Genomic DNA, 115,343 nt, shown 5'->3' on the forward strand with positions numbered 1-115,343 from the left:
TTATCTCTTTACTCTTCACGACCCCTTATGATTTTAAATAGTTGTTATCTAAATTAATATTTAAAGCTAAATAGAGAATTTTGTTTCATTTAAAGACGTGATCTGATTATGCTGCTGCCCCTGTTTTACAAATAAAGCAGGATGATGTACTTCCTTTGCTGATGATGGTAAAGGATCTGATAAAATGGGCTCAGATGGAGAAATAGTGTTTAACAATACATTAAGAAAACGTTGGCTATTATTCGAGGCTGTATACTCAAGCTGGTCAATACGAATGGGACTTTCAAGAAAATAATCACTATCCTTATAGGCTTGAAAAAGCTTTTTATCGTCCTCAGCAAAGACCCGGTAATATAAATACTGCCGACAAATTTGAACCTTGCTTAAAAATAACTGCTTAACCCAGCCAAACTGTTGCTCAATCCAATTACTACTCTGGGTAATTGTCTTGGCGGATAAGCGAAATACAGGCCCTATTGTGTCATCCCAAATAGAAGCCATAGCTAGAATAATTAATCCTAAAGGATAAGCTACAAAGCGGCTTAAAGGATTCAAAATAGTTAAGGAGAGGCGAGTAAGGATAAAAAAAGCATCAATACAAGGTAGAAAAATAAAATTTTTACAGGTTTGAAAAAGCGGTAGGGTGATTAACCAAAAACTATTCATTAAGAAATTTAAAAAAGGATTTTTACTATAAGTACCGAGAGGATTAGTATAGCCATAAAGCGGCATCAGTCTTAATCCCGCTAAAAAATTCTGGTTTCCTGGCCGTTTAGCAAAAGCAATAAAGGCCTCTCCAATAGATTTTAATTCACCCAGTATTCCGAAAGAGCGACTAAAAAAATTAGTTAAACCCCGAAATGGAACGTGAATTAACATTGTTCCTATTTCTAAGAAAAAAACAGTAGATAAAGAGAGTAATAAATCAAGTATTGCAACGCCCATTTGTTTTAAAAACAATATAGATAATTGGGCACTTTTTTTAATACCAGTTAAAAAGCCAGGATAACCATAATAATGCGCTTCAATAAGTGGACTTAATATTATTTTGCCTAGCGTTGCAATGCCTTTAAAAAACCATTTAATGCTACCTAATAACCAATCGTCGCCTGGATGCATAACAGTATCATAAATAGCGGCGCCACCTTTAGCGCCTAAAGCTAAATAATTAATTTCTGGATGCGGCCCCATTTCTTTTTGTAAAGCAGGAATGGCTTTACATAACCCATAACCTAATCCTAAAGCCAGAGCTAGGATGATAGCAATTTCAGCAGGATTATCACGTAACGCTGTAACTGCTTGAATAAAAAAATCATCTAGATTCCCAGAAACCATTATGCCTTGCCAGTAAATAACTGCTGCAGAAATAGCCTCAGAAATTGTCCCATGGCTCATCCATTTTCCAAGCTTTTGGGTAGGCTCAATACCTGCAATTAAACCCTTTAGATGCAGTTTAAGTAATATGGTTTTTAAAGCTTCAGGTGCAATAATCGCACCGCCGCCATAAAGATAAGCAAGCATAGCTAATGAGCCGATAAGCGGATTTTCTTCGCTTTTACTAACAAAAAACATTGCAAAGTGACGTGCTATATTAAGAACTTTATGTAGTGGGTTAGTATAAAAAGTTAAATGAGGAGCATGCTCTTCTCTGACAATAATATAATTATTATTGCTAATGTGTTCTTTAATAAATTCTTCTAATGATTGCCCATTTTTTAATAGCCCATGTCCAATCATAATATCTACAATCGATTTTAAAAAAGCCGGTTTTTCTATGACACTTTGCTCTTTCTTAGCAGGATGTTCACTATGAATGTGTTTAACAAAGTCATTATGCAAATCTTTAAAGAACAGAGTTAGGTTATTAAAAATATATTTGAAAAACCTAGGAATACTGGAAAGAAAAGCTTTAAATTGTAAATTTATTTTTTCTGGCAAAAAAAGATGTTTCTTTGATAAGTGACTTAACGTCACTAAATCTTCACCGCTAGGCATAGGGTAAAACAACTCATTTTCTTTAAAATAACGCAACGCAATCATATTATTTCTAATTCGAATAATAACCTGGTTTTCGTGAGGTAAATGAACCCAATGACCATTAGCTTTTGTAGTTAAGATTTTATAAGCTTGCTCTTTTGAGTTAGTAACATAACCTGGTTGATTTAAGTGAGTAAGACTATTAATTAACCTTTCCAAGGTCGAGTGGCCTGCTTGGTTCAACCCCTTAAAACGATAATATGGCTTAATCGTGGTCAAGGTTAAGCCATCACTACGTGTCCAAACTTGTTTTTCATGAATAGGTTGAGCTTTCGATAGATGATTCGCTAATTGTCTAGCTTCTTTATAAAGCTTACTAAAAAAGGCCCCTAGCCGTTCAAATCGATTAGCAGGAATATTATAAAGGGAGGAGGGCAATATAAATCCATAAAGCTCTGAAATTACCCGTAAGGTATTATTAAGCTCTTGCTCATCTTGCTTAATATGAATTTCACTATCCCAAACAAAACAAGGCTTCTTATCTGCCCTAAAGTTGTTTGCTACTTCTGTAAAATCTAATTGATCTATTCTTGAAACGGGAAAGACACGATTAAACTGATAGTGCTGTGCTGTTTGCTTAGCTTTGTATAGAACACTGCCTAAGTAACCTTCAGAGACGATAGGACTGTTAGCGAGCAACCTGTTTTGATTACGGCACTGCTCAATAAGCGATATTACTTGCGTGCGAAGTTTTTCTTGTCCTATCCAATCATGAGTTGACAGATTTCGCTCTTCTTCAAGTAATTCTGTAAGTGAAAGGAGACATTGTTTAGCAAACTGATATTTTTTTTCTTGATGTAGATGACGCGGTTTTGTATAGCTGTTTGAGCGGCCTAAATAGCTATTTAATTGCCTCATACATTCAGCAACTAAAGAAGCTTGCCGACTACCAGGAAGGTGTTTTAATTTTTGTGGGTCATGGGTAAACAGTAAAATTTGAGGAATTGATTTATTATGATTAGCAATAATGCGCAGGTAATCGCCATTAGGAAGGCGGTAATCCATATTATAATACCCAAAGATCACTGTACCTGCCTGAGCGCCGTTAACAGAGCCAATAAATGTTGCTCCTACGCCATGGTTTAACGGACGCACTTGTAAATCTATTTCCATAAAATTGGGGTTTAATGTTTCTTTTAAATTAGGCATTTGAGGTTTGGTTTGCATCCAGCTATTAAAGATAAATTATTAGACTTCTTCGGAAACTGACATTGAGGGCTAATCACTTGAAAAAGGCCTTCAAAGCCTGCCCCCATGTAGATGGGGATGCTCATGTACTTCATACATACTTAATGGCAGCAACACTTAGGAGTATCTCTGTCATTCCTGCGTAGGCGGGAATGACAAAATCCTTAAGTTGACTTTATTACATGTACAATGGGCTTTTCAGCCTTTTTTCGACAGACCATTTTGCCTCACTAGTAATTTCCGAAGAAGTCTATTCCTGTACCAGTTAAAGAATGGCAAGCAAATTATTTTATTGTATAGGAGAATTAAATTAAATATTTAAGCTGTAAAAATGAATAGAGAGAGCTTGCTATTTACATGAAAGGTTGTGGAGATCTAATTTACTTTCTTGCAGATTAGACTAAAATCACTTAACATGATTTGTCTTTTACCTAGCCATTAAATTCATTTAATAGCTTCAGGTTACAGTTAAAATTTATATGGATTTAGCTTTAAAGCATGAAGCCACAGGGAAAAAATAGCAGACTCAACAAAATATTGACTGATTTTAAGTGGGTTAACCTTCAACTTAAATCTACCCAAACGAAATATCAATTAGCAAAACATGCATTTGGTACTGCTGCAATCAATTTATCTCATAATCAAAATTTATTACTTGAACTTGATTCACCTAATTTACCTGACAGGCTCAATATATCTATGTCATTTTTTGAATTAATTAACTTATTCCTTTTATTTTCAATTTTATTTCTCTTAGCTAAAGTAGCTGTCATTATCATTAAGGAGCATGGGGATTAATGAAGAAGTTAGTCTTATTAGTGTTAATTTTTTTACCCTTGATAGCGTTTGCTGAGGAAGTTAAAAAAGCTCAAGAACCTATCCTTTCTTCAATGGAACAAGTCAGAAATACCTCGATTGAGCAGGCCAAAGTTACTACGAATCAGCCTTTATCAGCTACAGGATTTTCAGCTTCCTCTAATAGCGCAGATGATGGAGGTGATGTTGCAGATGATGAGGAAACAAATATCTATTTAAAATCGACGACGCACATGGGTGATGTTATCAATCAGCGTTTACCAGTTTTTGGCCGCAACTTATTTGGTAGGCAATGCGAGCAATTACACCAAGCACGTTTTTTTAATCCGCGGTATCGGCTTACAGTTGGCGATGAAGTCAATGTGCAAATTTGGGGAGCATACCAAGTATCACAAAAAGTGATTGTTGATAGTCAAGGGAATATTTTTATTCCTGAAGTAGGCCCGGTAAAAGTTGAGGGCATTGAAAATCAAAAATTAAATGATGTTATTCAACAGCATGTAAAAAAGAGCTTTAAAAAAGGGGTAAATCTCTATGCTGATTTAGTTACAGCGCAACCCGTGCAAGTCTATGTTGCAGGTTTTGTAAATTCTCCGGGATTATATGACGGACTATCTTCAGACTCTGTTATCTATTTTCTTTGCTCAGCTGGAGGTATTAATTTAGATGAAGGCAGCTTTAGGGATATTGCAGTAATTCGTAATGGCAAGCCTCTGCGTCATGTTGATTTATATGATTTTCTCTTTAAGGGTAATGTTAATCCCTTTCAACTACACCAAGGCGATACAATTTTAGTTAGAGCCCAAAAGTATAGTGTTTCGGTGGCAGGTGATGTCAAAAGTCCTTATCAATACGAATTATTAGAGAAAGAGATGCCATTGTCTTCATTAATGGCTTTAGCTAACGTTGAGCCTACTGCAACTTATGTACGTATTCAGCGCAATCAAGGCATGAAGCCTACGTTTATTTATGAGCAAATACATCAATCCAAACCTGTTAAAATTAAAGCAGGGGATAGAATTACTTTTGTTGCAGATAAAGAAGTGCGGCAAACATTAATTACTGTAAAAGGACAAGTTAAAGGGCCTCATCAATATGTCGTGACGCAGGGTACCACATTAGCTCAATTTGTAAAAACACTACCAATTGCATCAAATGCTAATTTAGATAATTTACAATTGTTTCGAGACTCAGTAGCAAAACAGCAGAAAGAGGCACTTCATGCTAGTCTTTCACGTTTACAACGACAAACAATGACTGGCGAAACATTAACAGGTGATGATGCTAAATTGCAGGAAGCGCGCTCTGAATTAATTACTAAATTTGTGCAAGAGGCAAAACAGGTAGAGACCAAAGGGCAGGTCGTTGTCGGTGATCAAAATCATTGGGATAAAATTATCTTACAAAATAATGATGTGATTAATATTCCTATTAAATCCTCTGTAATCACTGTCAGTGGTGATGTTGTCAATTCCATCTCACTTACGGTTAATCCTAAATATAGGCTCATTGATTATATTAATGCCGCTGGTGGTTTTCAAAAAACAGCTAATCAAGCAGAATTTTTATTAGTTAGACAAAGTGGTCAAGTGCAATTAGTTAAACATAATTGGCATTCAGGTCAAGTTGATTTAAAAGGCGGTGATCAGCTGATTGTTTTACCTAAGCAAACTGAAAGTGGGATTAAGATGACAGGTATGATGACTTCTATTCTTTATCAGTTAGCTTTAGCAGCCAAAGTAGCAATAGCTATTTAGTAAATGTGAAAACTAAATAAGATTTTTAGACTTATCAAGCAAAGGCTATGTTAATTAAAAAAGCAAATAAAAAACTATTGAAAGGAATTAATGGCTTACCCATTATAAAATATTATGCGCGATTAATAAGGTTTTTGCATCGACAAATAAAAATATACCTAATTAGTCAGTCAAGTTTAATTCATAAAAAACCTAATGAAACTTATATTGAATTGTGCCAGAGTCAGCCAAGTTATTTATATTTACCATGGATAGAAGCTTTAACGAATAGGCTGGTTACTTATCTGAATAATTCAGCGACTAATTTTCAATTAATTCCTTTGTCTATTTTCTCTAATACCAAAACAATTAAAAGTCGTAATAAAATTAATTTTTTTACACAACATTGCCAACATCAATTAAATGACATCTTATTAAATTGGCTAAACCCGATTGCAGGTCATGTAAAAGGGATTATTTTTACTTTCGACTATGGATTGTTACAGCGTCAAATTATAAAGGTGTGTAAACAATTAAAAATTCAAACCATTCTTATTCCGCATGAATCGGTATTTTTTAATCGTGACAAATATTATTTTCATCCCATAACTAATATTAATACACCTTTATGCGATTATGTTTTGTGTTGGGGCCAATTACAAAAAGATATTTTTACTAGTCGTGGTTATCCTGAAAATCGAATAGAGATTGTTGGTGCACCAAAACTTGATCGATATTATGATTATCAACCAAAATTCTCACATAATGAATTTTGTCAGCGAGCAAAATTAAATAAGGACAAACCTATTATTTTATTTGCTGCTCAAAGTTTAGATTTTCAAGTCAATCATCAAATGGCAATCCAAGCGCAGCATAATATCATTATGCAACTGATCGATTATTGCCAACAAAAAAATTATGAATTTATTTTACGCTGCCCCCCTACAGGCTACCTTATCGGTAATAAGCGAATTTTGAACCAAATGCAAGAAGCTAATTTTTTTATTGACTCACCAAACCCAGCTTACTGTTTTGATCCTGAAGAAGCGATCTATCATGCAGATGTGATCGTATCCATTAATAGTACGATGTTATTTGAAGCATTATTAATGGGTAAGCGATCCTTGTCAGTTAAGTATTTTGATTTTAAGGAGGATTGGCAGCGAGCAGGTATAAAATGTGTTTTTAGTGAACAAGAGCTGAAAACAGTTTTAAATAGTTGGTTGCAAGATAAACATTTTGACAGGCCTATGCCTACTAAATGGGCAATTCAATCATTTTCATTAAATGGCTTTGATGGCCAGGCGACAACACGCATTAATCAGCAACTTGAAAAAATTGTTAAACAACCCTTGAAATTAATACCACCTCCTCTTACTCGAATTCTGTCCAATGAAGGGCCGCCAATTGATTTTGTTTATTTTTCTAACGAAGATAGTCAATTCGATTACATTGCTCCATTATTAAATGCTAAAACCATTATTTCGCCTAAAAGACAGAAGTTTATTTTTTGGGCTGAGCTAGAATGCTTGTTTAAAGAAAAGCGACTATCCTTGACAAGCGAAGCAATAAAACATTTACCAAAAATTTATCTTGAGCGGGGAATTATTCATTTTGGCGATAAATGGACTTCTATTATTATCGATGATAAAGAATTCTATGATGGAAAAAATATAAATAATTGCTTAAACAATTTATTAAATAGTGAAATTGAATTAACCGAGCAACAAGCTAATGAGGCAAAACATTGTATAAACAGAATAGTTTCTAGTCATTTTTTTGTCACTCATAAAAACTCAAATAAATCAAAAGTTATAGCATCTAAAAGTCGACCTAAGTTTTTGTTAATTGATGAATATAAAGAGGCTGAAAATAAAATTAAAGAAGCTTCTTTTAAAAAGCTCATTGACCAAGTGCTTTTAGAGTGCAACCAAGGCGATATTTTAATTTATTCACCTGGTAAAATACCTGGGAAAAAGACTTATTTAAATCCAACTAGTTTAAAGCCCTATTTAGAACAATATAAGAATATCCATTTTGTGCCTAATGATTATGATCTTTATTCCCTTCTAAACGAGGTAGAAAGGATCTATGTAGTCAATTCAATAATTGGTTTTTTTGCATTAATGGCTAAGAAAAAAGTATACTGTTATGGCCTCCCATTTTATTCAAGTTGGGGGTTGACTGTGGATGATATTCAAATTCCTAAACAAAGAAAACGCTCTTTAAATGAGCTTTTTTATTTTGCTTGCATTCATTTAAGCCGGTATTACAGTCCTTTGTTAGGGCGTAAATGTAGTTTAAATGAATATATCGATTATATTTTATGCTCAAATACAGAAGATTTTATGACCTTTCTTTAGGCGTTTAATTAAAAATAACTATTATAGCGCCACCCCCTAAGCCTTATATTTCGTTGTAAGCTCATTCAGCGCAGTACAATACGCCTATGTACACTCTTGCGCCTTGGCTAAAACTTAGTGGGTGACGCTATAATATTTAAACGTTTCCTGCTAGTTGCGCTATTTTTTTAAAATTGATTAGACTTAACCAAGTACTCAATACATGCTAAAATGTTTTAAAAATAAACATGGTTGGAAGTAAATGACAAGTTATTGTGGCTATATTGCTTTAGTAGGTAGACCGAATGTTGGTAAGTCAACGCTACTTAATCATATTTTACAGTGCAAAGTTAGCATTACTTCTCGTAAGCCTCAAACAACTAGGCATTCTATTTTAGGTATTCACACAGTTGATGAGTATCAATTTGTGTATGTCGACACACCAGGCATTCATCAAAGTCAAAAAAAAGCCATTAACCGCCTCATGAATAAAACGGCAAGCAGTGCATTGCGTGATGTTGATGTGGCTGTATTTATAGTGGATGGGACGCATTGGACAGAGGAAGATGAAAAGGTCTTAAAATTAATTGCCCAAGCAGAGGTCCCTTGTATATTAGCTATTAATAAAATAGATAAAATTGCGGATAAAAGTCAGCTATTACCTTGGATAGAGAAAATAAGTCACTATCATTCGTTTGCTGCTATCATTCCCTTATCTGCAAAAACAGGTGCTCAGGTTGAAGAATTACAAAAGTGCCTTAAAGATTTTCTGCCAAAAGGACCGCATTTGTTTGCTGACGATCAGTTTACAGATCGTTCTACTCGTTTTTTATGTGCAGAATTGATTCGCGAAAAGGTATTTCGCCTTTGCGGACAAGAAATTCCTTACTCAACCACCGTTGAAATTGAATCTTTTAAAGAAGAAGAAAAATTAGTGCGTATTCATGCTTTAATTATGTTGGATAAAGCTAATCACAAGCCTATTATTATTGGTGAAAAAGGTCAAAAACTTAAAGAAATTGCTACAGCGGCACGATTGGATATTGAAAAATTATTAGGTAAAAAAGTATTTCTGCAATGCTGGTGTAAAATAAAGTCTGGTTGGTCTGATAATGAGCGTTTCTTAAAACAATTAGGTTATGACTAATATTTCTCTTAACGCCTGGTTACTTCATAAGCAACCTTTAGGTGATACAAGTCTTAAGGCTACTTTTTATTCTTGTGAGCAAGGAATAATTTCTTGTGTTTATAAAGGTGGGCGCCTACCCAATAAACAGACTCTCCTCCAACCTTTTATACCTTTATGGTTATCAGTTAACCAGCAACCACGATCGCGATGGAATTATATCAATCAGTTAGAGAATACCGCCGCGCCTTTAATATTGAAAGGGATCGCCTTGTTTGCGGGACTTTATGTTAATGAACTTGTTTTTTATTTATTAGATAACGCTGAGTCCCAACCAACTTTTTATGAGAATTATGAATATACATTGCAAGTTCTAGCAACGAGTCATGAGCGATTAGAAATTGAAGCAACATTACGACGTTTTGAATATCGTTTATTAGAAGTTTGCGGTTATGCCTTTTCTTATGAACATGAAGCTTATTCATTTGAATTAATTGATGTAAAAAAACAATATACTTTTGTTGCAGGGCAAGGTTTTATTTTGGCTAAGGAAGGGCTGTTAGGAAGTGATATAATAGCGCTTGGTAATGGGCAGTTAAATCATCCCCAGCAGTTGAAAATGGCAAAATATATTATGCGTCAAGCCATTAATCATGCTTTAGACGGTCGTAGATTAATCTCAAGAAGCTTATTTAAGGTAGGCGTAAAGTAGTTGATAGGATTAATATTCAAAAATTTTAATTCAGATCTCCATTAAATAAATAAGAGTAGAATGGTAGCCCCTGGCTTGAATTAAAATCTAAGACAGAGCTAGGCACTTCTATATATGTAGCACCCTTTACCCGGCCAACGTCCTGCGGCTTGCCCGCAGGATCCAGTGATGTGGCTGATTCCTAGATTCCGCGAACAAGTCGCGGAACGTTAGCATAGAGTAAAGCTAGCCTTTCTACCTATTAATTTCACAGAAAAACATAGCTTATTTAAGCCAATTAGTTTCATAATATAGTTTGTTGTTTTTTTAGTAGTGAGTGAAGTATGAAAGAAGTTTTATTAGGCGTTAATATTGATCATATTGCAACAGTTAGGCAAGCACGCGGTACACGCTATCCTGATCCTGTGCAAGCAGCTATTGAGGCAGAAGAGGCAGGCGCTGATGGTATTACATTGCATATGCGTGAAGATCTACGACATATTCAAGCGCGTGATGTACAATTAATTAAACAAGTACTGCAAACTAGAATGAATTTAGAATTAGCAGTGACTGATGCTATGCTAGATTTTGCTGAAGAAATTTTGCCTGAGCATTCTTGTTTCGTGCCTGAGAAGCGTGCTGAACTTACTACGGAAGGTGGCTTAGACGTTAGAGGTAATTTTGATTTAGTAGCTCGAGCTGTGAAACGTTTGCAACGCTTTGGTAGTGAGGTATCTTTATTTATTGATCCAGATACCAAACAAATTGATGCAGCTGCTGAAACAGGTGCGCCTGTTATTGAAATTCATACGGGTGCTTATGCAGATGCTACGACACCTGCACTGCAGCAAGAAGAATTAGCTAGAATTAAAGAGGCTGCTAAATATGCAGCAGAACTCGGTTTAATTGTTAATGCAGGACATGGTTTAAATTATCAAAATGTTAAACCTATTGCTGCAATTGCCGAATTACATGAATTAAATATTGGCCATGCCATTATTGCACGAGCGCTTTTTACTGGTTTAAAGGATGCAGTAAGGCATATGCGCCAGCTAATGGTGGAAGCTAGAAATTATGTCAATGAATGACGCGATTATTATTCGCTTAACAGGGGATTCAGGTGACGGTGTCCAACTTTTAGGTGAGCAGTTAACTATAACTGCTGCCTTAACTGGACGTGATGTGCGAACTTTGCCTGATTTTCCTGCCGAAATTAGAGCACCAGCCGGCACGGTTTCTGGTGTTTCTGGTTTTCAGCTTGCAATGGCAGAGGAAGCCATTTTTACTGCTGGTGAAGAACTTGATGTTTTAGTTGCTTTAAATCCTGCCGCTTTAAAAAATTCAATTTCTTATTTGTCTCAAGGTGGACTATTAATTATTAATGAAGATAGTTTCCAAGAAAAAGATTGGCAAAAAGCAGGGCTTGCAAATAGTTTTTTAGAAGATAAAAAATCCCTTTATCAAGTCATTAGTTTGCCTTTAATCAGTTATACGCTACAAGCGTTAAAAGAGTTTGATATAAGTCATGCTCAAGCTAAAAAAGCGAAGAACTTTTATATTCTAGGTTTAGTTTTATGGTTATTTGATTTGCCAACAGCAAGTTGTCTTTCTTTTATTAAGAAAAAATTTAAAACGAATCTCTTAATGGCTCAAGCAAATGAATTAACTTTGCTTGCCGGTTATAATTATGCAATGACGCTCGAATTAAGTCGCCAGCATTTTATGCTTGGCCAGGTAAGTCGAGAAAAAGGTGAATATAGACAAATCACTGGTGTTGAGGCCATTAGCCTTGCGGTAGCAACCCTTGCTGTAAAAACGAAAACACCTTTATTAGTAGCAGGGTATCCAATTACACCTTCCTCAGCTATTTTGCATGAATGCGCTAAATTAGTTGATTATGGTGTGCAATTATTGCAAGCAGAAGATGAAATCGCAGCTATGGGTGCTTGTCTCGGCGCTGCATTTGGTGGTTGTTTGGCAATGACATGTACATCAGGTCCGGGCCTTGACTTAAAAAGTGAAAGCTTAGGGCTTGCTGTTGTTACTGAACTTCCGGTAGTGCTTATTGATGTACAAAGAGCAGGTGCTTCTACAGGTTTGCCTACGAAGATGGGACAAAGTGATTTAAGGCAAGCTTTGTATGGGCGTCATGGTGAAGCCCCACTTCCAGTAATTGCGGCTCGTTCACCTGCCGATTGTTTTAATACGGTCCTTGAAGCATTTAAAATAGCTGTGTCTTACATGACGCCCGTTATCGTATTATTAGATGCTTATTTAGCTAATGCAGCTGAGCCTTGGAAAATACCTGATGTAGGAGCTATAGAGGTTCCTAATATACAATTTAATCGGTTTGTTAAACCTTATCAGCGAGATGAGTATTTTGCGCGCAGTTGGAATATACCGGGCAGCCCGGGATATATTCATCAAATAGGTGGGCTTGAAAAAGAAGGTGAGGAAGGTAAAGTAAGTTATGACCCGGATAATCACCAAAAAATGATTAATTTGCGAGCACAAAAAATAGTAGGTATTGCTCGAGAATATACAGCATTAAATATAGAAGGTGATGAACAAGCTAACACTTTATTAATTGGGTGGGGCAGTACATATGGGAGCCTAAAGTCCACTGTTAAGCAGGCAGAGGAGGAAGGGTTATCTTTAGCATTATTACATCTGCGTTATTTAAATCCTTTACCTAACGAATTAGGTAATCTACTTGCTCGTTATAAAAAAGTTTTTGTTGTTGAATTAAATTCAGGGCAATTATGCCAAATTATTCGTGCGGAATATTTAATTGATGCACATTCAATTAGTCAGTCTAATGGTCAGCCCTTTACTGTAAGTACATTGCTGAAAGCCATTAAAATGGAACTTAATTATGAACAACAATTACAAACGTGAGGATTTTGCAAATAAAGCTGAAGTACGCTGGTGTCCTGGCTGTGGTGATTATGCCATTTTAGCAGCATTGCAAAAATTACTACCTGAATTAGATTTACCGCCAGAACGACATGTCTTCATTTCAGGCATTGGTTGTGCAGGTCGTCTACCTTATTATATGAACGCATATGGTTTTCATACTATTCATGGCCGTGCCCCCGCTGTAGCAACTGGTTTAAAAGCCATGCGTGAGGATTTAACGGTGTGGATTATTACCGGCGATGGTGATGCTCTTAGTATTGGTGGAAATCACTTAATTCATTGCTTAAGAAGAAATGTTAACGTCAACATTTTATTGTTTAATAATCAAGTTTATGGGCTAACTAAAGGTCAGTTTTCGCCAACGTCTCAAAAAGGACAAATTACAAAAACGTCACCGTCTGGTGTTAGTAATGAACCAGTAAATCCTATTTTATTAGCGCTAGCGGCGGGTGCAAGCTTCGTAGCTCGAGCTGTTGATAAAGATCCAAATCATTTGATTTCTATTTTAAAGCAGGCTTATGCTCATCCAGGATGTTCTTTTGTAGAAATCTATCAAGATTGCAATATCTTTAATCATGGCGCATTTGACAGCTTTGCAGTGAAAACTAATCGTGCTGAGAAAACCGTTCTACTTTCTGAAGGCAAGCCTTTAGTATTCGGTGCTAATGAGCAATGGGCACTTATTCCCAGTGAGAATGAAATGCATATTGTTGATTATAAAGCTCATGAAATGGAAGATATCTACACTCACCAAACTCACAGTTTTATTAATGCCATTCGCCTAGCTCAACTGAATTACCCAGACTTTCCTGTTCCTTTAGGTGTTTACTATCAAAAGCCACGTGATGTATTTAATTTAGCTCGTCCAATTTTAAAAAAGGAAGCAGATTTAGAAAAATTATTTAAAGAAAAGGCAAATTGGTTACAGGCTTAATGAAATAAAAATTTGGGGAAGGTTTACTCTGGCGGAGAGACAGGGATTCGAACCCTGGGAAGGTTGCCCTTCAACGGTTTTCAAGACCGCCGCAATCGACCACTCTGCCATCTCTCCACCGCGAATACTATAACAACCACCACACCTTTGCAAATAGTTTTTTAAAATAATTAGTTACTTTTACTATTTAGTTAAATCTTCATTTAAGTTTTAATGATAAGGTTTTGTAATTGTTAGAGGATGAGTATAATAGACCTCTTTCCAAACGCTACTGCAGCGAGTTTGGAAAGAGGTCTAATGGCTTTTCTCTAAATTAGAATGCATTAACTGTTTACAGGTATTTTTATGAAACGTATTTTAGCATTGACTCTTACTCTGATAATTCTGTTACTAACTTCATGTGTATCATGGTGGGGAAATGAAGTCGATGATAATGGGCCTTATAAAGGGATGACTGCCAAGCAAATTTTTGATCAATCACAAGAAGCAATGGCAAAAAAAGAATACAGTGCTGCAGTCAAACGTCTTGAGGCATTAGAAACCATGTATCCTTTCAGTGAATATGCTGAGAAAGCCCAATTAGATTTAATCCATGCTTATTATCAGAAAGAAGATTATCCGTCGGCCGCAGCCACTGCCGAACGCTTTATTCATCTTTATCCACGCGCTAAAAATGTAGATTATGCTTATTACATGAAGGCAATGGCTAACTTTCAGCAAAATCGAGGTACTTTTGCTAATATTTTACCTCTAGATGAATCATGGCGTGAACCCGGAACCCAAGCGCAAGCTTATGCAGATTTTGCTGTGTTAGTTCAGCGTTTTCCAGAAAGTAAATATAAAAATAATGCATTGCAACGCATGATTTATTTAAGAAACATGTTCGCTCAACGTGAATTAAATACAGCAAATTATTATTTTGAACGTAACCGATATGTTGCTGCCGCAGAACGAGCGGGTTATTTAATTAAAAACTATCCGCAAGCGCCCAGTGTTCAGCCAGCATTAATTATTCTTTATCGAGCTAATAAAGCCTTAGGATTGCATAAAGCAGCGGAAGATGCATTACAGGTCTATCAGGCAACCTATCATTCATTACCAGCTGGGATACCTAATTAATGATTATTAATTGTGAAAAATATTAATAAGGGATTATTATTTTATTTCTTTCTTTATTGGATGACATTGCCCGTGTTAGCAATGTCATTCGAAGATGCGCAATTATTACGTAAGGATTACTTGCTTTATCAAGCATGGTCTGTTAGTCGTAATTATTATTTTGGTACAACTATTAAGCAAAACAAAGTATATGCGCTCGCATGGCAGCATATTTATACTTCTCTATTACCTAAAACTTATCCCCAAAAAGAAAACTTATTAGATTTCTATCGCAATGGGTTAAACGCTAAAGAGCTACAAAACGCTTCAGAAATCGCTGACAATCTCATAAAGAAATATAATCTGAATTCACCATTATCAGAAATTGAATTAGCACAAACGTATGTGCTAAGAGAAGAAAATAATCATTGGTCTAGTTTAGAGTTAATTCTCCCAAGTAAGGAAGATAGTTATCAATTTAAACAGTGGGTAATATGGTTAGCTCGTAATTATGACCAAAGTATAGCTGAACAAATAGATCAATATGCCTATGATTTACTTAGTACTCATCAGCTGCCAATAGTTTATGGTCAACTTAATATTAAAGGGCCCGAATTACCGCAGATGGTTGCAACTGATGTAAAAATTTTTCCTCATGGTTTTTTTGTCGGCCATCCTAATAAGCAAGAGCTTAATTTTAATTTAGCAGGGTATAAAACAGCTCGAATTAAACTCAATAATAAGTTAATACAACCTATACCAATCGTGAATTTAGAACAATTATCTCATAATAAGCAAACAGGAATAATTGGTAGAGTATCACCTTGGTTTGGTTTACCAGAGGGCAATATTATATTAATCGCTGAAACTGCATTAGCAAATCATCAAGATGAACCATGGTTACAACCACATATCCCATTAACAATAACTGAAAATGGTGAGTTTTATGCTACTGGTTTAGTAGCTGGCCGCTATTTGCTTTATATCAATACCGTTGCTCTTAGTACAAAAATTAAAGTAACTCTTAAAGAAGGTGAAACACGAGGTTTATCTTTAATTAAATTAGAGAAAACTAGGTAACATTGAAGTGTTGTTAGAGAGGATTTAATTTTAAATTAAACCCTCTAAAGCAGAGGGTTTATCTAACTAATATCAATCATAGTTGCCATAGAAGTTAGGCTCTGTACCCTCTAATTGGTTTTCCACTATAGAAGATGGATTAGATGCAAAAAAGCCTCGATTTACTAGGGAAGTATTATAATTTACTGACTGAGCTTGTCTTCTCTCCAAAAATTGCTTCTCAAACGGCAAGCTTCTGCTGTCGATAGATGCCTGGTTTTGCTCAGCAGGCGGCATAGGTTCAGAATCAGCAGGGCTCATAAGTGTTGTTTGTGAATAGTTCACAAAGTTAGGTCTTAAATGATGTGTTGGCTGGTTTTGTATAGGCGGCCTAGCCTCAGAGTCAGCAGGACTTATAAGTGTCGTTTGTGAATAGTTCGATAAGCTAGGGGCTAAGAAATGAGGCGGTAAACTCTCTGCTGATGATAATATACAAGGATCTATTTCCTCTAAAGGTAACTTATCGAACATCTCAGAGTTATCCTTTGATGTAGTAGCATGAGATTCTGGTGTAACAGTATGTGGAGGATTAGAAGCTGCTATCTCCCAGGAAACATAACTATCCCAATACTGATAATCGGGTGCTGAAGCTAAGAATGTTAAGTTTGATTTTTGTCGTTTGCGTAGTTGTTCTCCTATCTCAACTTCTTGGGGTGATTCATTATCATGCGCTCCACTCGTGTCTCTAAGGGTTTCAATTAAGTCTAAATTATTTTTATCCCAAGAATTTGCAATTGATAATTCTTCTTGCATTAATTTATTAACTTTTTCACTGCGAGGAGAAGAATTATTTCCACTTACCAAATTTGGTGCACTTAAAATATTTAACGGTCTTATGACTTCCGAATAAAAGTCATTATTTAATTTCTTTTTATCAGAGTCGCTTTTTGAATATATAATCCCTCTAGGTTTGGCTAGTTTAGTTGATGGCCTGATACCAAGCTTTTCAAGCTGACTTTGGGTAAACACCTGTACTTCATCTTCTTTCCCAGCTTCATTCTTAATTTTTACATAATGATCAGTGGGGGATACTTTAAAGTGAGTATCAGTAATTTTTTTGTCTTTAATCAGCTGACCATCTGCAAAAAATAGACGGTTGTTGTGATATTCTTTCCTCGTATAAATTCTTATATAACGATCATTTTCAAGAATAAAACGTAATTTCCGTGTTTTATTTTCTGGGTTCATTCTTTCTATATAAGATTGATTGATTATCATTAGAGGAACACGATCACCATTTAAATAGTAAAACTCCTGTGATTGAGTAAACGGATTTTGTTGCTCAGCAGAAAATTGGTTGTCAATAGTGGATCTAGGCATATTAATCACTTTTGTGGTATGAAAATGATTATATTGTAACATAAATGATCAATATGGTGCAATATTGATCAAAATTAAATGTGACAAATCTCAAGAATTTAGAGTGATATATCTAATACTGAAGTTTAATAAAATTTATAAAGGCTTTTTAAATTAAATGTAGAGATTATTAAATATTATTAGTTCATATTTAATATTTAACTTTGCCAAAATTTAAAAGAATTTTTACAAGAAAATATTTCAATAACCTTTTTTTCTCTCACAATAGTATAAGCAAAATTAACTTTCATCTCTTTTTTAAGTTCAGCTTGAATTATCTCTGGCGCAAATTCTGTGTGATAGTAATAGAATTCAAGCGCTTCTGGTAGAATAAATGACAATTCTGGATGAGAGAGGTTATAAAGTATAAAGTTCGGGAGTTCAAAAAATGGATTACCTTTAAATTTATTTGTTAAAAAGGACTTAAATTAATCACTAAATTTATCTTAACCCTCTATGAATTTTAGATTTACCTTCATTCCATAAAACGGTTTGTGTTATTTTTTTAATTTTCCATTTTTTACATGGAAATTTAATTAAAACGAAATTGTAAATAACATGAGAATTAAACTGTTTGCCATCTTTATCTTTTCTATAGATCAAGACATTTAGCCTACAGCAAGCCTCATTTTTTGGCAATTAATCTCTAAATTGAAAAACAGATGCTGGGTTGGAAGATGAGATAATGCTGCTTTCCTAGAATTAACATAGTCTTCTTTAGAATAAGTTTTAATCTCACCTCGTAAATCTTGATAATTGCATTCAATATTGTCAGCTAAAGTTTCTTCCAACCTTTGCCAGTCCTTTAAATCGAAACTATTTGCAAATTTGAAAAGTAAATTGAATATGGCGAGCATTAATTTTCCTTATAAGTCTAGTAAAGCCTATTTATTAAATAGTTTTATGTAAATTAAAATGATTAAATTAATTATAAAGTAGAAAAATATAAGGAGTTAATTTATAAGATGGTTCTATCTTTTAAAGATAAGGTTTAATTTAATATGTTACTTAGTATTGAAACAGCGCGCACAATTTTACGTTTAATTAAAGCAGAGGATTTAGAGAAGCTCGCTGAATTAAATTTAGATCCAGAAGTGAGAAAATTTTTTCCTAACGGAATTCAAACGAAAGAACAAACTGCGAAGAGGATTAACGAATTTATATCTTATTATAAAAATTATCGCCTTCCTTGCTTTGTTATTTTAGATAAAAAATCTGGCGAGTTTTTAGGTCGCTGTGGCTTTGGCCCCATAGCAACAGGAGAAATAGAAGTAGGCTATTTAATTGTGAGAAAATTTTGGAGTAAGGGTTATGCTTCTGAGGTGTTAAATGCGCTGCTTGATTGGAGTAAAGATAATATAAATGCTGATTACATTATTGCATTCGCTCCTCTAGAGCATAAAGCGTCACATAGGGTCATGGAAAAATGTAATATGAAATATTATAAAACAGGAATAGGGCATGGCGTAGCCTGTAAATTTTATAGAATTAAAAATGATTAGGACCTATAGCTTTAATTATTTATTCTGCTAAAGGCATTAAAGCTTCAAGTACTTAAATAAAGCCACCTAAGATTTTTTAAATTGATGCTGCCAAAATTGGTATAGACCATTAATATCTGCTGAGCATAATAATTTCATTGCTTTTGCTAATATATCTTCAGGCCAATCCCACCATTGTATATTTAATAATAATTTTATTTGGTCATCTGAAAACCGTTTGCGGATCGGCTTAGCAGGATTACCAGCAACAATGGTGTAAGGCTCAACATTTTTAGTCACCAATGCACGTGCGCCAATAACCGCACCATGTCCAATCTTTATGCCTGGCATAATCATTGCCTCTGCACCAATCCAAACGTCGTGCCCAATTTCAGTATCACCTGCGCTTTGAAAGCCATCTATTGCATCTTTGGTATAATCATCGCCAGTGTAATAAAAGGGAAAAGAACTTACCCACTCCATCCTATGGCCTTGATTGCCGGCCATAACAAAAGAAACCCCAGTGCCTATTGAGCAGAAACTACCAATAATTAATTTATCGACATCCTCGCGATCAGGTAATAGATAACGCGCGCAATCATCAAAAGAATGACCATGATAATAACCGGAATAATAACTATGGCGACCAACTATAATATTAGGGTTGGTGACCTGGTCTGATAAAGGTATGCCTTTAAACGGATTTTCAAAATAATTGTATCGATTCATAGGACTTACTATTAATTATTGCAAAACTCATTAAACATAACTTTGATTAAGTTGGCAACAATAAGTTGAATCCTTAGATAAATAACCCCTCGTATTAATTTTATGTGCTTAGCGAGCTTGTATTTGGTAGTATTAAGCTATTTATTCGTTATTTTTACTTATGCAAAAAAGCTACCTATGGACTTCTTTACAAGCACGCTTGCAATTAATTCAAACTATTCCGGGCGCAAACTTTAACTGGTTTTTTTTGCCGGGGGGCCCAGGTATGGGATCTGAATCATTAGCTTCTCTTACGACATTATTAAAACTACCAGGTAGTATGTGGTACCTTGACTTACCTGGTGATGGCTCTAATTTAACCGCTAATGATACTAAGGCGTTTGCTAATTGGTCAGAGGCTTTAGTGGAAGCAGTAAGTGCTTTAGAAAATGTTATTTTAGTTGCTCATTCAACAGGTGGGATGTATGCATTAGCCACGCCTGAACTTGAAAATAAACTAACAGGTTTAGTATTAATGAGCTCTGCACCTGATTCATCTTGGCAGCAACATTTTATGAAGTATGTTCAGAGTAATCCTATAGCTCAAGCTGAAAAACTTAATGAAGCTTATGCAAAAAAACCTAATAATGACACTTTAAAGAAACTTACTATCCTCTCTGCTCCTTATCTTTTTACAGAAAAAGGATTACCTGAAGATTTATCTTTTCTAGAAAATTTACCTTATAATTTTAGAACGTGTGAATGGTCGGCTCTTCATTTTGACTCAGTTTATAAAGCGAAATGGGTTCCTAAAAAATTGCCTACGTTAATATTTGCAGGCGAAAAAGATTATGTAACGCCCTTGCACTTATTCACCCAATCAAACGATTTTCAAAGAGAAAATATTACAATTAGAGCTATTGAACATGCGGCTCATTTTCCATGGATTGAGAATCCAGAACAAGTAGTAGAGGTTTTTAATGATTATGCACAGCAGCTATTAAATAGGTGAGTTAATTATTCAAAATCAGTCTAGCACTAATAGGAATACCTGGATACCGCGGACCAGTCGCGGTACGTAGGTCTAGGTGGGATATTGTGGATTATGACATACTGCCTACGTACCAAGGTTAGTTGGTTGTAGGCGTTAAATCAGGTTGTGGTATTAAGCCTAAGCCTAGGTTACGTCCTAGATCATGCACATATTCTCTTCGCCTACGTACCGCGACTGGTTCGCGGTATCCAGGAGATCTTGATTACTCGTAGCAAGTATAAGTCCAGCAGAGAAGATATTTAGCTAAGTTCTGCTGCAAGTTCATTTTCTTTAACTAAAGCTTCATTAGGTTTATTCTCTAATCCCTTCATGAGATCATCTACTAGATGTCGTAATTCTCCACAAAGTAACGTTAATTCGGCGTCTTGCTTTAAGTAATCTTCTTCAAGCTGATTAATATCATTAAATTCATCAATCAGGTAATCTAAGCTTTTTAAACGCTTGAAAGTTAAGTCATGCGTTAAAGTAAACTGAATGCGTTCATTCCAGATTAAAGAGACTTCAGCTGCAGCTAAGCCTTGTCCTAATAAAGTAACTATTTCTTCTGCAGGTAGTTCATAACCTCTACAAGTAATTCGCTTTTTTTCGTCATCCATGGCAAATAATAAGCAATCAGAAGCAAGTTGAAAAGGTGCTGGTAAAGTAGAGGGATTAGTTATCCATTCAGCAAACCGAAGCGCTAAATTATCGGGATGGGATAGGGGCTCAAGTTGAACTTTGGGTAGTGTTTTGCGAAGAAGTGACGTGAGTTGAGATGCTTGATTTTCACTTGCCGTATTAATAATTAAGCGGTTAGTTTGCGTATCTAAAATAGCTAATAAACGTTTTTGAATACAAAATGATTTAGGCAGTAGTTCAAATTCCACTTCTTCAGTTAGTTGTGCTTTTTCTGAGCGTTTAATTTTTCGCCCATGCTGAGTCTCTAATTGTAAAATACGCTCTGCAACAACTTGGTTAATCACGCTGCGTGGCAAAATACGTTCTGTTTTACCTAAACAAAGGAGAAGAGCGCCGGCTACTTCACAAATAAGCTCATCGGCAGAAACAGGCAGCCAGCCATAAATAAAGCGGGCGTGCGGTGGGCAAGGTTTTAGTTTTTCTTCCGCTAATAAAGGTGCAAAATCTAATTTTTCATCCGCAAGCTCATAATGATAAATAAGCGCATTGTTAAACCACATGTAATCTATCCTATTAACAAAAATGGCATGCTAGCATGATTAATTTTGATAAGCTATCGACTATGACTGTCTTTAATAGACTTCCTCGGAAACTGCCATTGAGGGCCAATCTCATCTAAAAAAAGATCTTCAAAGCCTGTCCTCATGTAGATGGGGATGCTCATGTACTTCATGACACGGTACTTTTTCAGCACTTTTTTCGACTGACCTTGTCTCCACACTAACAGTTTCCGAAGAAGTCTAATATGATTAATAAATAAGCATATTTATTAAATATAAATATTTAAAGCAACGACTACGGATTTAAAATCAGTAGCATCTTTTCCGGTTATTGAAAACCAATAACCCCCAATGATACCAACATTGGCATTAAAATTATATTCAATAGCTGGAGCAAGTGATATTTCTTCCATGTATTCATGTCCAATTTTCGGTGTCTTACCCTTATCTGTTAATCCTCGAAAACCACGAAAACGCGTTCGGTCTCGACTAGCATAATATCCTTCCATGACAGCCACCAAATTTTGTGTAAGATTTAATTCCCATGCTAAATCAAGGCTAATCATATTGCCTGGATTAATCTTGCCATTCGTATTAGCTGTTCCACCATAGGCTGTAAGACCTCTTATATTTACATCAAGAGGAATAAGATAGCCAGCACTAAAGCGTGTACGCAGGTAGTTTACTTCAGTTAATTGTAACAAGTGCTGAAAATTTAAGTTAAATCCGGTTTGATAACTACCAAGTCCTGTTGCATCTACACCATTATTCAGTGGATTTAAATCTTTAAATTTTCCACTTGGGAAAATTTCTTGTAGAGTAACTCTTAAATCAGGCCACCATTTAGCTTTACCTTGCTCAAGAGCTTGATAACCTAATATCGCGCTAACGTCACTGATATGTTGATAACTTCTACCTTGCTGTTCGTTATAAGCATAAGGCAAGGTGTACTGGATATCCATTTTATCTGTCATACCATGCGTAATAACAGGATTTCCTACGATGCTTTCACTATGAGGAAGATGAGATAGGCGCCAGTGTCGATTATATACGCCCTCATTATCAGTAAAAAAAGCATATGGTTCGAGGTTAGTGTGTCCTCTAGGAATTGTATGTCCTGCTGGCGCAAGAAGAGGGCCTGTATACCATGGACCTGCAACTGCATCGCCACAAATTAAGCTAACTACTAAAAAGGGTAAGAATCTGGCTGCAAACCGGTGCATAATTATCCTTATTAAACTAATTACTAAACTAGTATGTTTTAATCCATTGTTCTTTAGAAAGATGAGAATTGAGTAATCGCTATATATATTTCAATTTTCAAAACTATAGTGTAGATTAGCCGACTTTTGATATTTGTGAAATACCCATGAGACCTGTCGTTTATCTTAATCCTGAAAAACAACATACTATGCGCCGCGGCCATCCTTGGATTTTTCCCAAGGCAATTTGTAAAACGCAAGGTAAACTTAAAACAGGTGAGTTAGTTGATGTCGCTGATTTAAACACTAAGGAACGATTAAGTTTAGGTGTTTATAATGAACATTCTTTATATCGTGTCCGGATATTAGCCCAAAGTTGGGAAGTGTCTCCTGACTTTACATTGATTAAATTGTTAGAACAGCGATTTAAACAAGCTTTAGCAGTAAGAAGAGCACTTAATTTACCTAATGAATTAACTAATGCGTTTCGTCTTTTTAATAGCGAAGCAGATGGTTTATCTGGTTTAACAATTGATCATTTTAATCACGTTTGTGTTGTTTCAAGCTCTGCTTATTGGGTCGAATTGCATAAAAATGATATTACTGCTGCTCTTAGAGGTATTGTAAGTTGTGAAAGAGTAATTTGGCTTTCCCAACAAAAACCCTTAAAGCAAGATGGTTGGGAAATTAGTGAAGAAACATCTAGGGAAGAGCTTTCTATGGATGTTTTAGAAGCAGGCATAATCTATCAAGTGAATTTTGCTAATGCGCAAAAAACAGGTCTTTTTCTCGATCAACGTGAGAACCATGAGCGTATTGCTAATCTTGCACGTGATAAAAGCGTTCTAGATTTATATACTTATACCGGTGGTTTTGCACTCCATGCAGCGCGTGCTGGGGCAAAAAATGTTTTAGCCATTGATAGCTCAGCGCCGGCTATTTTGCAAGCAAAACAAAATGCTATAAAAAACAACCTTACCAATGTTGAGTTCATTGAAGGTGATGCGCGTGATTATTTAAGTCAAGCCCAAAATTATGATTTAGTTATTCTTGATCCTCCTAAATTAGTCCCTTCTAAACAGCATCTGCAACGGGCAAAAAATTATTACCGTTTTCTGCACAGAGAATTATTTAACGTGATGCAATCAGGATCTTTATTAATGACCTGTAATTGTTCTTCAGCACTCTCAACTGCAGAATTTGTTAATCTTATTCAAATGCAAGCGTTAGCCGTTCAAAAACAGGTGCGTATTTTAGGCACATTTGGGCCAGCCAGTTGTCATCCAACACTCCCTTCTTTTCCCGAGGGGAATTATTTAACGGCTGTCTTGGTAGCTATTGTCTAGCCTTGGATTTTTCAGGCATACAAAACCTTAATATTAGTTAAACACTTTTTCAATCTTGTTTAAAACAAAAATAAATTATACTTAATTAAACCTTAGGTTTCGTCTCTACGTTTAAATTATCGTTTTTATTTAATTTTTTTAAAATTATAGTTCATTTTAATTTTTTATCTAGAAAAAAACATTTATTTATCAACGGTGAGCCCGGAAATTAACCTCGGCTGTTATTAAATATATTTTTTGTAAAACTGTTGATCAAAAAATGCTGCATCTGTATAATGCAAAGTCATAAGGGTTATCTATTTGCTAGAATGACTAAAAGTTAAATTGAGGTGTAACTAAAATGGAAACTAAAGTTGAAAAGAAAGACATGAAATTCATAGCATTTGCAAATGCTGGGAATGACACTACAAATGCCTTACAAGAAAAATTAGGTATTACACATAAATATACTATTGGCCATAAGCACCCTCAAGAAAAATATATACCTTTACAGATAGTTGAAAGCAATAGAATTAGTATAGAGGATGATAATACGAGTTTCGTTATTTTAGGACATACTAGTGACAATCCTAGTGAAACACATGGAAACACAACGTTAGGTGGATATGACGCTGAAGGATTTGCTAGTAGAATGGATGAAATGATAGCGGAGACAGACAGATCAAAAGTTAAACATTTTTATCTTGTTGCTTGTGAAGTTGGTATGTCACGAGACGGGAATACTCCTGCTTTAGCCCAAAAAATTGCATTTGCATTAGAAAATAAAGGTTTCCGTGAAGCAAAAGTTCATGCAATTACAAATAATAGTGATAACCCTGGTGAATCAATGGTTGTTACAATTACATCTAAAGCTGGAACTAGTAAATTAGAAGGCCATCAAAATGGACATGTAACAGCCACCTCATTTCACGAGAAAAATGAGAAAATAAGGCTTGCTGATACTGGTAATATTATAGAAGAGCTACAAAGGCCACAACATACTTTTGATCCGATAAATGGTCAGGTATCTAAGAAGATCGAGAAGCAAGAAAAATTCATTGAATTACTTCAATGGGAAGTTAAGCAGTATAATGATACAAAGCATATAGACGCTTTTACTAACCTATTAAAGATCATAAAAAATACACCAAGCAAAGATTGGAATGCGGAAGTTATTACTCAATTAGCTAAGTATCGTAATAAGACTAAAGGATCATGGACGAGATCTGCAGATTCTTCAACTTTTTATACACGAGTTGTCAGTTTATATGTTGATGTGACTAAACTTGAAGTTAAACAGGTGCAACAACAGATCGCAGAGCGAGCTAAACAAATAAAGTCTAAGAAAGGACAAACTACTAGTGCTCAAGTTGTTGCGACGAAAACTCACCATGGAGAGAAACAGTCAAAGTCCTTTTCATTTATGAAAAAGAAAAAGGAAGAGAGTAAGAAAGAAGAAAAGCATGACCATAAAAACTCTAAAAAAGACGATGAGGATACCAGTAAAAACAAAAAAGTTGGGGGACACACGGTATCAACAATAGGAGAGATGGCTTCATCTAAAACTTCTCAAGTACGCCATAGACATAATGCGGTTAAAGAAGGCGAGGGCACGGGACGAGTTGAAGAGAAGATGCCGCTATTAGGAAATCAAGGAAATAGAGGATCATCTGAGGATTCTGAAAAACAAAGGTCAAGCTCTGCTTCTACAGATAGATTAGTGGCTAATTCAAAGGTTAAAGAGCTCCAAGAAAAATTAAATAATATTGCCAAAACATATGATGATAAAAGAAATACTCATTTTGGTAAATCCATAGGTTTCTTTCCGAAACGTTCTAAGCGACATGAGCAAATTGAGACATTAAAAAAGTTAGCTCTTGAAAATGATTATGATAAAATTACACAAGGTATACAAGAAGTAATTGAAGCTATTAAAGGTGAATTCCTCATGGCGAAAAGTTCACTCAAAGAAGTTTTAGAAGAAATTCTAAACCCGCAAGCGGCCACGCTTAGTAAGCCTTAATCATCATTTTAGGTCTAACTTTCGGATACTTTAATATTAAAATAAGTCCCTAATAGGGGCTTATTTATTTTCTGTTAATTTCGTATGGCGCTGCCGCAAACAATCGATTAGCTGATAAAAATCTACCTCACAACTTACCAAAAGTACTAACAAATGATAAATTAAATCAGCACTTTCATTAATTAATTCTTCTTTATCCTTTTTCATAGCAGCAATTACCACTTCAGTTGCTTCTTCACCTACTTTTTGAGCGCAGCGTGCAAGTCCTGATTGTAATAGTTGAGCAGTATAGCTTGACTGATTTAAATGATTGGCGCGGTTTTTGATAATGTTATTTAATTCGCTTAAAAAACTAATTTTTGTATTAATCGAAGGTTGGAAACAGGTTTTAAAGCCTAAATGGCAAGCGGGGCCTTGCGGTAACACTTGGATTAATAGGCTATCTCCGTCGCAATCTGTGCTTATTGCCTGTACCGTCATGGTATTACCGGAATTTGCACCCTTACGCCATAATTCATTACGGCTACGACTAAAAAAAGTTAGCTCTTGTGTTTGTTGGGTAATTTTTAATGCTTCTTCATTCATATAACCTAGCATGAGTACATCACCACTTTCGGCATGTTGAACAATTGCTGGTATTAAACCGGCCATTTTTTCCCAGGCAAGCTTCGTTGGGTCAATTTTAATCATTGCCTTACCTCAATTTGGTTTTTTGCTAGATAAGCCTTTAAAGAAGGAATAGCTAATATTTGATCATGAAATACGCTAGCTGCTAATGCACCTTCAACTTGGGCTTCTTTAAAAACGCAGCTAAAATCTTCTTCTTTGCCCGCGCCTCCTGAAGCAATAAGTGGTACATCTGTAACAGCACGAATTTGTTGTAATTGTGCAATATCGTAACCACGGCGAACACCATCAGATTGCATGCAATTAAGCACAATCTCGCCCGCGCCTCTGTCTTGTACTTCTTTAGCCCAATCGAGGGTTTTACGAGCAGCATTACGTATTGTTTCTTTACTGCCTGTATATTGAAAAACATAAAAATCATCATCAATCCATTGGCTATCGATACCAACAACCACACATTGACTACCAAATGTTTGACTTAGTTCGTTAATGAGCTTTGGATTTTCTAATGCTGGACTATTAATAGAAATCTTATCAGCGCCAGCATTTAAAATAGACTTTGCTTGGTTAACAGTACGAATACCACCTGCAACTGTAAAAGGAATATTAATCGTTGCGGCGACTCGATTAATCCATTCTGGGCAAACGGGGCGATCTTTAGAACTTGCCGTGATGTCATAAAAAACTAATTCATCTGCTCCTTCATCTGAATAGCGTTTGGCTAAAGTAAGAATATCGCCAATGATACGATGATTATCAAATTTAACGCCTTTAACAACAACATTATCACGTACATCAAGGCAGGGAATAATTCGTCTAGCTAACATACAATACTCTCAAAAGATGAAATAGAATTAGCCTCATAAAGCATACGACCTAAAATGGCAGCGCTTACACCGAGGTTCGCTAACGTATTTAAATCCTTTTCATCACGTATGCCGCCAGAAGCCTGCCAATGCAAGTTAGGAAAACGCAGCATGGCTTGTTGATAAAGGTCAAAATTAGGACCTTTTAACATGCCATCGCGGCTTATATCAGTGCATAGAATAGTTTTGATGTGCCATTGTTGGTAATGGGCAACGATTTCCCATAAATTGGCTTCAGTTAAGGTTTGCCAGCCATGAATAGCGGGTTTTGGTATTTCATTCTCAATATGCACATCGATAGCAAGAATAATACTATCAGCGCCCGCTAAATCTATAATTGACCGGGTTAACTCTAAATCAGTAACAGCAATGCTTCCCAAAACTAATTGGTTAATGCCTGCTTCAAGGCAGTTTTTGGCTGTATCTAAATCACGAATACCACCGCCTACTTGCAAGGTGCAACCAGCTTTTTGTAGGGATTTAATTAAAGGAAGTTGCTGTATCTTACCCGTTTTAGCGCCATCTAAATCGACAATATGGAGGTGATTCGCGCCGCGCTTAACATAATTATTTGCTAGTGTTAATGGATTATAAGAATAAATGGTTGTTTGATTAAACTTACCTTGTCGTAAGCGAACACATTGACCTTGCTGTAAATCAATCGCAGGAATAAGTTTCATTTAAAACTCCAACAGTTGCAGCATTAGATTGAATGGTTAAAAAATTTCGTAATAAACGTAGTCCTATACTTGATGATTTTTCTGGATGAAACTGCATGCCATAAAAGTTATTCCGCTTAATAATGGCTGCAAATTTTATACTATAGTCACAAAAAGCAAGTGCATGGTTTTTTTCTTCTAAAGCAAAACTGTGTACAAAATAAACGTAGTCTTTGTTCGTTAAACCATCTTGCAAGGGAGAGGGGCATGCCCAGTTTAAAGTATTCCAACCCATATGCGGTACAGGATAGCCCTTTTGTCTGGGCAGACATTTAGCTATACCAGGAATTAATCCAAGGCAATCGACACGGCCTTCTTCACTATACTCAAGTAACAACTGCATGCCTAAACAAATACCTAAAACAGGTTGCTTTAAGGCTTTAATAACAGGAATAAGTCGGTAATCATGTAACGCTTGCATGCCTGCATGAGCAGCACCCACACCTGGAATGATGACATGGCTTGCATTATTAATTACGTCCAAGTCATGGGTAAGTTGATAATCATACCCTAATTGTTTTAAAGCATTGGCAAGTGAGGTTAAGTTATTACCGCTGACATCAATAATAGCAATCATAAAACCCCCTTGGTAGAGGGTAGACTGGTATCAGTCTGCTGTATGGCTTGCCTTAATGCACGACCAAATCCTTTAAAGCAGGCTTCAATCATATGATGATGATTTTCACCTTTAACTGAGATGTGTAAACTGGCACCAAGGCTATCTGCTAAAGAATTAAAAAAATGCGGAATCATCTCTGTTGCTAACCCGCCTACAAACTCCCTAGTAAATTTACCTTCAAATTGACAGGAGCGTCGACCACTTAGATCAATAGCGACACTCGCTAGTGCCTCATCCATAGGGAGAGTAAAGCCATAACGACCAATACCCCATTTATCACCTAGTGCAGTTTTTAATGCTTCTCCAAGCGCAATACCTGTATCTTCAACTAAGTGATGTTCATCGACTTCGGTGTCACCATGAGCTTGTAAATTCAAACTAAACCCAGCATGTTTAGCAATCTGCTCTAACATATGACTAAAAAAGCCAATAGGCGTTTCAACATTACTTGACTTATTTGAATCGAAAATAACTTCAATAGAAATATCTGTTTCATTAGTTTTACGCTTAATAACTGCTTGACGTTTAGTATTTAAAATAGCCGCAGTAATGTCCTGCCATCCATGTTCTTTTGATACAGGTAGAAACTTGATATTTAAATTATCCGCAAATTGTTTATCCGTAGCACGATCGCCTATCATCCAAGAATATTCCCGATTAAAATTTTTGGATTGCAGAAAATCTTTTAATAAACCAATCTTAGGTTTACGACATTCACATTGATCAATTTCTCGATGCGGGCAGATGAAAATCTCATCAAAGTCGATACCCTGTGATGAAAAGATGTGCAAAATAAAATCATGACAAATTTGAAATTTTTCTTGCGGAAAGCTTGAAGTACCTAAGCCGTCCTGATTACTTATCATAATCAAACGATAGCCGGCTTTTTTTAAAGCAAGCAAGGATGGAATAACATTTGGACATAGTCGAATTTTGTCTAATGAATCAACTTGAAAATCATAAGGCTCCTCTATTAAGGTACCATCTCTGTCAATAAATAATATTTTTTGCATAGTACAACTCATCTCATATATTGTATTTAAGCTCTAGCAACTAAGTAGCGATTAAAACATCCTCACTAAATTCTTGTAATAATGTCATTAAAATCTGATTAGTCGCCTTGTCACTGATACTAATTCGTAAAAACTGCTCAAGAGGCGTATCTAAAAAATCACGTACAGCAAGATTGTGTTTTTTAAACCAGTTTGTTAATGCTTTTGCATGTTCAGTTTTAACAAGAATGAAATTAGCTTCACTAGGAAAAATAGTTTCAATAATTGGTAACTGCTGTAAAAAACCATAAACACGCTCGCGTTCACTAAGAATTTGGTGCACGCTGTCGGTCAGCCACTCTGGTTGTTGCAATGCCTGTTCAGCTAAGGCCATGACAGGGCTTGCTAAGAGGTAAGGTGCCATGATTTTTTGTAATGCTTTAATCACCCACGGGTTGGCAATTACACATCCTAAACGAAGTCCTGCTAAACCAAACGCTTTAGATAATGTACGAAGGACAACAAGATTTTCATGTTGTGAAAGTAACGTTGTAGCGCTCGAGCAGGCCGCAAATTCAATATAGGCCTCATCAATGACAACCATGGCTTTATTGCTGAAACGTTGGCAAATAGCTGCTATGTTTTCGAGAGTGATTAAGTTACCGGTAGGGTTATTCGGTTGGCAAAGAAAAATAAGTTTACAATTGGGTTGCCAAGCTGTGAAAAGTTCATCGATTGATAAGTCAAATTGTTTTTCAGGATTAAGAGGGCAGTTAATGACTTCAGCATGTTGAAGTTGGGCATAAAACATATACATAGGAAAAGTAGGTGGGCACTGAAGAATGCTATCATTTCCCGGGCTTAAAAAAAGACGCATAAGAAAATCTATCCCATCATCACTGCCTCGTGCTAGGGCAATCGATTGACTATCGACTTGATAATGAATTGCTAATTGTTCTTGCAGCGCTATTTGATCATTAACATTAGGGTAATGATTTAAAGCGAGTGTTTGTAATTTAACCGGCGACCATGGTGACTCATTCGCATGTAAGCGATAAGAAGGGTTATCTTGCGAGGGTTTATACTCTTTTAAGTCTCTTAGTTCAGGGCGTATTAAATCCATTAATGACATATTAATTCTCCAAATTTTTTAGGCGAATGCTAACAGCATTGGCATGGGCATCAAGGCCTTCTAATTGAGCTAAAGTGATTGCAGCCTGACCTAGCGCCTTAATACCTATTTGATCGATTTCTTGGACGGTAATCGATTTGACAAAATCAAGCGTGCTAAGTCCGCTATGATTGCGTGCATACCCATTAGTTGGTAAAACATGATTACTACCTGTCACATAATCACCTAAGGTTTCAGCAGCCCACGGGCCAATAAAAATAGTTCCAGCGGCATTGATTTGTGAAACCCAGTTTAATGCATCTTCCCGGTTAATAATTAAATGTTCCGGTGCATAATGATTAATTAATGTAGGTTGCTCGTTTGCTGGACATATAATGATTGAACTTTGTTCTAAAGATTGTTGAATAATCTCTTGTCTTGATAGAAAGTTGAATTGATTGGTTAGTGCTTTTTGAACAGCAAAAGCTAGGGATTTATCTTCACATAATAATATGACTTGTGAATCCTTACCATGTTCAGCTTGTGCTAATAAATCAGCAGCAACATAGTCAGGATTAGCTTGGCTATCTGCTGTGATTAAAACTTCAGAGGGGCCAGCTGGCATATCAATAGCAGCGCCATTCGGATCGAGGGCAACTTGTGCTTTTGCTTCAGTAACAAAACTATTGCCAGGCCCAAAAATCTTATCAACTTTAGTAATAGATTCGGTACCATAAGCCATGGCAGCAATAGCTTGCGCGCCACCAATAGGGTAGATGGTATCAATCCCACATAATTGTGCAGCGACTAAAAGGTGAGGGTTTATTTCTCCTTCTTTATTAGCAGGCGTGCATAAAACTTTTATGGGACAACCTGCAATTTTGGCAGGAATTGCTTGCATCAGTAAAGAAGAAATCAAAGGGGTATTATTTCCACCTGGGATATATAGTCCAACTCGCTGAATTGGTCGATAAATACGTTTGATTTTTACGCCTGGTGTCGTCGTAATACTTAAAGGCTCCGGTATTAAACTTTGGTGATATAGCGTAATAGTTTCTATGGCGGTTTTTATTGATTTTAACGCCTCTTTGCTTACAGAAGCTTGGTTAATTTTTTCTTGGGCAATTTGCAATGTTGTTAGTTTGCATTGATCAAATTGGTAGGCGAATTCAAAAAGTGCTTTGTCGCCGTGTTCTTGGACAGATGTGATAATTGCCTTAACTTGATCTTTAATATTGTTTATTTTTTTAGGCCTTGTTAAGAGATTAGTCTGCTCTGGTAAAGATAAGTTCTGCCAATCGATAATTTTTAACATCAATTACTCCAGCATTTTTTCAATTGGCAAGACTAAAATTGAACTTGCACCTAATGATTGAATTGTTTCTAAGGTGTTCCAAAATATTCCTTCACTAGAGACTACATGAACCGCTACTTTATCAGGGTAATCTGATAAGGGCAGAACAGTAGGTGATTCAGCACCAGGTAGGGCTTGACAAATTCGCGTAAGCGCAAGCTTTGGCGCATGAAAGACAATATATTTACGTTCGCAAGCCTGTAAAACTGCTTGAATTCGCCTTTTTAACATAGCAAATAAAGTATTAAATTCATCAGAAAATGATTGCGAAGATTGGATAAAAACAGCCTGACTTTCTAAAACCGTATCCATTTCAATAAGTTTATTATCTTCTAATGTTTGACCACTTGATACAATATCACAAACAGCGTCGGCCATGCCCATGCGTGGCGCTACTTCTACTGAACCCGATAAGGTTAAAATATCGGCGCAAATTTTTCTTTCTTCTAAATACTGTTTCAGTAAATTAGGATAGCTCGTTGCAATTCGTTTTCCATCTAAACTGCCAGGATTTTGATAGTTAAATTGTTCAGGTACAGCAATTGCTAGACGGCAACGACAATTACCTAGAGGAAGAATAACTTGGTAATTTGAATTACAAGTATTTACTGCTGCTTCCAGTAGAACGTTTTCTCCTACAATACCGGCATCACAGAGGCCATCAAATATTAACGTTGGAATATCATCATCTCGTACAAAAAGAAGATCGATAGGAAAATTGTCAACATGACAAAGTAATGCATTCTCTCGAAGTCGAAAGCGAAGGCCGCAACGCTTGAGTAAATTTAAAGATTCTTGAGCTAATCGCCCTTTTTTTTGTAGGGCTAAGCGTAAACGTTTAGTCATGCTGATTTAATCTCTCTGCAATTAAGGAGTAGCCGCCACTTCCCATCATTAAACTGCGGGCAACGCGGGTGATAGTCGTTACGCTGACCCCTGTTTGATCATGAATAGAACGATAAGAAAGGCCTTGGCGTAATAAAGGTACAACTTGAAAGCGATCAGCCATCGCTTCAAGTTCAGCAGGCGTACATAAATCATTGAAAAATGCACTTGCTTCTTCTTCATTGTTTAAAAGGGCAATAGCTTCCATTAATAATTGCTGAGCTTGTCGCTTAGATCCATGATTTATTTTCATATTAATGTTATATTGCATTAAAACATTAATACAATGTATCAAAAAAAATACACTACGTCAATACGCTTTAAAGAATTAAAAAATATGGTATAAACATATTTAAAGTTTTTTCTATTAAATTTCAGACACGGCACAAGAGAGGGAGGCAAAGGATTGTACATAGAAGTATAAGACTGAGCTGAGCGGGCTTGTAACGTAGGATAAAGCTTAGTGGGAAACGCTATATTTAAGGAGAAAACACGTGTTGCTTAGAAAAGATGATTCCTGTTTACTTTTAATTGATGTACAAGAAAAACTAATCCCTCTTATTGAAAATAACGAATCTGTAGTTGAACGCTGTCAGTGGTTATTGCGCCTAGCCAATGATCTTGCGGTGCCATGTCTTGTAAGTGAACAATATCCACGTGGTTTAGGACCAACTTTAGGTTCGCTTAAAACACTTACCTCTCAAAATACCATCATCGAAAAAGTGCATTTTGCTTGTTCCGGCGAACCAACCTTTAAGCAACATTTAAATGAGATAAATAAAAAACAATTAATACTGATTGGCATAGAAGCACACGTTTGTGTTTTACAAACAGCGCTTGCTTTAGTTGCTGAAGATTATGAAGTATTCATTGTGGTTGATGCTGTTGGTAGTCGCAAAGCGTTAGATAAAAAATATGCTCTTAAACGCATGCAGCAACTCGGTATAACCCTTTTAACGTCTGAAATGGTATTTTTTGAGTGGGTAGAGCAGGCTGGAACGCCACTCTTTAAAACTTTAAGTTCCACTTATTTAAAATAATTAAATGAATTAAGAGAGCAAATTAATGAATTTAGATAATCAAATTGCTGTGATAACAGGTGGTGCTTCCGGGATGGGAAAAGCTTGCGCCTTAAAGCTTGCGGATAGAGGTACGCAAGTCGTTATTTGGGATAAAGATATCAGTTCCTTTGTTGATTACCCAAATATTGTAGCTATTGAGTGTGATGTTAGCCTCGATAATAGCGTAACTGAGGCAATGAATAAAACCAAAGAGAAAGTGGGCATTCCAAGAATATGTATCAATTGCGCGGGTATTGCGCCTGCCAAACGTTTGGTAGGGAAAGAAGGAGCAATGCCTCTAAATGCTTTTAAAAAGGTCATTGATATTAACCTGATTGGCACATTTAATGTTATGCGTATGGTAGCTGAAGCAATGATAGAGCTTAATATAGATGAAGATAGCCAAGAACGCGGCATTATTATTAATACCGCTTCTATAGCAGCATTTGAAGGACAAATTGGCCAGTTAGCTTATAGTGCTTCTAAAGGCGGCATTGTTGCCATGACATTACCCGCAGCCAGGGAACTAGCTCAGCATGCTATTAGAGTTAACACTATCGCGCCTGGTCTAATTGCAACCCCCTTATTACTCAATATGCCTAAAGAAGTACAAGATAGCCTAGCAGCAACAGTTACCTTTCCAAAGCGCCTGGGCAAACCTGAAGAATTTGCTGATTTAGTGATTCATATTATAGAAAATCAACTCATTAATGGAGAGACAATTCGTCTAGATGGTGCCTTAAGGATGCAAGCTAAATAAGTATCTACTCTAATTCTATTCCTAACTGCTATAATCTTTCTATACTTATAATTAGGCCAAATTATATTTGAGCTTCCTCTTAAATAGAGGAGGCTCTTATGTATATTATGTTATTTTTAATCTATTTTATTCATTTATACGGATATTTATGGATAGAGAAGAGCTGCAGGAAAATTTAAAAAACATACACTTAAGCAAGTCTGCTCTTAATATTCTGTTTATTATGGCGCTCTTATTGCTGATTATCATTAGCTATTATTCTAATCAGCAAATTAAAAATTTAATTGAATCAAATAAATGGGTCACTCACACTTATGAAGTAATCCAAGAAATTGATTCAGTCCTCTATAAAGTTGTCAATCTTGAATCTAATCAACGTGGTTACCTTTTAACTGGTAATGAACGCTTCTTAGTGGATATGGATAGTACGAGAGAAGAACTACATAATAGTTTAAACTCCTTAAAAGAATTGATTAAAGATAATCCAGAACAAAATCAGCGTTTGAATCAATTTATTGCTGTTATTAATACTCGTATTGCCATAATAAAAAGAATTATCAATTTAAAAGTTACAAATAAATTCAATACCGTTGAAGGCAGTAATGTATTTTTAGAGGGCCAAGATACTTCTTTGCGGGTAAAAAGTATAGGGCAAGAAATTAAAGCAGTGGAGATAGTACTCTTAAGAGAAAGACATTTAGATGCCGTAAAAAATATTGATATAGCTAGCATGATCCTAGTTGCTGGCAATTTACTAAGTATAATTTCTTTAATCTTGGCGTTATTTCTAATCAATAGAGAGTTAGCATTTAGGAAAAGGGTAGAGTTACAAAATAAAAATACACAGGCACGGCTACGGAAAATCATTGAGAGTGCGAGTGATATGATTGCAGCGCTTGATAAAGACTGCCGTTTTTTAATTTTTAATGAAGAATATCAACGTGAATTTAAGCTTATTTTTAATAAGATAATTACTGTTGGTATGGCCTTGGAAGACGCTTTTTCTGAGTCAATAGCAGCACAAGAAGAGGTAGCGCGCATTTGGAAAGAGTCACTTCATGAAGATGATACCCTTAAAACGCTTAAAGTGAGTGTAGATGGTGAAGAACGTATTTATGAAGTTTCAGCTAATCTTATTTACAATGAAAAAAATGAATTTAATAGCGCCGTGCAAAGTGTTCGCGATATTACTAAAAGAGTTCAAGAGCATACCGAGTTGCAAGAATCTTATAAAAAACTCGAACAGGGCATGCAAGCCTTAGAGGATAAGAATAGACAAATTACACTTTTAGTTGAGATGAGTGATATCATGCTTGCCGCTAATTCGCAAGAAGAGCTAAGTGAAGTGATGTCTAGGTATTCAGCTAGACTTTTGGATTTTGCTAGTGGCTATTTGTATGTGATGCATCCTTCTAAAAATTATTTGGAAATAATATCGCGCTGGGGAGAACCAAGCGCTCAAGATACGACCTTTGTCCCAGAGCAATGTTGGGCAATACGTTTAGGACGTAAACATCATGTTAGCAGTTGTAATCAAAGCGAATTAATTTGTAGCCACATAAAAATAGATAATCCAGAAAAAAATGCTTTTTTATGTGTGCCATTAATGGCACAAAATGATATTTATGGACTGTTATATTTAGAACTGCTACGCAATGGTACTGAGGTTTTAGACGAAAATCACCGACTTCTTATTAATGCTTTTGCTGAATTAGCGGCTTTAGCATTAGCGAATGTGCGTTTAAGAGAGAACTTACGTTATCAATCCATTCGCGATCCATTAACAGGGCTTTATAATCGTCGCTACTTAGAAGATTTTCTTTTTAAACACGTTCATCAAGCTGAGAGAGCAAAATCAGCATTCTCTGTTCTTATGCTTGATTTAGATCATTTTAAAAAAATTAATGATACCTATGGGCATGATGCAGGCGATGCTGTCTTAAAAGAATTTGGCCGTATATTACAAGGTATTATTCGAATTGGTGATATTGCAGCACGTTATGGTGGTGAAGAATTTGTAGTGGCTTTTTATAATATCGATCATAAAACAACGTTAACGCGCGCTGAAAGTATTAGGCAAGCTGTTTTAAGATTACAAGTCCGCTATGGTGCACAGCAAGTTGGGCCCATTACTGTATCGATTGGAGTCGCTATGTATCCTAATGATGGCAGAACGCCTACGGAGTTAGTAGAGGCTGCAGATAAAGCATTATATGCTGCTAAGCATAACGGTCGTAATCAAATTATCTCTTTTGCTGAGATCAATAAAGAGTCATAATTTTTCAGCTTTGAAACGTGATCGAAGGGTGTTTAATATAACTGAGACAGAACTTAAAGACATGGCTGCAGCTGCAAAAATAGGACTTAATAATAAACCTGTAAAAGGATAGAGTAGGCCAGCCGCAATAGAGACTCCAATGATATTGTAAATAAAGGCAAAAAATAGGTTTTGTCTAATATTATATATGGTGGTTTTCGATAAGTCGTATGCTTTTAAAATAGCCACTAAATCACTATATAAAAGAGTCATATCAGCACTTTCTATAGCAATATCGCTTCCGGTTCCCATTGCAATGCCGATATCAGCTTGTGGTAGAGTAATAGCATCATTGACACCATCAAACCATTGCTTAAATGAAAAGTAGGTGGGAATAGCCCGGGGGGCTAGTAACGCTATAATACTGTGACCCCAGGCAAGTAAAGTACCAATAGCAATTAAAGTAAACATATTTAAGTGCATAGATTTTACAGATGCCTAAGCTCTAACGAAAAATGGCCAGCCAGCCCATAATACAACGGGCGTAGCAAGTATTGCTTGCAACCAGAAAGATAAATATGGTGAAAAATAGTTGTTTAAAAAATGTTCGCCCATTGCTAGTAAAACAATGGGTATCGTTATAGCTAAAGCAAGAAAAAATCGCCTACGCATGTCAATATATTCAGTATTTTCTACTGCATGGCCTTAGAAATCATTTCAGGCTCTAAGCCATGCCACATATAGGGCAGTTTCCTGGACCTTTTTGACGAATGGTTAAGTGCATAGGGAAGATATAAATTATATTAGAGCTATCTTCGGTATGAGATGACACCTTGTTAGCTTGAGAACTATGATGACAACAATTATGGTCATTAGGGGACTTATCCATTACTTTACCTATAGCCTTTCAATTTTGTTTAAAGATTTTAGTATTTCTTCAAAAAAATTACCCTAAGTAGCAAAAATTTAAGTTGGCTGGATAGGATTATATTAGTTGGATTAATTATTAATACTATAGTTGCGCTCAAATTAAAAATAGTGCGAGTGACTATTTTTAATTTGATACGAATGAGAAAAAACTACGCTATCTATGCACCTTAAAAATCAGCAATTAGCTTTAGGGCTATTTGCTCACTATTAATCTGATAACGTCCAGACGCAATTTCATGCTTAAGGTGCGCAATGCGATTTTGATTAATAGTACTGGCTTGTTGAATTATCTCTTTTAAAAAAGAAAACTGACTTAAAAAGATAGTCCAATCATGGTTACTGTAAGGCAAGAATTGATTTTTCGACAACTTAGAATTGTTTCCATTATTTACAGATTTTACCATAACCATGTCCTCAATCTCATTCACCATTTTTAATCGGCTCCTTATGATAAAATCTTTAGAAATTTCAATTCTTATTTAATCTATAACATAAGTTTTAAATGATGTCACCAGTTGAAATTAAGAATAATAAACATTTTTTTATTCTTAAGAAAATAGCTGTTCACCATAAATTCAGGTAAGCTCTTTTTTTTACTAAAAAGTGTTTGAGATATTGTCTATGAAAAAATGTTTAAAACTAATCTTCCTAAATATCCTATTCATTAAAACTTCATTAGCGGTAACACATCAACCCGAAGTTTTTCTTACTAAAATACGTGGTCAGCAAGATGAAGGCCAACAAATTGTTCAACACTTTTGCGCAAATTGTCATGCAGAAAAACCACTCATTGAACTAGGTGCGCCAAAAATAGGCGTTTTAATGGATTGGGAAATACGAATGAAGCAGGGTTTTACTAAAGTTTTTGCACATACAGCCGAAGGACTTGGTGCTATGCCTGCTCGTGGAGGCTGTTTTGAATGTACAGACAAGCAATTACAACTTGCTATCTTAGCAATGTTGCCTCTTTCTTTGCAAAAAGAGCTCAATAACAGCCTAAAAGAAAATAAATAACTCAATAAGTTAAAAATTTCATTTAAAAAGCTAAACCTATTACAAATTCTCCCGATAAAGAGTAAAAAGGGAGGATACACCAATGAAAAAATATTTCATTTTGGGGCCGTTGTGTGTATTAACAGCCGCTTGTACGTCAATGGATAGATCAGTTGCTATTGTGGACGATGGTGGTTTTACACATTATACAATGCATCATAGTTTTGATTCAAAAGGTAGCAATTATTTTCCAGAAAAAAGACAAGCAACAGGAAAAAGAGTATTTATCTTTGATCCAAAAGCAACGGCTTGGGCTGCGTATGATGAAGCTGGAAACCGGGTTAAAACAGGTAGTGCTTCAGGTGGAAAAGATTTTTGTGAGGACACCGGTAGAGGTTGCCGTACTATTACTGGAAGGTTTAGTGTTTATTCAAAAAAAGGGCCTGACTGTAAATCAAGCCTTTATCCTATAGAAACAGGCGGTGGTGCTTTAATGCCTTATTGTATGCATTTTTCCGGCAGTTATTCTATCCATGGGGCTTATGAAGTACCTAATTATAATGCGAGCCATGGATGTATTCGCGTACTTCCCAGTGCTGCTCAATGGCTAAATCAAAACTTTTTAAATGTTGGGTCAACAGTTATTGTTAATTCTTATTAATTTTTTTATTAAGCAGTAAAAATATAAAAGGTTTATTAACTTTAGTGAGGGGAGAACCACCACTTAAAATAAAATAATAAAAATGAATGTTAGCAGTTTTCCCCAATATTTTAGAAAGTAGAGTCAGTTAAGACGTCATTTTAAATAGTCTTTTAATAATGCATTGACCTCAGTAGGATTTACTTTTCCTTTCGTTTGCTTCATCACTTGCCCAACAAAAAAAGCTAAAAGTTTTTCTTTACCTGCTCGATATTCTTGTGCTTGAAGAGGATATTTTGCTACCAATTCTTTAATTAAAGAAATAAGAGTATCTCCCGCAGTTATCTGTAAGTAACCCTCTTGCTTTATAATCTGCTCAATATTTTTTTCTCCTGATAAAAGTTTGCTAAAAATTTGTTTAGCAATAGCATGCGAAATAGTTTTTGTGTCCACTAATTTTAGTAAATCAGCTAAGGTTTGTGCAGAAACAGGAGGATTTTCATACGTTGCATTTATTTCATTTAACGCTGCTGTATAGGTTGTTTTTAACCAATTAACGATTAATTTATTATCAACTTTTCCTTGGTCACGTACAGAAGAGAAAAATTTAAAAATGGTAGGATCTGATAATAAAAATCCTAGATCATCTGTAGAGAAAATACCTTCAGCAATTAATGATTTTTTTATTTCTTCTGGCAGAGGTAATAAATGATTTTGTATTTCTTCAATATTGCTTGTGTTGATTACTATAGGAAGTAAATCTGGATCAGGAAAATAACGATAATCAAGCTCATTTTCCTTACTGCGTAAAACTTGGGTAGTTTCTGTAATAGGACAAAATGAGCGGGTCACTTGTTGAACAGCTTGTCCGGATTCTAATAGCTCTCGTTGCCTGAGTTGCTCAAACGCAATGGCTTTTTCAATAAAGCGAAAGGAATTTAAATTTTTTAATTCAGTCCTTGTCCCTAACTTACTTGAACCAGTTGGCTTTAAGGAAATATTAACATCGCAACGAAATGAGCCTTCTTGCATATTGCCATCACAAATATCGAGGAAGCGAACTAATTGATGTAATGTTTTTAAGTAACAAATAGCTTCATCAGCTGAACTAATACAAGGAGCAGTTACAATTTCAAGCAATGGTATACCAGCTCGATTTAAGTCAATACCTGTATGATTTGGTTGCATTTCATGCATGAGTTTACCGGCATCTTCTTCTAAATGAGCTCTAACAATATCAATTTTTTTATAATAATTAGAATTAAGCTCGATAGTTAAATGACCATTACTAAGAAGAGGTTGTTGAAATTGGCTAATTTGATAACCCTTAGGCAAATCTGGGTAAAAATAATTTTTACGTTCAAAATAAGATAAAGGATTTATTTTAGCATTAATGGCAAGGCCAAATTGAATGGCCATACGTACAGCTTGTTTATTTAGAACAGGTAATATCCCAGGTAGCCCTGCATCGATAAATGAAGCTTGTGAATTAGGCGGGCTACCAAATTTAGTAGGGCTTCCAGAAAATAATTTTGATTTTGTTTTAAGTTGTATATGTACTTCAAGGCCAATGACCGTATCCCATGCCATCATTTTATATCTCACTTGGTTTAGATAAATGCCAATTAGTCATCTGTTGATATTGATAAGCTACATTAAGTAATAGGGATTCCTTAAAATGGTTTCCTATTAACTGCATTCCAATAGGTAATTTATTATTAAAACCTGCTGGAATAGATATAGCAGGCAAACCAGCTAAGTTAGCAGCAACGGTAAAAACATCAGCTAAATAGTTTTGTATAGGATCAGTCACTTCGCCTAATTGAAAAGCGCAAGTAGGGGTAGTAGGCCCTAAAATCAAATCTACTTGTGACAATGAAGTTAATAACTCTTGTTGAATAAGCTGTCTTATCTTAAGTGCTTGTAAATAGTAAGCATCAAAATAACCAGAAGAAAGCACATAAGTACCTGTTAAAATTCGTCGCTTCACTTCAGCACCAAAACCTTCGCTGCGTGAATACGTAATTAATTCCTGTAGTGTCGTAGCCCGCTTGCTTTGATGTCCAAAACGAATACCATCATAGCGTGATAAATTAGAAGAAGCCTCAGCACAAGCGATAACATAATAACAAGCAACCCAAAGCGGCTGTAACGATAATTGTAGAGGAACGATAATTGCACCTTGCTGCTCAAACAACATTACCGCTTTCTCAATTGCTTCTCGAATAGAACGATCAATCCCTTTTTGCAAGAAACTAGTAGGCAATCCAATTTTTAAGCCTTTTATAGACTGGTTCAATTTGGTTAAATAATTAACCTTCGGCTTATTAATAGAAGTTGAATCTTTGCTATCAAAACCAGTCATAATTTCGAGAATTAACGCTAAATCTTCAGCTGAGCGTGCCATTGGGCCTGCTTGGTCTAAACTGGAAGCAAATGCAACCATACCAAACCTAGATGCTAAGCCATACGTTGGTTTGATACCGGAAATACCACAAAAAGCGGCAGGCTGCCTAATTGAGCCACCTGTATCTGAACCTGTCGCAAAAGGAATTAAACCAGCTGCTACAGCTGCGGCGGAGCCACCGGAAGACCCGCCTGGGACACGTTTGACATCCCATGGATTTTTAACAGGGCCGAAGTAACTGTTTTCATTACTAGAACCCATAGCAAATTCATCCATATTCGTTTTACCAAGCGTAATGGCTCCTTCATCTGCTATCCGATTAACAATGGTTGCTTGATACGGGGCTTGAAAATTAGCAAGCATTTTGGAGCCACACGTTGTTGGTAAGCGAGTAGTACAAAAAATATCTTTATGAGCAATCGGAATGCCTGTAAGTTTTTTGGCTTCATTGGTACCAAGTAATTGATCAGCTTTCTTGGCTTGATTTAAAGCATATTCTTCATCTAAAGAAATAAAAGTATTTAAATTTTTATGAGCTTGAATTCGTTTAATATAGTAGTTCGTTAATTCAGTACTTGAAAATTCTCTATTCTTTAAAGCTGCTATAATGGCAGACAGCGAATCTAACATATTATTGCCCTGCATCAATAAATTTAGGCACTAAATAGCACTCTTTATCAAAATTAGGTGCAATACTTGCTAATTCCTTGCTACAATTTTCCTCTGTGATTTCATCTTCACGTAAGGATTGATTTAAGTTTAAAGGGTGAAAGAGAGGGGTTACTTCCTTGGTGTTGATACTCTGTAGCTGTTGCACAAAATCAATAATGGCATTGACTTCTAAAGCAAGTTTTTCTATTTCTTGGGTTTCTGCTTCAAGATAAGCTAAGCGAGCAACGTTATTTAAATCATCAACATCAACAGTCATGAGGTCTCCTGGTAAAAGCAGAAAGTATACCTTAAAATTTAGAGGTATCCTTTCTAATTAAGTTAATCTATATATAGATTAAAGCTCTAACGCTTATTTTAAGAGGTATATTATAGTGTTAGTACAAAATAAAACGCTAGGTGGTGTGCATGTCGAATACGAACAGCAGCCATTAACATATGATAATGCCATAGAGCCGTTGTTAGAAAAATTAGATTCGCAGCGTGGTGCGTTATTTGCTTCAAGTTTTGAATATCCGGGGCGCTATACCTGTTGGGATATCGGTTTTGTTAATCCGCCCTTAGCGCTTATATTAAGTGGGCAAGAAATTTATTTTCAAGCGTTAAATCAACGTGGTGAAGAATTATTAGTAATTATTCATACTCACCTCCAATCTTCAGATTCGATTGTAATTGAATCTTATTCAAAATCAACTTGTTATCTAAAAGTTAAGCACCAAAATAGGATTTTTAGTGAAGAAGAACGTAGTCTACAACCTTCAGTATTTACCTTAATTCGTGAATTAATAGCATTTTTTAAATTACCAGACGAACCTTATTTAGGCTTATATGGTGCATTCGGCTATGACTTAATTTTTCAATTTGAGGCATTGGAAAAGCAAAAGGAAAGGGAGCTTAATCAGCGTGATATGGTTCTTTATTTACCTGATGAGATTTACGTTGTTAACCATCGTAAGGAAGAAGCTTTTGTTCGCCGTTACGATTTTCAATTTCAAGGGCGTTCAACTCAATCTTTGACTCGTGATGGGCAATACAAATTGTATGAACCTAAATTCAAGCCTACCATAGTGGGCGATCATAAACCGGGTGAATATGCACAAACTGTTGAAATAGCTAAACAACGGTTTGCTTGTGGTGATCTTTTTGAAGTCGTTCCAAGCCAGATCTTTTATGCACCCTGTCATGATAGACCGTCTGCCGTTTTTAGTCGCATACGCGCTAATAACCCTTCACCTTATGGTTTTCTTATTAATTTAGGTGATGATGAATACCTTGTGGGTGCTTCACCAGAGATGTATGTAAGGGTAACAGGACGTCGCATAGAAACTTGCCCAATTTCAGGTACGATAAGACGAGGGGCAGATGCTATTGAAGATGCTAAAAATATCCAAGAGCTTTTAGAATCAGAAAAGGAATGTTCTGAATTAACTATGTGTACAGATGTTGATCGCAATGATAAGTCAAGGATTTGTGAAGCCGGAAGCGTTAAGGTCTTAGGTCGGCGACAAATTGAGATGTACTCCCGCTTAATTCATACTGTTGATCATGTTGAAGGGATCTTGCGTGAAAAATTTGATGCAGTCGATGCTTTTTTAACTCACATGTGGGTTGTGACAGTCACGGGCGCACCTAAATTGTGGGCAATGAATTTTATTGAAAAGCATGAAAAGTCACCGCGTCGCTGGTATGCTGGTGCTGTAGGCTGGTTTGGTTTTGATGGTAATTTAAATACTGGTTTAACTTTAAGAACATTACGAATTAAAGAAGGGATAGCTGAAATTCGAGTTGGCGCTACCCTTTTATACGATTCTATTCCGGAAGCTGAAGAGGAAGAAACTCGCCTTAAAGCTTCTGCTTTTCTGGATTTATTGCGTAACAAGCAGAAAAAAGAAATAGATACTGTTAATGACAAGCCTGGTATAGGTAAAAAAGTATTACTCATTGATCATCAGGATTCATTTGTTCATACTTTAGGAAATTATTTAAGACAAACTGGCGCGGAAGTTCAAACTATTCGTAGTAATTACGCTATTTCTTATTTAAAAGAAAATGATTATGATTTGGTTGTTCTTTCGCCCGGCCCTGGAAAGCCCGCTGATTTTAATCTAATGGATACTATTGCAGCGGTTATTGAGTTAAATAAACCTTTATTTGGGGTATGCTTAGGGCTACAAGGTATTGTTGAATATTTTGGTGGAGAGCTTGATATTTTACCTTATCCTGTGCATGGTAAGCCTTCCGAAATCATTGTAACAGAGCAAAAAGGTTTACTATCAGGGTTAAATCCTTCTTTTACGGCAGGGCGTTATCATTCTCTCTACGCGCGTAAAGAAAATTTGCCCAAAGAATTAAACGTAATTGCATATAGTGAAGATGGTATAATTATGGGCGTATCTCATAAAAATCTGCCTATTTATGCAGTGCAGTTTCATCCAGAAACAATTTTGTCATTATCGAAACAAGCTGGGATGCGAATAATTAATAATTTAATGAAGATGATAAAAAATGAATAATAGAATCTTGCCTGCTTATGCTATTTCAATTCTTTTAGGAATTTTAGTTGGTATTATAGGCGCTCTATTTCAAATAGTAATTGCTCATACCAATAATTCTATTATTAATATCATTCATTTTGCTGAACGCCTACATTTATCACCTCAATTAGTGTCAGCATTTATATCAATGGTACTCGTATTATTCGCGTTATTTTTAGTTAAACGTTTTGCGCCAGAAGCATCGGGTAGCGGTATTCAGGAAATAGAAGGGGCATTGGTGCATGAAAGGCCCATTTATTGGCGGCGATTAATACCTGTAAAATTTATTGGTGGCGTTATGGCAATTAGTTCTAAATTACTAGTAGGACGTGAAGGTCCAACGATTCAAATGGGCGGTAATTTAGGTGATATGTTAGGTGAGGTACTCCATGTTCCACAAGACAGAAGGGATACTTTAGTTGCTGCAGGCTCGGCGGCAGGCTTAGCAACAGCATTTAATGCGCCATTGGCAGGGGTATTGTTTGTTATTGAGGAAATGCGGAATCAATTCAATTTTAGTTTTACAAATTTTAAAATGGTAGCGATTTGTTGTATTGCTGCAACTATTACATTGCGTTTAATCCTTGGCTCTGCACCTGCAATTCCTATGAGTGTGTTTGCAACACCGAGTTTATCTTCCTTAGTTTTATTTTTTATATTGGGAATTGTAATTGGGTTAGTTGGTTTTTTATTTAATATTGTTTTAATGTCTAGCTTAAGTTTGATCGATCAATTATCAACTTCTTTTCATTATATTTTTACAGCGATATTTGGTGCAGTGGTTGGCTTGTTAGCCTATTATTATGCACCTCTGGTTGGTGGTGGCTATGAAATTATTGAAAAATCCCTACATTTGTTTCCTAGCCTTTATGTTTTAATTGGTTTAATTATCTGGCGTTTTATAGGTACGATGTTTTCTTATGCAACAGGTGTTCCGGGTGGGGTTTTTGCGCCTCTATTGGCATTAGGCACTATAATAGGTTTAGCTTGTTTTCAAATTTTAGATCATTTAATGTTGGCAACAAGTGTTCATCCAGGCATGTTTGCGGTAGCAGGGATGGGGGCACTTTTTTCTGCTGCCGTAAGAGCGCCTATAACGGGTATTGTTCTAATTGTAGAAATGACACAGAATTACTCTTTAATTTTGCCTTTGATGGTTACCTGCCTTACATCAACAACAATTGTCCAATTAGCCAATAACCCACCCATTTATACTCAACTTTTAGAAAGAACATTAAAGAAACAACGAAAGGCGGCAACTAATTCTGGCGAAATTCCACCGAAGCTCGAATAAAAGCTAATTGGTTATAAAATAATATATGAATTTGTCAAGTAATTGGAATTATTAAAATAGAAGGGATTTATGACACTAAAATTTATTATCAGAAACGTAACTAATTTAGAAATAGAATTTTTTGGTGATGATAACGAGCTTAATCAAATAAAAGATATTTTATCTAGCACTTGTCTAATCAAAGAAGGACGAACTATTGATTGGGAAGGTGATCGAAAAGATTATCCTTCTTTTGCCATAGGTCTTTGTGATTTATACCTTAAAATTCAAGATAAAAGTGTTTCTCAAGTCATTTTAAAATTTATAGATGATAATAAAATAAATATCTCATTTCTTAGCCGTTATTTACTGCAATATTGGGATTATGAAGTATCAATGATTACGCATGGGAAAAGTAAGCATAAAGTATTTAATCCTAATACGCCTTATCATCTTTCCTCACCTATTTTATTAGATGCAATATTGAGTGAATGTGAAAAGAAAAATTACATACCTGGGTTTGAGCGGTTATTTCAGTTTTTAGAGCAGTCTAAGCAAATGGAAAGTAATTATCTAAATCCATATTTACACTTTTGTAAACCTTTTAAATTTAATGTAAAAGAAGTAAATAAATTTATTAGTAAAAAGGAAAATAATTTATTTATTGCAAAGGAAAGTAGAGTACAGGGAAAATATCAACTATTAATGTTTGATAAAAAGCTTGTAAAAGTTGATACAGAGTATATGCCTCAAGAACAAAATAATCGTTTAATATAACAATGCGTTATTAAGTTAGTTCTAATTAATATCTATTTACTTAAGTTATAGCTCTTATGGTCTGATAGTAAGCAAACAGGCTAAAGATAACTAAGATAAAATCCGATTTTTAATATTTCCTTAAGTAGAATCAAGTAAAATTATAATCGTCAATTAACTGTTTATTTGTATGGTATTTTCTTTATGTATAGTAAAAAAGAAACCCAAGCAGCGATTAAAATACAATCATTCTTTAGAAAAGGTTTAGCCAAGAAAGCCTACAATATTAAGCAAATCCCTAAGCAAGATTTAGAGGATTATAAAGTTATGATCAAAGGCAATGATCCTATTATAGATAAATTACCCCAACATGAGGCGAATGAAGATGTTGCCTTAATTGCAGTTTCTGGTATGCGTTCTTTAGAGATAGCTTGTCAATTGAGTAAAGGTAAGCCGAAATTAATTATTATTGATAATAGCAGACAGGTTGTGGAATTTTGGCGTAAAGCGCGAGCAGTAATGAGCCAATCTTATAATGAAACGGATTTTCTTAATGAGCTAAAAGATTATGTCGTCGGTACACGTTGTAATAGACCTCGTTTTACGGATAATGAATTTGAATACCTAGAAAAAATATTTCATACCTTTGAATTTACCCGGATCAAACAAATTATTAGTAATGTAACAGTGCTTGGACAGTCTTGGGCTGATGAGCAGGTCATGTTTAAAGTTAAAAATATTTTAGATTATCACGGCATAAGAAATATTTACGCTTATCCTTCAAATCTTATTGCCTATTTAGATGGAGATAGAGAAGGAGATAAAATTTTGCAAAATATTGCCTTGGTTAATCCTATTATGGCTATTCATACTGATTTTGTTAAAGACAAGCCAAACGCTTATTTCCTTATCACAGATCATACACCATATAAGGTTAAGCAAGTCTTACTTTCTAGTAAAAATAATAATACATTTCAGCCATCCGTTTAGCTTAAAGTGACGATATTTCATAATATAATTTATTTAAATTCAGTCGCCTAGGTCCATTGGGCGTGTTTAACGCATCAGAATTAGCCTTTTAATTGCGTCTTTTAATGAGATGGATATTTTTGAGTCATAGCATATTGTCGATAGAATAGAAAGTTACATAGTTTGCAATTACTTAGTCTATTTATAGAGCCCCTTAATAGTTTATTAATAATAATTTGATATATTTAATTAACAAATCGTAAATCTTTTGATCTAACAGAATTATGTGAAGCAAAAAATGTAAATTATTGAGCATTATAAGAGGTTAATCATGCCAAACGTTATTAAAATAATCTATGGGGTAAATCCAAAAACACAAACATTAATAATAAAGGGTGTACATAATCAATTTGAAATGAACCAAAGCAAAATACGGTTTGCTCTTGGTGGAAAGAATAGTCATTATTCTGAATTTACAATTGAATTAGATAGCGCAATGGATATGGGCACAAGGAAAGAAATAGTTTATAGAGAATTAAAAGACAAATTTCAGGAAATATCTAAGGAAATAGCAGATGATCAAAATTATCCAGAAATAAAGGAAATTCAATATCAAGGCGATGTTAACTTAGGATTTGATGGCTCACATTTCCCTGAATGTCTCTTAGATAGTACTATCCACGAAGTTTTTAAGCAAAACAAATTTTATAATAGAACTCAAATCAATGTAACTCTTGAAAGTGCTACAGATGCAGTAGTTTTAGATGCTAAAGATGAAATTCAAAAATATGCAAAACATCATGAGGTGACTTATCCAGGATCGCCTGTAATGCTTAAATCAAAAGGACGGGGACTTAGTTTTACAACGGATGAGATAGTAAAGAATTTAGCTGAAAGTGACGGCTCTGCAACAAAGGATTCAGTTGAAAGTGACAGCTCTGAAACAAAGAACTTAAATGAAGGTCCTCAAAAAACATCAACAAATCGATATGCCTTTTCGGCGCCTAGTGCTTCTACCGGTATTGATGCACTTGCGGAAGATATGAGTAAAGCATCTATGGCAGATGGCGCATCGCCAAATTAACTATGGTCAATTGCTCTGATGAGAAGGTTTTAACTTTAGATTAAATATAGTTAATTTGTTAAATCCTGTTTTAATAGGTTTTCAATCCCTAAATCCTTTTTATAAGATTGATCCTATTTTCGACTTTGTCTCATTATTGACTGTCTGGAAAGAGGTTTAATGATGTATCATGGTTTTTATCAATTTTTATAAGTGTCGAAAGAAAGTCGATCAAGAGGTGCTTTAGATTGAAAAAACTGAAAAGGAATCTTATCTAGATTGTTGCTAAAAAAAATTCAATATTCTTAAAAAATACTTCGGGGGCATCTAGCTCCATAGAATGATCTGCGTTTTTCAAAATAATAAGCTTACTATTAGGAATTTTATTTGCCATAACAATAGAATGTTTTTTATTGGTAATCCAATCTTCTTCGCCTACTAAAATAAGAGTAGGGCAGGCTACTTCTGATAAACGATCTTCATAATTAAAAGTACGTAAAAAACCACGAAAACCTTGATTCAGAGGTTCATGTGCGAAAGGGTAATCAGCATGAGAAGATTGGGCTGGAAGATTATGTCTTTTCTTCCATGAGTATACTGTATCCATTTTATCAAAGTAATCATTAACCTCTTCATTACTGGTGAAAGTACCTGACCATAATTTTTCACAAATTAATTGCTGCTCTTTAGAGCCAAAAGTTTTAATATACGCCTCTGCATCATCAAGATTTTTATAGCTTGGAGAGCCTGCTGCTAAGATAAGTTTTGCAATATATTGAGAATTTTCCAATGCGTAACCTAGCGCACACATCGCACCATACGACTTACCTAAAAGAATAATTTGTTCCAAATTAAGTTGTTTGCGAATCTCTTCTAAATCTTTTATATAATTATCCATACTATAAGTTGTGGGTATATCCTTATCACTCAATCCACATCCTCGTGGGTCAAAAAAAACGACATTACCTATACTATTTAAACATTCATAAGCTTTATAATGAGAATGGTTAGCGCCAGGGCCACCAGGTAACATAAAAATGTAAGGCTTAGAATTAAAACTATCTTTATTTTCAGCAACGATACGTACATAGAGCTTCGCTTCTGGAGCGTTTTCTCGGATTGGCATTAAAAGATACAATTCTTTAATCCACACACCTTATTCCTTGCTTATAATAAGATTACCTAATTACCAGGGATGAAACTTCAAATTTAATCATTATAAATTCAACTGATAATTATAATTATGTCTCATTCTTAAATTAATAACTATGCAAGTTAATAATAAAAAGAAGCTTCATAGAGTGGCTCATGGATTCATGAGGTTTTATTTTATTTAACATAGCCATTTTTAAAGTACTTATTTTCTGTTACTTAAGATTATTAATATGGTAAGTTAGATTGAAAATCTCACTCAATTTTTTACCTTGCTGGTAATTCAAGTGCATAAAGCTCTTTCTTTTTAATTTCTGTGGCAATGGGGAGCAGTTCAGAAAATTCATTTCCACTTATTGCAATTAATCCGCCATCAACACCAAAAATAATATCCTCTGGAACAATAGGAATATTGTCAAAAATAATAGGTCAATTCAGTTTGCCTAGCTCATTTTTTGTACTAGCTGCTGGATAAATCCCTTTAGCGTAAAATGGAATAGAGAGATTACGAATTGCATTGATATCTTGGCAATAACCATTTATTAAAATACTGGCAATGCTTTTTTTTGTGCTGCTGTCGAAAATATTTCTCCAGTTAAAGCCCGCTTAGTTTCTAATGTAATAACCAACACATCTCCACTAGCTAGTTCTATAGCTTGCATGACGGGTATTAGATCGCCATCCGATATTACGGTAAATACTCTTCCGGCCTATGCAAAAGAACCAGAAAACCTATGAATATTATTATCAAAAATACGAATAAAGGAGAACGCATCACAAAAGTGCGTAGTACTTAAGGAAGCTAATTTATCAGTTAATTCAGATGAATTCATCTTTACCTATCTAAAAATAAGTCATAAGGGTAGCTAAATTTATGCTGTTAGATTAGAGAAGTAAATAGATAGAATTCATGAGGTTGGTTGCACACTTTTTGCTACAGTAATATGAAAAGTTATTTTATAACCCTTAAAATTAAGATAATCAGGCAATTTATATTGTCGTCGTAATTGTAATAAGCTAGTTGATTCGATTAACAAAACATAATAAATTTTATGTTCAAATTGAGCGCTAACAAAATTTTGTATATTAAAATGATAGCGATTTCCTAATTCATTAATAATTGAAGACTCATATTCTTCTGGATATATTATACTTATATGCGCACCTATTCCGCCTGAATTAAAGTAATTAGGTTCTGTAATAAAAGGGATATCTAATAAAGGATAAAGCCGATAAATATAATCATTATCAATATTTAAATAAACCAGCTTATTAGTAGACATAGCAAGTGTACCTTGTAAAGGTAACTCAGCTGCGATCTCCATAAGCTTAGGAATTTTAAGCGGCGTAATAAGGGGCATTTTCATTTTATATAAAATATAAAATTAATGAGTTAAAGAATATTAAACAAAAACAGATTTAAAAGGTAACTGTAATTACAAAATGTTTCTGTTAGCAAGAAAGAAAGGCTAAGTAAATTACACTATTTATATAAATTGGACTTTTTGCTTATAATTTATTTTTTAAAATAGCTGTTTTCTTAAATCACTTATCAAGCATCTCGCAAAAGCCCTCTAGTACGGTATATACTTTTCATTCGTCTTAGCAACAGCATGACTGATGGCAAAATATAAACCTTCAAAAAAATTAATAGTTCTTTTTGTTGTTCCACAGATCTTATTAACTTTAATATTTTTTATCTGGCCAGCCGTTAATGCCTTGATACAAGCTTTTCTGTTTAGTGATGCTTTTGGTATTAACAGCCGCTTTGCAGGCTTTAGTAATTTCCTCGATTTGGCAGCAGATCCTGCTTTTTTACAAGCAATTACTGTAACACTTATACTCGCTTTTGCTATTACTTTTGTTACATTAACCCTCGGATTGTGGTTAGCTACGCTTATTCACAAACGACAAAAGAGCCAAAAATTTTATAAATCTCTTTTTATTTGGCCCTATGCAGTAGCACCAGCAATAGCGGCTATTTTATGGCGATTCCTTTGTCAGCCTACTATGGGCTGGCTTACTACCGTTTTACAATATTTTAATTATGATTTTAATTACTTAATTTATCCAAAGCAGGCTTTATTCGTTGTTATTCTCACTGCTAGCTGGCAGCAACTTAGTTACAATTTTTTATTCTTATTTGCAGCTTTACAAGCTATCCCTAGTTCTTTAATTGATGCAGCTACTCTTGATGGTGCAACAAGCTGGCGTCGATTTTGGCAAATTATTTTTCCTTTATTATCACCTACAACCTTCTTTTTATTAGTGATGAATTTTATTTATGCTTTTTTCGATACCTTTGGAATAATTGATGTATTAACAAAAGGGGGGCCTGAAAATAGTACAAGGACATTAATATATAAAGTTTACCAAGATGGATTTGTTGGTATGGATCCTGGTAGTTCAGCAGCGCAGTCAATTTTATTAATGCTAATTGTTATTAGCCTAACCTATATCCAATTCCGTTATTTGGAAAAAAGGGTTCACTACGCATGAAACTAATAAATAAATTCTTTAATCATCTGTTATTGATAAGTTTTGTTGTTTTATTATTTATACCTGTTTATTTAGCTATCGTTGCAGCAAGTCATTCAGGTAGTGCAATGATGCAGGCGCCGATACCAATCTGGCCAGGGCCATTACTTTGGCAAAATCTAAAAACAGTGCTCACTCAGGGAATGGCCACGACTGGGGGGCAACCTGTATGGCACCTTTTGATAAATAGTCTAGTAATGGCATTATTAATTGCGGTAGGAAAAATTATTTTAGCCCTTTGCAGTGCTTACGCTTTAATTTATTTCCATATGCCAGGAAAAAAGCTTTTATTTATGCTTGTTTTTTCAACAATGATGCTCCCGGTTGAAGTAAGAATCGTGCCTACATTTCAAGTTGTAGCCTCATTTCAATGGCTAAATACTTTTAGTGGTTTAACCTTTCCATTAATGGTATCAGCAACAGCTACTTTTCTTTTTCGGCAATTCTTTAAAACCATCCCAAGCGAATTAGTTGATGCAGCTAAATTAGATGGCGCAGGCCCCTGGCGTTTTTTTCGAGATATTCTTTTACCTATTTCTCGACCCCAAATAGCTGCATTATTTATTATTCTCTTTATTTATGGCTGGAACCAATATTTATGGCCCTTAGTCATGACTACAGAGACAAATATGGCAACAATTGTTATGGGAATTCGTTATCTTGCTGGGGTCGCTGACCAAATTCCTCAATGGCATTATATTATGTGTGTTGCTTTATTGGCGATGTTACCACCATGTATTGTTGTAATCATCATGCAACGTTGGTTTGAAAAGGGGTTAATGCACTAATGGCTACGGTAGATCTTATAGATGTTTACAAGCGGTATGGACAACAAACCATCCTTAATAAAATCAATCTAACAATTGATAAGGGAGAATTTGTAGCTGTTATTGGGCCTTCAGGATGTGGAAAGTCAACGTTATTGAGATTAGTAGCAGGCCTTGACCAAGTAACCGAAGGCCGTATTTTAATTAATAATGAATGTGTTAATTCAATACCACCGCATAGACGAGATATGGCGATGGTATTTCAGAATTATGCACTGTATCCGCATATGACGGTTTATGACAATATGGCTTACGGATTAAAACTACGTGGCATGAAAAAAGAGGCCATTCGAAAACGTGTTAGTGAGGTGGCTGACTTATTGCAATTATCAAGTTTTCTTCAGCGTAAACCGCATGCATTATCAGGTGGGCAACGACAACGAGTTGCTATGGGACGAGCGATAGTACGGTCACCCGCTGTGTTTTTATTTGATGAGCCGTTATCTAATTTAGATACAAAATTACGCGCTGAGATGCGTCATGAAATAAAAAAATTACATCAAGAACTTAATACAACTTGTCTTTATGTGACCCATGATCAAATTGAAGCTATGACGATGGCGGCTCGCGTACTGGTACTAAATAATGGGAAAATTGAACAATTTGGCTCACCACAATTATTATATCAGCAACCTGCCTCTGTTTTTGTGGCAGAATTTGTAGGACTGTACCCTGTTAACTTTTTACCGGGTACGGTAAATCTTAAGCAACGAAAAATACAGACTAATCTCGGCATAGATCTTCCCTGGCCAAATGATAACCTGACAAGAACAGATCAGGAAAGAGTGCTCATCGGGATTCGACCTGAACATTTACATATTTCTTCAGAGTCTAAAGATGATACAATAGAAGTAAAAGTATCTTTTATTGATAATATGGGATCTGATAAATTAATTCATGCTCAAAGTATAATAAATGAGCAGCGTTTCACAATTAAAACTTCTGCCGAAACTATAATTACTGAAGAGATAATTAGAATTAAGCCGATTGTTCGTAAGGCAAATTTGTTCCAGCAACACACTGGATTACGTATAGGAGGGTGGCATGACTGATGCACAAACGCCATTACGTGACATTGATAAGCCGCATTACGATTATTTTCAAGCATTATATTTGTCATTTTTTAGTAATCGTTTGTATATCGATGTTGGAAGACGCTGGAAAGGTTTTGCGATAATTTACCTATTATTACTATTTGTGATTACCAGTTTGCCTGTCGCGGTACGTATAATTTTAAATTTTAATAATTATTTTGAGCAGCAAATTATATTACCTATAAAAAATTTACCGCCATTTTATATTCAAAATGGTGAGGTAACTCTTGATAAACCTATGCCTTATTTAGTTAAAAACAAGGAAAATAAGGTTATAGCTGCTGTTGATACCTCGGGAACTATTAAGCAAATAGACAGTAAGTATCCTGACTTAGCCATCTTAATTGTGAAAGATGGTTTATTCTATCGGATACCTGAATCGCAAGGGCTTAATAATGTCGATATAAAGATTAATAAAATACCGTTTGATAAAAATATGAACCAGTACTTTGACGGAGCACAATGGCTAAATTCTTCGGGGGTTCATAAACTTAAATTATTTTCGCAAATAATTATTTATCCAACTATTGTAGCTTCTTTATTTTTTATGTATTTAGTAATTTTGTTAGTACTTGCTTTACTAGGACAAGTGATAGCATTAGCAATTTTTAGATATTCTATTACGTATAGGCAAGCAGTACGATTATTAAATGTTGCAGCAACACCTCATATTGTTTCTTTTATGATTCTTCTTGCCCTTAACTGGCTGTTTAGCGGTTTTGGTTTAGCTTTAGTTGCTATTTTAGCTTTTTATTTTTGCTACGCGGTTCTTTCTTTAAAACGAGATAGTACAAAGCTGGTGAATGTGTGAAAGACACCATTTTTTTTGCACATGGAAATGGCTTCCCCTCGGCTTGTTATCGCCAGCTACTACTTGCGTTAGAAGAAAATTATGATTGTTGTTACATTGAAAAAATTGGCCATAATTCTAAATTTCCTGTGACAGAAAACTGGGATTATTTAGTTGATGAACTTGTGGATACTATTCAACTTCAATGTTCTCCGCCAGTTATTGGAGTAGGGCATTCTTTAGGTGGTGTACTAACGTTATTAGCTGCTATAAAAATGCCTGGTTTGTTTAAAGCGGTTATTATGATTGATTCACCGCTCTTAAGCCGTTTTAAATCAACCATCGTTGGTCTTGCTAAGTTACTAGGTCTCATTGATAAAATAACACCAGCCTTTCGAGCTAAAAAGCGGCAATTCGCCTGGGAAAATAAAGAAGAGTTAATAAGTTATTTAAGAAGCCGCCCCTTATTTAAAACATTTAGTGATGCTTGTTTACAAGATTATATTGACTTTGGCTTTAGAAAAACTGAAAAAGGGTATAGGTTACGTTTTAAGCGGTTTATTGAGTACCTTATTTTTCGCACTGTTCCTCATGATTTACCGCGTTATGAAGGATTATTAACAGTTCCTACAGCATTAATTTATGGTGATAAAAGTAATGTAATTGATAGGTTAGATCTGCGCTATATGAAAAAAAAATATAATGTACAATGTTATGAAATGGCTGGTACTCATATGTTACCTATGGAATGTCCAGAAGCCGTTGCTAAGCAGATTTTTATTATACTTAGGGATTTTAATTTGATAAATCTAACTTAAAAAGATAAATTAGACTTCGTAGGTAGCAATATTTGTATATACTATTACCATATTCTTTAAAAGTAATGATTACTAAATTTTATTTAAAAGGAGAGAAATTGTGCTGCCTAGTCTACTATTTATTGCTATTGCAGGAATGATAATTTTCTTGCTTAGTAAGCAAGCCTCCATGATCGTTTGGACTATTAGTTATACAGTGGTAGGTTTATTAATCTGGAAGTTTAGTTCTCCTAGTTCGTTACTTACCGTTAGCTTATTAATTCCATTTTTTATCTTATTATTTTTCTCTATCCCTTTTTTAAGAGCTCGATTAGTTTCTCGCTATTTATTTAAAACAATTAGTAAATCAATGCCAACGATGTCTGCAACGGAGCGCGAAGCACTAGAGGCTGGTACAGTTAGTTGGGAAGCTGATATTTTTAGCGGTGCTCCTAATTTTGATAAATTAAGAAATTTACCTACGGTTCGACTGACTGTAGAAGAGCAAGCTTTCGTTGATGGCCCGGTAAATGAATTGTGTCGCATGCTTGATGAATGGGATATTACCCATAATCGCACAGATTTACCGCCTGAAGTATGGGAATTTATCAAGGAAAAAGGATTTTTAGGAATGATTATTCCTAAAGAGTATGGTGGACTTGAATTTTCAGCCACAGCGCAGGCTTTTATTTTAGCAAGAATTTATGGACGCTCTATTAGTGCTGCCACGACTATTTCTGTTCCTAATTCCTTAGGGCCAGGTGAATTATTATTAAAGTATGGTACTGAGGAACAAAAGCAGTATTATTTACCACGTTTGGCTAAAGGACTTGAAATTCCTTGTTTCGCTCTTACAGGCCCTAATGCCGGCTCTGATGCGGCTTCAATTCCAGATACCGGCATAGTATGTCGACAAAAAGTGGATGGTAAAGAGGTTTTGGGACTTCGTTTAAATTGGAATAAACGTTATATCACCTTATGCCCAGTTGCTACTGTTATTGGACTTGCCTTCAGAATGTTTGATCCAGATAATTTATTAGGCAAAGGCTATGATGTTGGTATCAGTTGCGCTTTGATTCCAGCAACTACACCGGGCGTTGTGAAAGGAAGAAGACATTTTCCATTAAATACAGCTTTTTTAAATGGTCCAACTCAGGGGAAAGATGTCTTTATTCCCATTGATTACTTAATTGGCGGGGCTGCTATGGCAGGCCTTGGTTGGCGTATGTTAATGGAATGTTTAAGTGCAGGAAGAGCTATTTCCTTACCATCAAGTGCTAGAGGAGGATCGCAAGCTGCAGCACTAGCAGCTGGCGCTTACTCGCGAGTTCGTAAGCAATTTAATCAAGCAATAGGTAATTTTGAAGGTATTGAAGAACCTTTGGCGCGAATTGCTGGTAATACTTATTTAATTGACGCCGGAGTCAGTTTTGCCGCAGCAGCAATAGATCATGGTGAAAAGCCTTCAGTAGCTGGCGCAATTTTAAAATACCATACAACCGAAAGAGGACGTCAAGTCGCTATCGATGTTATGGATATTCATGGCGGAAAGGGGATTTGTTTGGGACCTAATAATTACATAGGGCGCGGTTTTCAAAATTCACCTATTGCCATTACAGTTGAAGGCGCAAATATATTAACTCGCAGTTTAATTATTTTTGGACAAGGCGCAATTCGTTGTCATCCTTATATCTATAAAGAGCTCGAAAGTATCCGTCAACAAAATATTACAGCGTTTGATAAAGCATTTTGGGGACATGCTGGATTTATCGCTGCAAATTTTGTTAAGTCCATTGTTTTTATTTTTACGGATGGTTATTTAACCTATGCTCCGCGAAGTCGAGCTAAGCGCTATTATCAATTGATTCACCGTTACAGTACAAACCTTGCTTTTACAGCTGATTTTTGTATGGCTATTTTAGGAGGTGCTCTTAAACGTAAAGAAAAAATTTCGGCTCGCTTAGGCGATGTATTAAGTCATTTATACTTAGCATCGGCTGTTTTAAAACGCTTTCATGAAGATGGCGAACCTTTAGCAGAATTACCGTTTGTAGAATGGTGTTGTCAGCAATTATTCTATGAATGTGAAGTTGCATTGCATGGCGTAATTACTAATTTTCCTAGCGCTTGGGCACGTATCTTTTTGAAACTAGTTTTACAACCTTTTGGGAATTTAAGACAAAAATCCTCTGATGCATTAGAACATAAATTAGCACAAATCATGATGGAGCCGAGTGAAGCACGCTCAAGGTTAGTGAAATCAGTCTTTTCAGAAGCAATACCAAACTGTCCAATAGGACGCTTAGAAGAAGCCTTTAAAAAAATATATAGTGTTGAAACAATTGAAAAGAAAATCTCACGAGCTGTTCGTGAAGGTCAGTTACATTCACTAACCTTACTTGAGCAGATAGCAGAAGCTGAGAAGGTTGGCATTTTAAATGCTAATGAAGCAGCTCAATTACAAGAAGCAGAATTAGCACGACAAGAAGTTATTGCTGTAGATGATTTTAATGACGAAGATTTGCGCCGCGTAGGAGTTAATCCACGCGTGGTAAAGTCTCAAAAGAAAACTGTTAATTTCGATAAATCAAATAATCTTGAAGCTATACCTTAAGGTAATTATTAGTAGAGATATGGTAAGTTGCTTATATCTCTACTAATTTAAGCAAGGGTAGTTATCTAATTTATTAATATGATTAACTAACTTAAAAATTACAATCAGTTGGCATTATCAGTATATCGCGAATACAGATTTTCTGAGGCAGTTTAAAACAGAAGTAAATTATTTCAGCTAACTCCTTAGGTTCAATAAATGTAGGGTTGCCTAATAATGAGCAATACTCTTCAAAACTAATACCCATGTTTTCATGTATATTTGTTCTTATTAATCCTGGCGCTATATTCATGATACGAACATTATTTTTAGCCTCAGCCATCTGTAAACTTTCAGAAATACATCGCACAGCATGTTTACTTGCATGATAAACCACTGCTGTTGGATAGGGTTTACGATCGCCAGCTGAACTAATATTAATAATGCTGCCTGTTTTTCGCGAAGACATGTCTGGTAATACAATTTTAATACCGTTAATAACACCTTTTACTAATACGTCTAATTCATAATGACAGGTTTCAATTGGTAAACTGCTAAAATCACCTACTTTAAGATGGCCGGCATTATTAATCAGACATTCCGTTTTACCATAAATTTTTTCAACTTCTCTAATGGCTTTCTCCAGAACTGCATAATCGGTTATATCCACGCTAGCGTAGTGAACATGTTTATTTTCTAATAATTCATCAATAGGAGTGATATGACGGCTTATTAATAAACAGGGATAGCTTTCCTCGGCAAATTTAATCGCTAATGCTTTACCTATCCCTTTGCTTGCACCTGTAATCACAACAAGTTGTTTTTCTTTCATATCCGTAAAATTAAGAGAAGTATATATATGTAATTATAGTAGTTTATATTAAACCTCTTTCTAAACTGCCATTGCTAGCCATACTCGGTCAAAGGAAGGCCTTCAAAATACTCCTGTACTTTCTGACAAGGTACTTTTTCAGTCCTTTTTGACAGACCTTGTCTCTTTGTTGTTGGTTCAGAAAGAGATCTATTATCTTTTTACCAAAATATGACTAGTTGAAACAATTAAAAAATTTAAATATTTGCCAATTAAATTTATTTAAAAATAGATAATTACCACACAAATTTAATAGAATTCTAATTTGTAATTTGCTAGTAAAGTTAGTTCTGAAAGGGAGATATTTAATTAAATATGATTATAGTAAGACATTTAGAATTAATTTAATGCCAGTTGAATAAGTTAAAGAAAGAGAAAAAATCAATAATGCTGTCATGTACTCTAACCTAAGCTTCTTCAAGGGCCTCATCTGGCATAGTAACATTTAGCTCTAATACAGCATTATCTCCCATACGCTCCAAGTTAACACTCACTTTATCACGAGTAATAGGTATATATTTAGCAATGACAGTGAGTATTTCTTCTTGCAGTTTAGGTAAATAATCGGGCGTACTTCGTTGAGTACGCTCATGAGAAATAATAATTTGTAGCCTCTCTTTTGCAACAGAGGCTGTGCTAGTTCTTTTTTTTAAATAGCTGAATATGCTCATGCTGGAACATCCTCCTTGTTTTTACTAAATAGCCGGCGTAGTAATCCTTTACGCTCTGGACTGATAAAACGCATAGGCCTGCTTTCACCTAAAAAGCGAGCTATAGCATCTTTATAAGCAAGGCCTGCATCACTAACTTCATCAAGAATAACAGGTGTGCCTGTATTAGAGGCTTTTAGTACGGCTTTAGATTCAGGTACAACGCCAATAAGAGGAATAGCAAGGATTTCTTTTACATCTTCTACAGATAGCATTTCTCCTTTTTCAACTCTTATAGGATCATAGCGAGTTAAAAGTAAATGCTCTTGAACAGGACTATCATTTTCAATGGCACGTTTAGTTTTACTTGCTAATATGCCAAGAATTCTATCAGAATCTCTCACAGAAGATACTTCCGGATTTGTAACAACAATGGCATGATCTGCATAATACATTGCCATAAGTGCGCCAGTTTCAATGCCAGCAGGTGAGTCACAAACGATATAATCAAATTCAGCAGAAAGATCTTCAAGAACCTTACCTACACCTTCTAAAGTCAATGCATCTTTATCACGTGTTTGTGAAGCAGGCAAAATGCAAAGTTGAGGAATACGCTTATCTTTAATTAAAGCTTGGTTAAGGCTTGCCTCTCCATTAATAACATTTACAAAATCAAACACTACACGGCGCTCACATCCCATAATAATGTCTAAATTTCTAAGTCCTATATCAAAATCTACAACAACTGTTTTATGGCCCTGTAGAGCTAGGCCTGAAGAAATTGCTGCAGAAGTTGTAGTTTTCCCTACCCCGCCTTTACCTGAGGTGACAACTATAATCTTAGCCAAAACGATGCCCCTGTAAGTAATTAACAAATAATTTGAAATCAGTTTACACGTTATTGATTGTTCAGTTCAAGCTCAATAGTGCATTAAGAAAAAATAATAATTATTTCTTTAAAATTTAATTAGCAAAGGGATGATAAATAATTCATTGTGAGTTAACATCAGGCATTATACAAATCATTAAAATAATTGTATTAAAAAATTATAAGTATCTGATTTTATAAAACTTATTATTTTTCTTAAATAACGCTTTTAAATTAGCTTAATTTTATTAAAAATCAAATCTTATATATAAAGGAATTTATGTTTTATCGTCGTATGTTAAAGTCTAAAATTCATCGGGCATATGTTACTCACGCTGATTTAGATTATGAGGGAAGTATTACCATTTCTCCTCAATTATTAGCGGCAGCTAATATACTACCTTTTGAAGCAGTACAAGTTTGGAATGTCACAGCAGGAACACGTTTTGAAACATATACAATTGAAGGGGAATCTGAAACATCTGCCATTTGCGTAAATGGTGCTGCTGCGCATTTAGTAACACCTGGGGATATTATTATTATTGCTTCTTTTATTCAATTAGCAGAAGAAAATTGTAAAAAACATCAACCTACGGTCGTCTTTGTCACAGATAAAAATAGGCTTTTAGAGATTAGACCTGAGGTTCCTGCTTTATTAAACTTAGGTTAAATTTTAGAGGAAGTTTTATGTTTAAAAAGGGTTTGATTTTTACCTTGTTATTACCAAGTGCTTTTGTCTCAGCTGCAAACTGTGAAACTAAGCGTGAAATCTTTATTGAAAATAAAGCAACTAAAGTTTGGAAAACAATCATTTGCCCTAACCAACGATTACCTTTCCATACCCATGAATTTGCCAGAGTTGTTATACCAAAAGATAGTGGACAAATGGAGGTTATTTATCAGACAGGTAAGCGAGAAGTAATTACTTTTAGTAAAAATAAACCGGTTTTTTTAAGTGTCAAGCAAGGCAAATATCCCCATCAGGATGTAAATATAGAGAAAAAACCTCTCGAAGTAACAGTGATTGAATTACGTAAATAGAAGGTCTAATTTAGACCTTCTATTTAATAGGAATTACCAGTTAGAACTACAACAAGAAGTTGTGGTATAAGAAACGGCACTATAATCAGGGCAACATCCACCCATACCGAATCCACAACCAGTTAAAGTTAAAGAAGAAGAAACAACAACAAAGGCAAGTAGTAATTTTTTCATAATGGCATCCTTGCTAAAGTTTCAAGTAAATTATAAATCATACCTACCAATTTGTACAAATCAAATGCAAATTAGCAAAAAATTGGGTTATTATTTTTCTTTTCCCATTGATAATGCCATTTGCTTTTATGAAGTATAGTTTATGAAAACTAAAATAATTGAATAAGTAACATTTCTAAGGGTAATGTTTACTTTATTTTGATTATAATTTTTGAATTAGTGCTAGTTGTAATAGCACGATTGTTAAGTAATTGCATAGTTTAACCGTCATACTTCCAAATTGGCTAATTCTTATTATTTGTATTATAATTGATCAATTTAAATAATATTCTGACTAAAAGTTTATGCCTAAATTTCAAAATATGAAAAACGAACTAAAAAATTTAAATATTGCAATATTTAAAAGTACCTATAAAGATGTAGTAGAGGATATGGTCCAAGAAGAGCAATGGACTTAGGAAGAAAAAGAAGCTATGCGGTTGCTTGCAGAAGGGCAGTTTTCTCCCGCAAATCATCGAAGCATGACCTTAAATGAAGAATCTAATAAGAAAATAGCTGACTTATATTTTATGGTATTGTTAAACACGCTTATACGGAGCAAAGTCCAATTACCCTTTGAATTACCTGAAAAAGAAATTACAGCTTGGGATAAAGATTACCCTCTAAATGAATTTGTTAGTAATTTAGAAAAGCATAAGTCTGAATTAAAGAAAAGTGTTATGGGTAAAGAAATTATTAAGACGGCTGCAGAATATGCTACCCTCTACGAAAGTACATCAGGTAAAAATTTAGGCCAAAAAGAACAAAAGTTAACCAATGCTAAGAGTCAAGAAAGTTCAACTGAAGACAAGTTATTCGATTCCCTATCTTTTTTATGGGGTGTAGTAAATGGATTAACATATAGCCGTAGCCAACCTATTGGTCCCTATATTCCAATTGGTGATGCAGCTAATTTAGGGTATGGGCTTGGAATGTTTGCCAAAACTATTTTTGAGCTTGGTAGTAGCTTAAGTTCAAGTTTATCGCATCATTGATAAATGATTACTTATTTTTTAAGTAAAATCGCACATTGATAATTGAGCCGCTATTATACCTATTATATGTTTAAATTTTTAATTGAATTGCAACTAAGTACGTTAATAAGTTGCATCAAAATAAACTTCATATAGATATTATAAAATACATTTTTTTCTAATTTAATGCTTATAATTTAGTATACTAAGCATTTTTCATTGGTAACATGATCAAAATTTTGCTAAACTATGCGGTTAATTAACTGCTGGAGCACGGTATGTCGCTTTCCATTTTGCAACAGGCATTGACTTTCGATGATGTATTATTAGTTCCTGCCCATTCGCAGGTGCTTCCAAAGGAAGTGTTGTTAAAAACACAACTAACCCGTGAAATCCAACTAAATATTCCCTTAATTTCTGCCGCTATGGATACCGTTACGGAAGCAAGATTAGCTATTGCAATGGCGCAAGAAGGCGGTATAGGCATTATTCATAAAAATATGAGTATTGCCGCACAAGCTGAAGAAGTTCGTAAGGTGAAAAAATTTGAAAGTGGGATGGTAAAAGATCCTGTCTATGTTTCACCTAATTTAACAGTTAAAGAATTATTAGAAGTGATGGCTAAGCATAGCTTCTCAGGTGTTCCTGTGGTTGAAGGTGATCTGCTTGTGGGGATCGTTACCAGCCGTGATATCCGCTTTGAAACGAACCTATCTTTACCCGTATCAGCTGTAATGACTCCTAAAGAACGATTAGTTACTGTAAAAGAAGGGGCCAGTCGAGAAGAAATTCGTAGTCTTCTACATAAACATCGTTTAGAAAAGCTATTAGTTGTTAATGAAGCATTTAATCTACGCGGCTTAATCACCGTAAAAGATATCCAAAAAGCAAAAGAAAACCCCTTTGCTTGTAAAGATGGCGCTGAACAACTACGCGTAGGGGCCGCAGTTGGCGTTGGAGAGGGCGCTGACCAGCGTGTGGCTGCCTTAGTTGATGCTGGCGTAGATGTCTTAACGGTTGATACCGCTCATGGACATTCACAAGGCGTAATAGATAGAGTCGCCTGGATTAAAAAGAATTTTCCCAAGGTTCAAGTAATTGGCGGAAATATTGCCACAGCTGCTGCCGCACGGGCACTTATGGAAGCAGGCGTAGATGCCGTTAAAGTAGGTATTGGCCCAGGTTCCATTTGTACAACACGCATTGTTACAGGTGTAGGCGTGCCACAAATAACAGCGATCACAAATGTTGCAGAGGGATTAAAGGGAAGTGATATTCCTATCATTGCCGATGGTGGCATTCGCTTTTCTGGCGACATGTGTAAAGCCTTAGCTGCAGGCGCACATACAGTTATGCTTGGTAATCTATTTGCCGGTACGGAAGAGTCTCCTGGCGAGCTTGAGTTTTATCAAGGCCGAACGTATAAAAGTTATCGTGGGATGGGTTCAATTGGTGCGATGGCGCAGGCGCAAGGTTCAAGTGATCGTTATTTTCAAGATTTAACCCAAGGTAGTGATAAACTTGTTCCTGAAGGCATTGAAGGCCGTGTAGCCTATAAAGGGCCTGTACAAGGTATTATTCATCAAATGATTGGTGGCTTACGTTCTTGTATGGGATATACTGGCTGTGAATCTATTAAAGTGCTGCATGAAAAGGCACAATTTGTTCAAGTCACCAATGCTGGTATGCGTGAATCGCATGTACACGATGTAAATATTATTAAACAAGCTCCTAATTACCAGGTTGATAATTAGTTATGACAGTAAGTAAAAAGCGACCCCTGCTAATCCTTGATTTTGGTTCTCAATACACCCAATTAATTGCTAGACGCGTTCGAGAAATGGGGGTCTATTGTGAAATTCATTCCTTTAGCATTGATAAAGAGGTTTTCGAAGCGTTATCACCTTGCGGTATTATCTTATCAGGTGGACCTGCTACCGCTAGTGCTGAGTCAACGCCCAAAGCACAAAGTTGGGTTTTTCAAGCAAATATTCCTATTTTAGGGATATGTTATGGCATGCAGTTAATGGCTGTTCAACTAGGTGGTGAGGTGCAATCATCACCAATTCGAGAATTTGGTTACGCAGAACTTCGTTTACATGGTCATTCTAAGTTATTAACTAATATAGAAGACCGAACAACCATAGATGGCGAAGCTTTACTTGATGTTTGGATGAGTCATGGCGATAAAGTAACTTCCTTACCATCAGGCTTTAAAATTATTTGTGAAACACGCAATGCACCTATTGCTGGCATGGCCTGTGAAGAGCAAGGCTTATATGGTTTACAATTTCATCCTGAAGTTACTCACACTACCCAAGGCTTGCGTATTCTTGAGCGTTTTGTCGTAGAAATTTGTGGTGCTACTAATGATTGGACTCCAACTAATATTATCGAAGAATCAATTCTTGAGATACGTAAAAAAGTTGGTAAGGATCATGTCCTTTTAGGTTTATCAGGCGGTGTTGATTCGTCAGTGGTTGCGGCACTACTACATAAAGCAATTGGTGAGCAATTAATCTGTGTTTTTGTAAATACAGGCTTATTACGACTTGATGAGCCAGAACAAGTACTGTCAATGTTTGGCCGTCATCTTGGTATTCGGATTATTGCAGTTGACGCCGAAGAGCAATTTTTAAAAGCGCTAGAAGGGATAACTTGTCCGGAGCGAAAACGAAAAATTATTGGCCATACTTTCATTGAAGTGTTTGATAGTGAAGCACAAAAGATTCCTGAAGTTAAGTGGCTGGCTCAGGGTACAATTTATCCTGATGTAATAGAATCAGCAGCCACTCATACTAAGGAGGCGTCTGTTGTTATTAAATCTCATCACAATGTAGGCGGCCTACCTGAGACATTAAATTTAAAATTGCTTGAGCCTATTCGTGAGTTATTTAAAGATGAGGTCAGAAAGATTGGCTTGGAGCTTGGTCTCCCTTACGATATGGTTTATAGGCATCCTTTTCCCGGGCCCGGGCTAGGTGTACGTATTCTTGGTGAAGTTAAGAAAGAATATGCTGATATCTTGCGTCGAGCAGATGCTATTTTCTTAGAAGAATTATATAAAGCAGATCTCTATCATAAAGTTAGTCAAGCTTTTGCTGTCTTCTTACCTATTAAAAGCGTTGGAGTAATGGGTGATGGAAGGCGTTATGATTTCGTAATTTGTTTACGCGCCGTTGAAACAATTGATTTTATGACAGCACATTGGGCTCATTTACCTTGGGATTTTCTAGGACAGGTTTCTAATCGAATTATTAATGAGGTTCCTGGCGTTTCTCGGGTTACTTATGATATTTCTGGTAAACCGCCAGCAACAATTGAATGGGAATAAATCATGACGATAACTATTGGATGCGCGAAGCATACTTGCAAGCGCTTAAAGCGTATGAATTACAAGAAGTTCCAGTGGGGGCTATTGTCGTTGTAGGTAATCAATTAATAGCTCATGGCCATAATCGCCCGATTACTGATAATGATCCGTGTGCACACGCTGAAATTTGTGCCTTACGTGCAGCGGCTAGAAGTTTAGGTAACTATCGTCTTACAGAGGCGACACTTTATGTTACTTTAGAGCCTTGTGTGATGTGTACAGGTGCTATGGTGCAGGCACGGATTAAGCGCTTAGTTTTTGCTGTCCGTGATTTTAAAGCAGGTGCTGCAGGATCTGTTTATAATCTATTACAAGGCTATCCTCTTAATCATCAAGTTCAAATTGATGAGGGTATTTTAGAGAAAGAATGTTCAGTATTACTTAGCGATTTTTTTAAGCTGCGTCGCTAAATCAAGAAAAATAGGTAGCCTGGGTGCAGGCCTTTAGGCCGAAACCCGGGTTCCACTTCGGTACGCCCAGGCTACTTTATAAACATCAAACTGTCGCCAACGTTCTGCGATTTATTTGCGGAATCTAGTATTCAAGCCACATCACTGAATCCTGCAAACAAGCCGCAGGAGGTAGGCATGGGTAATTAGCTTAAGTTAATTAAAATTCACTTGTGAGTTCTTTTATCAACATTTTACGTAATAACTCTTGTTCATGCGTAGTAAGTAAGTCATCTGTTTTTGTTGAAATAAAGAAGGTATCTTCAGCCTTTTCACCTGCGGTGACAATTTTAGCGTTATGCAGATGAATATTAAGTTTAGTAAAGGCACGGCCAACGTGTGCGAGCAAGCCTGGCCTATCTGCTGTAATAAGGAATAGTCGAGTATAAGGATGCTCATCATTAAAGGTAATATCTGGCTTAAGCTTAAAGTGAGCTAAGGTTCGCGATAATCGATGCTTTGCAATTCTAGGTATTTCTTGAATATCACCTAATCGCTTCGTTAATTCCTGCTCAATTAACTTAATTTTTCCAGTGGTAAAAGAAACTTGATGCTGTTCATTTAAAATGATGTAAGTATCTAAATCAAAGTGATTATCGCACGTTAGAATGACTGCTTCTTGAATTGTTGCTTGATAGTTACTTAATATAGTGGTGGCAATAGTAAATCTATCATCGCGATGTGGCATATAAATAAAAACTTCCATCCCGCCCTGACTGTAATGAGGTAAGATTGAAACTACAGGATAACTTTGACAAGTTAAAATAGCTTTAGTATGAATTGCAATCATCTCTGGTGATTCATGGAGAAAATATCTACTTTTAAATGATGACCATAACTTTTCAACCTCTTCTTTATCTAATTCCTGTTGCAATAAATTAAGCGCTTGCTGCTTACGTATACTAATAAGTTCATCTTCATTTAACCAGGTTTCTTGCTGTTGAAAGGCTGTAGCTGCTGCTCGATACAATTCTTTTAATAAGGAATCTTTCCAAGTATTCCATAAGCTTTGATTTGTTGCGCAAATATCGGCGACTGTCAGTAAGTATAGATAGTCAAGGTAGCTTGGTTTGGGAAACATAAAACAAAAATGGTGGATAGTTTTAGGGTCATAAATATCTTGGCGTTGTGCAGTATGAGACATAAATAAATGGTGTTTAACAAGCCAGAGAAGTAAGTTTGTATCCTCTTGATTTAATTGATGTTGATATGCAAATGATTGGGCCTCTTCAGCGCCTAATTCAGAGTGATCGCCTCCACGCCCTTTTGCAATATCATGAAATAACGCTGCTAAATATAAAATTTCTCGTTTAGGTATTTTCGCCATAAGTTCTACAGCGAGAGGAAACTGCTTCGTAAAACTTTTATCTAGAAAGCGAACTAAATTGCGAATAACAAATAAAGTATGCTGATCGACTGTATATACATGGAATAAATCATATTGCATCTGACCTGTAATTGCAGCAAAACAATCAAGATAATGACTTAAGACCCCATATTTATTCATGTAATTTAAGGCTTCAAATGTATTGATTGAATCTTTAAAAATAGATAAAAAAGTTTGCCTTGCAGTCGTGGATGAACGAAAACTAGTACTGATTAAGTAGAGATGTTGTCTGATTAATCGAATAGTACTAGCACGAACTCCCTGAATATCCGAGCATTTAGCAATCCATAAAAATAATTTTAATAAACAAATAGGATCATTAGCGAAAACTTTAGTATGCCTTACTTCAATAAACTGATTAGAAAGTTGGAAATTAGCATCTAAGGGCTTAAGTTGCTGTTTTTCTTTATGAACAATAGTTTCTGAAAACCATTGTAAGAGCATTTCATTAATTTCTCGGCTACGTTTAATTATTTGAAAATAGGTTTTCATAAACTGCTCGATTGCTAAAGAATGCGGCTTGTCTTGATAGCCAAAGAACGCTGCTAGCTTAACTTGATAGTCAAAAAGCAATCGTTCTTCTGCTTTTCCTGCCAGTGAATGGAGAGCAAAACGAACTTGCCAGAGAAAATGCTGACATTTAACTAATTCTTCATATTCTTTATCGGTAATAAAATTATGATTAATACCATCAGCTAATTTTTTAATTTTGAAATGCCGTTTACTAATACTAAGTAAAATTTGAATATCGCGTAAACCACCTGGCCCATATTTAACATTAGGTTCTAAATTATAAGCTGTTTCACCATATTTACAGTAACGCTGTTGCTGTTCAGCTTGTTTAGCAAAAAAGTACTGATCACTTGGCCACATATGTAGTGGGTGCGTTTGATAAATTAATTCTTCCATTAATTTACTATGCCCACTTAAGAGGCGCATATCTAAGATACTGGAGATAACGCTAACATCTTGACTAGCTAAATCAGCACAGGCTTTAACGGTCGTAATTTGATGACTAATACCAAAACCATGATCCCAACAGTTTTGAATAAAGGCTTGCGCACGCTGTAGTTGTTCATCATCCACAGTGTCTGCATACAATAATAAAATGTCTATATCAGAATGAAGCTGAAGTTCCTGCCGTCCATAGCTTCCTAAAGCAATAAGACAAAAGCAATCTTTTTTATGAAGATTATTTTTCCGAAAAAGATTAAGCAATTCTTTATCAATAAAATTAACCAATTTTTGCGCTATAGCAGTAATACTCTTTTGCGCATTAAATTGCTGGGTTAAATCCTCCTTAAATTGTTTTAAGGTATATTTGAATGGATAATTATTTCTCTTCATCACGCAAAGTTAAAATTTCAACGCCATTAGGTGTGACTAAAAGCGTATGTTCCCATTGCGCTGATAAACTATGATCACGCGTTACAACTGTCCATTTATCAGGCAATAAACGAGTATGATGTTTACCAATATTTACCATAGGTTCAATAGTAAACGTCATGCCTTCTTGCAGAATTTCACCTGTACCAGGTGTGCCATAATGCAGTACTTGTGGTTCTTCATGAAAAATCGCACCAATGCCATGTCCACAATAATCGCGTACCACTGAGCAGCGGTTTTTCTCAGCATGTTGCTGAATAGCGTGGCCTATATCGCCAAGCCTTATGCCAGGTTTTACCATTTCTATGCCAATGAAAAGACATTCATGGGCAATTTTTACGACATGTTTTCCCTTTATTGTAGGCTCGCCTATAAAAAACATTTTACTGGTATCACCATGATAGCCATCTTTAATCACGGTCACATCGATATTTAAAATATCGCCATTTTTCAATAGCCTCTTACCTGGAATACCATGACAAACGACATGGTTGATTGATGTGCAAATTGATTTTGGAAAACCATTATAATTGAGAGGGGCAGGTATTGCTTTTTGCTCATTGACTATATAGTCATGACAGATAGTATTTAACTCATCTGTAGTTACCCCTTCTTTTACATAAGGGCCAATCATTGTTAAAACGTCGCCTGCTAGGCGCCCAGCAACACGCATTTTTTCAATTTCTTCTGAGGTTTTAATAGTGACTGCCATGATTTAAATCCACATATTAAATAGTCTAATTTTGCTAATTTTAAATAAATTAAGGTTCGTTTAACGACATAATTAACTTTTATTTTATGTCAGACTCATTTTAATTTAGCGCTTTTAAACAGCTAACCGGCGTTAAAAAGCTCTTTATGTTTAGCTGAATATATAATTTTATCTTACTTTAATGTAAAGAGCAGTAAATCATTCTAATTTCTTTAATTATAAATGAATTTGTAATGATTATTTCAGAATAGACCTCTAATTTAAATTAACATGCCACACTGATTTAGTATGGCATGAAATTTAAATAAAGAAATTAATGACAGGAATGTGATTGTCGCTCTTCTTTCATCATTTGTTGAAATTTTTGTTGCTGTTGAGCGTTAAGAACCATATACATTTGGTGTTTGGCTTCTACTTTAGTTCTTATCATTTTACCAAGAATAGCTGTTTTTTGGCTGATTAAAGAATCTAATTTAGAATTATCCAGTGTGCTTGCGGTAATTAAATCATGGATTTGGCTACGAATAGATCGTAATTGATCCTTGCTAGATTGAAGGCTTGCTTTTGCTTTTTCTCTAATTGCTTTGATTTGATCTTTTTGCGCATCAGTTAATTGTAAGGCTTGAGCCATTTCCATCATGCTCTTTTTGTGACAATTACAGGCTTTTGCGTCATTATTGTCATCATCGTTTGCTGAGCTATAGCTAGAAGTAGTTGATGTGTCAGTAGTTGTAGAAGTTGATGTTGGTGTTGTAGTAGTTGAAGTAGGAGTAGTTGAAGTATCTGTTGCCGAGGTACCAGTGGTTGTCCCGGTCGTTGATGTAGTAGAGGAATCTGCTGCAAACATTGGTTGTGCTGTAAAAGCAGCAAAGGCAATAATAGGTAATAATTTCTTCGTAAACATAATCTCTCCTTAATTAATTGTTTTTAATTGCAATTAATTATATACCTGGTTTTTTAATTCTGCACAAATAAATAAAATTAACAGACCAAATTTGATGCCAAAGTTGCTGGCAAAGCTTAAATATGATATAAATAGCGCGCTTTTTAACGACACACACGTTTCGGCACATAAGATAGGGTCCTATAAACTAAATATGGGTTTCTTATGGGAAGCGTGGAGGCCTAACCCTGGAGAATAGAATGAATGTAAGTATGCGTGAACTGCTTGAAGCAGGTGCTCATTTTGGACATAGAACGCGTTTTTGGAACCCTAAAATGGCGCCATATATTTTTGGCTCAAGAAATAAAATTCACATTATTAATTTAGAAAAAACCCTACCTATGTTAAATGATGTAACTAACTATGTTGGTCGTTTAGCAGCAAATAAAGCTAAAATTTTATTTGTTGGAACTAAAAGAGCTGCGCAAGAAAGCATTCGTAACCATGCAACCCGTTGTGGCATGCCTTACATTGATCATCGCTGGTTAGGTGGGATGTTGACTAACTTTAAAACAGTTCGCCAGTCTATTTTTAGATTAAAAGAATTAAAAGAAATGCAAGAAAAAGGTGCTTTTGCTGGAATGATTAAAAAAGAAGCACTGATGCTAACTCGTGAGCTTGAAAAATTAGAGCGAGGTTTAGGCGGTATTGAAAATATGAATGGCTTGCCTGATGCCTTATTCGTTATTGACGTTGGCTTTGAGCATATTGCTGTAGAAGAAGCACGTCGCTTAAAAATTCCTGTTATTGGTATTGTTGATACGAATAATAACCCTGATAACATTGATTACGTTATTCCTGGAAATGATGATTCTATGCGAGCGGTTGACATTTATGTACGCTGTATTGCTGACGCAATCCTAGATGCTAAAAATGGTAATACTACGGGCGGAGCTGATGCAAATGCTGAATTCGTTGAAGTCAACGAAAAAGAAGCTGATGAAAAGGCAAGTGAAGAATAAATTGAATAGTTGAGGTCCGTACTTAATTTTTTAGATTAAATCTAATTAGTTTAAGTGAGGCAAATAAGTTAATTCACAATTAAACGTGAGATATCGAATGAAGGGAAATACGTCGTTAAGGCGTATTCCCTTTTTGTTATGTGGAGGATTAAATGTCAATTAGTGCATCAGAAGTAATGAAATTAAGGGAAAGAACAGGCGCACCAATGATGGAGTGCAAAAAGTTCTTAGTTATGACTAATGGTGATATTGAACAAGCTATTTCTGAAATGCGTAAAGCAGGCCAAGCAAAGGCAGATAAGAAAGCAGATAGAATCGCAGCAGAAGGTGTAATTGTTACGGCGCTTTCTTCTGATAACAAGGTGGCTGTTATTATTGAAATTAATACAGAAACTGATTTCGTCGCTCGTGAAGAAAATTTCATTAAGTTTGCTGAAAGAGTACCTGCTACTGCATTAAATAATGATGCAATTAAAGATGTTAATGATTTGTCTAATGCTACTTTAGCAAATACAGATAATACTGTTGAGCAAGAAAGACAACAGCTTGTTGCTAAAATCGGTGAAAATATCAAAATTCGTCGCTTAGAAAAAATACAATGCGAAGATGGCGTAGTTGGCTCGTATTTACATGGTACTCGTATCGGTGTTTTAGTTGCGGTAAGAAATGGTGATGAAACACTGGCTAAAGATATAGCTATGCATATTGCTGCTAGTCGGCCGATGGTAGTTAGCCGTGATCAAGTTTCTGCTGAAGTCATTGAAAATGAGCGCGAGATTTTTACAGCGCAAGCACGTGAAAGTGGTAAGCCACAAGAAATTATTGATAAGATGATTGAAGGACGTATTAATAAATTTGTTGACGAAGTTAGTTTGTTAGGTCAACCCTTTGTTAAAAATCCAGATATTAAAGTCGGTCAGTTATTAAAGGAAAAGAATGCTGAAGTTGTTTCCTTTATTCGCTATGAAGTCGGTGAAGGAATTGCTAAAAAAGAAGATAATTTTGTTGAAGAAGTTATGGCACAGGTTCGTGATTAATGAGTGAAAATCAACCTTTAAAATATAAGCGTATTTTATTGAAATATAGCGGCGAGGCCCTTATGGGCAATTCGCAGTTTGGTATCGATCCGTTAGTTTTAGACCGAATTGCCAATGAAGTAGCTGAGTTAATCGCTTTAAATGTAGAAGTTGCTTTAGTTGTTGGCGGCGGTAATTTATTTCGTGGTAAAGCATTATCCGAAGCAGGGCTAGGCCGTGTTACCGGCGACCATATGGGAATGCTTGCAACGGTTATGAATGCTCTAGCCATGCGTGATGCAATGGAGAGGATTGATCTCCCAGCTCGTATTATGTCAGCTATTCCAATGCTTGGCGTTGTCGATTCGTATCATCGTCGTAAAGCAATAACGCATTTAAGAAATAAACATGTCGTTATTTTTGCAGCTGGCACTGGAAATCCTTTCTTTACGACCGATACGGCAGCGTGCCTCCGCGCTATTGAAGTAGGTGCAGATGTGGTGCTAAAAGCAACGAAGGTTGACGGCATTTATTCTGATGATCCTATTAAAAATCCAGCAGCTAAACGCTATGAGTTTTTAACTTATAAGCAAATTCTTAGTGATAGTTTAAAAGTTATGGATTCTACTGCCATTTGTTTGTGTGAAGAGCATAATATGCCTTTACAAGTCTTTGATATGAATGCGGCTCAAGCACTACGAAAAATAGTGCTTGGTGAGCATGTAGGTACTATAGTTGGAGCAAATCATGATTAATGAAATTAAGCAGGATGCTGAAAAGCGAATGAAGAAAAGCGTTGAAACTTTAAGACATGATTTAACAAAAATTAGAACAGGTCGTGCTAATGCAAGTTTATTAGATCATGTTCAAGTTGATTATTATGGTAATCCTACGCCGTTAAATCAGGTTGCGAATGTTACAGCAAGTGACTCGCGAACACTTTTAGTAACGCCTTGGGAAAAATCAATGGTTGCTGCTATTGAAAAGGCAATACTAAATGCTGATTTAGGTCTAAATCCCGCGACGGCAGGAAGCGCTATTCGAGTACCTATGCCGCCTTTAACTGAAGAGCGTCGTAAAGAGATGACTCGTATTGTGCGTGCGGAAGGTGAGCAAGGGCGCGTTGCAATTCGTAATATTCGCCGCGATGCTAACAATCAACTTAAAGAATTAGTGAAGGACAAAGCTATTTCTGAAGATGACGAACGTAAAGCAGCCGAAGTTATCCAAAAAATAACCGATAAATACATCGCTGAAGTTGACACTGCATTAAGTGAAAAAGAAAAAGATTTGATGGAAATTTAATATTTAATAGAGTGTGTTGATAATAAGTTTTTGACTATGTGCCTCGACTTGTCCGAGGCATTTAAAAAATTGTGCAATTAATAGTAAATTTTATTGCAGCGAAGGGCATTGTTATTAACTGACTCTAAGCTATTTAGGTTAGCGTTGAAAAGACAGATATTATCTTGAATTTACGTTGGCCTTACTTGCCTTTTATCTCTGTGTCTTTGGTTTTCATATTCTGAAATCAGGTTACTTAATTCAGTATTGCCATGCATTTCAGCTAATTCTTGTGGTGTTTTATTTTCTCCATTTTTCTCCGTAAGTAGGTCATCAGATGTTTCAAGAAGAAGTTTAACTGCCTTAGGATAACCTTCCTTGATAGCCATGTGAATTGGTTGCGAACCAAAAAGATCAGTAGCTCTAATATCACAACCTTGTTCAATTAAAAATTTCATCATTTTAGTATGACCATATAGTGCAGCGAGATGAAGGAGAGTGCGATTACTAGTATCTAATTCTTCTAATAAAGTCTTATCACTCTCAACAAATAGTTTAACCGCTTTTAAATTACCAATTACTATGGCTAAATGAATAGGTAAGTGACCAGAACGATCCGGCGCTTTAGGGGATGCTCCAGCATTGATTAAAAACGGTATAATTTTAGTATTTCCATATGTAACAGCGATATGTAGAGGTTGATGACTATCAGTAAAATATCTTTCATCTAGTTTACTTCCGTTATCTAATAACTGCTGAATTACGTGTTCATCTTGGTGACACACAATAGCCCAGAATAAAATTGTTATAGAGTCATTACTTTGCTTTTTGGTATTAATAGTATTATTTTCAGAATAAAATGTCACAGCCAGTTGATAAAAATAGTTTAAAACTAATGGGTTTTTTTCTTGACAAGCTATTTGAATAAGAGTGTAACCATCTTTATTTTTTAGAGAAAGCATATTTAACGATACTAACTTTCGGCTTAATCTTTCAACATCCCCATTTTTTACATATAAAAACATATTATCTAAAAAGAGGTCAGCGCATATTTTTTGAACTACCTTTTTAATCTCTGGTTTCAAAAATTTATATTCAACAAATAGAGTATTTAAATACTCATCATCATGCTTATAGATTGTGCTTATAAATGGTTCAATACAGGATAATTCGTTTTCGTCGTTAATATATATTAAGTAATTTATAAAAGCGCTCTCTATATCGGTAGATGTAAATGTACCATCATAACCGTTATTTGCTAGTACTTCTTCGAGCATTGCGTTATTAAGGTTACTAGTTGATACATTGTTAGCTAATTGAGCACGTCTCTGAAGATAATGTTTTACAAGTAAAGTCACTAAATTTGGTTGGTGAAATTTCGTAGCATCTTTTAGGAGATTAATCTCGAAGTCGTGTCTAAACAAAAATATCGGACTAAGTTTTAGTAATGCTTCGACCACCTCTGTTTGACCGCTCCTAATAGCTACATCAATGACCTGTTCTTTATTGCTGGTTATGAATGTGGCACAAATAGGGTCACGTTGAATAAACCTAACAACAGTTTCTTTTTGACCACAGAGTGCAGCCCGATGTATAGGCGTTAACCTCAAAAATTCTGATTGAGTTATTTCATCTTCATCTTCATCTTCATCTTCATCTATTTGCTCGGGTTTAATGCTATCGTCCAGATAACCCTTAGCGCGATGAACTAAATAATCAGATAAATTTTTTGCCTTATGATAATCAACAAAAATTGAGTCACCGGTATTACGTATGAAAGGACCTGAGATATTTGTAAATAATTGAACAATTTCGTCGTATCCAAGACTAGCTGCAATATGAAGAGGACGATAACCTAAACTCATGTATCGCTCGCTTAATGAACTACCCATCTGCAATAAACCAACAAGTGCTTGGGGCGTCTGGCGACAGGCGATAGCCCAATAAAAAATGGTTCTCCCTTGTTCATCTGCTCTTGACGTATAAGCAGCTTCTTCAGCGGCAGAAATTAAATTAGCAAGCGCTTCGCTTTGAGAATCCTGATCCATTTTATTTTCTAATTCTTTGCGAAATTTATCGATGAGTGGATAAAGCTCATTAAAATTTAAAGCGTTAAGACCATGAAAATATATCAAATTAATAAAATTAATGGCATCTACAATGGCTTTTTGATTATTCATAACCTGTTTAATAACAGCCACAGTAGCGGCGACAATCATATTTATTTCAATACAAAGACGAGCACTCTGTTTTAGAGTGTCGGCATCAGCACTAATCATATGGTGTTCGGCTATAGCAAGATTAGATGTATTAATATCTAAATCTTGTAAAGCAGAAGGGGGTTGATTCATATAAACAATCAGACAATTATGAACACCAAAGTGGATTGGAAAACTTAGCGGGCCAGTTTTTAAAGGCAAACCAGCAAGGATGGCAAGACTAATTAGTTTACTATTTGCTACCTCCTTAACATTTTTTTTATAATTTAGCTCTATAGCTTGAAAAAATTGGTCTAGTATTTTTTGATTACCATTTGCTTGAGCATGTTCTAAAGGTGTTTTTTTTGTTACGTTTCCTTCTATATCAAGTAGATGTACAATGCTGTCCTGATTCTTCTCTATAAATTTTTTTAAATTCACGTCATCTTGAGTTTTGATTAAAAAAACTAAGCGTCTGACTACAGGTTGGGGATAATCTGTTTTATAACGCTCCATAAAAGTATCATACCAAGTCTTATCTGCTATTTTTTCAGGTGTATTAGGGAAATGACGATGACACATATCTTGCCAAAAATAATTAGCATTTTTAACTGAGTTATACAAACGACCACTACTTTGGGCTAAGGTTGTTATGTCGGCTGGGTTAGAATAAGAAAAAATTTTCCATAAAACTTTATTAGGTATTGAGTCTAATAATGAAGGTGAATTTTCTGATGAAGGAGTGCTTGCCTGACCCTCATTATCTTTAAAAAAATGCATACTATTTACCTGTAGCAAATTCTGTGCTATATGGTAAAAATAATAGCATTAGTTCTAAAATATATCTAATTTGATCGAGGGTATTTAAAATTAGACCTTTTGCATAACCTGTTTATTTTGGGTGAGTGCAAGGCGCAAGGGTTTAGAGGAGCGGAGTTTACATGGAGTAAATGAGCACCGGAGAAAACCTTGCAACATATATGAACCATTCCTTATTGCAAGCTAATTTAGAAAGAAGTCATAGGTTATTTAAGTTGCAATCATATATTCAGCGTCGAAGCAGAGCTTGCGCTCTGATGTAAAATCCGCACTCTCTGTCCTCATTACAGCCGTGGCATCGAAATACCGTGTTGCAAACCAGGTTTTCAAAGAGTTGGTCTAACCTATCAACCATCATCAAAATTAACTAAAGCAAACTGGTGATATTTATCATTATATTAATTTTAGCTGCTAACTATTGAGTATTAAGCAGCTGCCTTTTGTTGATTGCTATTAAATTCATGACCTGTTTTTAATAGCGACCAAATAATTCGTGCATTTTTATTAGCTAAAGCTACAGCCGCTTTATTAAGACTAAGCGTCTCTTTCTTGCGAGTTAACCATTCGCCATATTGACTGTCGCTATTCTTGCAGCGGCTCAGTGCTGATCTTGCACCATGAATTAATAAAGTAAGTACCTATCTCCGCGCTTACTAATGCCTAATAATATCTGCTTATTGCTGCTTGATAACTGTCGCGGCACTAATCCTAACCAAGCAGGCAAGTGGCGCCCATTTTTAAACTCATTGGCATTCGGGACTGCGGCAACAAGGGCCGTTGCTGTTAATTCACCAATACCGGGTATAGACACAAGACGTCTACACGAGTCGTTTTCTTTGCAAATCAGTTTTACTTTGTTGTCTATTTTTTTTGAGCCTTTCTTCTAGCTCAACCAACTCATCATAGAGCTCTTGCATCAACGCGCCTGACGAGGCTGTTAACTCATTTTTTGTATCATCAATAATTGCGCGTAAGTGGCTTTTAACTTTGTAACGCACCTTGCGGTATTGCTAGGCCATATTCTAAATTTAATCTCCGAATCTCATGGATTAATGCAGTCCTAGTCTTAACTAAGCGACTGCGTACTCGATGTAATGATTGAATATCTTGTTGCTCGATTTGTTTAATCGGCACAAAGTGCATGGAGGGACGACTGGCTGCCTCAACTATCGCTTGGGCATCAAAAGCATCATTCTTATTCGTTTTCACAAAAGGCTTTACAAATTGTGGGCTAATTAATTTGACACCATGGCCATAACGCTGAAATAAACGAGCTCAATAATTAGCGCCGCCGCAAGATTCCATAACAATACTACACAGTGGTAAATTAGCTATATAAGCAGATAATTTTTTCTCGTGCTATCCTTTGTTTTAATATCCGCTTGCCTGAACTATCAACACCATGTAGTTGAAAAATATTCTTGGCTATATCTACCCCTAATACGCTAATATTCATGCTTGAACCTCCCACTTAGTTTAAAATTTTCCAATTTTTATACTAAGCTGGTAACACATGTTTGCCAACTCAGTAGGTGGGATGGTTCATTACATTACAGCAATCGCGTAAAATAAACGGGTTATACAAGAGGTCTATTTATTTTTAAAAATCAATAAATTAATCAGAACTAGTCTTTTTTCATAGAATGCCCGAGTTTAGGAGGTAAAATCTTTCCATCTTTTAAATATATTTAATTACAAATAAACTTTTCAGTTCTATATAACATTTTTTAAATCTCGATATTGGGTCAGTGCATGCTGTCTAGAAATTTGTAAATCAACCATAGGAAGCGGATAATCTTTGCCAAGTTCGAAAAGTGAGTCATGTTCTTGCCAAGGTTTGTGTATTTTCTTTTTGGGTATACAGGCTAACTCAGGAATCCAATTTTTGACATAATCACCGTTTGGATCAAATTTTTCTCCTTGCGTAATAGGATTAAAAATTCGAAAGGGTGGGCACGCTTCAAAGCCACTGCCAGCAATCCATTGCCAATTAAAAGAATTAATTGCAAGGTCGGCATCAACTAAGGTATCTAAAAACCATTTGGCGCCTAAACGCCAGTCAATAAGAAGATTCTTTACTAAAAATGAAGCCGTTATCATGCGCAGCCTATTATGCATAAAACCAGTCTGCCATAGTTGGCGCATTCCAGCATCAACCATAGGAAAACCCGTTCTTCCTTGGCACCATTGCGTGAAATCCTTATTTGAGACACGCCAACTAAGATGATTAAATTGCGGTTTAAGGTTTTGAATCGAAATTTGTGGTAAATGATAGAGTTGGTGATAACAAAAATCTCGCCACCCTAGCTCAGTTAAAAACTGTTCAATAGAACTGGCGTGATAAGATTTATTTTCTATAACGCTGTTTACGGCCTGCCAAATTTGTCTAAGGCTAATTTCACCAAAATGAAGATGCGGTGAAAGACTTGAGTTAGCGTTTTTTGCAGGATAGTCTCTATTAATTCGATAATTGCTTAAATTATTTTCAATAAAAAAGGATAATTTTTGTAAAGCACTATTTTCACCAGGCTGCCAAACAGTGTTAAATTTATCGGCCCAATTAGGTTTTGTAGGAATAAGTTCCCAATTATTCAAATCTTCTGTATGGACCTTAGGGCAGTGCGGCCACTTTTTTATAATAGATAACGAATCAAATTGGTTTATTTTAGGAAAACAATGCCGCCAAAAAGGTGGAAAAACTTTAAAATAATTGCCTTTTTGATTTTGTATTTCCCAAGGCTCTAAAAAGACATTTCCTTTAAAACTTTTAACACTAACTTTATTTTTATTTAAAGCTACTTCTATTTTTTTATCTTGCTCAATTTCATCAGGTTGATAGCGCCGGTTCCAATAGACAGTATCAACTTGATAAGTTGTAATAAGCTCTTGTAACTTAGATAAGACTGCGCCACTTACTAAGAATAAATCAAGACCATGGCTTTGTAGATTTTTTTTAAGTGCTAATAATGAATGATGTAGCCACCATTTTTGCGCGCTGCCTAAATGTTTTAAATTATTTTCGGCAATATAAAGCGGAATAACAATATCATGCTCATGACAAGCTGCTGTGAGAGCAGGATTGTCTTGGCAACGTAGATCTTGCCTAAACCAAATGATTGCTGTAGACATAAGTCCTTTAAATTATAAAAAAGGAATTATATTATAATTAAAATCAATCATATACCCCCATTTAGTATCCCAGAAAATTTTTTTAATTTCCTTATTAGACTTAAATGTTTCAAGTAACCAATTAAAATTATCTGAGGCCGTAGCAATAAAAATAATATTAACGCAGTTTTTAACGGGTAACGTAATAATGTTGTTACCAAATTGCTGTTTTAACATAGTAAAAATAAATTGATATTCGTAAGCATTAGCTACATTAATTACCAATACGCCTTGAGTGGAAAGAATACGCTGACAGTTTAGAAAAAAATCTTTATTTTTACACGAAGTCGGAAAATCATTAGCATCAGCAATGTCGATAAGGAGATGATTAAAAGTTTGTTGGTAATGTTTAGCAAAGTGGCTAGCTTCTTCTTGAACAATTGTTAAATTAGGCAGCTTATTGACCATAAAATAGCGCTTGGCAATTTCAATAACTTCAGAATTCATTTCTACTGCTGTTAGGGCGTAGGCTTGTAATGAAGGTGACAAAGCATGGGCAACGCCCGCACCACCTAAGCCAAACATGCAACAATTTCCTGGATGTTGACGAGCAACAAAGGTTAATGCTTTAACATAATTTAAAGCAGGCTTATAAGGCATAAATTTATTTAGCAAACTTTGAAATGCACTGCTATTAAATTTAAGCCATCGAAAAAAATAGTTATCATAGACACGAATGTGATCTGAGCGATAAATGCAGCGTCCTGCTAAAGTTTTCCATAACATTATGTAGACATCTCTTGCTGAAATGGGTAGATTGATCCTAGATTAAGTAATTGTGTTAATTCATCTAAAGCACTATAGATTTCATTTACTAAATTAAAATCCCTTAAATCCTTTGCTTGTAATTCAGTGCGATAATGCCGATAAATCCAACTTTCTAATAGAGTGAATAATTCCTCACTTAAGAGCACGCCTTGATGCATTGCTTGTAATTCACTATCGTTTAATGGAATGCGTAAACGCAAGCAAGCAGGCCCACCGCCATTGCGCATACTTTGTTTTAAATCCAAATAATAAACATGATTAATGGGATTATTGGTATCTACAATTAATTCATCAATAAAATTTCGAACAGATAAATTCATTTCACATTCTGATGGCGCAATAAGAGCCATAGTGCCATCGGGGAGGGAAATGAGTTGCGAGTTAAATAAATAGGTAGAGACAGCTTCATTAATACTTACTTTATCTTTTTTAACTTCAATAATATGCAGCGGAAAGTCGGCTTTTAATTTTAATTCATTAAGTATTTCTTTTTGATCTAAGAAGGCCTGTTCATGAATTAAAAAAACATTTTCATTAGCGACAGCGATAACATCATTATGAAAGACACCTTGATCAACTGCATCTGGATTTTGGCGCGCAAATATTAAACGATTAGGATCAAGTAGGTGTGCACGAGCGATTGCTTCACAGGCTTCTAATGTTTGTCTCGCTGGGTAACGCCTGGGCTGATTAACTATATCTGCTGCCTGCATTGCTTTTTTAGCATAGACAAAGATGTTAATACCTGCATGATTATATGTTTTACATAACCGATTATGATTAGCAGCGCCCTCATCAGAGGTAATTGTACTTCTAGGTAAAATATCATGATGATAAAAGAAACGGTCATCATTAAATATGCGTTGTAAAAGTTTCCTAGAAAAGCTCGCTTCTTGGTGCCTATGTAAATTACTAATTAAGTTTGCTGCTGTAAAATGAACGCGTTTATCTTCACTATCAAGGCTAGCCGAAACTGTGGCAGCATTAGCAGACCACATACTTGAGGCAGAATAACAAGCCCCTAGTAATTCAGGAGCAGCTTTAAAGGCATTATCGATTTTTTGTTGTGGCGTGCCTGCAAAGCCTAAATGAGTTAGTAAAGCAAAATTAGGCCGTTCATGCGGTGGTAATAGAGCCTGCTTAAGGCCCATCTTATGTAACATGCGCATTTTTTTTAAACCTTGAAGTGCTGCTGCTTGCGGATTAGCAACACTTAAGGCATTACTAATTGATGCAATATTTCCGGCAGCAAGACCTGCATAGTTATGATTAGGGCCGACTAAACCATCGATATTTAATTCATATACCGCCATTATTTTTATCCTAATTCAATACCAGGTAGTAATTGTGCAGGCTTCGTTAACTCAGGTTGCTCTAAGCTGGCAATAGGATATGCACAATAATCAGCTGCAAAATAAGCGCTAGGGCGGTGATTACCACTTAAACCAACGCCGCCAAAAGGTAAACTACTGCTTGCACCAGTTGTTGAGCGATTCCAGTTAATCAATCCAGCACGAACAGTTTTGTAAAATAGCTCAAACTGATCTTTGCTATCACTAATTAGGGCTGCAGCCAAACCATACCGAGTTTGATTAGCTAATTCTAACGCTTCTTCAAAATGTTGATAGCGATAAACTTGAACGAGAGGCGCAAATATTTCTTCATCAGGCGGATTTGTTACAGTTGTCATGTCAATTAATCCAGGCAAGAGAAGGCCAGAATTCTCTTGAAGTAAATTCATTTTTAGCAATGATTTTCCACCTAAGCTAATTAAATTATCCTGCGATTTTAAATGGTTTAAAGCATGTTTGTAGCTTATCACGGGCCCCATAAAAGGTTCAGGGTTTGTAGTAAAACTGCCTACTTTTATTTTTTTAAAATTTGTCATTAGCTTATTTAAGAACTCATCACCATAGTCGTTGTCCTGAATAAAAACACGGCGAGCGCAGCTACAGCGTTGGCCTGCTGTAATGACTGTAGATAAAATAGTTTGATAAATCGCTGCATTAATATCACTTACTTCATCAATAATTAAAGGGTTATTGCCACCCATCTCTAACGCTAAAATAACATCTGGTCTATCACTGAAATGACGATGGATAGCTTTGCCAGTATTGTAACTCCCGGTGAAATAGACACCCTGAATATCTGTTTGTAATAATTCTTTTCCAGTGTTAGCACCACCTTGTATACAATTAATAACGCCTGCGGGGATGTTAGTTTTATGCCAACACTGCATAATTAATTCGGCAACGCCTGGAGCTAATTCGCTTGGCTTATATACAACGGTATTGCCTGCCAAAAGGGCTGGAACAATATGTCCATTACTCAAATGTGCGGGAAAATTAAATGCACCAAAAACCGCAACCACGCCATGCGGTTTGTAGCGTAAACAGGCATTTGCTTCAGGTGTAGGGTTACAATGATTAGTTGTTCTTTCTTTATAAGCTTGAATAGAGAGATTAATTTTAGCAATAACAGAATTAACTTCTGTTGCTGATTCCCATAAAGGTTTACCTGTTTCTAAAGCAATGAAGTGAGTTAATTCTTGACGAATAGCTTCTACTTCTTTGGCAAATACTTGTAAATAGGCAATACGATTATCTAAATTTAGTAAAGCCCATCTACTCAGTGCTTGCTTTGCAGCATCAACGGCTTGATTTACTTCGTCTTGGGTTGCCTGTCTGCCTTGCCAGACATCTGTGCTATCAAATGGGTTTTGAGAAGTTAAAATTTCCCCTGATCCGGTTACCCAAGTGCCATTTATATAATGGTGGCCAAGTTGATTGACAAAAAACGTCATTGTGAATTCTCCGGTCGAGGTTGATAGGATGATTTACTGGCCAATTGATCTGTCTCATAGGTATCAAAATTTTTATTAAAAGGATCCAGTCTTTCAAATTTTAAAGGCGCTAAGCGAATAGCATCATTTTTTTTAACCTGCAGTAATTCCGCCGTATTTTTACTAATAATGCACTCGCCACTTTGATTATTAAAAACAGCATGACTTATAGTCGCTCGGAAATCGAGAGAAGTATTAGATAATAAAAAACGAGGGCCACTAACTTCGTCACTAAGGTTTTTTATAACTAAAATTCGGCTAGCTGCAATTGTATTGATGTCATGAGAAGGCGCTTCAATGGTAGGGCCCCCATCAAAAATATCAATGTAATTGTTATAGCGAAATCCTTCATCAGATAAAATTTTCATTGCCGGCCGGGTAGTAGGGTGTGGTTGCCCAATAACCTCTTGTGCTTCCGGCGCTAATAGTTTCACATAGATTGGATTCCTTGGCATAAGATCAGCAATAAATTGTTTATTGGTTAAAATTGTTAATCTATCTGCTTCAGCAAAAGACATATGGAAAAAATGCTTACCTACATTATCCCAAAATGGTGAATTTCCTTCATCATCACATATGCCGCGCATTTCAGCAATTAAGGTAGAAGAAAAGCGGTAAGGATATTGTGCTATAAATAAAAATCGTGCTTTAGATAATAATAAGCCATTACCATTTAGACGATAAGAAGGCTCTAAGAAAAGAGTACATAATTCACTTCGTTGTTGATTATCGTTTACTAGACTTAATACTTCATAGTCACTGCGGATATTTAACGAATGACATATCCGAGTACGTAAAGATAATTTATAAGAATAAAAGGGCGTTTCAAAACCCGTAAACGCTTCAATAGCTGCTGTGCCTACAAGTTTAGTTGTATTTGGATCTTCTAATACAAATAAATAATACTCATTTTGAGGTTGACTAATTTTTTTCTTAAATGAAGCACCAGATAAGCGAATACGCTTAGCAAGTAAGTCCTTGTTTTTAGGTAATGTAGTTAGTCCAAATCCACTATGAAGAGCTAGATCATGAACTTCATCAATATCGGTTAGACGAGAACGGCGAAATAACATCATTGCTTGAGCTCCTCTAATCCTCCTTGCGCTAAATCTCTTAAAAGTAGCGTACTTAGTTGAGCGCGCTCAACTAGGCTGTCAATTAATACAAATTCCATTTGACTGTGTATATTGCCGCCTCGCACACCTAAGGTATCAATAACAGGTAAGCCTTGTGCCGCTAAATTATTACCATCACAACAACCGCCGCTGTCTTGCCAATTGATAACTAGATTAAGTTCTTGTCCAATAGCTTTAATACGCTCATAAAGAAGCTTAGTCCCTGGGTTTACCTGCTTAACAGGTCGGGTAAATTTACCTTGTATGCTTAAATTATAATCAGGTCGTTTTAAACTCTGTATGATTTTATTAAGTTCAGCCATCACCCATGCTTCATCATTAGTATCATTAATTCGTATATCTAATTTTGCAACGGCTCGGTCTGGAACAATATTAAGCGCAGTTCCACCTGCTATCTTACCTACATTAATGGTCACACCTTCATGTTTACCATTTAATGCGTGAACTGCTGTAATTGCTTCTGCCAAATAACAAATAGCATTCCTGCCTTCATAAAAAGCACGACCTGCATGCGCAGCTTTACCTGTAGCAACTAGCGTTATTTTACCACTGCCTTTTCGATTCTTGGCTAATGTTCCTTGTGTATCCATAGCAGGTTCATATAGAAGGCCTGCTTGATAATTCTCAGCTATTTCACTAAATAAAGAGCCAGAAGCAGGCGAGCCTAATTCCTCATCGGCATTAATAAGTACATCCCAACCTAGAGAGGATGCTTCTTGGGTTTGTTCAAATACTTTAAGGGCATGAAGTATGACTATTAATCCGCCTTTCATATCTGCAACACCAGGCCCATTTAAGTGATTATTACTAATATAGGTCAATTTTTGAAAGGCGTGATGCTCAGAGAAGACGGTATCCATGTGACCTGCTAAAAGAATGCGACGTTTTAACTGAGGTCTTTTACGAATGAATAGTGCGTTACCGCAGGTAAATTCATCCACATTACCTGCCATATCAATAATAGAAACTGGTGGAAATTGAATCGTTTCTATTGTATCTGCTATGGGTTCAAATGTACTGGATAAATTTTGATGCATTATTTGCAAACCTGCTTGATTATCACTGCCAGAGTTAATTTCACAGACTTGATGTAATTGCTGGACCATAAGGTCCTGATTTTGTTGTAATGAAATGAGCAAATCCTTTATGTTGGAGTCCATAATTTATCTAATGGCTAAATAGGCAACATTAGCTGAAATTCATTTTATCTGCAACTAAAGCGAATAACGTGACTTCTTAATTAGGTTTGCTATATAAAATTCGCGTTATTAAATAGATTATTTTTAGCTAGCGCAGTCATTTATTTCTGTATGTTAATTAATTAACTATTGATAACAGTAAATAAATTACTTAGTAAAAGGAGAAATTTCTTGTTTATTACTAGAGCCGCCTTCTCCCTCTTGTTCGACTTCTTCTTTCGGAATTAGACGAAGGCTTGCATCAAATTCCTTCATATTTAGCTGTTTAGCTAAGGTAACATGATCTTTCATTGTATCTACAAGCGCTTCACGTTTACTGGTATGATACGCAGCATTAAATGTTGCTGCACCTTGCTTTAGGGTGTTTGTATGTTTGCTAAATGTAAAAATAAATAAAATAACACCAATAGCAGCTTTCATCATACCAGCAAGAACTTGCAATTTAGGATGAGTAATTCTCAACTCATCTGCTAATTTATTATATTGAATAAGGCTTTTGTTATCCGATTTAAGTGTTATTGTAGGCGTTAAAGAGATGGCTTCTAACAAGAGTCTTTTGCCACTTACTTTTTTATCATAATGAAATTTAATTGTTTCAACTATTTTTAAAGATTGGTCAATCTTAAAAGATAGTTCGGGGCAATTTTTTTTCTCTTGCTCCAGTTCTTCTGTAACCTCTGCGATTCGTCTTTCTAAAAGTTTAGTTACTCTTCCATGAGGGCAATTGAAATCACGCCACTGTGTAAGCCATTCTAATTGTGATTGTAGTTCAGGATGTTTTTTTAATTTTTCTTTTTCTTCTTTTAGTTTGTCTTTATATTGTTGACTATTGACATAGTGATCTATTGCGTTCCAAATAATATTTAAATGGTGATTCATACCACGTCCTTTTACCGAGGTTGCCGCGGCATGCAAAGCTTGCTCAAATTCTTCACGGCTTAAAGGATGACCAGCCTCAATAGATTTCATTAGGTTAAAATAAGCAGAGGAAGCACCACCTCGATCAATAGCATCTTTACACGAAAAGTTAATACTAAGTGGTTTAAGCGTATCGATAATATAATTTGTCAGTTCAAATTTAACAAAGTGAAACCAAACGGCTTGGCGCTCAGCTTGGCTTAACTTTCTATCGGCAGGAATAAGGTTTCCATCGTTATCGACTATACCCATTGCTTTAAAACTATTTGTTAATAAGTCTTGTAATACCTTTCTTTCATACTCATTACTAGGGTAGCCACCAAAATTAAAAAGTAACCCTCTTATCTTAGGACTTATATAAAAATCTTTAATTTTAGGCTCTAACGTATCGATGCCTCTTGCAATAGAAAGAAATGTGTCGAATACAGTTTGATATTTTAATTCCTCTTTTGTTTTAAGATAATCACCTCGAGTCATAAGTCCTTTATCTGCAGGAAGGGTGATAACTGCAAGGTTAGCATGTCCCTTTTCTAAACTTTCAAGTTGTGCAGTTAACGCTTTTTCCTTGTTACCTTCACCTAAAAAATCAAAAGCCAACTTATCTCTGTCAAAAATTTCCCTATCTCTAGCTAAATTATTGAAATAAATATGAGTAATTGGGGATTTTTCAGTCGAAACTGATTGAGACGGCTGTTTTCCGAGTTGATTTTTTAACCAGTATTCAAATAGAGGGCTAACGCGTGTTTGTCCCTTATATCGTTGTGCTTGAGTACCTATACGTAGCTCTCGAACTTCAATACCCTTTTTTTTCTTATAAGGATAGGAGCGTAAGCTTGGTATATTGGTATAGTATTGCGGTGTAAATGTATTACCTACCACAGCTGAAAGTCTCGCATGCCAGGTCTCATTATCAGCAGGAGAAGCTGTTTTAGCATTAATTCTTTTTAAAAAAAATGGCTCACTTAATGCGTCGGCAATAGTATGCTCAATTCCTTTGCTAGATTTACTTGGCCGGTGCCCATGAGGAATATGTCTAATTGCAGCATAGGTTTGCTCGAGAAGATGACTATCATTGTTATAGAGAGTATCAATAAAGTTATCTAATGTTAGCTTATTATCCCTTGCCTGTTTCAATAATATTTGATGCTTCTTATTTATTTCTTTATGGCTTAAAGGAAAGGTGTTTTGATTTGCAGAAATATTTGTTTCTTGCGTTTCAATTTGTCTTTCAAGTTGAGCTGAAATATAGTCAATATTTTGATCAAGAAATGTTATTAATTGAGTATATAGTTTGGCATAGGGATAATCGTTCTGATAGATTTGATGTTCCTTAATCTTTTCTAACTCATTTTGAAGCGGTTCAAAGTCCTTGCCTAGAAAATCTAGTGCCACCCCCTTTAGCTCTCTTAAGTAACTGTAACAGTTTTTATTATGAATTTTTTCACTTGTAATGGCTGTCTTAGATTGTACTTTTTTAAATGTTGTAGCTGATTTATTTAAATGTTGAAAGCTTGCGTTTTCATCTAACATGCTTTCAATAGCAGAAGCGATTATTTTTTTAGCATCGAACGTTAAATGATCGAAGGTCTTTAACTGACTTTCAATTGGTCGTTCCATATTCTCGCTATTTAAGTCACTCCAAAGAGAATAAATAAGTTTAGCTGTTTCATTTATAAAACTCGTTTCTTGTGTTTTTCTTTCTGACTTAATAGGTTTGGATTTTTTAGGCAAAGCATAAGTGATATCTACTTTTATAGGCTGGTGGCGTTCTACTAAAACATGCTCCCAGTTAAAATCTTTAAGTTGATATTCATTAGGATTGATTTCTTTAAGAGCCTTTAACAATTCGAGAATTATTTGAATCCGTTCCTCTAAACTTAAGTCTTTACTCTCTTTAATAATTTTTGTTAACTTTTCGCCATGAATTTGGCGAACGACTGTATAACTAATTTCTCTACCTGGATCCTGAATAGGTTCAATAGCAGCAAACGAGATTTCTGAGTAATAAGGATGAAGACTTCGTAAATTTTGAAAAGTATCGCCAAATGGTTTTTCCAAATTAATAGAAGAAGTTGGCATTGCAATCACTACTTCATCATGAAGATTGGGAATATAATATAATTTATTATTGTCTTCAGTAAGAATAAAGCTTCCTAACATAGGATAGGCAACGGTTTGAGAATTTGAAATAGAAACACCCTCCGTACCAAAAATATCATAGCGGCGAAGGCCATTTTTTTCATTTTTACGCATTATTATCTGAAAACCAAACTGTACTGTTAAGTTATTACCTTCGCCATATGAATATGAAGTATTTGCCTGCCAGAATTTATTTTCTAACTTGGCCTGCCAATTAAAAAATTGAATTAGTTTATCAACTTCGCTTGGTGATAAATCGATTTGATTTAAATTAATAAATTTAGGGTTAATCATGGAAGTAAGTTTTAAAGAGCGTCTACTTTATTATAGGAAATAATTATTAAAATATGATTAAGTCTTATTATCGTTTTTGAAGGTTAATAATTTGTTTAAACTCTAAGACTAGTAAATAAATTTACAATAGTTTTAAATTAAAAAGAAAATTTTAAAATAGCTGTACAACCTATCTTCTATTATCCAAGGCCTTTTATTCCGGGTTGGTTTCCTTCAATTAATTCAGACGATGAAGATGAACAAACTTTTTTACTGTTAACTACAGGAAAGAATTGGGCATCAGCTAGGTTTCTTTTCGGAAATTGAGGTTGATAATCACTACTAACTATCTTAGGAGGTGTTTGTATTTTAAATGTATTAGTCAATCTAGGACTTGCCACTACCGCTGCACTACCATGACTACTATATAACTTACCTTCAGTCGCCCTCCCATCTGTACTTTTTGTCCTAAAGACAATAAACTTCTCGTTTTCATTTAATTTTCCGCCATTTTTTTCAAATTCATTTATGGCTTTTCCTACTACGTCGGGTAAAGATGATTCCAAAACAATTTCTGCAGGAATATCACTAAATACTTTACCTACGGCACTTCGAAGTATCTCAGTCGCTATCTGATCTTTATGTATAAAACATAGATTAACATCAGCTGCTAGCAATATTTGCGAAATATTTGTGCCCTTAAAAGACTCTTTAATCTCCTGAAATTTTATAATAATGGCTTCTTCGATATCGTTAGGTTTAGGTATTCCAATGTTAGCAGCTGTTTTTTTAGGACTTCTTCTAGGTACTTCATAATTAAGGGATACTTTACCGTATCTACTTAATGCTGTAATTGGTTCATGATAACATATAATAATTAACTCTGATTTTTTATTTAAGTTATAGTAAATATGAGCAGTAGGCATATTTATATTCCCATTGTTTAAATTTAAATCTAATAGACAGATTTTAACTCAAAATAATTAAGTAAATATTAAGTTGATGTACATAATTTGATATTTACATCTAAGTATTAGTAAAACATAAGAAATTTTCTTTTTGCATATATGCTAAACTTGAAAATAGATACCGTTTAAGGAGAAAACAATGCTTCCTAGTCCCTTACATAGCTTTATTATTGAAGAAGTTCTAGGGTTATACATGTTAATTATGGCCATAATTATGATTGCGCGGGCAGATTATTATCGTAAATTAGTGCGAGAGCTGCCTGCCGACAGAAATTTTATATTTGTAACCGCCATGTTTACCTTGATTTTTGGCCTAATTATGATTGTCACTCATAATATTTGGCATTGGCGCTTCGAAGTCGTAGCAACAATTATTGCATGGTTAATTGTAATTAAAGCTATTCTCTGGTTAGCGCTACCAGAATATATGGTAGCTCTTAGTAAGAGGATATATAAGAACAATATGTTTTATGTAATGGCAGTGATTTCAGGTATCATTGGCATTATTTTATTAGTCCATGCTTATCATGCATTTGGTGGTGATTGGGCATTTAATTTATGGTGATGCATTGCTAAAAGCTGGTAGGCTTAAACAATAGGAATTGATTGCTGCAATTAAAGGATACTCAGTTAAAGGAAAGCCAAAACGCTTAGCGTTAAAAACTTGGGGTATCAAGCAAATATCCGCTAAGCTTACTTCGCTACCATAACACACTTGCCCCTTATGGGGCATTTCTTGTAAGCGGCGCTCAAATGCATCAAAGCACTCTTTAAGCCAATGATGATACCAACTTTTTATAGCCGTATCTTCGGCATTAAATTGTTGTCGTAAGCGATTAAGTACTCTTAAATTGTTTAAAGGATGCAAATCACAGGCAATCATCAATGCAAGGCTTCGAACATGGGCACGCCCTAATGGTGTTGGGGGTAGCAAAGGTGGCGTTGGATTAATATCATCTAGGTATTCAATGATAGCTAACGATTGACTAATAATATGGCCATTTTCATCTAGTGTAGGCACTAAACCTTGGGGGTTTAGTCTCAAGTAATTAGGATTATGATGTTCACCACCGTTATTCACCAGATGTACAGATAACGTTTCATAACTAATATTTTTTAAATTTAAAGCTATACGCACTCTGTAACTTGCTGTCGAGCGATAATAATCATAAAGTTTCACTTTAGAGGCCTTTATACTGAGTTAGAGTTTGTTCAATTACACCAAATAACGAATTTCCTTGCTCATCTAGCATTTCAATTCGTATCTTGTCACCGAAGCGCATGAAAGGTGTGCTTGCTTTACCATGTTCTAATATTTCAAGCATTCTTTTCTCAGCGATACAGGATGAACCCTTACTACGATCAACATTTGAAACAGTTCCTGAGCCAATAATAGTACCAGCTGCTAGTTTGCGGGTTTTAGCTGCATGAGCAATTAAATCAGCAAAAGAGAAAGTCATATCTACACCTGCATTTGGCTGACCAAACAATTGTCCATTTAAAAAACTCAATAAGGGAAGATGAACCCGGCTATCTTGCCAATGTTGCCCTAATTCATCAGGCGTTAAAGCAATAGGTGAGAAACTACTTGATGGTTTAGATTGAAAAAAGCCAAATCCTTTGCTTAACTCATTAGGTATCAAATTCCGTAACGAAACATCATTAACCAACATAATAAGTTTAATATGAGCTGCAGCGGCGTCCCGTGTAATGCCCATAGGGACATCATCCGTGATAACAGCTAGTTCGGCTTCAAAGTCAATGCCATATTCTTCATCCGCCATTAAAATGTTTTCGGTGGGCGCTAGGAAGCTATCTGAGCCACCTTGGTATAGTAAGGGGTCAGTCCAAAAATTGGCAGGCATTTCAGCACCGCGGGCTTTACGGACTAATTCAACATGATTAACATAAGCACTGCCATCTGCCCATTGATAAGCTCTAGGTAAAGGGGAAGCTAGCTCTTCTGGTACATATGGAAAAGCGCTGCTCATATGACCGGCATTAAGTGCTTCGTAGATCTCTTGTAGTGGATCTCTAACATTAACCCAGTTATCAAGCGCATATTGTAGTGTTTGCGCAATATGAGGAACACGCACAGCTAATGTTAACTCTTTATTAACAACGCATAGCTCGCCATCGCGGCTATGCAGTGATTTTAAGGTTGCTAATTTCATATAAAAGCCTTACATCATTGAGTCGGTTGTAATGTACCGCGTTTTATTTGGTCTCGTTCTATTGCCTCAAAGAGCGCTTTAAAGTTCCCTTCACCAAAACCTTGGTTTCCTTGCCTTTGAATAATTTCAAAAAAAACAGGACCAAATACATTTTCAGTAAAGATTTGTAGTAAAAGACCTTGCTTAGGATCAATTTCGCCATCAATTAGAATTCGTTCTTGTTGTAACTGGGCTATGGGTTCTTGATGCCAAGGAACGCGTGCTTCAACCATTTCATAATAGGTGTCAGGCACATCTAGAAACTTAACACCTCTTTTTCTTAATGTGTTAACACTGTTGTAAATATTCTCTGTGTTTAAGGCAATATGTTGAATACCTTCACCACGATAATCATTTAGAAATTCTTCTATCTGTGATTTATCATCTTTAGATTCATTTAATGGGATTTTAATTTTGCCGCAAGGACTTGCCAACGCTCGACTTACTAAACCTGTCATCTGTCCTTCAATATTAAAAAAGCGAATTTCTTTAAAATTAAAAATAGATTCATAAAAATGGGCCCATTTATCCATATTACCGCGAAAAACATTGTGAGTTAAATGATCAATGGCTGTTAATCCACAATCTTCTGTACTGTGATTGTCTACTGATAAGCTTTCCCATTGTTGCGAAAAGGGTTGATGGGTATTATCAACAAAATAAATAACGCTGCCGCCAATAGCTTGAATTGCTAGAAGATTATGATCAGCATGTTGACAATCTTGAAAAGGGGTTGCTCCCTGTGCAATCACATATTCATAAGCTTTGTTAACATTTTCAACTTGGAATCCCATCGCGCACGCACCGGCGCCATGATTTCTTGCATGTTCTTCTGCTTGACTGTCGGCAGAGTTGTTAACAATAAATTTAATATTTCCTTGTTGATAAAGAGTAATATCTTGGTATTTATGCTTAGCTACCGCATGAAAACCCATCTGGGTAAATTGCTGGTGTAGAGATGAAGCATTAGGCGCGGAAAATTCAAGAAAAGCAAAGCCATCAAGTCCGCATGGGTTTCCATCAATAGTCATAGTAACTCCTTTAAAAAACAAACTTTAAATTGGTCGAATTAAAAATAGTCCATCAGCAATTGCTAATAGACTGATATCAACTCGCTTATCATTTTTTATTAATTCATTTAAGCGTCTAATTTCTCTGGTTTGACCACTCGTGTCATTAGGATCAATGACTTTGCCTTCCCAAAAAACATTGTCTATTGCGATTAGGCCGCGAGGATTTACTAGCTGTAAAGCTAATTCATAATATTGAGTATAATTGGTTTTATCAGCATCAATAAATATAAAATCAAATTGTTGGCGATAACCTTCATCAATTAACTCATTTAAAGTTTGAATTGCAGGCGCTAAACGAAGCTTAATTTTCATATCTTGATTAGCCTCACGCCAAAAATCATGCACTCTACTTGTCCATTCAGAGTTAATATCACAGGTTATAAGTTCCCCATCTTCGGGTAAGACTAAAGCCATAGCAAGAGCACTGTAACCTGTAAATGTTCCTAGCTCTAAGACTTTACGTGCAGAAATCATTTTTAATAGAAACTGCATAAATTGTGCTTGCTCAGGCGCAATTTGCATATTAGCTAGCGTCATTGTAGAAGTATACTCTCGAAGAGATTTTAAAACTGGATGCTCACGAAGTGAGGTATCAAGCATATAATCATAGAGCTCTGGCGTAAGATTTAAATGTTTTATAGTCATAAGTTGCCTAAATTTATTTATTTTTATTTTTTATAATGACAACACAAAAATTAACTAGTGTAATTAATATAATTCTAACCATTAAGCATAGTAATAAAGATATCTGACTTGCAAGAGTCTAATCAATCTCACAGGCTTTAGGCTAATTTCCCTTTTGCTAACATATCAGCAATTTCACTTGTCGATTTGTTTTCCTGTTCTGAACGTTTGAATATTTCCAATAAAGAATCAGGAATACGTTCAATTTGTTGCTCAACTTCATTTTCATGTACATGTAAGTATTTACTGGCAGCAAAAATTAATCCACCTGCATTAATGACATAATCTGGCGCATAACAGATTCCTTTTTCATGTAATAACTGACCGTGATAAGTATGAGCTAATTGGTTATTTGCAGCGCCTGCGATGATTGGCGCTTGGAATTGCTGAATAGTTATATCATTAATAACTGCGCCTAGTGCACAAGGGGAATAGACATCACAAGGAATTTTATGGATTAAGTCTGTAGTCGTGAAATTAGCGCCAAATTCTACTACCGCTCGCTCAGCATTAGTTTTATTTATATCAGCAACGGTCAGTTTAGCACCGGCTTGATGTAAATATTGGGCTAAAGCATAGCCTACATGGCCTAGGCCTTGAATAGCTATATGTAAGCCGGTTAAATTATCTTTACCTAGTTTAAAGGCGACAGCAGTTTCAATGCCTCTAAAAATTCCTTTCGCTGTAAAAGGGGATGGATCGCCATTATATTGTGATAAGCTAGCTACATAAGGAGTATGTTGTGCAATTATATCCATATCACTAAGTTGGGTACCACTATCTAAAGCAGTAATGTAGCGTCCACCTAGTTCATCAATAAATTTACCGAAAGCATGAAAATAAGCTTCTCTATCAAAAGGTTCTGCTGGTTTAATAATAACTGACTTACCGCCACCTAAGGGTAAATCTACGGAGGCAGCTTTAAAGCTCATGCCACGTGCCAGTCGCATAGCATCATTGATAGCACTAAAAGTATCAGGATACTCAATAAAACGACAGCCGCCTAAGGCTGGGCCCAATTTGGTACTATGAATAGCAATTATTGCTTTCATCCCGGTTACAGGGTCTACTTTAAAATGTAAATCACCAAAACCGTGCGCTAAAGCATAATCTAAAAAATCATCCTGCTTAAGTAGATCTATATCATTTTTTACCAATGTTTCCATCGACATCATTAGCGTGGCTCCAGTAAATTTATGTGCCCATTTTATAGATCGATTCGCCTATTAAATCAATGTATTCCAATCTAAGCTAGCGATATTATCTAAAAAATAAGTCATTAAAAATTTAATTAAAAGAAAAGTTCTCTGTTTAATATACTAAACTTGATTAATTAGATTATAAGACATAAGACGACAATTGTTTATGTCTATGTTAGCATTAAACTAAAATAAGCATAGCTCAAATTCTTTGGAGATCCAGATGAACTACCTATCTAAAATAGCTGTGTTATTTTTATTGCCTGCTTTTTGCTTTGCAAATAATTACCAATCGAATTTATTATTAGACAAAATTTCTTTTCAGGTTTCTGCAAGACAATGGGTTAGTACACAAACTGCTTTATTAACCGTTGATATTAATGCAACATTAACTAATGCTGATTTAGTAAAAGCACGTACCGATATCATGGTTAATTTAAATAAAATTGCAGCTGGTGATTGGCATATAACTCAGTTTAATCGTTCTCAAGATAGCTCAGGATTAGAAAAGTTATTCGTTAAAGCGCAAGCACGGATTTCTCAATCTAGTTTAACTAATGTGTATCAAAATGCTAAAGCTGTTACTCAACCAGGAAATACCTATTCAATTAACACCATTGACTTTAAACCTAGTTTTGAAGAAATACAAAAAGTAAAAGCGCAGGTTCGACGACGTTTATATTATCTTGTTAAAGCAGAATTGATGCGCTTAAATAATACTTATAAAACCCAACATTACTCTGTAAATAATATCTATATTATTGAAGGCGATTCCTTACCGCTACCTCAACAGCCTAGAGCTTACCAAGCTAAAGAAATGATAAATACGATGGCGCTTGGTACAGCAGCTCCTGCGTCAGATATCGCAGTAAGCAATGAAATTTTAATGAGTGCTGTAGTAGAAGTTGCTTCTAACCGGAGTACGGAGTAAATAAATTGCACATAAAACATGCTGTTATTGGTCATCGTGGCGCATCTGCTTATGCGCCAGAAAATACATTTGCAGCTTTTAAGCAAGCCTTAGCTCTTGGATGTAATTGTATTGAATTTGATGTGATGTTAAGTGCTGATGGTAAACCATTTGTATTTCATGATGAACTTCTAGACCGCACTACAAATGGCACGGGCGGTGTAGGTTTAGTTAACGCTACCTATTTAGAATCTTTAGATGCAGGAATTTGGTTTTCTAAATCTTTTGCAGGAGAGAAAATTCCTCATTTTAGCGATATTTTATTGTGGCTCGTAGAAAATGAAGTTAATGCAAATATTGAAATTAAACCCTACCCAGGTACAAGTGAGCAAACAGCAGAAATTGTGTTAGATTATTTAAGTCGTATATGGCCAAAAAATAAAAAGTTACCTTTAATTTCTAGCTTTGATTTAACCGTGCTAACTCACTGTCATAGTCAAGCTCCTCATATTCCTTTAGGTTTGCTTTTGGATGTGTGGGAAGATTTTTGGTTAGAAAAGGCGCAAGCTTTAAATTGCTTTTCTGTTCATATCAATGAGCTTGCTTTAAATGCTTATCGAACGCAGGAAATTAAGAAGCATGGCTATCACCTATATGTCTATACAGTGAACAATAGAGATAGAGCCAAGGAGCTTTTAAGTTGGGGCGTAGATGCCATTTTTAGCGATTATCCTGATTTATTATCATGAGACACTTTAGCTTATTTTTAATACTAACGTTCTTAGGCCAAACTTGGGCTGCAAAAGTTGATATTGTTTTATGGCATTCTCTAGCAGGCAACTTAGGTTTTGTTCTACAACAGGTAGTAGATGATTTTAATAAAACTCAAAAAGAATATGTTATTAAACCTGTATACAAGGGTGAATACAATGACGCAATTACCAGCTTTGCTGCGGCATTTAAAGCAAAACAACCGCCAGCATTAATTCAGATTTTTGAAGTAGGTACTGGTACTATGCTTGCACCAGCAGGTATTATTAAACCGCTTCATGAACTTATGGCGGAACAAAATCAGCGATTACCAACAGAAAATTTTCTTCCAGCTCTTGTTTCTTTCTATAGTTATAAAGGTAAGTTGCAAGCGTTACCGTTTAATACATCTATCCCTGTTATATTTTATAATGCTGATGTTTTAGCATCGGTAGGTATAAATGATAAGAATTTTCCGGCTACATGGGATGAATTAGAAAACTTAGCCGTTCTTCTAAAAAAGAAAGGTTATCAATGTACTTATACTTCAGCTTATCCTGCATGGATACTTATTGAGGCTTTTTCTGCATTGCATGGCCTACCTTTATTTGACTTAGGAGAAAAAAAAGCAGTTTACAATAATACAGCTATTATTCATCACCTAGAACGCTTAAGACGATGGCAAAAAAAACATTATTTTGAATATGGCGGTCGAGCAAGTGACGCTACATCACTCTTTACAAGTGAAAAATGTGTTATGTACAGTCAATCCTCTGGTAGTTATAAAAGTATATCAAAACTGGTTAATTTCCGCGTTGGCGTTGCTGCTCTTCCACTTGATACTTCAGTGAGTCAGTTAAGATATAACAGTGTTAACGGTGGTGCTGCACTCTGGGCTGTTGCAGGTCAATCAGCTAAGGTATACGAAGGAATAGCTCAGTTTTATACTTATTTACTTAAATCCCAAGTGCAACAACGATGGTATGAGAGTACAGGTTATATTCCTATTGGTATAAGTGGTAACTATGCTTTTATTATGAATAATAATGTGCAACCTGTTTTATCCTTAGCACAAAAAGAATTAGCAAATACTATTCATCAAAAACCGCTTAATTTAGCAGCTATCCCTCAAAACCAAATTAGAAATATTAATGATGAAGCCTTAGAAGCAATTTTTGCTGGCATTAAAATGCCTAAGGTCGCTATAAATGATGCTGTTACGCGTGCCAATTTTGCTTTAGTACGTTTCCTACGGAATACAAAGCCTTAGATTATAAAATTAGTTAACTTTCTTTGCTCCATAGAATATTTATTTCGGTGTTAGGTTAAGTCTTTCTAAGATCAAACGATAAGATAATTAATAGAGTTAGTTCTTAGTTCTAAATTTGACTATCTTAAATAAGAAAGGCACACGAGGTGCTCACATGAATCGAAAGTTAGCTGACACTGAACTTATTCTTTCTAATAATAAAATTTATCATCTTGATATTGGTGCAGACGATGTGGCTGATACTGTTTTAACGGTTGGTGATCCAGAGCGTGTTGAGAGGGTAGCTAGATATTTTGATGTTATCGAGTTTAAACATCAGCATCGCGAATTTGTAACTCAAACGGGTTATTTTAATAATAAGCGACTTACTGTCCTTTCTACCGGTATTGGTACTCAAAATATTGATATTGTTTTAAATGAGTTAGATGCATTAATTAATATCGATTTTAAAAGTAAAATGGTAAATGATAAACTTCGTTCTTTAAATATTATTCGACTTGGGACTACAGGCGCCTTACAAGAAGATATAGCTTTAGACAGTTTTATTGTTGCCAGCCATGCGATTGATTTAACCGGTATCTTACTTTACTACAATCCTATTCAAAATAAAGAAGAAGAGGAACTTACTCGTCGTTTTACTTCTTATATGAAAGGAAAATTACCAGAAACAACCTTTTTAGCTTATGCAAGCGATGAAAAGTTAATGCAATCATTATTAACGACCTCTAGTTGCACAAAAGGAATTAGCGTGACATGTCATGGTTTTTATACGCCACAAGGGCGGCCCTTACGTGCAGGAGCAATGGATTTTAACTTTACTGAATACTTAGCAAGTTTTCCATTTAAGATACCACTAACAAATCTTGAAATGGAAACTGCGGCATTATATGGATTGTCTAAAATGTTAGGTCATCATTGCTGCTCTATTAATGTGGCTATTGCCAATCGGATAACTAAACAATTTACTTCTTCTGTGCATCTTGCAGAAAAAAAATTAATCGAGTTTGCCTTAGAAACCATCGCTGCAATGCCATTAATGACATAGTATTTTAGATTTATAATTAATTAAAAAATACCATAAACTGAGCTTTAATCGTGTTAAATAATACAGCATTTTTATTTTAGCTCTAAAATTAAAAATAAAAATATTTTTAATTGTACAAAAGCCACTAAATTTCTAATTCTAATAACATTATCCCATATAAAAGAGGTGTTTAATTATAGATTTTTTTATCTTTATTATATTATGGAATTAATTTAAAATATTAATCAATATTTGATCACTTGGTGTTATAATTGTCCTATAATATATATTAATTTTCTCTGGATGAGAGGCTTATGTTAGATGTTAGTCAAAGGCACCTTATTGAAAATGTTAATTTGTGGCTTAAGAGAAAAAAGCTAGGTTATCAGATTGGAAATACAGAGGATACTTGCTTGCGTATGTCAACTCTATGGTTAATGCATGCAGGAATGGGATTTTTAAAGCAATTATATCAAATGTATGAGGCAATTTCTGCATGGAACGGTAATGAAAATAATATTCAATTAGACCGAGCCTTTCAGTTTTTTATATCATTGTATGATATGACACAACGTCCAGGTAACTTAGCGTATCACATTCAACCTGACAAACTTAGCCATCATAAAAAAATTAATATTAGCCTTCCTAATGTAAAAATAAGTGGTTCTATATCTATGATTTGGCTCCCAGAAGAATTGGCTGATTTTTTAGAGCAGGATTCTAAGGATGGAGAGATATGGCTAATTAACATTTCTAATCATGCTTTCGGTGCTATTAAATTAACGGATGGATATTACCTTTATGATCCAAGCTTACCTACGTGGCCAATTGCCCCACAAAATATTGATAATCTAATCGGAGAATTAGTATTTCGCATAGAATGCGACGTAAGCAGTATTCCTTTATCGGTACATAAGGTTTACCTTGAAGATCAAGCAAAGCCAGATATGAAACTTGATATTGAGTCCTTTTTTAAAGAAGGTTTTGATACCATCGCGAGCCGGGTTAGTAACAAAGGAAGAACTGCTGCTATGTTAGCAGCACAAAATAATGACCTTTTCACTTTACAGTCTTTGAACCTGACTAAAGAAAATGTGGATCAAATAGATTCTCAAGGAATCAATGCCTTATTTTGTGCTGCCCAAAATGGTCATGAAGACTGTGTTAGCTATTTAAGTAAAATAGGCGCTGACGTGAATTTTTTAGGCCCTGATAAACAAACTGCTCTATATATTGCAGCTCAATACAATCATTTTGATGTTTGTGTAAGGTTATTAGAATTAGGCGCTGATGTTAATCTAGCAACAGAAATTAATTCTAGTCCTTTGCATCTTGCTACTGAACATGGAAACGGCCACCTTATTGCTCACTTTCTTAAAGCGGGAGCTGATCCAAATGTACAAAGCGAAGATGGAATATCTCCCTTATATATTGCTGCGAAGAATGGAAATGTCGAATGTATTAAAATTTTGTTAGAAAATTCAGAAATTGATGTGAACATTAGTTTAGAAGATGATGGCGTGACTCCGCTACATATAGCTTGTGAAAATGGGCATTTAGAAATAGTTAAACTATTACTAGAACATCCTAAAATCAAAATCAGTATGGAAAATGAAAATGGAGAAACAGCGTTACATAGCGCATGTGCAAGTAATTTTCCAGAAATAATAGAAGAATTAATAGCTAAAGGCGCTGCTATAGAGCATCCCAATAAAGATAACTTAACACCGCTAGCAATTGCCTGCGAGGAACAAAACTTCGAAGCTGCCAATCTTTTGATAAAAAAGGGTGCAGATCTTTCATTAGTTAGAGCAGAAGGTGTTGATACTAAATGGCTTGAAGATAAACTAGTTGAGCAAGGTGAAAAAACTCCTTCTACTAGAACATATGGCGCCTTTTTCTCCAAAAAACGTCCAGCAGATTTTGCAGATTCTTCGCTTGAAATGACCAATAAGCACTTAAAACATGAAAGTGGTGAAGACGATAGTATTGTAAATAGGTAATAACTCTTAAAGTAGATTTTACCTGCTATAAAGCTGTAATTAAAAATTAAATATTTTATTCCTGAAATTGGACTATTAGGCGTTTTAGATGGGTCTAATTACAGTAATAGCTGTTTTAGTAACACTGCTTAACTAACTTAGATCCTTAATCTCCTTATAAAATAAGTACTTAGTGATCAAAATTGGAATAATATGATTATCTAATATACAATTATTTTAGGCAAGGAAAGGAGAGGGAACATGAAAATAAACATAAAAGGACTTATGCTGTTGCCTTTGTTAGGTAGCCTAACCGCTTGTGGTTTTGTCACCACAGGTGTCAGTGATTATACAACGATCTATAATCCAACGACTAGGGGCTGCTGTAATGCAGTAGTAGTCGATCAACCTTGTTGTAAGAGAGTAGTTGTAAAACCTGTTGTTAAGACAGTCGTAGTAAAGCCTATTGTTAAGCGTTCTTGTTGTACTAAAGTTGTAAGGCCGGTTGTAACCACGCCATGTTGCTCTTCTGCTGTAGCTACTCCTGTTTATGATGCGGCAACAATTGTTGATACAGAACCTGTTGATATCACAACCGTCAATTATGATTATTATTAATATAAAATTAAAGATAATGCCTTATAAGGCATTATCTTAGCTGTAGGTAAGCTTATTAAAACAAACTTAATTGTTGATAAGGACTATCTACTTTAGGTGCTTTTTTATTAAGCTTGTTTGTTGGATTTTTAGACTTGATTGATGAAATAGGAGAATTAAGTTTTCCAGTTATTTCAATATTATTCTTAACAGTATACTTACTTAAAAAAGGAAGAAGGGTAAGCAGTAATAGATTATTCGTCACCATAGAAACAAGCTTATAGCGTTGTTGCAGATAGTTTTTTATAAGACTGCATAATTGCTCTAAAGCGTGGTTATAGGAACTAAAAGCGATTAATCTTTTTTGGCCATTTTTAAGTCGCAGACCAGAAGAAATAACGATAGTCCAATCACCTAATAGATCTTTTTCTAAGCAAAGATTGTAATATCTCTTTGCTTTTTCAAAGCGCAGCTGGCACCAACTGTGATCGTAATGCAAAGTAATTTGATAGAGCCAAAAAATATCATTCAACTGAGGCCTCACAATAAAAAAATCTTTGCTTTCTTGCCATAGCGATTATGTTAGCATGATTTAGGAAAGGCATTAATTAACAGATTTAAACTTAATTAAAGAATTAACAGCATTAAAGGCTGAAATATAACCACACAGACAAGGATCTTTGCTATCAAGATTAGTTTGTAGCTCCTCTAAGCTTAAGCCTGTTATAATACCATTACCAACAATCATGCCCTGAAGAGCAAATTGAGTAAAGCAAGTACTGACATGATTCATAATATAATGGTAATGATCTAAATGTTTTTTAAGAATTAATCCTAAAGCGATATAACCGTCAAAAGGGTTTTTATTATGATAATGATTAATAACGAAGGGAATTTCATAGCTACCAGCATTAATACTTTCTATTTGGTATTCATGGGAAGTCTCTTTAACAATTTCTAGACAGTTTTGTAATTGCTTAACTGATAATTCTGGATGGATATTAGATGATACAATCAATATTTTAGCCATGAAACAATTGCCTAACTAAATAAATCCAGCTTACTTTAACACGCATTTTAAAAAAGTAAATCAGAAAACGGTCATTTTTATCTCTCTCATTTACTGTTTAAATATTGGACAAAATAAAAAATAAAAATTGTTTTAATTTAAACTCCAGCTTATTTATAGAAATAAAAACTTAAAAAATGCTTTTTTTAAACATTTTTAACATAAGATCTAAAAGCATGTATTTGTGCGCTATAGTATAAATAAACATATCACTGAGAACATGATGGTAAATATTATTAATCTTAATAAAAAAAGAAAGGCTAAAGTTCGTTTAGAAAAAGAAAAAAAAGCTGCTGAAAATCGCATTAAATTTGGAAGAACAAAGAAGGAAAAGCGAATAGAGAAGCAAGATATTAAACGTGATGAGCGTTATTTAGATAATCGTAAGTTGGAAGAAAAGGAGAAAAAATAAAAGCTAACTCTTGTAATATAGTTAGTTTCTTTTTATCAGGCGCTGGCTTAGATTTAATTGAGTTCGTAAAAATACCACTATCAATAAATTTCAAGTAAAAAGGATAGATGAGTGAGAGTAGCTTGGCTAGAAGTATTTAGTGATGTTGTCTTAGCAATCATAATTACTATTATGGTGTTAGAAATTAAATTTCCGCATGATGATTTCTCAAGTCTTATACCTCTTGTCCCAGTGTTCTTAAGCTATCTACTAAGTTTTATTTATATTGGTATTTATTGGAATCATCATCATCATCATTTATTTACTGCTGTCGAAAGTATTTCAGGTAAAGTTCTTTGGGCTAATCTAAATTTATTATTCTGGCTTTCACTATTTCCTTTTACTACAGGATGGATGGAAGAAAATCAATTTACAGCTACTCCAACTGCAATTTATGGCGTAGTACTTGCAGCTATTTCTTATTATATTTTGGTGCATGTACTTATTAAGCATGAAGGAAAACAGTCTTTTATAGGGAAAGCAATTGGCAAGGATTTTAAAGGAAAAATTTCAATTTTTTTATATGCCTTCGCAATTCTTATGGCCTATATCTTAACATGGGCTGCTCAATTAATTTATGTCATTGTGGCAATCATTTGGTTTATTCCTGATAAGCGAATTGAAAACTTAATAAAATAGTGAGTTAACGTGATTTAGGGAGCGGGTACCATTCGTTACCTGCAAAATAAGGAACTATTAAAGTATAGGCAAAACATAAAGTTAAATAAGAGGGAACTATGAAATCATTAGATCTATATGAACCATGGCCAACATTGCCATATAAAGATTTTGCAACCACGTCTTATTTATTGCATATGGGCATGCAGGCTATTGGAAAATTAAAGTTAACAACGCCCTTTGAACCCCAATGGGCAAATGTTGCATTTGGTTTAACCAGTCGTGGTTTAACTACGGGCCCAATTCCTTATAAAACAGGAATATTTACAATTGATCTTGATTTTATTGCGCATAAAGTTATTTGTGCAACCAGTTGGCAATATATGGACGAGTTCCAATTACGATCCATGTCTGTGGCCGAATTTACCAAAACGTTATTTGGGTTGTTATCTAAGGCCGGTATAAATGTAGAAATAAATTTTATGCCACAGGAAATTCCCAATCCTATTTCCTTTAATAAAGATACAAAACAACAGATTTATAATAGCGAACAGGCTAATGCTTGGTGGCGAATTCTAGTAAGTTCGTACCGGGTGATGCAACGCTATCATGGGCGTTTTAATGGAAAGACGCCACCTATTGGTTTTATGTGGGGTACTTTTGATTTGCGAGATGCGCGTTATCAAGGCGTTGTCGTTCCTACTGAGGGTGTTAATTCAGGCTATATTCGTCGGAATGCCATGAATGAGTCGCAGGTTGAATCTGGATGGTGGAGCGGCAATGCCAACTACCCGCGGCCTGCATATTATTCTTTTATTTATCCGGAACCAAATGGAATTGAGCAATGTCAAATTAAGCCAGCCTCAGCACGATGGGATAATACTATGAAGCTGTTCATCCTGGATTATGATGATGTACAAAAATCTAAGACGCCTGAAGATGATTTATTAATATTTCTAGAGTCAAGCTATAAGGCAGGTACAAAACTTGCGGGTTGGGATGAAAAACTTGTTGGTTTAGGACATCCTGTTTAATGATTTGATTCATAACCTTGTAGCACAAGGCTATGAATCAATTTATGTAGCTGAATGTTAGTAAAGGCTTAGTTGTCCGTTAAGCTAATATTATATTCTTTAGCAATATCTAATAAGTCATCCGCATGCTCTTCTTCTACCGCTAAAATCTCTTCTATCATTTTTCTAGTTGTTGAATCATTATCACCCAGAAAAAGAATCATTTCACGATAGATATCAATAGCTATACGTTCTGCAATTAAATTTTCTCTAACCATCTCAGCAACTGTATTACAATCTACATAATCAGCATGGGAGTAAGCAGAAAATGTTGCCGGATTAAAATTGGGTTGTCCACCCAATTGCACAATTCTTTCAGCAATTTGATCAGCGTGTTGCTGTTCTTGGTTAGAATGTTCTAAAAACTCTTCTGCAGCAATTGTTGCTCCAAGCTCAGTAGCTTTGAAATAATGCTGCTTATAACGTAGAGTGCAAATCATCTCAGTTGCCAGCGCACTATTTAACATATCGTACATCGTGTCTAAGTCAATTTTATAATTTTCAGTAACGGCCCCTTTTTGTAAGTTATTTCGTGCTTGTTTCCGTATTGCTTCAATATCTACTAAAAATTTACTGTTCATGCTTATCCTAAATATATAATTGACATGTATAACATATAGCTTAAAAAGCTTGTATTACAATTTTAATAAAATATTCTAAATTATATGCTATTAGAGTGCTTTAATCAGCTTTGAGGTGAAAAAAATATTTAAAGATGGTGTCTTTTTCTATTTATGAAGGATAAATTTAAAGATTTATCTTGATTGAAATAATCGAATTTACTTTAAAATTGTCTTTTAAAGGTGTTAGTATAGCTATTTAACTTTTAGGGTATTTAATTTTATGTCAGATAAAACTCGTGGGACAGTAAAGTGGTTTAAGGAAGATAAAGGTTTTGGTTTTATTGAAAGTAATGGCAAAGATTATTTTGTTCACTTTAGTGCTATTCTAAGTAGTGGTTTTAAAACGCTTTCGGAAGGTGCTGAAGTTTTATTTAAGCCTGCACAAGGTCAGAAAGGCCCACAAGCTGAGCAAGTTGAAGTTATTTAATTAGAATTATTCAAGCTTCTAATATTGAATTAACTTAATTTATAAAGATATTACTCATATTATGTTTGTATGAGTAATATCTAGTTTCGAATTTTATTTCTAATAAAGTTACATGTTAGGTGATTAAACCTTGCGTTTGTTTTTTATTTTTAAAAAATTTTACAAAAAAGGTTTTAGTTAGTTTAGGATTAATTTTATTCACGCGAGTAAACTCTTCTATAAAGCCACATTTTTTATAAAATTCTGGTGCCTGAAACTTGCTAGTACATAAATTAATATTATTAAAACCCTTATCTATAAATTGGTTTTCAAGCGCTTCAATTAAGGCTCGACCATAACCTTTACCTCGATAGGCACTGTCTACCCAAATATCATCAATGTAAATTTCTGCAAAGGCGGTGAATGCTTTAATGACTCCGCAAGGAACTTTATTTTTATGATATAAAACAATTGCAAAAGGTTTATAGTTAACGTCAATACCATGTTTAAACTCATAAGCTATCAAATCTTTTAGCATATGCTGCTCAAGATCTTCATCAAGTTGATCGACAAATTCAATTTTATAATCGTTATAGCCCGTACTTTCTTTAATCTGGGTATGAGTAGCTGTATTAAAGCGGAAAATATAGCGTTTAGGTTCATGGAGATCATAGTCAATTTTTTCAATCGTTTCTTGATATTGATCATGCGTATAACGGCTAATACACTTGCGCCAAAAAACAAGTGCTCGTTTATTTTCTGGTATAACAGAAACTTCCCAGTGTCCTTGATGTTTCTGCCAAAGTTGAGAAGTTACAAGGCGACCTAAACCTTTGTTTTGAAATTTTGCTAATATAAAAAACTCACCTATATTCCAAGTGGTGTCAGTAAAAAAGCCTTCTTGATTTAATAGTACAAATCCCGCCAACTCATTTTTGACTTTAATTAAATAGGCGCAGCGATTTGCCTTTATAAAGTAATTTTTAAGATCAAAGCTTTCATAAAGGCCATCTACAGGGCATGCCCAGTCCTCTGAAATAAAACCACACTCTCGGGAGAGATCATACACATAAAAGCGAGCCATATTTTGAATAGTTGGGTAGGCATCTAATGTTGCTGGTATGAGTTTAGGTAAAAGCTTTTTGTTGATTTTTTTCATATTGGATTTTCTTTAAAATAAAAGAGAGTCATAATGTTGCGCTTCTAGCCCTACATACCGTTAACGCCCTCACGCCTACGTACCGCGACTTGTTCGCGGAATCCAGAGGATCTTATCGACTGAATACTGGGCTAGGGAATATAGCAACTTGTTTTTTTGCATTGTTCACTTTAATTAAGTAAATTAAGTTATTTTTTTGTAGAATTTAATATCTTAATGATTTTTATGAATATTTAAGGTTAAATTTTACCCGTTCCTTGAAATAATATGACTTCTGATGCTAAGCAAACTATCTGTTTTGAAAAATTATGGAACATACTACAAAACTTTGATTTATCAAATGAAAAAAATGTCCAATTAGCACTTACCCTAGTAGGAGAATTGAGTCAAGCAGATTTTGAGAGACCAAATAGCATCGGGACACATTTGTTTGATTTAACTATTTTTGCGGATAATTTTGAGATTGCAAATGCAATAATCGCTAAGTATGCTCAATTAACTAATAATATTCAGCTTAAACCTTTAACGATTGATTTTAATAATAATGATACCTTTCTTCAGCTTTATCATTTAAATAGCTTACCTCCTATTATGTGTCGGTTTTCAGTCCCTGCTTATATCACTTTGATAGATCTGCAAAAAGAAAAATATATACAATCTATAAAGGAAGAAATTAAAAATCTTAAAATAATAGGCGCTGTAAAATTTTTAGAGTTATTTACGGATATCGAGCTAAAAGGTGAGGTATTAAAACAAAGCTTTGTAGACCGAGTGCATTCAGTGGATTTAAATGAAATAAGAGTATTCGCAAACTTAAATAAAGCTATAAAACAAACCATAAATCAAGCTAAAAAAATTGATTATCAACAGCTAGATAGCTATACAGAAAAGATAGCAATTGCAGCTATAAATGTAGCAGATGATTTAGAAAGATTAGCAGACGAATTTTTAGAGGAACAACGCGATGGGCCTCATAAGCCCTTGAGTGTTTTTATAAATCAAATAATGTCTTACTTAAAGTTAAGTGATGCTTGGGTCTCCAAATGTTGTGAAATTGAAGAAATATTAATGCGGCTTGTTGATAAAATAGAAAATATAGAGATTAACAAGGTTAAGGGCAATGACGCTGAGAACCAAGTTACCTGTATAAAAGCGCAGGAAATGTCTAGTTTAGGTTTTTTTAGTAACCGTGCCCAACGTACAGAACAAGTAGAAAAGTTTTATTGTTATTCAATCTCCTTAAATCACACTTAATAATTAACCTTGATTTTACTAATTTTTGTGAAAATTATTAAATTTTTTGTATAAACATCAATCTTAATATGTTGGTAATAATCTAATAGTATAATATATATATAAAGCAATAATTTATATGAAAATATTATGCCATCTCAAACCAATTATGAGAGATTAGCGACTTTATTAAGACTGCCTAAGCTATCAAGAAATGATATAAAAGTTGCACTGACGCTAGTGAGTCAGTTAGGTCAAGTAGATCTTGAAAGAAAAGATAAACATGAAAAATATTTGTTTGATTTAGCTGTCGAGGCACAGAATGCAGTTATTGCAAGTGCAATAATCTCAAGATATGCTGAATTAACTAAAGCTGAATTAGTCGCAAGAGAGGCTGAATTAATCGAAATAGAGGGTGCATCACTAGCAGAAAGAGAGCAAAATTTACAATCTTTAACTGATTTTGATAAAAGAGTTCGGCAAGGCGCTTTACTTAAACGAGACCAAATTAATTTTGACCAAAGGAAAGCTAGTTTTGCGAAAGCGCATCCTAATTTTAACTATGAAAAGCACATGAAGAAATTCGCTTCCAAATTTAAGCCCCTAGAAGAGACATACGATAGTTTATTAGAGAGACAACGGCAATTAAAGAGCTTACAGTACTTAGCTCCGTTATCTATTGATTTTGATAACAATGATCCTCTTATGCAACGATATAATGATACTAGTTATGATAATTTACCCCCTATAATGAGCAGGGATTTTTTTAAAATTTATTTTAATGACCTAATTGATCGACAAAAATCAGATTACATAGTATCTATTCAGAAAGAAATTAATAATCTAAGAATAATGGGTGCTTTGAAGCTTATTGAAGTAACGAAAAACTTGCAATTAAAAAATAGACTATTAACTGCAATCTCTGCTTATCAACGTAATCCTTCAGATATAACATTAAATAAATTAAATGGAGCTATAAATGAGGTCATAAGGCAGAAACGATTTCATGTAGACGCTGAAAAAGAAGCACTTACGGTTTTAAGTATAGTAAGGGGAATGGAAGAGACCATAGACGAATTTTGGCATGGTAAAAGAAATGTGCAGCATCCAAAATTATCAAATTTTATAAAAGAAACACAATCAATTATTACGACGCAAGCTCAATCTATTCAAAGCCGCGGAATTAGAGAAGTATTAGCAAAGATTGGCAATATATTAGTAAGTATATTTACTAGCAGTAAACCCTTTGATGAAAGAAATGACGCTGAAAAACAAATTGATAAGGTTCATGAGCGAGTGCAATCTGGTCTTACATTTTTTAGTAACCAAGTGACACAAGAACAAGCAAAGAAGCCTACTCCTGAGTTTATAAAAGTTTCTGCAATAACAAAACACATGTAGTTATTTCTCTTTATAATGGGTTATTTAAAAAGGACTTTAGAAGGCAAATTATTAATTAATATTCATGTCAGTCTGCTTACTGTAAAAACTAGATTGTTTTATATGCACAAATTTTAGAGTGATACTATAACAATCTTTATTTGGTTGAGCTAAGAATAATTTTCCAAACAAAATTAATACTTTTGAACCACCGCAGCTAATGTCGCAAACGCTTTTTTAATTTGAGTCTGTTTATGTTTAGTAGAAATAAAAAATCGCAAGCGGGCTAAATTATCTGGCACCGCCGGATAAATAATAGGCTTTACATTGATTCCTTGTTTCATACATTGTTTTGAAATAGAAATACACTTTTTTGAGTCGCCAATGATAATCGGTAAGATAGGTGTATAATTATTTAGGCCTATGTCAAAACCATAATGTAGCGCTGTTTCTCTTGCTAACGTGCTTAATTCTTGTAAATGAGCAACTCGCTGTGGTTCTTTTCTTAAAACTTCAAGCGCTGTTAAAGCTGCTGCAGTGCTAGCAGGTGATATTCCCACGGAAAAAATAAAACCAGGACAGGTAAATTTTAAATACTCAATGAGCTCTTTTTTTCCAGCAATATAGCCACCAATACTTGCCAGCGATTTACTTAAAGTACCCATCCAAATTTCGATGTCATTAGGATTAATATTAAAATGTTCACTAATGCCTTTGCCACGTTTGCCTAATACGCCTAAGGAATGTGCTTCATCTACCATAAGCCAGGCACCATGCGAATTTTTAATATTAATAAAATGAGTAAGATTAGGAATATCGCCATCCATGCTATAGATGCCTTCTAAAATAATTAAGACGCGCTTATAATGATGTCGGTTTTCTCTTAAAATATTATCAGCTGTTTGCCAATCATTATGCGGGAAAGCCATACGAGTCGCTTGTGAATAAACAGCGCCTAAGATTAAGCTATTGTGAGCTAATTCATCATGCAAAATTAAGTCATCTGGCCCATATAAATGGGCAATTGTACTAACATTTGTGGCATGTCCTGTATTAAACACAATAGCATCATCAACACCTATAAAATTTGCTAATTCTTGTTCTAATTGTTGATGAATAACTTTTTCCCCCGATACTAATCGACTAGCGGATACAGACGTACCATATTTTTTTGTAGCATCAATAGCTGCTTTTAAAACAGTAGGGTGGTTATTTAAGCCTAAATAATTGTAAGAGGTAAAATTAATATATTTTTTCCCTTGTATAACACATGTATCACTTGCGATGCCTTCCTGCTTATCAAAAAATATATTATTACCTAAAGCTTGTTGCATTTTTTTTAATTGTTGATAAGGCGGGAATTGTTTAAAGTCTGTATAGATTGAGTAGTCGATTTTTTTATCATCTGGTTGGGACGTTGCTAAAACAATGGTAGCAATTTCTAAATTAGGATTGATATTTTGATCGGTTATATGTATGTATATTGATTGAGAAAGTTCGGTAATATTTTCTTGATTTAAAATAAAACTATCATCTATTGTTATTAAAAAGGTATCCTCAATTTCTGCAAAAAGTGATTGTAAATGTAAAGAATCAAAGCCAAAACTAATTAAGGGTTGTTCTCTATCTATCCCATGGGGATTTTGTTTTAAACAATTGGCTATCTTAAACGTTAGCCATTGCTCAATATCATTTTGGTAAACTTGTTCTCTACTCATTGTATGACCTCAGCTTCTAAACACCACTTATAAAGTAATTTCAATTGATTATTTTCTAAGAGTTGTTTGGTATAACTTCGTCTAAGTTTGCCACTTGTTGTTTTAGGAAGTGTTTTAGGTGGAAGAAGAGCTATCGAATATGGGTCTAAACTATGATGCAAATTAACAATAGCTCTAATTTTTTGAATAATAGTTAAGTATTCATTTAAATTAGTAGGTTCTTTTAATTCTGCCACAATTGCTAATTTTTCTTGCCCATCAGATACAAGCGAAAAAGCAGCAGTGCAACCCAAACGAATTAAAGGATGAGTAGCATGTACAACCAATTCAATATCATGTGGATAATGGTTCTTGCCATTGATAATAATTAAATCTTTAATTCGACCTGTAATATATAAGTTACCATAATATAAAAAACCAAGATCGCCTGTTCTTAAATAGGTTTGGTTAGAGTTATCATCAGGTAGCGTTGCATGATAAGCTTCTTTAGTTTCATGTTCTTTTTGCCAATAACCTAAAGTTACGCTATCACCCTTTAGCCAAATCTCACCAATTTGACCTTCTGCACATTGTTGCAAGTTCTCGGAGACGATAATAGTTGGCACTTTAGGTTTACCACAACTTACTAATACGGTGGAATTATTTGGTTTATCATTAAGAACAACGTTATGTCGTTGTAAGCTATTTTTTTTCACAGGTAAATAAGTAAGAAGATCATCTTTATCTTTGCCGCTAACATACACAGTTGCTTCAGCAAGCCCATAAAGTGGATAATAGGCCTGTTTCCTAAAACAATATTCTTTAAATTTGAGGTAAAAATTATCTAAGGTATGATAATTAATGGGTTCTGCGCCATTATAAGCGACACGCCAAGAAGATAAGCTAAAATTAGGTGCAAATTGTTTGGGATCAATTTTTTTTTCACATAAGTCAAAAGCAAAATTTGGCCCACCACTTACTGTTGCTTTAAAATCTGAAATAGCATTTAACCATAAGTGCGGATGACGTAAAAAGGTAATAGGGGACATCATGAGGATGGGAATTTGCGCATAGACAGGAAAAAGAAGATTACCAATTAATCCCATATCATGATAAGGTGGCAACCAAGAAACCATGCGATCACTTTCTTGTTTCCCAATAGTTTGCAGCACTAAATCTAAATTAGCTAGTATATTACGATGAGCGACCATTACGCCTTTCGGCATTGCCGTTGATCCTGAGGTGTATTGTAAATAGGCAACATCATTAGGTTTAATAGTTATTGATTTGTATTTCTCAGTCCAATTTTTATTAGCTTTGCTAATGTCTAGCCAGCGAAATTTTTCAAAGTCCCATTCACATAACTCACTTGTTTTATTGGAAAATTTGTAAGCTAAATTCTTTAATAATTTATTGGCAGCAAGGGTTTTAAATAGGCTTAACTTCTTTATATTAGAAATGATTTCTTGGTTTGATAAGATAAGTTTTGGCGTAGCATTATTTATAATAGCCTGTAATTTTTCAACAGTATTTTTGTCGAAAGGAGGGTAAGCAGGTACAGCAAGTACTCCGGCAAAAAGACAAGCCCAAAAGGTGGTAATATAATCTATTCCCGGCGCAAAAATCATTAAAACTCGATCACCGGGCTGGGTATTGGCTTGTATTAAAGCAGCAATAGATAGAATTTTATGTCTCATCCCATCATATGAATAGCAGACACTGTCTTTTGTATGGCCTGTTGCTGAATAGAAATATAGGGGATT

109 protein-coding genes, 1 tRNA gene and 1 pseudogene (1 of these 111 only partly in view) are annotated in these 115,343 nt (G+C 35.1%); 53 read left to right on the plus strand and 58 right to left on the minus strand.

Annotated features, from left to right (window positions below; genetic code table 11):
• Window positions 1-66: 66 nt before the first annotated feature.
• Entirely contained in the window at window positions 67-3,204 is a 3,138-nt protein-coding gene (locus E1P04_RS02850; RefSeq protein ID WP_131781410.1) for a hypothetical protein, read from the minus strand.
• A gap of 519 nt (window positions 3,205-3,723) precedes the next feature.
• Between E1P04_RS02850 and E1P04_RS02855 the strand changes: the two genes are divergently transcribed.
• From E1P04_RS02855 to E1P04_RS02890, 8 genes are all read left to right on the plus strand, one after another.
• Window positions 3,724-4,023, plus strand: a complete 300-nt coding sequence (locus tag E1P04_RS02855) for a hypothetical protein (RefSeq protein WP_131781411.1) — start codon at window positions 3,724-3,726, stop codon at window positions 4,021-4,023.
• Window positions 4,023-5,798 (plus strand): polysaccharide biosynthesis/export family protein, encoded by a 1,776-nt coding sequence (locus E1P04_RS02860; RefSeq protein WP_131781412.1) that lies wholly within the window; start codon window positions 4,023-4,025, stop codon window positions 5,796-5,798. The genes E1P04_RS02855 and E1P04_RS02860 overlap by 1 nt, the downstream gene beginning before the upstream one ends.
• A gap of 47 nt (window positions 5,799-5,845) precedes the next feature.
• Entirely contained in the window at window positions 5,846-8,140 is a 2,295-nt protein-coding gene (locus E1P04_RS02865; protein ID WP_131781413.1) for a capsular polysaccharide export protein, LipB/KpsS family, read from the plus strand.
• A gap of 241 nt (window positions 8,141-8,381) precedes the next feature.
• Window positions 8,382-9,266, plus strand: a complete 885-nt coding sequence (gene era, locus E1P04_RS02870; RefSeq protein ID WP_131781414.1) for a GTPase Era — start codon at window positions 8,382-8,384, stop codon at window positions 9,264-9,266.
• Entirely contained in the window at window positions 9,259-9,957 is a 699-nt protein-coding gene (gene recO, locus E1P04_RS02875; protein WP_131781415.1) for a DNA repair protein RecO, read from the plus strand. The genes era and recO overlap by 8 nt, the downstream gene beginning before the upstream one ends.
• 323 nt (window positions 9,958-10,280) lie before the next feature.
• Window positions 10,281-11,024: a pyridoxine 5'-phosphate synthase gene (gene pdxJ / locus E1P04_RS02880; RefSeq protein WP_131781416.1), complete on the plus strand. Its 744-nt coding sequence runs from the start codon at window positions 10,281-10,283 to the stop codon at window positions 11,022-11,024.
• The gene (locus E1P04_RS02885) at window positions 11,011-12,834 is read left to right on the plus strand and encodes a 2-oxoacid:acceptor oxidoreductase subunit alpha (protein ID WP_131781417.1); all 1,824 of its coding nucleotides are present in this window, start codon (window positions 11,011-11,013) and stop codon (window positions 12,832-12,834) included. The genes pdxJ and E1P04_RS02885 overlap by 14 nt, the downstream gene beginning before the upstream one ends.
• Window positions 12,812-13,789 (plus strand): 2-oxoacid:ferredoxin oxidoreductase subunit beta, encoded by a 978-nt coding sequence (locus E1P04_RS02890; RefSeq protein ID WP_131781418.1) that lies wholly within the window; start codon window positions 12,812-12,814, stop codon window positions 13,787-13,789. Before E1P04_RS02885 ends, E1P04_RS02890 begins: the two co-directional genes overlap by 23 nt.
• A 29-nt stretch (window positions 13,790-13,818) precedes the next feature.
• Here the strand turns inward: E1P04_RS02890 and E1P04_RS02895 are convergent.
• Window positions 13,819-13,906: transfer RNA gene (locus E1P04_RS02895), tRNA-Ser, on the minus strand.
• Window positions 13,907-14,134: 228 nt separating this feature from the next.
• Here E1P04_RS02895 and E1P04_RS02900 point away from each other — a divergent pair.
• Together E1P04_RS02900 and E1P04_RS02905 are read left to right on the plus strand one after the other, a co-directional pair.
• Window positions 14,135-14,908: an outer membrane protein assembly factor BamD gene (locus tag E1P04_RS02900; protein WP_131781419.1), complete on the plus strand. Its 774-nt coding sequence runs from the start codon at window positions 14,135-14,137 to the stop codon at window positions 14,906-14,908.
• Between the two features lie 12 nt (window positions 14,909-14,920).
• Entirely contained in the window at window positions 14,921-15,967 is a 1,047-nt protein-coding gene (locus E1P04_RS02905; RefSeq protein ID WP_131781420.1) for a hypothetical protein, read from the plus strand.
• A gap of 72 nt (window positions 15,968-16,039) precedes the next feature.
• Here the strand turns inward: E1P04_RS02905 and E1P04_RS02910 are convergent, their stop codons facing one another.
• Together E1P04_RS02910 and E1P04_RS02915 are read right to left on the minus strand one after the other, a co-directional pair.
• Window positions 16,040-17,326, minus strand: a complete 1,287-nt coding sequence (locus E1P04_RS02910) for a hypothetical protein (RefSeq protein WP_131781421.1) — start codon at window positions 17,324-17,326, stop codon at window positions 16,040-16,042.
• Window positions 17,327-17,973: 647 nt separating this feature from the next.
• A complete protein-coding gene (locus E1P04_RS02915) occupies window positions 17,974-18,222 on the minus strand; it encodes a nuclear transport factor 2 family protein (protein ID WP_131781422.1) in 249 nt (82 codons plus the stop codon).
• Between the two features lie 144 nt (window positions 18,223-18,366).
• Here E1P04_RS02915 and E1P04_RS02920 point away from each other — a divergent pair, with 144 nt between their 5' ends.
• Window positions 18,367-18,867, plus strand: a complete 501-nt coding sequence (locus tag E1P04_RS02920) for a GNAT family N-acetyltransferase (RefSeq protein WP_131781423.1) — start codon at window positions 18,367-18,369, stop codon at window positions 18,865-18,867.
• Between the two features lie 66 nt (window positions 18,868-18,933).
• Here E1P04_RS02920 and catB read toward each other — a convergent pair whose 3' ends face one another.
• Window positions 18,934-19,575 carry a type B chloramphenicol O-acetyltransferase gene (gene catB, locus E1P04_RS02925; protein WP_131781424.1) on the minus strand — a complete coding sequence of 214 codons (642 nt, stop codon included), beginning with the start codon at window positions 19,573-19,575 and terminating at the stop codon, window positions 18,934-18,936.
• Window positions 19,576-19,735: 160 nt separating this feature from the next.
• Here catB and E1P04_RS02930 point away from each other — a divergent pair, with 160 nt between their 5' ends.
• A complete protein-coding gene (locus tag E1P04_RS02930; protein ID WP_131781425.1) occupies window positions 19,736-20,566 on the plus strand; it encodes an alpha/beta fold hydrolase in 831 nt (276 codons plus the stop codon).
• A gap of 281 nt (window positions 20,567-20,847) precedes the next feature.
• Here the strand turns inward: E1P04_RS02930 and E1P04_RS02935 are convergent, their stop codons facing one another.
• Window positions 20,848-21,786, minus strand: coding sequence for a recombination-associated protein RdgC (locus E1P04_RS02935; protein ID WP_131781426.1), 939 nt, complete (start codon window positions 21,784-21,786; stop codon window positions 20,848-20,850).
• Window positions 21,787-22,055: 269 nt separating this feature from the next.
• On the minus strand, window positions 22,056-23,009 hold the full coding sequence (locus E1P04_RS02940) for a hypothetical protein (RefSeq protein WP_131781427.1): 954 nt from the start codon (window positions 23,007-23,009) through the stop codon (window positions 22,056-22,058).
• A gap of 146 nt (window positions 23,010-23,155) precedes the next feature.
• On the opposite strand from E1P04_RS02940, the gene E1P04_RS02945 reads away from it, so the two are divergent.
• Both E1P04_RS02945 and E1P04_RS02950 read left to right on the plus strand, forming a co-directional pair.
• Complete coding sequence (locus E1P04_RS02945) at window positions 23,156-24,334, plus strand: class I SAM-dependent rRNA methyltransferase (RefSeq protein WP_131781428.1); 1,179 nt, start codon at window positions 23,156-23,158, stop codon at window positions 24,332-24,334.
• Between the two features lie 340 nt (window positions 24,335-24,674).
• A complete protein-coding gene (locus tag E1P04_RS02950) occupies window positions 24,675-26,336 on the plus strand; it encodes a hypothetical protein (RefSeq protein ID WP_131781429.1) in 1,662 nt (553 codons plus the stop codon).
• 60 nt (window positions 26,337-26,396) lie between these two features.
• Here the strand turns inward: E1P04_RS02950 and hisIE are convergent, their stop codons facing one another.
• Genes hisIE through E1P04_RS02995 form a run of 9 tightly spaced genes read right to left on the minus strand, consistent with a single transcriptional unit; the run spans window position 26,397 to window position 33,762 of the window.
• Window positions 26,397-27,026, minus strand: a complete 630-nt coding sequence (hisIE, locus tag E1P04_RS02955; RefSeq protein ID WP_131781430.1) for a bifunctional phosphoribosyl-AMP cyclohydrolase/phosphoribosyl-ATP diphosphatase HisIE — start codon at window positions 27,024-27,026, stop codon at window positions 26,397-26,399.
• A complete protein-coding gene (gene hisF, locus E1P04_RS02960) occupies window positions 27,023-27,790 on the minus strand; it encodes an imidazole glycerol phosphate synthase subunit HisF (RefSeq protein WP_131781431.1) in 768 nt (255 codons plus the stop codon). Before hisF ends, hisIE begins: the two co-directional genes overlap by 4 nt.
• The gene (locus E1P04_RS02965) at window positions 27,784-28,509 is read right to left on the minus strand and encodes a 1-(5-phosphoribosyl)-5-[(5-phosphoribosylamino)methylideneamino]imidazole-4-carboxamide isomerase (protein WP_131781432.1); all 726 of its coding nucleotides are present in this window, start codon (window positions 28,507-28,509) and stop codon (window positions 27,784-27,786) included. Before E1P04_RS02965 ends, hisF begins: the two co-directional genes overlap by 7 nt.
• Window positions 28,487-29,125, minus strand: coding sequence for an imidazole glycerol phosphate synthase subunit HisH (gene hisH / locus E1P04_RS02970; RefSeq protein ID WP_131781433.1), 639 nt, complete (start codon window positions 29,123-29,125; stop codon window positions 28,487-28,489). The genes E1P04_RS02965 and hisH overlap by 23 nt, the downstream gene beginning before the upstream one ends.
• Window positions 29,122-30,180 carry a bifunctional histidinol-phosphatase/imidazoleglycerol-phosphate dehydratase HisB gene (hisB, locus tag E1P04_RS02975; RefSeq protein WP_131781434.1) on the minus strand — a complete coding sequence of 353 codons (1,059 nt, stop codon included), beginning with the start codon at window positions 30,178-30,180 and terminating at the stop codon, window positions 29,122-29,124. The genes hisH and hisB overlap by 4 nt, the downstream gene beginning before the upstream one ends.
• Window positions 30,181-30,220: 40 nt before the next feature.
• On the minus strand, window positions 30,221-31,291 hold the full coding sequence (gene hisC, locus E1P04_RS02980) for a histidinol-phosphate transaminase (protein ID WP_131781435.1): 1,071 nt from the start codon (window positions 31,289-31,291) through the stop codon (window positions 30,221-30,223).
• Window position 31,292: 1 nt separating this feature from the next.
• Window positions 31,293-32,585, minus strand: coding sequence for a histidinol dehydrogenase (gene hisD / locus E1P04_RS02985; RefSeq protein ID WP_131781436.1), 1,293 nt, complete (start codon window positions 32,583-32,585; stop codon window positions 31,293-31,295).
• 3 nt (window positions 32,586-32,588) lie between these two features.
• The gene (gene hisG / locus E1P04_RS02990) at window positions 32,589-33,470 is read right to left on the minus strand and encodes an ATP phosphoribosyltransferase (RefSeq protein WP_131781437.1); all 882 of its coding nucleotides are present in this window, start codon (window positions 33,468-33,470) and stop codon (window positions 32,589-32,591) included.
• Window positions 33,463-33,762, minus strand: coding sequence for a YerC/YecD family TrpR-related protein (locus E1P04_RS02995; RefSeq protein ID WP_131781438.1), 300 nt, complete (start codon window positions 33,760-33,762; stop codon window positions 33,463-33,465). The genes hisG and E1P04_RS02995 overlap by 8 nt, the downstream gene beginning before the upstream one ends.
• 241 nt (window positions 33,763-34,003) lie before the next feature.
• On the opposite strand from E1P04_RS02995, the gene E1P04_RS03000 reads away from it, so the two are divergent.
• The 3 genes from E1P04_RS03000 to E1P04_RS03010 all read left to right on the plus strand — a co-directional run bounded on the left by E1P04_RS03000 (window position 34,004) and on the right by E1P04_RS03010 (window position 37,608).
• Window positions 34,004-34,549 carry a hydrolase gene (locus tag E1P04_RS03000; RefSeq protein WP_131781439.1) on the plus strand — a complete coding sequence of 182 codons (546 nt, stop codon included), beginning with the start codon at window positions 34,004-34,006 and terminating at the stop codon, window positions 34,547-34,549.
• A gap of 25 nt (window positions 34,550-34,574) precedes the next feature.
• Window positions 34,575-35,330 (plus strand): SDR family NAD(P)-dependent oxidoreductase, encoded by a 756-nt coding sequence (locus E1P04_RS03005; RefSeq protein WP_131781440.1) that lies wholly within the window; start codon window positions 34,575-34,577, stop codon window positions 35,328-35,330.
• 148 nt (window positions 35,331-35,478) lie between these two features.
• Entirely contained in the window at window positions 35,479-37,608 is a 2,130-nt protein-coding gene (locus E1P04_RS03010) for a diguanylate cyclase (RefSeq protein ID WP_131781441.1), read from the plus strand.
• Here E1P04_RS03010 and E1P04_RS03015 read toward each other — a convergent pair.
• The 4 genes and pseudogenes from E1P04_RS03015 to E1P04_RS03020 form a co-directional block, all read right to left on the minus strand.
• Window positions 37,603-37,950, minus strand: a pseudogene (locus E1P04_RS03015) (haloacid dehalogenase); the annotation flags it as partial. The gene E1P04_RS03010 and the pseudogene E1P04_RS03015 sit on opposite strands and share 6 nt — an antisense overlap.
• 135 nt (window positions 37,951-38,085) lie before the next feature.
• Window positions 38,086-38,259 (minus strand): hypothetical protein, encoded by a 174-nt coding sequence (locus E1P04_RS17550; protein ID WP_165482659.1) that lies wholly within the window; start codon window positions 38,257-38,259, stop codon window positions 38,086-38,088.
• 52 nt (window positions 38,260-38,311) lie between these two features.
• Window positions 38,312-38,476: a heavy metal-binding domain-containing protein gene (locus E1P04_RS17555; RefSeq protein WP_165482660.1), complete on the minus strand. Its 165-nt coding sequence runs from the start codon at window positions 38,474-38,476 to the stop codon at window positions 38,312-38,314.
• A 208-nt stretch (window positions 38,477-38,684) separates the two neighbouring features.
• Window positions 38,685-38,948 (minus strand): flagellar biosynthesis anti-sigma factor FlgM, encoded by a 264-nt coding sequence (locus tag E1P04_RS03020; protein ID WP_131781442.1) that lies wholly within the window; start codon window positions 38,946-38,948, stop codon window positions 38,685-38,687.
• Between the two features lie 190 nt (window positions 38,949-39,138).
• Here E1P04_RS03020 and E1P04_RS03025 point away from each other — a divergent pair, with 190 nt between their 5' ends.
• A complete protein-coding gene (locus E1P04_RS03025; RefSeq protein WP_131781443.1) occupies window positions 39,139-39,531 on the plus strand; it encodes a c-type cytochrome in 393 nt (130 codons plus the stop codon).
• Between the two features lie 82 nt (window positions 39,532-39,613).
• Window positions 39,614-40,171 (plus strand): L,D-transpeptidase, encoded by a 558-nt coding sequence (locus tag E1P04_RS03030; RefSeq protein ID WP_131781444.1) that lies wholly within the window; start codon window positions 39,614-39,616, stop codon window positions 40,169-40,171.
• Between the two features lie 135 nt (window positions 40,172-40,306).
• Here the strand turns inward: E1P04_RS03030 and gatB are convergent, their stop codons facing one another.
• From gatB to gatC, 3 genes are read right to left on the minus strand one after another with little or no spacing between them, the layout of a single operon-like run.
• Window positions 40,307-41,740 carry an Asp-tRNA(Asn)/Glu-tRNA(Gln) amidotransferase subunit GatB gene (gatB, locus tag E1P04_RS03035; protein WP_131781560.1) on the minus strand — a complete coding sequence of 478 codons (1,434 nt, stop codon included), beginning with the start codon at window positions 41,738-41,740 and terminating at the stop codon, window positions 40,307-40,309.
• Window positions 41,741-41,744: 4 nt separating this feature from the next.
• Window positions 41,745-43,187, minus strand: a complete 1,443-nt coding sequence (gene gatA, locus E1P04_RS03040) for an Asp-tRNA(Asn)/Glu-tRNA(Gln) amidotransferase subunit GatA (protein WP_131781445.1) — start codon at window positions 43,185-43,187, stop codon at window positions 41,745-41,747.
• A 1-nt stretch (window position 43,188) separates the two neighbouring features.
• Complete coding sequence (gene gatC, locus E1P04_RS03045; protein WP_131781446.1) at window positions 43,189-43,485, minus strand: Asp-tRNA(Asn)/Glu-tRNA(Gln) amidotransferase subunit GatC; 297 nt, start codon at window positions 43,483-43,485, stop codon at window positions 43,189-43,191.
• Between the two features lie 115 nt (window positions 43,486-43,600).
• Here gatC and E1P04_RS03050 point away from each other — a divergent pair, with 115 nt between their 5' ends.
• From E1P04_RS03050 to E1P04_RS03070, 5 genes are all read left to right on the plus strand, one after another.
• Window positions 43,601-45,739, plus strand: coding sequence for an anthranilate synthase component I (locus tag E1P04_RS03050; protein WP_131781447.1), 2,139 nt, complete (start codon window positions 43,601-43,603; stop codon window positions 45,737-45,739).
• Complete coding sequence (clcA, locus tag E1P04_RS03055) at window positions 45,732-47,054, plus strand: H(+)/Cl(-) exchange transporter ClcA (RefSeq protein ID WP_131781448.1); 1,323 nt, start codon at window positions 45,732-45,734, stop codon at window positions 47,052-47,054. The genes E1P04_RS03050 and clcA overlap by 8 nt, the downstream gene beginning before the upstream one ends.
• A gap of 69 nt (window positions 47,055-47,123) precedes the next feature.
• Entirely contained in the window at window positions 47,124-47,810 is a 687-nt protein-coding gene (locus E1P04_RS03060) for a hypothetical protein (protein WP_131781449.1), read from the plus strand.
• Window positions 47,811-47,993: 183 nt separating this feature from the next.
• Window positions 47,994-48,779: a hypothetical protein gene (locus tag E1P04_RS03065; protein WP_131781450.1), complete on the plus strand. Its 786-nt coding sequence runs from the start codon at window positions 47,994-47,996 to the stop codon at window positions 48,777-48,779.
• Between the two features lie 310 nt (window positions 48,780-49,089).
• Window positions 49,090-49,842, plus strand: a complete 753-nt coding sequence (locus E1P04_RS03070) for a hypothetical protein (protein WP_131781451.1) — start codon at window positions 49,090-49,092, stop codon at window positions 49,840-49,842.
• A 253-nt stretch (window positions 49,843-50,095) separates the two neighbouring features.
• Here the strand turns inward: E1P04_RS03070 and E1P04_RS03075 are convergent, their stop codons facing one another.
• The 4 genes from E1P04_RS03075 to E1P04_RS03085 all read right to left on the minus strand — a co-directional run bounded on the left by E1P04_RS03075 (window position 50,096) and on the right by E1P04_RS03085 (window position 52,340).
• On the minus strand, window positions 50,096-50,974 hold the full coding sequence (locus tag E1P04_RS03075; protein ID WP_131781452.1) for an alpha/beta fold hydrolase: 879 nt from the start codon (window positions 50,972-50,974) through the stop codon (window positions 50,096-50,098).
• Between the two features lie 428 nt (window positions 50,975-51,402).
• On the minus strand, window positions 51,403-51,558 hold the full coding sequence (locus E1P04_RS18340) for an RraA family protein (protein WP_131781561.1): 156 nt from the start codon (window positions 51,556-51,558) through the stop codon (window positions 51,403-51,405).
• A 125-nt stretch (window positions 51,559-51,683) separates the two neighbouring features.
• Window positions 51,684-51,806 (minus strand): hypothetical protein, encoded by a 123-nt coding sequence (locus E1P04_RS18205; RefSeq protein ID WP_282433091.1) that lies wholly within the window; start codon window positions 51,804-51,806, stop codon window positions 51,684-51,686.
• A 75-nt stretch (window positions 51,807-51,881) separates the two neighbouring features.
• Window positions 51,882-52,340, minus strand: coding sequence for a hypothetical protein (locus E1P04_RS03085; RefSeq protein WP_131781453.1), 459 nt, complete (start codon window positions 52,338-52,340; stop codon window positions 51,882-51,884).
• Between the two features lie 253 nt (window positions 52,341-52,593).
• Here E1P04_RS03085 and E1P04_RS03090 point away from each other — a divergent pair, with 253 nt between their 5' ends.
• The 6 genes from E1P04_RS03090 to E1P04_RS03115 all read left to right on the plus strand — a co-directional run bounded on the left by E1P04_RS03090 (window position 52,594) and on the right by E1P04_RS03115 (window position 59,633).
• Window positions 52,594-53,472: an ABC transporter permease subunit gene (locus E1P04_RS03090; RefSeq protein ID WP_131781454.1), complete on the plus strand. Its 879-nt coding sequence runs from the start codon at window positions 52,594-52,596 to the stop codon at window positions 53,470-53,472.
• A complete protein-coding gene (gene ugpE, locus E1P04_RS03095; RefSeq protein ID WP_131781455.1) occupies window positions 53,469-54,299 on the plus strand; it encodes a sn-glycerol-3-phosphate ABC transporter permease UgpE in 831 nt (276 codons plus the stop codon). The genes E1P04_RS03090 and ugpE overlap by 4 nt, the downstream gene beginning before the upstream one ends.
• Window positions 54,299-55,390, plus strand: coding sequence for an ABC transporter ATP-binding protein (locus E1P04_RS03100; RefSeq protein WP_131781456.1), 1,092 nt, complete (start codon window positions 54,299-54,301; stop codon window positions 55,388-55,390). Before ugpE ends, E1P04_RS03100 begins: the two co-directional genes overlap by 1 nt.
• Entirely contained in the window at window positions 55,383-56,243 is an 861-nt protein-coding gene (locus E1P04_RS03105) for a DUF1189 family protein (protein ID WP_131781457.1), read from the plus strand. Before E1P04_RS03100 ends, E1P04_RS03105 begins: the two co-directional genes overlap by 8 nt.
• Window positions 56,240-57,040 (plus strand): alpha/beta fold hydrolase, encoded by an 801-nt coding sequence (locus E1P04_RS03110; protein ID WP_131781458.1) that lies wholly within the window; start codon window positions 56,240-56,242, stop codon window positions 57,038-57,040. The genes E1P04_RS03105 and E1P04_RS03110 overlap by 4 nt, the downstream gene beginning before the upstream one ends.
• A 136-nt stretch (window positions 57,041-57,176) precedes the next feature.
• A complete protein-coding gene (locus tag E1P04_RS03115; RefSeq protein WP_207385979.1) occupies window positions 57,177-59,633 on the plus strand; it encodes an acyl-CoA dehydrogenase in 2,457 nt (818 codons plus the stop codon).
• Window positions 59,634-59,724: 91 nt separating this feature from the next.
• On the opposite strand, the gene E1P04_RS03120 is transcribed toward E1P04_RS03115, so the two are convergent.
• From E1P04_RS03120 to minD, 3 genes are all read right to left on the minus strand, one after another.
• Window positions 59,725-60,444, minus strand: coding sequence for an SDR family oxidoreductase (locus tag E1P04_RS03120; RefSeq protein ID WP_131781460.1), 720 nt, complete (start codon window positions 60,442-60,444; stop codon window positions 59,725-59,727).
• 446 nt (window positions 60,445-60,890) lie between these two features.
• On the minus strand, window positions 60,891-61,154 hold the full coding sequence (gene minE, locus E1P04_RS03125; RefSeq protein WP_115331433.1) for a cell division topological specificity factor MinE: 264 nt from the start codon (window positions 61,152-61,154) through the stop codon (window positions 60,891-60,893).
• On the minus strand, window positions 61,151-61,981 hold the full coding sequence (gene minD, locus E1P04_RS03130; protein ID WP_131781461.1) for a septum site-determining protein MinD: 831 nt from the start codon (window positions 61,979-61,981) through the stop codon (window positions 61,151-61,153). Before minD ends, minE begins: the two co-directional genes overlap by 4 nt.
• A 300-nt stretch (window positions 61,982-62,281) precedes the next feature.
• On the opposite strand from minD, the gene panD reads away from it, so the two are divergent.
• On the plus strand, window positions 62,282-62,671 hold the full coding sequence (panD, locus tag E1P04_RS03135; RefSeq protein ID WP_131781462.1) for an aspartate 1-decarboxylase: 390 nt from the start codon (window positions 62,282-62,284) through the stop codon (window positions 62,669-62,671).
• Window positions 62,672-62,688: 17 nt separating this feature from the next.
• The gene (locus tag E1P04_RS03140) at window positions 62,689-63,042 is read left to right on the plus strand and encodes a cupin domain-containing protein (RefSeq protein ID WP_131781463.1); all 354 of its coding nucleotides are present in this window, start codon (window positions 62,689-62,691) and stop codon (window positions 63,040-63,042) included.
• A 33-nt stretch (window positions 63,043-63,075) separates the two neighbouring features.
• Here E1P04_RS03140 and E1P04_RS17560 read toward each other — a convergent pair whose 3' ends face one another.
• Window positions 63,076-63,216, minus strand: coding sequence for a hypothetical protein (locus tag E1P04_RS17560; RefSeq protein WP_160116189.1), 141 nt, complete (start codon window positions 63,214-63,216; stop codon window positions 63,076-63,078).
• Between the two features lie 473 nt (window positions 63,217-63,689).
• Between E1P04_RS17560 and E1P04_RS03145 the strand changes: the two genes are divergently transcribed.
• From E1P04_RS03145 to tadA, 4 genes are all read left to right on the plus strand, one after another.
• Window positions 63,690-64,250, plus strand: a complete 561-nt coding sequence (locus tag E1P04_RS03145; RefSeq protein WP_131781464.1) for a hypothetical protein — start codon at window positions 63,690-63,692, stop codon at window positions 64,248-64,250.
• 257 nt (window positions 64,251-64,507) lie between these two features.
• The gene (gene guaB, locus E1P04_RS03150; RefSeq protein ID WP_131781465.1) at window positions 64,508-65,983 is read left to right on the plus strand and encodes an IMP dehydrogenase; all 1,476 of its coding nucleotides are present in this window, start codon (window positions 64,508-64,510) and stop codon (window positions 65,981-65,983) included.
• 2 nt (window positions 65,984-65,985) lie between these two features.
• Window positions 65,986-67,563 carry a glutamine-hydrolyzing GMP synthase gene (guaA, locus tag E1P04_RS03155; protein ID WP_131781466.1) on the plus strand — a complete coding sequence of 526 codons (1,578 nt, stop codon included), beginning with the start codon at window positions 65,986-65,988 and terminating at the stop codon, window positions 67,561-67,563.
• Window positions 67,554-68,012, plus strand: coding sequence for a tRNA adenosine(34) deaminase TadA (gene tadA, locus E1P04_RS03160; RefSeq protein WP_131781467.1), 459 nt, complete (start codon window positions 67,554-67,556; stop codon window positions 68,010-68,012). The genes guaA and tadA overlap by 10 nt, the downstream gene beginning before the upstream one ends.
• A 199-nt stretch (window positions 68,013-68,211) precedes the next feature.
• Here tadA and glnD read toward each other — a convergent pair whose 3' ends face one another.
• The 3 genes from glnD to E1P04_RS03175 all read right to left on the minus strand — a co-directional run bounded on the left by glnD (window position 68,212) and on the right by E1P04_RS03175 (window position 72,440).
• Window positions 68,212-70,785 (minus strand): [protein-PII] uridylyltransferase, encoded by a 2,574-nt coding sequence (gene glnD, locus E1P04_RS03165; RefSeq protein WP_131781468.1) that lies wholly within the window; start codon window positions 70,783-70,785, stop codon window positions 68,212-68,214.
• Window positions 70,772-71,536 carry a type I methionyl aminopeptidase gene (gene map, locus E1P04_RS03170; RefSeq protein ID WP_131781469.1) on the minus strand — a complete coding sequence of 255 codons (765 nt, stop codon included), beginning with the start codon at window positions 71,534-71,536 and terminating at the stop codon, window positions 70,772-70,774. Before map ends, glnD begins: the two co-directional genes overlap by 14 nt.
• Before the next feature lie 313 nt (window positions 71,537-71,849).
• A complete protein-coding gene (locus tag E1P04_RS03175) occupies window positions 71,850-72,440 on the minus strand; it encodes a Spy/CpxP family protein refolding chaperone (RefSeq protein ID WP_131781470.1) in 591 nt (196 codons plus the stop codon).
• Window positions 72,441-72,679: 239 nt separating this feature from the next.
• Between E1P04_RS03175 and rpsB the strand changes: the two genes are divergently transcribed.
• The 4 genes from rpsB (at window position 72,680) to frr (ending at window position 75,762) form a co-directional block, all read left to right on the plus strand.
• On the plus strand, window positions 72,680-73,441 hold the full coding sequence (gene rpsB / locus E1P04_RS03180; protein WP_131781471.1) for a 30S ribosomal protein S2: 762 nt from the start codon (window positions 72,680-72,682) through the stop codon (window positions 73,439-73,441).
• 152 nt (window positions 73,442-73,593) lie between these two features.
• Window positions 73,594-74,478: a translation elongation factor Ts gene (tsf, locus tag E1P04_RS03185; RefSeq protein ID WP_131781472.1), complete on the plus strand. Its 885-nt coding sequence runs from the start codon at window positions 73,594-73,596 to the stop codon at window positions 74,476-74,478.
• Window positions 74,478-75,212: a UMP kinase gene (gene pyrH / locus E1P04_RS03190; protein ID WP_131781473.1), complete on the plus strand. Its 735-nt coding sequence runs from the start codon at window positions 74,478-74,480 to the stop codon at window positions 75,210-75,212. Before tsf ends, pyrH begins: the two co-directional genes overlap by 1 nt.
• On the plus strand, window positions 75,205-75,762 hold the full coding sequence (gene frr, locus E1P04_RS03195) for a ribosome recycling factor (protein WP_131781474.1): 558 nt from the start codon (window positions 75,205-75,207) through the stop codon (window positions 75,760-75,762). The genes pyrH and frr overlap by 8 nt, the downstream gene beginning before the upstream one ends.
• A gap of 170 nt (window positions 75,763-75,932) precedes the next feature.
• Here the strand turns inward: frr and E1P04_RS03200 are convergent, their stop codons facing one another.
• The 13 genes from E1P04_RS03200 to E1P04_RS03245 form a co-directional block, all read right to left on the minus strand.
• Window positions 75,933-78,719 (minus strand): ankyrin repeat domain-containing protein, encoded by a 2,787-nt coding sequence (locus tag E1P04_RS03200; protein ID WP_131781475.1) that lies wholly within the window; start codon window positions 78,717-78,719, stop codon window positions 75,933-75,935.
• 661 nt (window positions 78,720-79,380) lie between these two features.
• Window positions 79,381-79,569 carry a transposase gene (locus E1P04_RS18345; RefSeq protein ID WP_207385974.1) on the minus strand — a complete coding sequence of 63 codons (189 nt, stop codon included), beginning with the start codon at window positions 79,567-79,569 and terminating at the stop codon, window positions 79,381-79,383.
• Window positions 79,570-79,576: 7 nt separating this feature from the next.
• Window positions 79,577-79,756, minus strand: a complete 180-nt coding sequence (locus tag E1P04_RS17835) for a hypothetical protein (RefSeq protein ID WP_207385975.1) — start codon at window positions 79,754-79,756, stop codon at window positions 79,577-79,579.
• A complete protein-coding gene (locus tag E1P04_RS17840; RefSeq protein WP_282433093.1) occupies window positions 79,740-79,994 on the minus strand; it encodes an IS110 family transposase in 255 nt (84 codons plus the stop codon). Before E1P04_RS17840 ends, E1P04_RS17835 begins: the two co-directional genes overlap by 17 nt.
• A 91-nt stretch (window positions 79,995-80,085) precedes the next feature.
• Window positions 80,086-80,214 carry a hypothetical protein gene (locus tag E1P04_RS18210; protein ID WP_282433092.1) on the minus strand — a complete coding sequence of 43 codons (129 nt, stop codon included), beginning with the start codon at window positions 80,212-80,214 and terminating at the stop codon, window positions 80,086-80,088.
• A gap of 257 nt (window positions 80,215-80,471) precedes the next feature.
• Entirely contained in the window at window positions 80,472-81,887 is a 1,416-nt protein-coding gene (locus E1P04_RS03210) for a cryptochrome/photolyase family protein (RefSeq protein ID WP_131781476.1), read from the minus strand.
• Between the two features lie 12 nt (window positions 81,888-81,899).
• Complete coding sequence (locus E1P04_RS03215; RefSeq protein ID WP_131781477.1) at window positions 81,900-82,652, minus strand: spermine/spermidine synthase domain-containing protein; 753 nt, start codon at window positions 82,650-82,652, stop codon at window positions 81,900-81,902.
• Window positions 82,652-84,007, minus strand: a complete 1,356-nt coding sequence (gene astB / locus E1P04_RS03220; protein ID WP_131781478.1) for an N-succinylarginine dihydrolase — start codon at window positions 84,005-84,007, stop codon at window positions 82,652-82,654. Before astB ends, E1P04_RS03215 begins: the two co-directional genes overlap by 1 nt.
• 5 nt (window positions 84,008-84,012) lie before the next feature.
• Entirely contained in the window at window positions 84,013-85,497 is a 1,485-nt protein-coding gene (astD, locus tag E1P04_RS03225) for a succinylglutamate-semialdehyde dehydrogenase (protein WP_131781479.1), read from the minus strand.
• Window positions 85,494-86,612: an arginine N-succinyltransferase gene (locus E1P04_RS03230; RefSeq protein WP_131781480.1), complete on the minus strand. Its 1,119-nt coding sequence runs from the start codon at window positions 86,610-86,612 to the stop codon at window positions 85,494-85,496. Before E1P04_RS03230 ends, astD begins: the two co-directional genes overlap by 4 nt.
• The gene (locus E1P04_RS03235; RefSeq protein WP_242604370.1) at window positions 86,609-87,778 is read right to left on the minus strand and encodes a hydrolase; all 1,170 of its coding nucleotides are present in this window, start codon (window positions 87,776-87,778) and stop codon (window positions 86,609-86,611) included. Before E1P04_RS03235 ends, E1P04_RS03230 begins: the two co-directional genes overlap by 4 nt.
• A 240-nt stretch (window positions 87,779-88,018) precedes the next feature.
• Window positions 88,019-91,222, minus strand: coding sequence for a hypothetical protein (locus E1P04_RS03240; protein ID WP_131781482.1), 3,204 nt, complete (start codon window positions 91,220-91,222; stop codon window positions 88,019-88,021).
• 179 nt (window positions 91,223-91,401) lie between these two features.
• Window positions 91,402-92,127: a hypothetical protein gene (locus E1P04_RS03245; protein ID WP_131781483.1), complete on the minus strand. Its 726-nt coding sequence runs from the start codon at window positions 92,125-92,127 to the stop codon at window positions 91,402-91,404.
• 181 nt (window positions 92,128-92,308) lie between these two features.
• Here E1P04_RS03245 and E1P04_RS03250 point away from each other — a divergent pair, with 181 nt between their 5' ends.
• Window positions 92,309-92,734, plus strand: coding sequence for a hypothetical protein (locus E1P04_RS03250; protein WP_131781484.1), 426 nt, complete (start codon window positions 92,309-92,311; stop codon window positions 92,732-92,734).
• Here E1P04_RS03250 and maiA read toward each other — a convergent pair.
• From maiA to E1P04_RS03275, 5 genes are all read right to left on the minus strand, one after another.
• A complete protein-coding gene (gene maiA / locus E1P04_RS03255) occupies window positions 92,726-93,349 on the minus strand; it encodes a maleylacetoacetate isomerase (RefSeq protein ID WP_131781485.1) in 624 nt (207 codons plus the stop codon). The two genes, E1P04_RS03250 and maiA, sit on opposite strands and share 9 nt — an antisense overlap.
• A 1-nt stretch (window position 93,350) precedes the next feature.
• Window positions 93,351-94,343, minus strand: a complete 993-nt coding sequence (locus E1P04_RS03260; protein WP_131781486.1) for a fumarylacetoacetate hydrolase family protein — start codon at window positions 94,341-94,343, stop codon at window positions 93,351-93,353.
• 14 nt (window positions 94,344-94,357) lie between these two features.
• Window positions 94,358-95,413 (minus strand): 4-hydroxyphenylpyruvate dioxygenase, encoded by a 1,056-nt coding sequence (hppD, locus tag E1P04_RS03265; RefSeq protein ID WP_131781487.1) that lies wholly within the window; start codon window positions 95,411-95,413, stop codon window positions 94,358-94,360.
• Between the two features lie 24 nt (window positions 95,414-95,437).
• Window positions 95,438-96,094: a class I SAM-dependent methyltransferase gene (locus E1P04_RS03270; protein WP_131781562.1), complete on the minus strand. Its 657-nt coding sequence runs from the start codon at window positions 96,092-96,094 to the stop codon at window positions 95,438-95,440.
• A 143-nt stretch (window positions 96,095-96,237) separates the two neighbouring features.
• Window positions 96,238-97,314, minus strand: coding sequence for a Leu/Phe/Val dehydrogenase (locus E1P04_RS03275; RefSeq protein WP_131781488.1), 1,077 nt, complete (start codon window positions 97,312-97,314; stop codon window positions 96,238-96,240).
• Between the two features lie 247 nt (window positions 97,315-97,561).
• Here E1P04_RS03275 and E1P04_RS03280 point away from each other — a divergent pair, with 247 nt between their 5' ends.
• From E1P04_RS03280 to E1P04_RS03305, 6 genes are all read left to right on the plus strand, one after another.
• Entirely contained in the window at window positions 97,562-98,269 is a 708-nt protein-coding gene (locus E1P04_RS03280; protein ID WP_131781489.1) for a hypothetical protein, read from the plus strand.
• A 5-nt stretch (window positions 98,270-98,274) separates the two neighbouring features.
• Window positions 98,275-98,997 carry a glycerophosphodiester phosphodiesterase gene (gene ugpQ / locus E1P04_RS03285; RefSeq protein WP_242604371.1) on the plus strand — a complete coding sequence of 241 codons (723 nt, stop codon included), beginning with the start codon at window positions 98,275-98,277 and terminating at the stop codon, window positions 98,995-98,997.
• Window positions 98,994-100,268, plus strand: a complete 1,275-nt coding sequence (locus E1P04_RS03290; RefSeq protein WP_131781490.1) for an extracellular solute-binding protein — start codon at window positions 98,994-98,996, stop codon at window positions 100,266-100,268. Before ugpQ ends, E1P04_RS03290 begins: the two co-directional genes overlap by 4 nt.
• A 154-nt stretch (window positions 100,269-100,422) precedes the next feature.
• The gene (locus E1P04_RS03295; protein ID WP_131781491.1) at window positions 100,423-101,313 is read left to right on the plus strand and encodes a nucleoside phosphorylase; all 891 of its coding nucleotides are present in this window, start codon (window positions 100,423-100,425) and stop codon (window positions 101,311-101,313) included.
• A 293-nt stretch (window positions 101,314-101,606) separates the two neighbouring features.
• Window positions 101,607-103,295: an ankyrin repeat domain-containing protein gene (locus E1P04_RS03300; protein WP_131781492.1), complete on the plus strand. Its 1,689-nt coding sequence runs from the start codon at window positions 101,607-101,609 to the stop codon at window positions 103,293-103,295.
• Between the two features lie 240 nt (window positions 103,296-103,535).
• On the plus strand, window positions 103,536-103,892 hold the full coding sequence (locus tag E1P04_RS03305; protein ID WP_131781493.1) for a hypothetical protein: 357 nt from the start codon (window positions 103,536-103,538) through the stop codon (window positions 103,890-103,892).
• Window positions 103,893-103,947: 55 nt separating this feature from the next.
• On the opposite strand, the gene E1P04_RS03310 is transcribed toward E1P04_RS03305, so the two are convergent.
• Both E1P04_RS03310 and E1P04_RS03315 read right to left on the minus strand, forming a co-directional pair.
• Window positions 103,948-104,403 (minus strand): hypothetical protein, encoded by a 456-nt coding sequence (locus E1P04_RS03310; protein ID WP_131781494.1) that lies wholly within the window; start codon window positions 104,401-104,403, stop codon window positions 103,948-103,950.
• Window positions 104,404-104,475: 72 nt separating this feature from the next.
• The gene (locus E1P04_RS03315; RefSeq protein WP_131781495.1) at window positions 104,476-104,901 is read right to left on the minus strand and encodes a 6,7-dimethyl-8-ribityllumazine synthase; all 426 of its coding nucleotides are present in this window, start codon (window positions 104,899-104,901) and stop codon (window positions 104,476-104,478) included.
• Window positions 104,902-105,163: 262 nt separating this feature from the next.
• Between E1P04_RS03315 and E1P04_RS03320 the strand changes: the two genes are divergently transcribed.
• The 3 genes from E1P04_RS03320 (at window position 105,164) to E1P04_RS03330 (ending at window position 107,043) form a co-directional block, all read left to right on the plus strand.
• A complete protein-coding gene (locus E1P04_RS03320) occupies window positions 105,164-105,352 on the plus strand; it encodes a DUF4169 family protein (RefSeq protein ID WP_131781564.1) in 189 nt (62 codons plus the stop codon).
• Between the two features lie 111 nt (window positions 105,353-105,463).
• Entirely contained in the window at window positions 105,464-106,030 is a 567-nt protein-coding gene (locus E1P04_RS03325; RefSeq protein WP_131781496.1) for a TMEM175 family protein, read from the plus strand.
• 98 nt (window positions 106,031-106,128) lie between these two features.
• Window positions 106,129-107,043 carry a DUF5996 family protein gene (locus tag E1P04_RS03330; RefSeq protein WP_131781497.1) on the plus strand — a complete coding sequence of 305 codons (915 nt, stop codon included), beginning with the start codon at window positions 106,129-106,131 and terminating at the stop codon, window positions 107,041-107,043.
• A 68-nt stretch (window positions 107,044-107,111) separates the two neighbouring features.
• Here E1P04_RS03330 and E1P04_RS03335 read toward each other — a convergent pair whose 3' ends face one another.
• Entirely contained in the window at window positions 107,112-107,663 is a 552-nt protein-coding gene (locus E1P04_RS03335; RefSeq protein ID WP_131781498.1) for a ferritin-like domain-containing protein, read from the minus strand.
• A 262-nt stretch (window positions 107,664-107,925) separates the two neighbouring features.
• Between E1P04_RS03335 and E1P04_RS03340 the strand changes: the two genes are divergently transcribed.
• Window positions 107,926-108,132: a cold-shock protein gene (locus E1P04_RS03340; protein ID WP_131781499.1), complete on the plus strand. Its 207-nt coding sequence runs from the start codon at window positions 107,926-107,928 to the stop codon at window positions 108,130-108,132.
• Between the two features lie 115 nt (window positions 108,133-108,247).
• Here the strand turns inward: E1P04_RS03340 and E1P04_RS03345 are convergent, their stop codons facing one another.
• Entirely contained in the window at window positions 108,248-109,270 is a 1,023-nt protein-coding gene (locus tag E1P04_RS03345) for a GNAT family N-acetyltransferase (protein ID WP_131781500.1), read from the minus strand.
• 267 nt (window positions 109,271-109,537) lie between these two features.
• Between E1P04_RS03345 and E1P04_RS03350 the strand changes: the two genes are divergently transcribed.
• Together E1P04_RS03350 and E1P04_RS03355 are read left to right on the plus strand one after the other, a co-directional pair.
• Window positions 109,538-110,524, plus strand: coding sequence for a hypothetical protein (locus E1P04_RS03350; protein ID WP_131781501.1), 987 nt, complete (start codon window positions 109,538-109,540; stop codon window positions 110,522-110,524).
• 129 nt (window positions 110,525-110,653) lie between these two features.
• On the plus strand, window positions 110,654-111,904 hold the full coding sequence (locus E1P04_RS03355; RefSeq protein ID WP_131781502.1) for a hypothetical protein: 1,251 nt from the start codon (window positions 110,654-110,656) through the stop codon (window positions 111,902-111,904).
• A 173-nt stretch (window positions 111,905-112,077) separates the two neighbouring features.
• On the opposite strand, the gene E1P04_RS03360 is transcribed toward E1P04_RS03355, so the two are convergent.
• Together E1P04_RS03360 and E1P04_RS03365 are read right to left on the minus strand one after the other, a co-directional pair.
• Window positions 112,078-113,601, minus strand: a complete 1,524-nt coding sequence (locus E1P04_RS03360; protein ID WP_131781503.1) for an aminotransferase class I/II-fold pyridoxal phosphate-dependent enzyme — start codon at window positions 113,599-113,601, stop codon at window positions 112,078-112,080.
• Window positions 113,598-115,343 carry the 3' portion of a fatty acyl-AMP ligase gene (locus E1P04_RS03365; protein ID WP_131781504.1) on the minus strand. Its footprint extends 69 nt past the window's final position, so 1,746 of the gene's 1,815 nt are visible here — the last part of the coding sequence; its start codon lies off the right edge, out of view — the gene reads right to left on this strand; the stop codon is at window positions 113,598-113,600. The genes E1P04_RS03360 and E1P04_RS03365 overlap by 4 nt, the downstream gene beginning before the upstream one ends.

Source organism: Legionella gresilensis (assembly GCF_900639865.1).
In the GTDB taxonomy this organism is placed as follows: domain Bacteria; phylum Pseudomonadota; class Gammaproteobacteria; order Legionellales; family Legionellaceae; genus Legionella_C; species Legionella_C gresilensis.

Coding starts and splice junctions, on each gene's coding strand:
- clcA (WP_131781448.1), top strand. CDS start 45,732: ATGAATAATAGAATCTTGCCTGCTTATGCTATTTCAATTCTTTTAGGA.
- E1P04_RS18210 (WP_282433092.1), bottom strand. CDS start 80,214: ATGAATATTAGCGTATTAGGGGTAGATATAGCCAAGAATATTTTTCAA.
- E1P04_RS02850 (WP_131781410.1), bottom strand. CDS start 3,204: ATGCAAACCAAACCTCAAATGCCTAATTTAAAAGAAACATTAAACCCC.
- E1P04_RS02940 (WP_131781427.1), bottom strand. CDS start 23,009: ATGCACCGGTTTGCAGCCAGATTCTTACCCTTTTTAGTAGTTAGCTTA.
- E1P04_RS03315 (WP_131781495.1), bottom strand. CDS start 104,901: ATGGCTAAAATATTGATTGTATCATCTAATATCCATCCAGAATTATCA.
- tsf (WP_131781472.1), top strand. CDS start 73,594: ATGTCAATTAGTGCATCAGAAGTAATGAAATTAAGGGAAAGAACAGGC.
- E1P04_RS02965 (WP_131781432.1), bottom strand. CDS start 28,509: ATGAAACTTATTCCTGCGATTGATTTACAGCAAGGTCAATGTGTTCGC.
- E1P04_RS03210 (WP_131781476.1), bottom strand. CDS start 81,887: ATGTCTACAGCAATCATTTGGTTTAGGCAAGATCTACGTTGCCAAGAC.
- rpsB (WP_131781471.1), top strand. CDS start 72,680: ATGAATGTAAGTATGCGTGAACTGCTTGAAGCAGGTGCTCATTTTGGA.
- E1P04_RS03085 (WP_131781453.1), bottom strand. CDS start 52,340: ATGAAAATGCCCCTTATTACGCCGCTTAAAATTCCTAAGCTTATGGAG.
- E1P04_RS03295 (WP_131781491.1), top strand. CDS start 100,423: ATGAATCGAAAGTTAGCTGACACTGAACTTATTCTTTCTAATAATAAA.
- E1P04_RS02865 (WP_131781413.1), top strand. CDS start 5,846: ATGTTAATTAAAAAAGCAAATAAAAAACTATTGAAAGGAATTAATGGC.
- E1P04_RS17555 (WP_165482660.1), bottom strand. CDS start 38,476: ATGGATAAGTCCCCTAATGACCATAATTGTTGTCATCATAGTTCTCAA.
- E1P04_RS03260 (WP_131781486.1), bottom strand. CDS start 94,343: ATGAAATTAGCAACCTTAAAATCACTGCATAGCCGCGATGGCGAGCTA.
- E1P04_RS03240 (WP_131781482.1), bottom strand. CDS start 91,222: ATGATTAACCCTAAATTTATTAATTTAAATCAAATCGATTTATCACCA.
- E1P04_RS03230 (WP_131781480.1), bottom strand. CDS start 86,612: ATGATGTTATTTCGCCGTTCTCGTCTAACCGATATTGATGAAGTTCAT.
- E1P04_RS03115 (WP_207385979.1), top strand. CDS start 57,177: ATGATAATTTTCTTGCTTAGTAAGCAAGCCTCCATGATCGTTTGGACT.
- E1P04_RS02885 (WP_131781417.1), top strand. CDS start 11,011: ATGTCAATGAATGACGCGATTATTATTCGCTTAACAGGGGATTCAGGT.
- E1P04_RS03145 (WP_131781464.1), top strand. CDS start 63,690: ATGCGGTTGCTTGCAGAAGGGCAGTTTTCTCCCGCAAATCATCGAAGC.
- E1P04_RS03340 (WP_131781499.1), top strand. CDS start 107,926: ATGTCAGATAAAACTCGTGGGACAGTAAAGTGGTTTAAGGAAGATAAA.
- E1P04_RS02860 (WP_131781412.1), top strand. CDS start 4,023: ATGAAGAAGTTAGTCTTATTAGTGTTAATTTTTTTACCCTTGATAGCG.
- E1P04_RS03290 (WP_131781490.1), top strand. CDS start 98,994: ATGAGACACTTTAGCTTATTTTTAATACTAACGTTCTTAGGCCAAACT.
- E1P04_RS03345 (WP_131781500.1), bottom strand. CDS start 109,270: ATGAAAAAAATCAACAAAAAGCTTTTACCTAAACTCATACCAGCAACA.
- E1P04_RS02910 (WP_131781421.1), bottom strand. CDS start 17,326: ATGCCTAGATCCACTATTGACAACCAATTTTCTGCTGAGCAACAAAAT.
- map (WP_131781469.1), bottom strand. CDS start 71,536: ATGGCAGTCACTATTAAAACCTCAGAAGAAATTGAAAAAATGCGTGTT.
- E1P04_RS03200 (WP_131781475.1), bottom strand. CDS start 78,719: ATGCATTTTTTTAAAGATAATGAGGGTCAGGCAAGCACTCCTTCATCA.
- frr (WP_131781474.1), top strand. CDS start 75,205: ATGATTAATGAAATTAAGCAGGATGCTGAAAAGCGAATGAAGAAAAGC.
- E1P04_RS03060 (WP_131781449.1), top strand. CDS start 47,124: ATGACACTAAAATTTATTATCAGAAACGTAACTAATTTAGAAATAGAA.
- E1P04_RS18205 (WP_282433091.1), bottom strand. CDS start 51,806: ATGAATTCATCTGAATTAACTGATAAATTAGCTTCCTTAAGTACTACG.
- E1P04_RS03020 (WP_131781442.1), bottom strand. CDS start 38,948: ATGGTGAATGAGATTGAGGACATGGTTATGGTAAAATCTGTAAATAAT.
- gatB (WP_131781560.1), bottom strand. CDS start 41,740: ATGGCATGGGATACGGTCATTGGCCTTGAAGTACATATACAACTTAAA.
- E1P04_RS03005 (WP_131781440.1), top strand. CDS start 34,575: ATGAATTTAGATAATCAAATTGCTGTGATAACAGGTGGTGCTTCCGGG.
- glnD (WP_131781468.1), bottom strand. CDS start 70,785: ATGAAGAGAAATAATTATCCATTCAAATATACCTTAAAACAATTTAAG.
- E1P04_RS03010 (WP_131781441.1), top strand. CDS start 35,479: ATGGATAGAGAAGAGCTGCAGGAAAATTTAAAAAACATACACTTAAGC.
- E1P04_RS17560 (WP_160116189.1), bottom strand. CDS start 63,216: ATGAAAAAATTACTACTTGCCTTTGTTGTTGTTTCTTCTTCTTTAACT.
- ugpE (WP_131781455.1), top strand. CDS start 53,469: ATGAAACTAATAAATAAATTCTTTAATCATCTGTTATTGATAAGTTTT.
- E1P04_RS02935 (WP_131781426.1), bottom strand. CDS start 21,786: ATGTGGTTTAACAATGCGCTTATTTATCATTATGAGCTTGCGGATGAA.
- E1P04_RS03335 (WP_131781498.1), bottom strand. CDS start 107,663: ATGAACAGTAAATTTTTAGTAGATATTGAAGCAATACGGAAACAAGCA.
- E1P04_RS03245 (WP_131781483.1), bottom strand. CDS start 92,127: ATGCCTACTGCTCATATTTACTATAACTTAAATAAAAAATCAGAGTTA.
- E1P04_RS03360 (WP_131781503.1), bottom strand. CDS start 113,601: ATGAGTAGAGAACAAGTTTACCAAAATGATATTGAGCAATGGCTAACG.
- panD (WP_131781462.1), top strand. CDS start 62,282: ATGTTTTATCGTCGTATGTTAAAGTCTAAAATTCATCGGGCATATGTT.
- guaA (WP_131781466.1), top strand. CDS start 65,986: ATGACAGTAAGTAAAAAGCGACCCCTGCTAATCCTTGATTTTGGTTCT.
- catB (WP_131781424.1), bottom strand. CDS start 19,575: ATGAATCGATACAATTATTTTGAAAATCCGTTTAAAGGCATACCTTTA.
- E1P04_RS02950 (WP_131781429.1), top strand. CDS start 24,675: ATGGAAACTAAAGTTGAAAAGAAAGACATGAAATTCATAGCATTTGCA.
- E1P04_RS03355 (WP_131781502.1), top strand. CDS start 110,654: ATGCCATCTCAAACCAATTATGAGAGATTAGCGACTTTATTAAGACTG.
- E1P04_RS03105 (WP_131781457.1), top strand. CDS start 55,383: ATGACTGATGCACAAACGCCATTACGTGACATTGATAAGCCGCATTAC.
- E1P04_RS03120 (WP_131781460.1), bottom strand. CDS start 60,444: ATGAAAGAAAAACAACTTGTTGTGATTACAGGTGCAAGCAAAGGGATA.
- E1P04_RS03235 (WP_242604370.1), bottom strand. CDS start 87,778: ATGGTCCAGCAATTACATCAAGTCTGTGAAATTAACTCTGGCAGTGAT.
- astB (WP_131781478.1), bottom strand. CDS start 84,007: ATGGCGGTATATGAATTAAATATCGATGGTTTAGTCGGCCCTAATCAT.
- hppD (WP_131781487.1), bottom strand. CDS start 95,413: ATGACTATTGATGGAAACCCATGCGGACTTGATGGCTTTGCTTTTCTT.
- hisF (WP_131781431.1), bottom strand. CDS start 27,790: ATGTTAGCTAGACGAATTATTCCCTGCCTTGATGTACGTGATAATGTT.
- E1P04_RS03330 (WP_131781497.1), top strand. CDS start 106,129: ATGAAATCATTAGATCTATATGAACCATGGCCAACATTGCCATATAAA.
- astD (WP_131781479.1), bottom strand. CDS start 85,497: ATGACGTTTTTTGTCAATCAACTTGGCCACCATTATATAAATGGCACT.
- hisC (WP_131781435.1), bottom strand. CDS start 31,291: ATGTCATTAATGGATTTAATACGCCCTGAACTAAGAGACTTAAAAGAG.
- E1P04_RS03030 (WP_131781444.1), top strand. CDS start 39,614: ATGAAAAAATATTTCATTTTGGGGCCGTTGTGTGTATTAACAGCCGCT.
- gatA (WP_131781445.1), bottom strand. CDS start 43,187: ATGTTAGATTCGCTGTCTGCCATTATAGCAGCTTTAAAGAATAGAGAA.
- E1P04_RS03305 (WP_131781493.1), top strand. CDS start 103,536: ATGAAAATAAACATAAAAGGACTTATGCTGTTGCCTTTGTTAGGTAGC.
- E1P04_RS03090 (WP_131781454.1), top strand. CDS start 52,594: ATGGCAAAATATAAACCTTCAAAAAAATTAATAGTTCTTTTTGTTGTT.
- E1P04_RS03350 (WP_131781501.1), top strand. CDS start 109,538: ATGACTTCTGATGCTAAGCAAACTATCTGTTTTGAAAAATTATGGAAC.
- E1P04_RS02915 (WP_131781422.1), bottom strand. CDS start 18,222: ATGCTCGCCATATTCAATTTACTTTTCAAATTTGCAAATAGTTTCGAT.
- E1P04_RS02945 (WP_131781428.1), top strand. CDS start 23,156: ATGAGACCTGTCGTTTATCTTAATCCTGAAAAACAACATACTATGCGC.
- E1P04_RS03320 (WP_131781564.1), top strand. CDS start 105,164: ATGGTAAATATTATTAATCTTAATAAAAAAAGAAAGGCTAAAGTTCGT.
- E1P04_RS02890 (WP_131781418.1), top strand. CDS start 12,812: ATGAACAACAATTACAAACGTGAGGATTTTGCAAATAAAGCTGAAGTA.
- hisIE (WP_131781430.1), bottom strand. CDS start 27,026: ATGATTAAAATTGACCCAACGAAGCTTGCCTGGGAAAAAATGGCCGGT.
- E1P04_RS02920 (WP_131781423.1), top strand. CDS start 18,367: ATGTTACTTAGTATTGAAACAGCGCGCACAATTTTACGTTTAATTAAA.
- E1P04_RS03070 (WP_131781451.1), top strand. CDS start 49,090: ATGCCAAACGTTATTAAAATAATCTATGGGGTAAATCCAAAAACACAA.
- gatC (WP_131781446.1), bottom strand. CDS start 43,485: ATGACTGTTGATGTTGATGATTTAAATAACGTTGCTCGCTTAGCTTAT.
- pyrH (WP_131781473.1), top strand. CDS start 74,478: ATGAGTGAAAATCAACCTTTAAAATATAAGCGTATTTTATTGAAATAT.
- E1P04_RS03175 (WP_131781470.1), bottom strand. CDS start 72,440: ATGTTTACGAAGAAATTATTACCTATTATTGCCTTTGCTGCTTTTACA.
- E1P04_RS03065 (WP_131781450.1), top strand. CDS start 47,994: ATGTATAGTAAAAAAGAAACCCAAGCAGCGATTAAAATACAATCATTC.
- E1P04_RS03275 (WP_131781488.1), bottom strand. CDS start 97,314: ATGATGTCGATGGAAACATTGGTAAAAAATGATATAGATCTACTTAAG.
- E1P04_RS03300 (WP_131781492.1), top strand. CDS start 101,607: ATGTTAGATGTTAGTCAAAGGCACCTTATTGAAAATGTTAATTTGTGG.
- hisH (WP_131781433.1), bottom strand. CDS start 29,125: ATGATTGCTATTATTGATGTCAGCGGTAATAACTTAACCTCACTTGCC.
- E1P04_RS02995 (WP_131781438.1), bottom strand. CDS start 33,762: ATGAAAATAAATCATGGATCTAAGCGACAAGCTCAGCAATTATTAATG.
- E1P04_RS02930 (WP_131781425.1), top strand. CDS start 19,736: ATGCAAAAAAGCTACCTATGGACTTCTTTACAAGCACGCTTGCAATTA.
- E1P04_RS02900 (WP_131781419.1), top strand. CDS start 14,135: ATGAAACGTATTTTAGCATTGACTCTTACTCTGATAATTCTGTTACTA.
- hisG (WP_131781437.1), bottom strand. CDS start 33,470: ATGACTAAACGTTTACGCTTAGCCCTACAAAAAAAAGGGCGATTAGCT.
- hisB (WP_131781434.1), bottom strand. CDS start 30,180: ATGCAAAAAATATTATTTATTGACAGAGATGGTACCTTAATAGAGGAG.
- hisD (WP_131781436.1), bottom strand. CDS start 32,585: ATGTTAAAAATTATCGATTGGCAGAACTTATCTTTACCAGAGCAGACT.
- E1P04_RS02855 (WP_131781411.1), top strand. CDS start 3,724: ATGAAGCCACAGGGAAAAAATAGCAGACTCAACAAAATATTGACTGAT.
- recO (WP_131781415.1), top strand. CDS start 9,259: ATGACTAATATTTCTCTTAACGCCTGGTTACTTCATAAGCAACCTTTA.
- pdxJ (WP_131781416.1), top strand. CDS start 10,281: ATGAAAGAAGTTTTATTAGGCGTTAATATTGATCATATTGCAACAGTT.
- E1P04_RS03025 (WP_131781443.1), top strand. CDS start 39,139: ATGAAAAAATGTTTAAAACTAATCTTCCTAAATATCCTATTCATTAAA.
- E1P04_RS03100 (WP_131781456.1), top strand. CDS start 54,299: ATGGCTACGGTAGATCTTATAGATGTTTACAAGCGGTATGGACAACAA.
- E1P04_RS17550 (WP_165482659.1), bottom strand. CDS start 38,259: ATGCGTAGGCGATTTTTTCTTGCTTTAGCTATAACGATACCCATTGTT.
- E1P04_RS03215 (WP_131781477.1), bottom strand. CDS start 82,652: ATGTTATGGAAAACTTTAGCAGGACGCTGCATTTATCGCTCAGATCAC.
- E1P04_RS03250 (WP_131781484.1), top strand. CDS start 92,309: ATGCTTCCTAGTCCCTTACATAGCTTTATTATTGAAGAAGTTCTAGGG.
- minE (WP_115331433.1), bottom strand. CDS start 61,154: ATGAGCATATTCAGCTATTTAAAAAAAAGAACTAGCACAGCCTCTGTT.
- E1P04_RS03280 (WP_131781489.1), top strand. CDS start 97,562: ATGAACTACCTATCTAAAATAGCTGTGTTATTTTTATTGCCTGCTTTT.
- tadA (WP_131781467.1), top strand. CDS start 67,554: ATGGGAATAAATCATGACGATAACTATTGGATGCGCGAAGCATACTTG.
- E1P04_RS03140 (WP_131781463.1), top strand. CDS start 62,689: ATGTTTAAAAAGGGTTTGATTTTTACCTTGTTATTACCAAGTGCTTTT.
- era (WP_131781414.1), top strand. CDS start 8,382: ATGACAAGTTATTGTGGCTATATTGCTTTAGTAGGTAGACCGAATGTT.
- guaB (WP_131781465.1), top strand. CDS start 64,508: ATGTCGCTTTCCATTTTGCAACAGGCATTGACTTTCGATGATGTATTA.